The organism is Streptomyces sp. NPDC100445 (assembly GCF_044759735.1).
GTDB lineage: Bacteria > Actinomycetota > Actinomycetes > Streptomycetales > Streptomycetaceae > Streptomyces.
Window position 1 is genome coordinate 457,163 of record NZ_JBIVZV010000001.1, and the last position, 109,349, is coordinate 566,511.

Sequence of the window (109,349 nt, forward strand, 5' to 3'; positions counted from 1 at the left end):
ACCTCGATGTGACCCGGCAGCACCTTCGCGAGCAGCTCACGTCCGGTATCGGTGAGGGTGACCTCGGTGCTCCGCTCGTCGTCCGGTGAGGGAGCGCGGACGACCAGACCCTCCTTCTCGAGCAGACCCACCTGGTACGTCAGACCGCTGCGGCTGTAGACGACGCTGTCGGCCAGGTCGGTCATGCGGTGACTGCCCGTCGGCGAGTCCCCGAGGCGGGCCAGCAGCTGGAACTGCACGTAGCTGAGATCGCCGCTCTCGCGCAACTGCTGCTCGACCGCGTGCCGGAGCAGACTGGTCACCTCGACGAGGTCGAAGTAGGCGCTGAGCTGCACAGGGTCGAGCGACGGCGGTGAATCAGACATGGCCGGAGTTTACTGCTTCGAATTCGAAGGGCGTGGTGCGGCGGCCGGATGGCGTGCCGCTCGCGGCCACCTGGGCAGGGTGGGCCCGATCGACCGCCCACGGCCGCCACCGAACCCGCCTGGGCGATGCGCGAGCACCGAGGATGACCGACCACCCTTGCTTCGAATTCGAAGCAAGGGTACGCTTCTCGATAGTTGCTTCGAATTCGAAGCAATATGGGCTCCGGTGAAGGCGAGAAGCGAAATGAAGGCAGTGCGTTTCCACGAGTACGGCGACCCCGACGTCCTGCGCCACGAGGACGTGGAGCAGCCCACCCCCGGCGCCGGTGAGGTCCGGATCCGTGTCGCCGGGACATCGTTCAACTCCGTCGACGGCAACATCCGCGCCGGCTTCATGCGCGGCCCCATCCCGGTGGCGCTGCCCCACACCCCCGGTCTTGACGTCGCCGGCACGGTCGACGCGCTGGGCGAAGGCGTGAACGGCATCGCGGTCGGCGACGCCGTGGTCGGCTTCCTGCCGATGAACGGCACCGGAGCCGCCGCGGAGTACGTTCTCGCGCCGGCCGAAGCCCTGACGTCGGCCCCCCGGAACGTCCCCCTGGTCGATGCCGCCGCGCTGCCCGTGGTGGGCTTGACCGCATACCAGGCGCTGTTCGATCACGGCAAGCTGACGGCCGGACAACGCGTACTGATCAATGGCGCCGGCGGCGCGGTCGGTCGCTACGCCGTGCAGCTGGCCAAGAACGCCGGTGCCCACGTCATCGCCACAGCCGGCCCGCGCAGCGGCGAAGCGGTCACGTCCGCCGGCGCCGACGAAGTCATCGACCACACCACCACCAGTGTGACCGCGGTGGTGACCGAGCCGGTCGACATCGCACTCAATCTCGCACCGGTCGACCCGGCCGAGCTGGCCGGGCTGGTCACTCTGGTCCGGCCGGGCGGGGTCGTCGTGAACACCACGGTGTGGATGCCCGCGCCCAGTGACGAGGAGCGCGACGTGCGGGGCATCGACCTGTTCGTCCGCAGCGACGCCGCCCAACTGGCGCAGCTCGTGGCGTCGGTCGACCGCGGCGAGCTGCGCGTCGACGTCGCCGAGCGGGTACCGCTGGCCGAACTGCCGGCCCTGCACACGCGTGCCGCCCAGGGCGCGGTGCACGGCAAGGTCATCGTCGTCCCGTCCGCCGCCTGACACCGACCCTCCACCGGCAGGGCAGGGTCATGGCACTCAGTCCGTACCCCGGGATCGCCGCGGCGACCCGAGCGAGCGCCCCGCTCGGCCTGTCCGCCAAGACGACGACCGGCGCGGACTCGGGTAGGGGGCCCAGCCCCCGTACCGGAAATGGTGGCCTGGTGCGACTCGGCGGGCCGGGAAGCGCTGAGGTCCCGACCTGCCTCGCTCCCGACTTCGGGCGCCACCTTCAACCCATCAGCTGTGTTCGACAGTCAGATGGACGGGGCCGAGCAGGACGGGGCTACGGGCATGGCGGGCGAACCGCTCGGCCGAAGCGGGCCATCGGTGCACCGCGAGCCGTCCCGCCCGTCATCGCCCCCGCAATGGCCGGTACAAGAGGCCACTTGTGCGGGAAGAACGCAACTTCGACACGGCCGGCGGGAGTAGTTACCTTCACCTGGTCCCCACGGATCGCCAACGGGCGCACAGGAGTTGGTCACACCCCCGCGGACCGTCGCCCTGATCCGTGAGCCACCGGACCGGGTCCACGCAAGGCACCCCCTACCAGGGAGAGACGCATGCCCCATCTCGCGCTGTACACATTCGGCGTCCTGAAGTCACCCCTCGTCGATCCCGCCCCTCTCACGCGCGAGTTCTACGACATCGGTGAGGCCGTGTACCGGAAGATCAGCCGGCACCCCGGGTACCTCGCTCATGCTGAACCGGCAGAGGGTGCGCGGGGCATGCTCTTCGAAGCCGACTGGGGTGCATGGGGAGAGTTCGCCGTGCCGACCTGGTACGACAAGGGCCGTACGGTGGAGACCACCGCTCTGGCCGCGACCCTGTCGCTCTGGACCGACCTGCGCCCCGCCTTCGACGCCGTCTACACCGGCCCGCACCGTGAGGCGCTGAACAGGCGCCGCGACTGGTTCGAGAGGACGGGGCACCCGGCTTACGTGTTCTGGTGGGTCCCCGACGACGAGATACCCGTCTGGCAGGACGGGGTCTCCAGACTGGAACACCTCCACGACCACGGTCCCGCGCCGCAGGCCTTCACCTTCCAGCACGCGTTCACCCCGGACGGAACTCCGACCTGGAGCGAAGGGATCGGGCCGAAGGGCGACCGGGCCCACGGACAGGGCCGCCCGGCCTGAGGCGGCGCGTCGCACCCGCGGCACCCCCGTGCCCCTCGGCCCGACCGTCAGGCGAGCAGGGCGGCCAGCCTGCGCCATTCCTCCCTGGGCAGGGTGCCGTCCGTGCCGTCCGTGACCACCTGGAGGGCCACGTGGTCCGCGCCCGCCTCGTGGAAGGCGGTGACGCGCTCGCGGATCCGGGCCTCGTCGCCCCAGGTGAAGACCGCGTCGATGAGAAGGTCGCTGCCGCCGGCGGCGACATCGTCCTCGCTGAAGCCCAGGCGCAGGAAGTTGTCCGTGTAGTTGGGTAGTTCCAGATAGCGGGCCAGATAGGCGCGGGCCGCTTCCCGGGCGCGGGCCGGGTCGGTCTCCAGGACCACCTTCAACTCCGGTGCGAGCAGCGGCTCTTCGCCCAGGATGTCGCGGGCGCGGGCGGTGTGTTCGGGTGTGACCAGGTACGGGATCGCACCGGCCGCGCGGTCACCGGACAGGGCCAGCATCCTGGGACCCAGCGCGGCGAGCACCCGGCGGCCGGCGGGTACGCCCGCTGTGTCGAGCTCGTCGAGGTAACCGGTCATGGCCGCGTAGGGGCGCTGGTAGTTCTTCACCAGCGGGCCGTGGCTGACGCCGAGGCCCAGCACGAAGCGACCGGGATTCGCCGTCTCGATCTCGGCGAAGCCGGCCGCCGTCGTGGCGGCGTCCTGCTGCCACACGCTCTGGATGCTGGTGCCGACCGTGATACGCCGGGTGGCCCCGATGAGTGGGGCGGCGTGGTCCACGGTGCTGTTGCCGCCCAGCCAGACGGCACCGTACCCGAGTTCCTCCAGTTCGGCCGCGGCGTCGTCCAGTTCACCGCGCCGGGCGGGATCCTCCGAGCGCAGTTCGCCGCTCCAGACGCCGTACCGGCCGACGTTCTCCTTCAGTGAGGTGGTCATCGGGTGGGGTCCTTCCGGTGGTGGGCTGTGCCGTGATCATCACGTCTCGCGCTCCTGCCAACCGGAGGGCGTCCCGCGTGATTCCCGTCCTTCCCTCGGTCGGCCGAACAGCCGGGGAACCGCTCCGGTCGTTCCACCTCGCATCGGTGACCCGAGTGTGCGTACGGTGACGTCATGGGAGTCGTTCGGGGAGCTGACCGTTCCGTCACCGGGCCGCCAACGGCGTCCGGATCCGGGTCAGGGCGCGAGCACGATCCTGCCGAACACCTCCCCCGCGTCCATCCGACGGTGGGCCAGCGCCGCACGGTGCAGAGGCAGCATCTCGTGCACGACCGTGCGCAGGTCCCCGTGCGCGGCATCGGTGAACTGGGCCGACCGTACGGCCTGCCGGTCGGGGCCGGGCACGGTGTCGGAACTGAAGGTGGCGAACGACAACGACCTGCGGAAAGCCTCCATCAGCCGCATGCCGAAGTCCGCCGGTGGCTGCCCACCGACCACACCGACAGCCACGTACCGCCCGTTGGGGTTCAACTTGTCCAGGAAGAGGGGAAGCTGGGGGCCGCCCACGACGTCGAGCACCACGTCGAAGCCCGCCGGGGTGTCCGGGCCGCCCTCGCCGGAGCGGTCGAGGACATGGGTGGCGCCCAGGTCCCGCAGGCGGGCGCCACGTGCCACGGAGGAGGTGGTGACCGCGACCGCGCTCGCGCCACGCCTGGCCGCGAGCTGGACCGCCGTGATCCCGATGCTGCCCGCCGCACCGCGCACGAGCACGGTGTCGCCGGGCGCGAAGTGGGCCCGTTCCAGAGCGAAGTGGGCGACCACGCCGGAACCACCGAGGGTCACCGCGTCGGCGTAGGTCAGCTCGTCGGGCAGCGGGAGGACGTCCTCGACCGCGGCGACGGCCTGCTCGGCATACCCACCCGACAGGCCGGTGAACGCCCACACCCGCCGCCCGATCCACGAGGCGTCCACGCCCTCTCCCACCGCGGCGACCTTTCCCGCGACCTCGCTGCCGAGGAGATGGCCCTCCCGGAAGCCGTAGGCGGCAAGCGTTCCGCGGCGGATCACGGCGTCCACACCGCCGACCCCGATCGCCTCCGTGGTGATCCGCACCTGCCCCGGGGCGGGAACGGGCGCGGCCACGTCGACGACCTCCAGACCATCGGGGTCGCCGAACGTCCTGATCACGACGGCTTTCATCTCTGCTCCTCGGGTCGATGGAGGGACGGGTCGCAGCTGCGGCGGCCGTCACCGCCAGGTCCGCCCCGAGAGGTGGGCGGCACCGGAGAGGCGCACGGACGGGACGGCCGCACCGCCATCGGACCGTAACGGACGCCCCCGTCCGTTTGGCTGAAGTGAGGAACGATGACCCACCGATTGCCTCAGACCGTGCGCTCCGACGCCCGTGACAACCGGGCCCGCATCCTGGACGCCGCCCGCACGGTGTTCGGCGAGGAGGGTCTGAGTGCGCCCATGCGCGAGGTCGCGCGGCATGCCGGCGTCGGCCCCGCCACGCTGTACCGGCACTTCCCGACCAAACAGGCACTGATCGCGGAAACCTTCGCCGAGCAGCGGCGGGCCTGCCAGGCCGCGGTCCGAGACGCCCTCGCGGACGCGGACCCGTGGCGCGGATTCCGGCACCTGGTCGAGCGCATCTGCGAACTCCACACGCACAGCCGGGGATTCGCCGACGCCTTCATGACGGCCTTCCCCGAGGCGATGGACTTCGCCGCCGACCGGGAGCGGACTCTGCGCGCCGTCGGCGACCTGGCTCGCCGAGCCCAGAAGGCCGGCCGGCTACGACCGGGCTTCGTCGTCGACGACCTGATCCTCATGCTCGTGGCCCACCGCGGCCTCCAGGACACGCCGCGTACCGCCCGGGTCACGGCCTCCCGCCGCTTCGCCGCCTACGTGATCGAGGCGTTCCGCGCCGCCCCGGACGCGGGGCCGGGGGTGCGTGCCCCGCTGCCGCCGGCACCACGCCTACAGCTCACGGAATCGCCCGGCACGCTGTAGCTCGCGGTCAGACAGGGGTTCGTCAGCTGTGGAGGGTCATGGTTCATGAGGCGGGGTGATCTCACGGACGAGCAATGGGCGGTGCTGGAGCCGTTGTTGCCGAAGGGTGCCAGGGCGGGGCGGCCGCCCGTCCGGCCTCGGCGGCAGTTGATCGACGGCATACGGCTCCGGGTCCGAACCGGTGTTCCGTGGCGGGATGCACCTGTCGAGTACGGGCCGTGGGGCCGGGTCTACGACCTGTTCCGCCGATGGCAGCGGAACGGCACCTAACACCAGATCCTCACCGGGCTCCAGTTCCTGGCCGATGCGAAGGGTGCCATCGGGCGGGACCTGAGCGTCGACTCCACGGAATGCCGCGCCCGCCGGCACGCGGCTGGGGCCCGCGAGCATGGGCGACCTGCGGAAGGAACGAGTGACTGTGAGCCTCGCCGGTCACTCGGTGGGATCCACGTTGCACGCCGCGGGCAGATCGCTGCCACAGAAGACACAGACGAAGTCGTCCTCGCGCACGATGTTGTGCTCCTGGCAGTCAGGGCACCGCCGGAACACCACCTCGTGGGTGAAGCCGGAGGGCCGTCCGAGACCTACACGGTCCAGAGCACGGGCGACCGCCGACCATGAGGTCACGTCCGGGCAGTAACCGGTGGCCTGGTTGCTGACCTCACCTACAGCCCAGCAGTCCGCCTCACGCGTGAAGGCGATCTCGCCGGCACTCAGAACCATGCCTCCGTCGGCACAGGCCACGTGCTCGCTTCGCCCCGGCGCCAACCGAAGCACACCGTCCGTGTCGACCACGAAGGTGAACGGTTCGGCCAGCTCCGCCGCCGATCGCCCAGCGATCCAGCCGACGAACTCTGCCGCCGAGCTGATCCGGCACCCGCGGCTGCCAGGCCGGATCGTCGCGCGTACGATCGCCCGGCTGAACGCCGTCCGCCGCCCCCGCGGCCCCGGGGCCTACGGTGTGGCGTGCAGGGCGGGCTTGAGGACCTCCCGGCACCAGGTGCGGAAGTCGGTGGCCGCGATCGTCGCGACAGCCCAGTCCGCGTCGTAGATCCCGCCGTCCTGGGCGGCGAACATCTCGGTGAGGTCCTGCACCAGCTGCTCGCCGGCTCCGCGGGAGCGCAGCGTCGCGGCGTACTCGTCGAGGGTGGTGCGGCGGTAGGCGACAGGCGTGCCGAGTTCTTCGCTGATCAGGTCGGCCATGGCTTCGGGTGTGAGGCGGTCGGGGCCGAACAGCGGCAGGTTGGCCTGCCCGGCCCATGACCGGTCGGTCAGCAGCTGCGCGGCGGCCTCGGCGATGTCGCGGGTCGCGATCGTGGCCAATGGCTGGTCGCCGGCGCAGGCCAGGGAGAACGTGTGGTGGTCGCGGATCGCTTCGAGCTGGCCGAGGAGGTTCTCCATGTAGAACGGCAGGGCGAGCGCCCGGTAGGCGGCGCCGGACGCGGCCAGGTGTTCGTCCATGGCGAAGGCCGCCGAGAGCACGCCGGCCGGGTTCGGCCAGTCGTGACCGGCGCTGCTCACGGCGACGACGTGGCCGACATGGTGGCGGGCCACGGCCGCGGCGCCGGTGCGGGCGAAGGACAGGTAGTGCTCCGATGCGCTCGGCCCGGCCGGGTTCGGTGGGACCAGCCAGAACAGGGCGTCGGCTCCGGGCAGCGCCTTGTCCAGCACGGCCGGGTCGTCGTGGGAACCCTCGACGACCTCGGCCTGCTCGCGTACGGCCCGGTCGAGGCGCGAGGCGTCGCGGGTGATGACCCGGACCGGGCTGCCTCCGTCGAGCAGCCGCCGCACGAGCTGGCTGCCGATCTGTCCGGTCGGCGTGGTGACGACGATCACGAGAACCCCCATTAAGATGAACCTGAACTCCGGTTCCGAGGCTAGTGCGGGACCTCTCGCACCGTCAACTACCATCAGCAACCATGACCACCCGGGAACCCCCGCTGCGTGCCGACGCCAGGCGCAACCGCGAGGCCATCCTCGATGCGGCCAGCGAACTGTTCGCCCGGCGGGGCGAGGGCGTGCAGATGGACGAGATCGCCGAACGCGCCGGTCTGGGCGTCGGCACCCTGTACCGGCACTTCGCCGACAAGCAGGCCCTGCGGGCGGCGATCATCGGCCGCCGTTTCCAGGCGATGACCAGCCTCGCCCGAGACGCCGAGCAGGTCGGGGACCCGTGGACGGCGTTCGAGACACTGCTGTACGGATACCTGCGGTCCGCGCAGCCCGACGCTGCGTTCCGCTTCGCTCTACTCGGCCCGGAGGAGCCGAGCTGGGGTGACATCGACGCCGAGAAGACGGCTTTCGCGACGATCGTCGAACGCATCGTCCGACGCGCTGTCGACGCCGGCCACCTGCGTGCCGACTTCACCGCCACCGACTTCATCCTCATCACTCGGGGCGCGCTGGCGAACATGACCGGCATCGGAGACTGGCCCCGGTACCTGACCCTCCAGCTGGAAGGCATCCGCGCCACCGGCCAGTGACGACGGCTTCCGCCTCCCCGTCCAGCGGCCGACAGACAGCGCCGCAGTCATCACCGCACGCGCCGGGACCCTCGTGCCCTGGTAGGGGTTCGGACCGCCGGTGCGATACCGGCTCACCGATCGCGCCTCGCGCGACGCACTGATGACGACTGACCCCTACGCGGCGAAGTCGGGACAGGGGCGTGATGTCGGTGCCGGCGTTCGCCGACCAGTTTCACCGTGTGGAGCAGTGGTGTCCGTCGCCGGGCAGACCCATGACGTTGTGGTCGAGTCCCGCTGGACCGCGCACGAGTCTGGCTCCATGATCAGTCTCCTTCACATCGATCACCTAGGCTGGCGCGGTGAGTGATGAGCAGGCGCGGGTGAAGCCGTCGGGAGTATGGGCGACGGCGGTGGGAGTGGCCAGGGTGCGGGCTCTGGAGACGGAGCGGGAGGACGCGCTGTTCCGCGACCCGTTGGCACAGGCCTTCGCCGCCGCCGGCGGCCTGTGGCCCTCCTCGCCGCTACCCGATGACGAGGCCGCGCGACGTCGCCGACTGGCCGTGTCGTTCTCCATCGTCATCAGGACGAAGTTCCTCGACGACCTGTTGCGGCAGGCCTCCGCGTCCGGGGTCCGGCAGGTCGTGCTGCTCGGCGCCGGCATGGACAGCCGGGCCTTCCGGATCGACTGGCCCGAGGGCACCCGGTTGTTCGAGGTCGACACCGCCGCGCCACTGGACTTCAAGGCCGCGGTGCTGCGCCAGGAGCGGGCCGTCCCACGCTGCGAGCGGATCAGCGTCGCGGTGGACCTGCGTGAGGACTGGCCGGGTGCGCTGGCTGCCGCAGGGCACGACCCGGCCGTGCCGACCGTATGGATCGCCGAAGGGCTGCTGATCTATCTGCCCGAGGACGCGGTGGAGCTACTGCTGGCCCGGATCAGCGGGCTGTCGGCGGTAGGCAGTCGCATGGGGCTGACGCTGGGCTCGCGCGGCGTGATCGAGCGCTTCGGCACGGACGCCGCGCCGGGATCGGCGGCATCCATGTGGGTCTCGGAGATGCCCGACGACCCGGTCGGCTGGTTGGCCGGGCACGGCTGGGAGGCCGACAGCCACACCCTGCGCGAACGCGCTGCCGCCTACGGCCGTCCGATGAGCACCCCGCCACGGCGCGAGGAGCAGCCCGGCGGACTGATCTCGGCGGTCCGCCGGTAGAGCACCTCCCGGGTTCCTGAGGGATCGACGTCGTACGGGGCCTGACGAGTGGAACCAGGTCCACCCACGGCGGCCGGCGAAGCCAGTTGGCCGGATCCTCGATATACCGGTGGCCTCGAAGGGGTGCGCAACGCAGAGGGAGAACCGTCATGGCACTTCAGCGGATGGACAACGTCGGCATCGTCGTCGAGGACCTGGACACCGCCGTCGCCTTCTTCACCGAGCTGGGCCTGGAGGTCGAAGGCACAGCGCGGATCGAGGGCTCCTTCGCGGATCAGACCGTCGGACTTGAGGGAGTCCACAGCGACATCGCGATGATGCGGACCCCGGACGGCCACGGCAGGCTGGAGCTCGCGCAGTACCACACCCCCGCGGCGATCGGCGACGGAGCCCACAACCCGCCGCCGAACACGCTGGGCCTGCACCGAGTCATGTTCGCCGTCGACGACATCGACGACACCATCGCCCGCCTGCGTACCCATGGTGCGGAACTGATCGGCGGGGTAGCGCGGTACAAGGACATCTACCGCCTCTGCTACCTCCGCGGCCCGTCAGGCATCATCCTCGCCCTGGCCGAACAGATCAGCTGACAGCCTCCCGGTGACCTGCGACAGTCGGAACAGGCTCAAGATCGGCTCAACTCGCTGGATTCCGCACGGCCGTGGGTGCATCCTCCTCGACAGGACCACGTACACCAGGGGGAACCGATGAAGACCTCACTCGGCCGAGTCATCACGCGCGTCCGGGACGTCGTTTCCGGACGCCGGGACCTCAAGCGGTACGGCGACCCGGAGGCCCACCGCCACGGGCCCCACAACCGCGACGCCCATCTCGCCTACCACCACATCCCGGCACCACTGCTCCCCGGCAACTTTCCCAGCAACCCTTAAGGCACGGCGGGGCCGGTCGGCTCACGCACCTCCGGCGGCTTCATGTCCCGCTCACGCGGATGTCGGGGTGTTCCTCACGGGTCATCGGGGGCTCGGTGGGGGTCGGGACGGCCGGGCCGAACAGGACGGCGCGGGCCACCGAGGGGGCGAACAGCGCGGTCAGCGGTGCCGACAGGCCGAGTACGGAGCGGAAGGCGGCGCCGACCACGGGGTCGCCGGGGTAGCGGTCCTGGACCCGGCTCAGGTACCAGTTGGCCGCGCGGTCCGTGGCGCGGACGGCGACCGCGTTGCCGGTCGCGCCGGGCATGCGCTTGTCGGCTCCGGCCGAGATGTCCCACGCCTGCCGGGACGACGACAGCAGCACCTGCTGCACGCGGCGCGTCGTGGGCGTACGACGCCGGTCGGCCAGGGCCTCGCGAAGGGCGACCGCGTGCACGGCGGCGACGGTCATGCCCTGCCCGTAGATCGGGTTGAACGTGCACAGGGCATCGCCGACTGCCAGGAATCCGGCCGGACGCCGACCGGGCAGGTCGTAGCGGCGCCGCACGTTCGCGGTGCGGCGGAAGCCGGAGACCGGTGACAAGGGTTCGGCCGTGCTCAGCCACCGGGACACGAGCGGGTGCGGCAACTTCTTGGCGTAGGCCTCGAACTGCTCGCCGTCCGTGGGGGGTTCGTCGCCGCGGAGGCCGGACAAGGTGACGAGGTGGGTGCCGTCCTCCAGGGGCAGGATGACGGCACCGTAGGTCTGGGACGGATTGGGCACGACGTAGTAGCCGAGCGCGTCGGTGCCGAGGACGCCGTCCGTGTCACGGTAGACGCGAGTGGCGTAGGCGAGACCCGTGTCGATGACTTCCTCGTGCGGGGCCTGCGCTCCCAGCGCCGTGAGCCACTGCGGGGCCTTCGTGCTCCGGCCGGAGGCGTCCAGGACCAGGTCGGCCTCGACCGGCCGGGGCTCCGTACGGGCGCCTTCGCCGCGTTCGCGCAGCAGCACGCCACGCACACGCGAGGCGTCTCCCAGGAGACCGACGGCATCCGTGCCCTCGACCACGTTGATCAACGGGTTGGCGAGAACCCGTTGCCGCAGGAGGTGTTCGAGCTGCGCGCGGGAACCGGTATGGAAGTACGCCGACGCGGGCAGCCGGCGGAACCACAGCCCGTTCTGCCACTGCACCAGGTCCTCGGGGATGCCCACCCGCGGTGCGCCCCCCTCCCGCAGTTCCCGCAGGAATCCCGGCAGCAACGACTCCAGAGCCGTCTGCCCGCCTTCCAGCAGGACGTGGACGTGCCGGCTCTGCGGTACGCCGGGGCGTGGCTCCGGTCCCTCGGGAAACCGGTCGCGTTCGACGACGGTCACCCGGTCCACGTGGGCGGCGAGTACGTGTGCCGCGAGCAGGCCCGCCAGGCTGCCGCCGACGACCACCGCATGGCGTCCGCCCCAAGCGCCGCCCGACTCCCCGTCTTTGCTCCGCTCAGCGTTCATCCGTTCCGCTCCCCTGGCTGGTACGTCGTGAGGAAACATCAGTATCGCGTTCCGCCGCAGGGGGTTGGTCGGGTTTCGGCTCGTCCGGGACGGCGTTGCGACGACCATTCGGGCCCTCGCCCGCGCCTTGGTCACCGCCTATTGGTCACGGCGGTGTTGGGCGAGGAGAGGAGGTCGGCGCCGCCGCAACGGTTGGGGGGCTGACCGGGACCGCTACCTGGCTGCCTACAGCGGCTTCGCCGGCGGGGTTCGCATCACCGCCGGCGGTGGCGTGTGAGGCCAGGTTGGCGCAGTCGTTGCCGAAGGCCGGGGAGAGGACACCGCCTCCCAGACCACCGGCCCGGGCCGGAGCCGCGGGTAGGGCGATGCCGGCAAGCAGGCCGACGAACAGGGTCATGGCGCAGTCCATGCGGCGTGTCTTCCTCCTGCTGCAACGGTCGGGCCCGGGGCTGGGCACTTCGTTGGCGCGAGGATCACCCGAACAGCCGCATGGCCCGCCGGCGGCGACAACGCCCAGCCGACGCCACGACACATCTCGCGGTCTCTTCTTGAGCGCCGTCCGTCACCTTCCGGCGCTCCAAGTCATTGGGCCGGAGGAGCTGTGTGGCGGCCGGGGCGGCGCTCGCACACCGGGGATTGACCGCTTGTGCGGCAATTGGCTGCGCGAACGCCACGGTCGCGGGCTCAAGGCAGGCGAACGGGGGCACCCATGAAGACAGGGACGCCCTGATCACACCGGGCACGCCAGGAGTCCGCCACCGCCTCTGGGGCACTCACGCACGTCGGTGCGCCCGCTTCTTCACGTGGTGACGGCGCGCCGCTACCCCTGACAGGGCTACGCCTGCGAAGCCGACCACAAGAGCCCCCACCCAGGCACATGTGCTGCTCGTAGAAGGCCGGCGACACCGAAGCTGGTGCCCCACCCGGCCTCCGTGATGGCGGAGCCGAAACCCTGGATGACCGAGCGTCCAGCCACGGGCGCCCCGGCGTCGCTGAAGGAGTCGCGAGCAGAAAGTACGAGGCCCTTGGGAGACCTGTGGCGCCCCGGGCCCCTGCCGAGAGGTCGGCAGGGGCCCGGGGGTGCGGACAGCGCCGAGGCCGGGGCCTGTCCCTTGGTGACCGGGACGCCGGCCGGCCTCGGCTACCGTCTGCTGCCGACGTGGCGGACAGACCTCACTTCAGGTGCCGGGTGAGGAACTGGGCCGCGGCGTCCCCCGCGGACTGCGGGACGCCCGCGTGTCCGCCGAGATGGGCGTGCAGGGACTTCTCCTTGGTGCCGAAGGCGTCGAAGAGGTCCAGGGCCGCCTGCCGGTCGTTCCCTTCGTCGTCCCACTGCATCAGGACGTGCAGCGGAATGGTGACCTGCCGGGCCTCCTGGAAGATGGCGCGAGGCACCAGGCTCCCGGCGAACAGAACGGCGGCCGAGACGCGCGGCTCGACCACCGCGAGCCGGATGCCGATGGAGATCACTCCTCCCGAGTAGCCGACCGGGCCGCCGATCCCGGGCTGCGAGAGGAGGGCGTCCAGGGCGGCCTGCCATTCGGGGACCGCCTTGTCGACCAACGGGAGGACGAGGGCGTCGACGATCTCGTCGCCGACCGGTTCACCGGCCTCCATCACGCGGCGCAGGTCGGCGCGGGCCTGGTCAACAGCGGGCCAGCGCGCCCGGTCACCGCTGCCGGGGAGTTCGATGGTGGCGGTGGCGAAGCCGTCCGCCGCGGAGCGCTGGGCCCGGGCCACCAGCCGGGGATACATCTTGCGCAGCCCGAGGGGAGGGTGGCCCAGCAGGATCAGCGGCACCTGCGCGGGTGCGCACGCGGGTGTCCACAGGATGCCGGGGATCTCGTCGAGGGTGAACCGTCGTTCGATGACGCCGTCGTCGAGGCGCTGCTCGGAAGTGAAACGCATGGTCGTGCCTTTCGGGAGTGCACTGGAACGGCGCTCCCGGACGACCTGCCTATCGCCCGACCGTGACCCCGGAGGGGAGCACCCATGTCGATACTGCGTTCACGGGTACCACCTCCTCGATCTCTCCCACGGCCTCCGGAAACATAGCAGTCTCGCCCTCGTCCGCCCAACGGATTTGCCCGGCAGTCTGCCGACGAACGGCGTTCGGTCTCGGACCCGCCTCACGACGCGTGAGGTCGTCGGAGTCCCTGGAGGAGGAGGGCGATCAGCCGTCGGGGGTCGTAGCCGCGGTCGTCGCGTCCGATGCAGAGGTTGCCGATGCCCCGCATCAGCTCATAGGGGCGGGTGCCGGGCTCGATGTCGCCGGCGTCGACCGCGGCGTCGAGCAGCTGGGTGCAGACCGGCTGGAGGCGGTCGAGGAAGTAGGTGTGCAGCGCGGCGAATCGTTCGCTGTCGGACTGTAGGGCGTCGGCGAGTCCGTGCTTGGTGACCAGGAAGTCGACGAAGAGGTCGACCCATTGACGCAGCGCCTCGAACGGGGAGTCGGCACTGGCCAGCAGGTTCGGGCCGGCCTCGGCACATGCCTCGATCTGGTGCCGGTAGACGGCTGTGACGAGATCCGCCCTGGTGGGGAAGTGGCGATAGATCGTGGCCATCCCGACGCCCGCGCGGGCCGCGATCTGGCGGATCGGCGCGTCGACGCCGGAGGTGACGAAAACCTCGGCGGCGGCGGTGAGCACCGTCTGCCGGTTGCGCTGGGCGTCGGCCCGCTTGCCTCGGGACGGCGACCGCCCTGCCGCGCTGTCGGTGGCCATCACGGACTCCCTCTCCATTGACAAAACGGAACATCGCTCCGGATACTAAGTGGAGCAGCGTTCCGCTTCAGCTTAGTCGAAGCGGGATGTCCCTGCCCACCTTGTCCGTTGTCGGTCGCAGGAGACCGGCGGACAACAGGTGCCTCCGAAAGGGAGACCACATCATGAGCACATCCACTGTCACCGGCGCCGACGCCTCCGGCTCGCCCGTCCCGGTCCTGTCCTTCGGCCCGGTGGTCCTCTCCGTGCCCGGACGTCCCGTGGACCTCCAGGTACGCGTCTCCGCTCCCGCCACCGGGACGGGCCTCGGCGTCGTCCTCCTCTCCCACGGTCACGGCCCCTCGAACAACCTCTCCTCGCTCAACGGCTACGCGCCGCTCGTCGACCTCTGGGCCGCCCAGGGATTCGTGGTCGTCCAGCCGACCCACCTCACCTCCAGGACACTGACTCACCTGGTCGCCGACGCCCCCGGAGCGCCGTTCTTCTGGCGCTCGCGTTCCGAGGACATGTCGCACATCCTCGATCGACTCGACGTGATCGAGAAGGCCGTACCGCTGCTCGCCGGGCGGATCGACCCCACCAAGGTCGCCGTCGCCGGACACTCGTTCGGCGGCTTCACCTCCAGCCTGCTGCTCGGAGCCCGGGTCACCGACCCCGACGACGGGGGTGAGGTGAGCCTCCTCGACCCCCGGATCAAGGCGGGCGTGCTCCTGGCCGCCCCGGGCAGGGGCGACGTCCTCAACGGGCCGATGGCTGACGCACTGCCGGTCTTCCGGACCATCGACTTCTCCACCATGACCACACCCGCGCTGGTCGTCACCGGTGACAAGGACGACTCCCGCCACTTCACGGACATGGGACCGGACTGGCACGCCGACCCCTACACCCTCTCTCCCGGACCCAAGACCCTGCTCACCCTCTTCGGCGCGGAGCACGGACTCGGCGGGATCGCCGGCTACGACGCCGCCGAGACCACCGACGAGAATCCCGAACGGGTCGCCGCCCTCGCCCGGCTCACCTCGGCCTACCTCCGCAGCCGGCTCCACCCCGGTGACCCCGCGTGGCAGACGGCGTACGAGGCACTGACGACCGCTTCCGATCCGGTCGGGCGCGTCGAGTCCAAGTAGGGCCCCGCCCCGCGGCCGCACCCCTCACCTCGTCGCCAGGGTGAGCTCCGCGGCCAGTTCCACGGTCATGGTCAGCCGCTCCTCGGGGGACCGGTGCGCGGCGCTCCCGGCCCGTCGCCCAGGCGGCCGGAGAGCGAGGGGCACTCTGCCATCCTGCTTGCCGTGTCCGCGCGAAATCGAAGGCTCCCCCGGCACCGTGCCTGGCCCCTGACCACCACCGACATCCACGACTGCCTCGGCCCTCACCTGGACCACGTCGTGGACCTTCGGTTCCTCACCGGGCACGACGGCGGGACCATCGTCCTGGGAGCCGCTTGGGTCGCTCCGCACCCGCGCACGTACGGCGTCGGCATCCATCCGGACATGGTCGGCGTCCGCATAGACGTCCTCCCGGTCGATGCCGTTGAACGGGCCGCTGTCCGCGCCGTGCTACGGGCGAGAGCCCTCCCCCAGCTCCACGAATGGGTCGCGCGCGCGATCGCAGCCGACGAGACCTGGCGGCTGACACCTCACCAGCACTGCTGGAGGCTGTCGGAAGAGCACCTCACCCACCGCGACGAAGCGTGAACCGAGTCGGGACGACATGCACGGGCGAGGCCGTCAACACTGGTGGAAGACGTGCGAGACGGCTGGCGGTGCCTACGATGTACGGCCCGTGACGTTCACGGCAGCGGAAGGAGGACAGGGTGTGACTGATCAGCGGCGCCCCCGGCGGCGGGGGCAGGGTGAGCTGGAGGTGCAGGTCCTGTCGGCCCTGCGGGAGGCGAACGGCCCGGCGACCGGGGGCTGGGTGCGGGAACGGCTCGGAGGGGACCTCGCCTATACGACGGTGATCACGATCCTCACGCGCCTGCTGGCCAAGGGAGCGGTCACCCGGGAGCGGACCGGCCGGTCCTTCCTGTGGACGCCGGCGTCGGACGAGGCGGGGCTGGCCGCCCGCAGGATGCGCAGGCTGCTCGACGCGGAGAGCGATCGCGGCGCGGTGCTGGCCAGCTTCGTCTCCGGTCTCGGACCGGACGACGAGCAGTTGCTGCGCCACCTGCTGGACCAAGCCGGTACCGAGGGAGAAGACTGACAGCGCATGGGGGTGTTCGTCTTTCTGCCGCTGGTGCTGCCGTTGACGGCGTGGCCGATGGCACGGCTGGCCGAGCAGCGTCTGCATCCGCGCACCGCCACACGGTTGCTGACCGCCATGGCCGGTGTGCTGGCGCTGTGCAGCACTGTCTGCCTGGGCCTGGTGATGGTCGTCGGCACCGCTCAGCTCCCCGGCAATCCGTTGCCCGACGGCTGGTCGGACCCCGAGGTCCGCGAGGCCGTCCCCTGTGACAGGTTCGCCGGCAAGGCGGCCATTCCCGCTCTGGTGGCGGTGACTGTGACGTGCGCCCGAACCCTGTGGCGGCGCGGGAGCCTACGGCGCCGGGCCCACCGGGCGCTGGCCGGACTGCCCGGCCGGTCCGAGGTCGCGGTGCTGGCCGACGACACGCCGTACGCGTACGCCCTGCCCGGCGGCGAGCGCCACCGGATCGTGGTCACCACCGGGCTGCTGGCCGGCCTCGCACCTGCCGAGCGGCGCGCCCTCTTCGCTCACGAGCGAGCTCACCTGACGGCGAACCACCACCGGTTCCTGCTGGCGGTGCGGCTCGCGGCCGACGCCAATCCGTTCCTGCGGCCGCTGCGTACGGCGGTGGCGTACACCGTCGAGCGGTGGGCGGACGAGGAAGCCGCCCGCATCGTGGGTGACCGGCGCACGGTGGCCCGTGCGATCGGCAAGGCGGCGCTGGTCTCCCGCGGCAACCCGTGGCCGACGCTGGCCGGATTCGCCGTACCGGGACCGGTACCGCGCCGGGTGGCGGCCCTGTTGGAGCCGGCCCCCGCCACCCGCGACTGGCCCTCGTTGTTCACCGCCGGCGGCCTGGCGGCCTGGACGGCTGCCTTCGGTACGGCGGTGTCAGCGATGTCGTCGGCGAACTCCGCGGTCACGATGGTGCTGATCCTGCGCGCGGCGACGCCCCTGTAAGTCGTTTTCGCGGGTCGGACGAGCGGGCCGGTGGGCGGCGGCGGGCCACCCACCCGGACCCGTCTCAGAGGTCGAACTCGTGCGGCGGCAGGTCCAGCGTGTAGCACGCCTCGCGGACGACGGCCTGCTCGTCCTTGTCGAAGTCGCCGTCGGCGCCACCGATGACGATGCCGATCTGGATCACGGCCCGCGCCTCGGCAGGCTTCTTCTTCGCCTTGGCGACCTCCTGGAGCACGCTCACCTTCCCGAACGCGAAGTCGGTGGTGAGCTTGTTCAGGTTGTCCTCGAAACGGCGGCGCAGATCGTCGGCGGGGAAGTTCTGGAGCACGTCGTTGTTGGCGATGAGCTGGGCCACACGCTGCCGTTCCGACGCGTCGACGCTGCCGTCGGCCGCCGCGACCAGCGCGCACATCGCCATGCTCGCGTCGCGGAAGGCACCGCTCGTCAGCTCGTTCTTCTTCGCCACCAGCTGGGTCTGCATCGTCGATGCGGACTCCCTGATGCGGTCCCACAGGGCCATGGGGTCTCCGTCCGTCTCAAGAGGGACCCGGGCCGCACCGGCCCGGGCCGTGCAATCTTCTACACGAATGTAGAATCAGAAGCTATCAGAGGCTACTCGTCGTCCTCGTCCCCCTCGAAGAAGTCCCCGATCTCGTCGACCGCCTCGGCGGCGGCCATCCCCCCGAGGGCGCCGACGGCGAGTCCGGCCGCTCCCGCCGCGATGGCCGTTCCCATGCCGGGACCGGAGTGGTGGTCGTCGTGGTGCGGCCCGTGCTCGTGGCCGTGACCGTGGTGGCCGTAACCGTGATCACCGTCGTAGCCGTAGGCGGTGTGGGAGCCGTGGGAGCCGTAAGCGGCCCGGTGCTCCACCAAGCGGCGGATCCAGCCGTCGACCTCGGCGTTCCAGTCGCGGGAGTCGTGGTGGCCGACGGTGTACCGGGCCAGCGCGTCATGGCCGGAAGAGAAGAGCCCGGCACGCTTGTCGGCCTCCAGGACGACCTCCACTCCGGCGGGAGAGGCGAGGAAGGTCAGCTCGATCTCGTTGATCTGGTGCGCGTATTGCGGGGCCGGCGCCAGCTCGATCTCCTGGTAGAAGGGCAATTGCTGGCCCGTGCCGCCGATGTGGCCGTACTCCAGGTCGGCGGACCTGAAGCCGAAGCCCAGTTGCCCCAGGGCTTCGAGGATCGCTTCCTGCGCGGGCAGCGGCCCGACGGTCAGCTGGTCGAGGTCGCCCTTGTCCTTGGCGCCGGCCACCGCCAGTTCGGTGCGCAGGCCGAGCACGATGCCCAGCGGCTGCCCGTACAGCTCGGTGACGGGGGTCTCCCAGGGCAGTGTCACCCTGAACGGGATGCTGCGCCGCTCGCCCGCCGCCAGCCGGAATCCGCCGGCGACGGTGAACCGGTCGAAGGCGACGACGCCCTCGCTCTCCCCGCCGTCGTGCTCCGCCTCGACGCGCGCCAGCAGCTCCAGCGAGATGTGCTCGACGTCGAAGTCGGCGTCCCCGCCCTGGAGATGGACCTGCCCGGTCACATCGTGGCCCGGCAGGGCGGCCCCGAGGTCGAGGATCGTGTCCACCGATGGCCCGCCGATGCCGAGCGAACCGAGCAGCCGTTTGAACACCATCGCGGCGTCCACCCCTTCGTGTGCGTATGTCCGACGCGTCCGCGAGAACCACCGGAGCGCCAGGCCGTTCTCTACAAGTGAGTAGAAGCATAGGGTCGTCGAGCCGCGCGACGGTGACGGACGGGACCGCGTGCCTTTCGCCGGCGGGACCGCTCAGCACCCTCTTCGCCCCTGACGGTGGCGCGTCGTCACATCCCGACGTGGACGTGGGTAGCCCAGAGGGAGGGGAGCTCCCGGTACCTGTCGCGCATGCTGTGGACGGCGCCGTGGACCGCCCAGGCGATGTCGGTTCGAGGTGTCGCGAGCAGTCGGGTGTAGATCTCCCTGGCCGTCCTCACGGCGGCGCGGTCGTTGATCGTCCACAGCGGGCCGATGACGTGCGCGAAGCCCGCCAGCTGGAACGCCGCCGTGATGTGGACGGCCTCGTCCATCAGTCCGGGGCTGGACAGGGAGGTACCGCATGCGGAGAGGAAGGCGAGTTCGGCGTGCGGCAGGCACAACGCGGCGAGGTGCCGCACGCTGAGCGGGTTGCGCGGGTGGTCGTGGAGGAGCAGGTGACTGTTCGAGGTGTCGTCGAGGCGGATCTGCGCATGGCACGCGAAATGCGCCCAGGTGCTGTCCCGAAGTTCGGCGATCGCCTACCGGCCGCTCACGGACGGCGGGGCAGCGGGGAGAGTCCGGGACGGAGGACGCGGTCCGGTCCGAACTGCCGCCTGGCGAAACACCGTTGCGCCTGGGACCGGGGACGACGACAGCCCATCCCGCCCTCGCCGTCTGGGAATTGGTGGACGGGGCGGATGGGTCGGAGGGCCGGCAACTGCGGCGCCTGGTCGTGGTGACGACCGACCGGGACTACCAGCCGCTGGAGGCCGAGCGCTGGCTGTGGAGCCAGGGCGGCAGCGCACCGCCGGCGTTCGCCCGCTATCTGGCGGACGCCTCCAGGCTCCGGTACGAGATGCGCGTGCACGGTGCGCACACCGGCGATCCACCCGGTGGCACCGCCGGAATCGTGGACGACGCGCTGGCGGCGCTGGACCGGTGCCCCAGCCACGCCGAGTCCCCTTCCGATTCGTGGAGCGTCGAACTCACCACGTGGCGGCACCGATTGCTGTCCCTCATAGCGGGCTCGGCCGGACTCACCCAGCGGATCACCCGGCTGAGGGAGATGCGCAGCACCGTCCGGATCGCCGAGGCCAACATGCGCGCCCTCACGGCTGCCGCCGGCCTCCCCCGGGGCGCCCAGGGGTCCTTCGCCGAAGACCTCGCCCTGGCGGACTGGTTCGCACAGAGTCTGGAAGACAGCCTGGTCCACCTGCAAGCGGGCTGCGAGCGCGGTCGCGATGCCCTGGCGGCCCTGACGGTCGAGGCGGAGACCGCACTCCAGCGACGCCGGGAGGTCTCCACGCGTCAGGAGGCGGATCTACAGCGACGACAGGGTGAGATCACCCTGCTCCGCAACGCCTTCCTCGGTGCCGTGCTGATGGTCCTCACCGCCGTCCAGACATTCGCGTACCGAATCCCCTTCCTCGCGCAGCCCGCGGTACCCGCCCTCATCGCGCTGCTCGGCGCGCTCGCCCTCCTGCTGGCCACGCTGGTGCTGTGGTTGACGACCCCGCGGGGGACGCGGGGGTCGGGCGGTTTCGGTGCACTGATCGCCGGTCTCGTCGGTGCCACCGCCGGCTGGCTCGGAGTGACCGTGATCGCCCACGCCCTCACCGGCAGGGCGTCATCCGTGCCTCTTACCTGGGCGGTGGCGGGCCCCTGCTACGTGTGCGGCTGGCTGTTCATGCGTCGGCGGCTGCGCCGGCAGGGCACACGGTGAGCGGCATGCAGGGGCGAGCCCTGTCCCGCGCGGCCTCGCCGTCCGCGTGAGGTCACGGGCGGCTGGGTCACACGGCCGTTTCATCACCGCGATGTCCGCACCGCGGACGGCGGGACATCGGCGGGCAGTGCGGTACGGGTGACGGTCGGACGGGGCGTGGCACGAGCGCGGCAGCGCGGTGAAGCACCTGACGCATCCCGTGGGGAATGATTGCTCAGGCGTGAGGGCTGGGTCTGGCAGGCCGCCGGATGGGCATGCCGATGGCCAGGCGCAGCTGCGGGCCGAAGGTGCGGATCACCTCGTCACGGCTCATGGAGGCAACGGGCTCCAGCCGCAACACGTACCGGGTGATGATCAGGCCTGCCAGCACCGAGGAGAAGGCCGCGGCGTGCTTGCCCGCGTTCGCTCCGCCGACGAGTTCGGCGAGCCGGGCCACGATCTCGCCTTCCAGCGCCTCTTTGACCAGGGAGGTGACGGCCTCGTCGTGGACGGCACCCTTGAGCATGGCCAGCAGGGCGGTTGCGGACTCCGGTTCCTCCCACGCTGCCATCACCTGCTGGAGCACCCGTTCGGGGAAGGTGTCCCGCGCGCCCTCCCGGAGGAGTTGGGCGAGCAGTTCCGCCGGGTTGGCGGACAGGGCCAGAGCTGCCCCGAAGAGTCCCCTCTTCGAACCGAAGTAGTAGCTGAGCAGGGCCAGGTCGACATCCGCCTCGGCAGCGATCGACCGCATGGTCACCGCTCGGTAGCCGTCCTGCATGAAGCGTCGGCGAGCGACGGCCAGTATGTTCCGCCGCGTGTCGGGCCGGCCGGGTCTACGCCCGCGCCGCGACGTCTCATTCGTCACGGATGAGATGTTAGTCCGCCGGTCCGCGGTCGCAGGGCTGAGGTCGCGGCCGCGCCGGCCGGGTCGGTCTCGTACGGGAGGGCAGGACCGTCCGGGTGGCGAGCGGGTGTGACGGACATCGGCATCTTCGGCTTGTCGAGGGGCTGCGGGTGAACGGCACGGGATTCGTCGGGCCCGATGTCGCCCCTCCCCGCCCGCCGCCCTGCTGATTGAATTCATCAGACGCTCCGCGGATGCGGGAAATCCTCCGAGCCGGCGAGCAGCGTACTGCGGCTCGGAGGGATGAGAGACCCGGTGACGCGCAGTACGGCACTGGCAGAGCCAGCACGTGCCCGGACCTCGCGATTTCATCAGAGTAGTCGCGGCAGAGGGCCTCGGCGAGTCTTGAACTGATCGCCGGAACCGCCGGATGCCGGCCGACGGAAGAGAGCCAGCATGTCCTCGCCCCCTGCCGCCCCCTCCTCGTCCGGGGTGCGCCACACCCCGGTGCTGGTCGTCACCTGTCTCGCCCTGGGCACCGTGGTCGCCGCCATGGCGTCCCTCAACGTGGCGCTCCCCGACCTCGCCCGTGACACCCACGCCACACAGACGGACCTGTCGTGGATCGTCGACGCGTACAGCCTCGTCTTCGCCTCACTGCTGCTGCCGGCCGGAGCCCTCGGTGACCGGTTCGGCCGCCGCAAAGCGCTTCTGGTGGGGCTCGCCCTCTTCGGCGCTGGTTCCGCCGCGGCCGTCCTCACCACCAGCCCCACGGCGCTGATCGGCCTGCGCGGACTGCTCGGAGTGGGCGCCGCCCTGGTCATGCCGGCCACCTTGTCCACGATCACCACCACGTTCCCGCCCGGCCAGCGGGCCCGTGCGGTGAGTGTCTGGGCCGCCGTCGCCGGAGCCAGCGCACTGTTGGGTGTCTTCGCCACCGGGGCCCTGCTCGAGCAGTGGTCGTGGCGATCGGTGTTCTGGCTCAACGTGGCGCTGGCCGCCGTGGCCCTGGCGGGCACATTCCGTGTCGTTCCGGAGTCGGCCGAAGCGCAGCGGCCACGCCTGGATGTCGCCGGAGCTCTCCTGTCCGTCGCCGGTCTTGTCGCCCTGGTCTACTCGGTGATCGAAGCGCCGACTCGCGGCTGGGGCGACCCGGCGACCATCGGCGGCCTCGGGCTCGGTCTGCTGTTCCTGACCGTGTTCGTGCGGTACGAACTGCGGCGACCGCACCCCTTGTTGGACCCGCGCCTGTTCCGCCACCGTCACTTCGCCGCCGGCTCTCTCTCCATCACGATGCAGTTCTTCGTGTTCTTCGGCTTCATCTTCGTGTTCATGCAGTACCTCCAGCTCGTCAGGGGTGACAGCGCACTCCTGGCCGCGACCTCGATGATCCCCATGGCGCTGGCCATGGTGCCCCTGTCCCGGCTCACTCCGCGCTTGGTGGCCCGCTTCGGGGCCCGCGCACCCTGGACGGTGGGCCTGGTCGCCGTCGCCTGCGCCATGGGCGTGCTCTCGCGGCTGGACGTGGACAGCCCTTACGGGTTGATCGCTGCCGGACTGGTGCCGCTGGGCGCGGGGATGGGGCTGGCCATGACGCCGGCGACCACGGCGATCACCGAGGCCCTGCCCCGTTCCTTGCAGAGTGTCGGCTCGGCGATGAACGACCTCTCCCGCGAACTCGGCGGCGCACTCGGCATCGCGGTCCTCGGCAGCATGCTCAGTGCCGCTTACCGCAGCCACCTCCACCTCGGCCGAACCCCTGAACCCGTCGCACAGGCCGCCCGCTCCTCACTGGCCGCAGCACACGGCATCGGCGGCCCCGTCGCCGAACAGGCACGCCTGGCGTTCATCGACGCCATGCACATCGCCCTGCTCGGCGGAGCCGTGGCGGCGGCTCTGGCCGCTGTCATCGTCACCGCGCTCCTGCGAGCCCCGCGGCGGACGCGGCACCCGCTCGTCACGGTGGAACACGAGCCCGCCACCCGTTCCTGATGACGGCGAAGACGGTCAGCCGGTGCCCCGCGGACACCGGCTGACCGTCTTCGCGCCGGGAGACAGCGGCCGGCCCCGAGATGCGAGACCGAGCAATACCGAGGCGCCCGCGCGGCGCTCCGGCATCCCCCGATCAGCGGATCAGCGCGAAAAGACCTCGTCCTTCCGCGCCTTCCCGCCCGGCGATGTCCAACGTGTCAGCGGGGCTGACGGCCGAGGAGTTCGATCAGTCCCACCGGCAGGAACGCGGGCCGGTAGGGTCGGTCGACCTGGTACGGCACGAAGCCCAGCGAGGCGGCCACCTCGACCTCTTCGGCCGTTTCCGCCTCGTACACAACACGGCACCGGCCCGAGTCGGCCTTCGCGCGCTGCCAGAGGATCGGAGCCGGCTTGCGCTCGCTCTCGGTTCGTGGGGTGAGGATCCGGTGCCCGAAGTCCTCCCAGGCGAAGGGGGTCGACCCCTGCCACGTGGCGTCGACCTCCTGTTTCAGCCTGGCGGCCCGTTCGGCGTCGGTCGTGCCCCATGAAGACGGGACATTGGTGATCAGGCCGACTTCGATGTGGCGTTCCCGCAAGGAGCGCAGGTACGAGGCCGCGCCACGCTGGTAGGAAGTGGTGCCGTCGTCCGCGGTGTGCAGGAGGGTTTCGCCCAGGTCGAAGTACACGACGGGGCAACGGCTTTCGCCGCTCGCACGGACAGCGGAGACCGGGGCCTTGACCCCTGCCGTGTCTTCGGTGGCTGCCCAACCGGCCGAGGCGCAGAGCGTGACCGACACCAGGGCCGCACCCAGCACGAGGCTTTCACGGACCGAACTCCTGCGGGCAGAGCTGTGCATGGCGTCGTCGCCTTTCCGTGCCGGGGACCTAGGGTCTTTCGTTCGGATCGGGCCGGATCAGGGAGCGGGGTCCGGTGCCGTGGATCGCAAGGCGGAGGAGGGCGTCATGGCGGAGCCATGGCAACCGACGACAACGCGGCGAGGCGCGGTGCCAGACCCCGCGAGCCCGGCACGATCCGAACGAGAGGCCCTAGTACGGTATCCGTCCTGCGCGTCAGCGGTGGGGTGTACCGACTGCGTCCGCGACCGGTGCGGGGCCGGGTCAGCCGATGTGCCAGGTGAAGCTGCCGCCGTTGTTGGCGGCGATGACGAACATCGCGATCATGAGGACGAGGTCGACGACTCCGAGGCCGATGTCCCACTTGGCCATCACGGAGCCGGTCTGACGCAGCGCCACGGCACCGAAGATGATGGCCAGTGGCCCCAGGACGATCGGCAGGATGAAGATGCCGACGATGCCGCAGACGAGTCCCGCGACCGCCAGTCCGCTCGTCCGGCTCGTCTTGTGCGCGCCTGTGCTGTAGGACGACATCGTTATCTCCCTATCTGTCAGGGTTGGTTTCTTTCATCTCCTTCGGTTCCTCTCTGATTGCCCGTCACGGCCGCGGCATGCCTGCGGTGCGGGCAGGGAAGTTCCCCTGCTCTCAGAGCAGTTGACGAGTGCTTCTAGGGCACGAGTCAAGTCACGTACCCGACAGGCGACGCCTGGGGCTGCGCGCCCCCGTAGTTGGGGGGCCGGCGGGTCACGAGGGTGCCGCCGAGCCGACGACAGACAGCGCATCCCGACGCCCCGGCTCGCGACGAACCAGCGAACCGGCCCTTCACCCACGTCGGCGGCGGCTCGCGATCGCTACGCCGACCGCCACCCTCTCCGAGGCCTCCGCGAGGCCGTGGGTGTCACTTCGGCCACGCCGTCATGGCCAGGTCGGCGACCGCCGACAGAGCCGCCGGTGTGGCCCCGTCCCGCGCCTGTCGCGACATGCCTTGGACGACTGCGGCGAAGTACACCGCGAGCGCGTGCGGGTCGGCCGTGGCGGAAAGCTGTCGACCGGCCCGGGCCGCGGCCAGGCGTGCTTCGAAGGCCTCGACGTTGGACACCCGCGCCCGACGCAGATCGGCCGCGACCTCCTCGTCCTGAGGCGAGTAGTTCATGGCGGCCGACGTGATGAGACACCCGGCCGGATGCCGCGGATCGGTGTAGTGGGCCGCCGCCTCCCGCAGCATCCGCGCGAACGCCTCACACGCGTCCGCCTCCTCCGCCGGCGCCCGCCCCATGAACGCCCCGAAGGTGTCGCCGTAGCGGTCGGCGACCTCGGCGAACAGCTCCCGTTTGTTCCCGAACGCCGCGTACCGGCTCGGCGGGGAGATGCCCATGGCCGCCGTGAGTTCCGAGACGGACACGCCCTCGTAGCCGTGCTGCCAGAACAGCACGGTGGCGCGGCCGGGTGGGACACCCCGAGGACGTCGCCGACGTCGTCGCCTTCCTCGCCAGCGACAGCGCACGCTGGGTCACCGGCCAGGTCATCGACGCCACGGGCGGCTCTCAGCTCTGACCGGTGGGCGGCCGCCCGCGACGGGCCGCGCGCCGACACTGATCACAACAGGTCCACATCGCAGGGTGAAGCAGTGCACATGACCATCGCTTGGTGGGACCGTTCGGATAGCGAGAAGCCGGAGCAAGCCGCCGAGGTCTCCCCCGGTGACTATCCGGGCCTGCTGGCGGGCAACCCGATATCCGACACCGAGCGGGGACGTGAGGGGCTGGCCCTGGCCTGGGAAACGGCCGCGGACGCGGATGTCTTCATGGCCGACCTCGCCCTGTCCGTCAACGGCTGCCCACCGAGCCACCGCCGGGACTTCGGCATCAGCGCCTCCGCCCAGCAGACGGCGCACGCACCTTCCCGGCTGGCCCTGCTGATCTCCTGGCCTGGGGCAGGCGCCGGCCCACGCCCGAGTTGTCGAGACCCCGCGGGACCACGTTTCCCTCCGCACAGGGACGGGCGTGGCCCCGCACCGCTCCCGCCAATCGCAGGGGCCGCGCGGCCCGCGGCAAGGGAGGGACGCGGCTGAGGACGGAAAGGATGGATCTTCGATCTTGAGCGGTGCGCCTGCTCAGCGCCTCTGACGTTTCGTCACGCTCAGCGACGGCGACTGGTGGCTACTGCCGGGGCCGCAGGCGCGCCGGGAGTCCCGGGCAGCACACGGCCAGAGCCCCTCTCCGTGACTACGGGTGCAGCTTCTCGCCCTTAGCCAGCATCGCTACGTACTTCTCGATCCGGCGCGCCCGGGTCTCGGCCTTCTTGGCGTCTTGGATCCGGTACAGGATCGCGTAGCGGTTCTGCCGGTCCAGCGTCTCGAAGAACTCCGCCGCGGCCCGGTCGGCGGTCAGGGCCGCCGCGAGGTCGTCCGGCACCGTGGCGGTCCTCGCGCCGTCGTAGGCCGCTTCCCAGCGGCCGTCTGCCTTGGCGCGGTCGACCTCGGCCTGTCCCGGCGGCCGTATCCGGCCCTGCTCGATCAGGGCCGCCACCTTGTCCCGGTTGGCCTTGGACCACTTGCTGCGCGGCTTGCGCGGGGTGAACCGTTGGAGCCACCACTGGTCGTCGAACTTCGCCTTCTGACCGTCGATCCAGCCGTGACAGAGTGCCACGTCGAGCGCCTGGGTGTAGTCCAGCGCGGTCACTCCGGGGCCCTTCTTACGAAGCTTGAGCCAGATGCCCGACGAGAGGGCGTGGTTCTCGCCGAGCCACGCATCGAACGCCTCAGCGGATTCGAATGCGACGATCTCCAAGTCCTTAGTCACCCTGGCAGCGAACCACACCCGGCCGATTGTCGTCACCCGTTCGGGCACGGTGCCGGATGCAGGATGGCCGTGGACCTGCGTGATCATCTCGGTTCCCGACGGAAGGACGATCATGCAGGAGCCACGGGCGTGGTCGACGATACGACCTTGCTGCTCGACCCGGTCGCCCACTGCGGATGAGCTACGGGCTCGGTGGCGCAGTCAGCCCCGGTCCGACCAGAAGATCGGACCGGGCTCCCCCCGTACCGGCATGCCTCCGCTCTCTTGATGTAATAATCATTTTAGGAGTTCACCTATTACTTCAAGGGGGAAGTCTTGTCCTTCGCGCACACGGCAGACGCCGTACGGGCATGGGTCCACGGTTGGTCCGCTTCGCGCGGGGCAGCCGAACCGGTGGCCTCCGCCTGGGGTTACACCATCGACGTGGGCCTGCCCGCACACGTCATGCGCCACGTCGTGCACTCCGCGGACGAAGCGACCGTCCACGAGATCACCAAGCTCGCCACCGCACCCGGCGTCTGGCTGAAGACCTTCGTCGCGCCGGAAACGCTCGAACCCTGGCTCGCTCCCGGCTGGCACCTCGCCGGCGGACCCGGCTACCTGATGTCCGTCTCCCTGCCCACCGCCCCCACCCCGGCCCCCGAGGGGTACCGGGTGGACACCTGGACACGTGACGGTGTCACGCGCGCTCTGGTGCGTAACCGCGACGGTGCTTTCGCCGCGCGCGGCCAGGTCGCCGTGACCGGTCCCACCGCCGTGGTCGACCAGGTGGAGACCGACCCGGGCCACCAGCGCCGAGGTCTGGGACGCCTGGTGATGCACACGCTCACCCACGTCGCCGCACAGCAGGGAGCCGAGGCGGGTGTGCTGGGCGCGACGCCGGACGGTCGGGCCCTGTACGAGACGATGGGATGGCGCGTGTTGGCCCCGCTCACCGGCGCCCTGCGGGGCCCGGACCCGGCCGACAACCGTTGAGGCGGCGTTCGTGCCGCTCGGCCCGGTCGCCCTCCGCCGACGATCCACCGCGGCCACCCCGCGCCCGGATGCGAACGGCAGACCCTAGCCCTCCTCCAGCTCGGCCGGCACCAGCGCACCTCCGCCCGGGAAGGTGAGCCGCTTCAGCGGGTGCCGGTACGGCCAGCTCTCCGCGCGGTGGAAGCAGATGCCAGCGGGCACGGGGACGTCACGCAGGTCCACGCCGTGGGTGCCCGTCGGCAGTCCCGCGGATCCGGCCGCTCCTCCCCCGACCCCGCCTCCGCGGACGTGTGGCGCGAACCGTGCCAGGCACGCTGGGTCACCTTTGGATGTGCGCGAACACGAAAGGTTACCTACCGTCGAACCGAGGGCCGTAGGCCCCCTGACCGCCCGGCGGTCTGAGCAGGTCCGTTTCGATGCGGAAGGCACAGACAGGCATGAGCCGAGCCAAACGCAGCCCCCGCGGCACCGCACGTCGGCAGCCGGCGTCGAGGCAACGGGACACCCCACTGCACATACGCCGGAGCGGGCCCATGGAACGGGAAGGGGCCGTGCCGTCCAGTGGGGACGGCCCACGACCTGTGTCCGAGCCCGACCCGGAGGTACGGTCGGCGGCGCCGCGGACGAAATCCGGCGATCGCACGGTGACGGCCCCGGTGCCCGACGGCCCGGCCGGACCGCGCACCGGCCGCCTCTTCTCCACCGGCGCCGCCGCGGCCCGCCGGTCCGCCCGAGGCGGAGATCCCGCGGCATCCCCGGAAGTGGCCGTCTTCTCACCCGGCGGCCGGGCCGGCCCAGCACCTGCGGCCCCGCCTCCCCCGGCACCGGTCGGCACTTCCCGGTCCGCCGGCCCACAGCCGATGCGGCTCCGTGTCAGTGAGGGGGGCCCGTGGTCGGTGATGCTGACCAGCTTCCTCTTCCTCACCGGCCTCGGCGTCGTCGTCATCACCACCATGACCGTCGCGTGGGTCCTGGTGGAGGTCCTGGCCCCGGACACCCTGCCTTCCCTCGGCTCCGTCCTGACCATCGCCCTCGGCATCGCCACCATGGAGGTCGTCCTCGGTACCGCACTGGCCACGCTGTGCACCTTCCTCTACAACCTGTCGGCGCAGTACAACGGCGGGATCGAAGTGACACTGACGGCGGACCTGACCACACCCACCCCGGCCTACGCCCGAGCCCTCGTGCTCATGACCCGGGCCCGCGCGCGCGTCGGCCGGTACGCCCGAGGTCACATGCCACCCTGGCTGCGCAGAGCCGTACGACACCTCCCGAAGAGGTGACGGGGAGTTCGTCGGCCGGACGTGAGAGAGCCAGGTGTCGCCGGCCTCCCGCTCAGGCATGGCTCGGCCCTGACTCCGAATGTGTGTACTCCGCCTGCTCAGCACGGCCGCTGACCTCGGGGAAACAGGTCGGAGGGCGATGAGGAACACCAGGTGGCCCTCCCGCGCCGGGGAGCCCAGGACCGCGACCAACTGTTCGTTTCAAAATGTGGGTGAGTGTTGCCGCTCCTCATCGACAGAGCCAGGCAGTTGCGGCCGCCGAGCGTTTGCGGTCAGGGCGCCACGTCCGTGGTGTCGAGTAGTACGCACTGATCGAATTTCATGCAACCGCACTCCAGGCAGTCCGCAACTGCCTGCCGCAGGGCTTGGGTCTGCGCGATGTGACGATCGAGTTCGGGCAGCTTGCGCGTAGCCATGTCCCGCCACTGACGGGTTGCGGATGGCGTGGTGTCTTCGGCCAGCAGTTGCGTGATCTCGGCGAGGGTGAAGCCCGCCCGCTGCGCCATCTTTATCAGAGCGACCCGGCGGATGGTGGTCGCGGGCCATACCCGACGCCCGCCTTCGCGACGCGCGCCTGGCAGCAGACCGCGCTCCTCCCAATAGCGCAGTGCCGAAGCACGCACATGGGCTTTTTCCGCGAGCTCGCCAATGGGTAGATACCGCATGCCCGCCCCTCCTCGGTCCGGCCTTGACTTCAAGCATGCTTGAAGCGCGACTGTGACCTGCATGTTCTCAGCCGCACCGGGACGCCTGCTGCCTGGCCCCTACCGTTCACTGTTCGCCGACCGCACCTTTCGGCGGCTGATGCCGGTCTTCGCGTTGTCCGACCTGGGCGACGGCATGACCGTCGTCGCGGTCGCGTGGCTTGCGCTCGCACTTGGCCCGGACGGCGGCCAAGGCGCGCTGGCGGGCATCGCTGTCGCCGCCTATGTCCTGCCCGGCGCGCTGGGCGCCCTGGTTCTGGGCAGGTGGATGCGCCGGCTGCCCGCGCGACGGCTCCTGGTTACCGACTCCACGCTACGGGCCGTACTGCTGGGGGCGGTCCCGTTCGCACACATGGCGGGGCTGCTCACCCCGGCCGTGTATGTCGGGCTCCTGGGCGCCTCCTCGCTGCTGCACGCCTGGGGCAAGGCCGGAAAGCACGCACTCTTCGCCCCTTTGCTCCTCGAAGACGAACGCCTGGCGGCCAACAGCGTGATCAGCACCAGCCTCTGGACCGCGACCATCGCGGGCCCCGCTCTCACGGGCCTTCTCGTGGGCATGGTGTCCCCGGCGTGGATCATCGGCCTGGACGCCGCCACGTTCGCCATGCTCGCCCTCCAGACCGGCCGCACCCCCCTGCCCCGGACACCGGTGCCCCCAGTGACCGGCGGCACACAGGGCGGCCTGAGCATCCTGCGCCGCCAGCCGGAACTGTTCGGCCTGCTCCTCGTGACCTGGGTGTTCAACCTCGCCTTCGGCCCCGTCGAAGTCGCCCTTCCTCTGTTCGTCTCCGATGACCTCGATGCCGGCGCCGGGCTGCTCGGCGCCTACTGGTCCGCCTTCGGTATCGGAGCCGTCATCGGCGCCCTCGCCCTGGGCGCGGCCAAAAGGCTTCCCCTGTGGCCGGCCATGCTCGGCATCATCGCGGGCCACGGCATCGGGATGCTCCCTTTCGCCCTCACGGACACCGCCATCCCTTCCTTGATCGGCTTCGCTTTCGCCGGACTCGTCTACGGCCCCTACTCCGCGCTCTCTTTCACTCTGATCCAGGACCGCGCACCCGCCGACTCCCTCACCACGGTTCTGGCCGCACGCAGCGCCGTACTCCTGACAGCTTCTCCCCTCGGAGCCGCCCTCGGAGGCTTTCTCCTCGACCGGACCAGCGCACCCGCTGTCCTCGTCGGCTGCGGTGCGCTGATGATCCTCACCGTCCCCACCAGCATCGTGGCACTGAAGCTCTGCGGAAGCCGCCGACGACGGCATCAGCCCGCGCATGCTCCGGCCGAGCGGGCGAGGTGTACCGACCGGGATCGGCCGGCGCCACAGCACTCACGTCGCTGCGACCGGGCCGAGGGCTCGACACGTGACTGACGATCTCGTTCCTGATGACCTGTGGGAGCGTGTCGAGCCCTTGCTTCCCGCACCACCGGCGCGCAGGCACCGATGCCCCGGACGAGTGCGCACTCCCGACCGGGTGGCACTGGCGGGCATCGTGTACGTCCTGCGCAAGGGAGTGGCGTGGAGAGACGCGCCCGCAATGCTGATCGGTTGCTCAGGAGTCACCAGCTGGCGACGCTTGCGCGATTGGACCCAGGCCCGTGTCTGGCCGCGCCTGCATCAAGCACTCCTGACCGAGCTACGGACCGCAGGAAAGCTGGAGATGGACGACTGCGCGATCGACGGTTCACACATCAGAGCCTTGAAGGGAGGGGGAGATGTCGGGCCATCGCCGGTTGACCGCGCCCGCCCAGGCTCCAAGCACCACGTGATCGTTGACCGGCACGGTACCCCGCTGGCGGCCTCTCTGACCGGAGGGAACCGTCACGACGTGACGGAATTGATCCCGCTGCTGGACGCAATTCCGCCGATAGCCGGGCTGCGCGGACGGCCCCGCAGCAGGCCCAAGCGCCTGTTCGCCGACCGCGGCTACGACTTCGACAAGTACCGTCGGCTGCTGTGGAAACACGGTATCAAACCCGTGATTGCCCGGCGTGGTGCTCCGCACGGTTCTGGTCTCGGACGCACCAGGTGGGTGGTGGAGTGCACCTTCGCCTGGTTCCACCAGTTCAAGCGGCTCCGCATCCGCTACGAACGCCGAGCGGACCTCCACCAAGGTCTGCTCGAACTTGCCTGCTCGATCGTCTGCCTCCGCCGACTCCGGAAGGCATTCCGAAACGATCAACAAGTCCAGGATCGCGACCAGGTGTCGTCGCGTGGTGTCGCCGTCCCGCAGTGCCTCCACCGCGGCCACACGGCCGGGGAGGGCGGCGGCACGCGCTGCGAGTCCGGGGACGTCGAGCGGGTCGGGCGGTGTGCGCCGCACTCGGGCACCGAGGGTTTCGTACCGCGCGTGCACCACGCCCTCGGCCTCGTGCAGGGTCGCCCCCGACGGACGCAGCGCCTCCCGGACGGCCTTCACCGCGAGGGTCACCGGCACACGTCAACCACCTCGCGACCGAAGGCGCTCGGCCCCCTCAGTCGGCCCCGTCGACATGACTCGCCCCGTCGATGTGCTTCGCGTCGTCGAAGCGGAGCAGGTGCCATCGAGAGCCGTCATGGGCGAACTCGTTGATGGAGGTCGTCGCGGGTGTGGTGTCCGTGAACAGCACCGGTGGCTCGACGTCCAGCAGCGCCGACATCGCCGCGGCGATCAGACCGGCGTGGCACACCACGACGACCGTACCGCCTCGGTGGCGGGACATCAGGTCGGCGAGAACCCGGCCCGCCCGCGTCCGGAACCGGTTCCACGTCTCACCGCCGGGGGCGAAGGGCCGGTCGGGGTGCGCGGTCATGTCGAACGTGCCGTGGGTGCGCCGGTACTCGTCGATCGAGAGGCCGTCGGCCGCCCCGAAGTCGAGTTCGCGGGCCCGTGCCTCCACGGCCGGTGCCCCGAGTCCCAGACCGCTCGCCAGGATCTCGGCCGTCTCGCGGGCCCTGCGCACCGGGCTGGTCAACAGCGCGTCCGGCCGGAGTGGTTCGGCCGTCAGTCGTGCCGTGAGCCGCGCCGCCTGTTCCCGGCCCAGCTCCGTGAGGCCGGGGCAGGTACCGGGGCCCGCGATCAGTCTTTTGACGCTGGCGTGCGACTGCGCGTGCCGCACCAGCCACACGTGGGTCGGGGGGTTCTGTTCCTGTGCGTACGCCATTCGCGTGATGGTCCTTGGATCGGCCTGCTGCGCAGGTCAGTTGAGGTCCCAGCCGCCGTCGACGGTCAGACTCTGGCCGGTGACGAAACCGGCCTCGGGAGAAGTCAAAAACGCCACGGCCGCGGCCACGTCTTCGGGGCGCCCATGCCGTTTGATGCATTGCCGGGCGAATTCCCGTTGCCGCCAGGACGGGTAATCCGGGTGAGACCGTTGATCGGTACTCAGCTCGATCGAACCCGGTCTGACGGAATTCACCGTGATCCCGTGCGGGCCGAGTTCGCGGGACAGGGCGCGGACGAATGATTCCAGGCCGCCTTTCGCCGCGATGTACGGGGCGAGTTCCACGCGCCCTACCCGCGTGAGCACCGTGGAAACGGCCACTATTCGGCCCGTCCCGCGTGCCACCAAATGAGGTGTGGCGGCCCGCGCGCAGGCTATGTGCGCGAGGAGATTGACGTCCAGGGCCGAGCGCACATCGTCCCATGTGGTGTCCTGCCACGGCGTGTAGGTGTACGCCCCGGCATTGCACACGAGGACGTCGAGCCTTTGACCGCACGCGGCCATGGATTCCTCCAGGCGGTCCATGGTCTCCTCGTGCGTGAGGTCCCCTACCACCGTGGCGAGGATGTCCGCACCCGCCGCCGTCACCCGTTCGGCGGTGTCGTCGAGTCCGGAGTCCGCCGTCAGATGGGTCAGCACGACATCATGGGTGGCGGCCAGTCGTACGGCGATCGCGGCACCGAGGCCCGATCCCGCCCCCGTGATCACGGCGACGCCCCGAGACGACATCACATTCCCCTTCCGCAGCGCGGCTGATCACCCGTGTGATCCTGCCACCCGGGACGGGCCCGTCACCCCCGTATTCCGGCCATTCCGGCAATCACCGTTGTTGGCCGCGAAAGTGCTGGGGCATTCTGTGATGCCGGATCAGACCGACGACGCCGGAGGTATTCAGTGGGCCCCAGGGACGCAGAACGTCGGACGAATGCTGATTGTCTGGAAAGCATCAAGGAGGTCGTCGCCGGCGGTGTCAGCAGCAGTATGCGGGCAGCGGCCGTCCCCGTGCCACTCGTCGTGCGGCGTGCCGACGGATGCCTGCTCCGGGATGTCGAGGACAACGAGCTCGTGGACTTCAACATGGGCTATGGACCCCACCTCTTCGGTTACGCCGACCGCGATGTGGCCGACGCGGTGGCCGACCAGTTCACCAGGGGCCATATGACCGGTCTGCCGCACGAGCTGGACGCGGCGGCCGGATCGCTGATCGCCGAACTGGTGCCGGGCGTCGAGCAGGTCAGGTTCGCCAATTCCGGTACGGAGGCGGTCGCTTCCGTGCTGCGGCTCGCCCGTGCCACCACGGGGCGTTCGCTGGTGGTCACCTTCGACGGGCACTACCACGGATGGAGCGAGACCGTTCTGCGGGCGGGCAGCAAGACCACGTTCCAGGTGAAGGGCGCCCGGCCGACCGATGTCGTCCCCGGGGCGCCGGGCATGATCCCCGGGGCGCTCGCCCACACCGCGCAGCTGCCGTGGAACGACGCCGAAGCCGTCAAGGAGCTGTTCGCGCGTGACGGCGGCCGGGTCGCGGCCGTCATCCTGGAGCCGGTGCTGACCAACGCCGGCGTGATCCCTCCCTTACCGGGCTTCCTGGAGCTGCTGCGCGACCTCACCGCCCGCAGCGGCGCGATGCTGGTCTTCGACGAGGTGATCACCGGTTTCCGGGTCGCCCGCGGGGGCGCGCAGGAGCTGTACGGCGTCGAGCCCGACCTCACGGTCCTGTCCAAGGTCATGGGCGGCGGGTTCCCGGTCGCCGCCTTCGGCGGACGCAGGGACGCGATGCGGATGCTCGCCACGAACGAGGCGTACCACGCCGGCGTATACGCCGGGAACCACGCGGCCCTCCGCGCGGTCGTCACCATGCTGACCAAGATCCGCGCACGGCCCGGTCTCTACGACGAGCTGGAGGGCGTCGGCGCCGGCGCGGAGAACGCCCTGCGCGAGATCTTCGCCGCGGAGAAGCGGCCCGTGCACATCAACCGGGTCGGCACCCTGATGTGCGTCTCCCTGCTCAAGAAGCCGCTGGAGAGGTCCGACACGCTGCGCGACCTCACCGAGGCCATCGACTTCCCCCGGCACCGCCGGTTCCAGGTCCTGGCCCAGCGGGAGGGCGTCTACTTCCACCCCAACGCGCTGGAACCGTGGTTCCTGTCCACCGCGCACACCGGGGAGGTCCTCGACAAGGCGGCTGGGGCACTGCGGCGCGGGCTGACCGAACTCGGATGACCGGCGCGCGCGCGAAGCTGCTCTCCCTGCTTCTCGAGCAGGGTGCCCGCTTTGGGGACACGCCGCTGGTCACCGACGCTTCGGGGACCATCACCGCCGGCCGGCTGGCCGAACTCGTGGAAGCCAAGGCCCGTGCCTTCGGTGAGGCGGGCGTCGGGCCGGGTGCCCTCGTGGGTACCGTCGCCCGGCCCGCGGCCGAGTTCGTCAGCGACGTGTTCGCGGTCATCGCCACCGGGGCGGCCGCCGTTCCGCTCTCGCGCCGGACGACACCGTGGGAGCTGCGGCGGCTCGGCGACCACTGCGCACTCGACTTCCTCGCGGCCCCGCGCGAGGCGCCGCAGGCCCTGCCGGTGACGGTCGCGGACCTGGGCGCGCGGACGCTGAGCGGGGCCCGGGAATCCGGCGGGCGGACGGCGCGGCACCGGGTCTTCGACGAGGCGGCGACGGCGCAGATCACGTCGGGGACCACCGGGTACCCCCGGGTCGCGCTGCGCTCCGCCGCCGCCCTGCTGGCCGAGGCGGAGGGCTACCGTACGGCCCTGGGGCTGAGGCCGGAGAGCCGGCTGCTGTGTCCGGTACCCCTCCAGCACGCGTACGGCTTCGGGCTGTGCGCCGTCGCCGCGACCCTGGCGGGTGCGCCCGTCCGCTATACGGCGCCCGACAGGCCGCGCCTGCTGCTGCGTGAACTCGCCGCCGGCGACGTGACGCTCTTCGTCGGCGTGCCGCCCATGCTGCGGCTGCTCGCCAAAGCCGCCCGCGGCCGGCCGGACGCCGGCCGTGCGGTCGGTTTCCTCTCCGCCGGCATGGCGCTGGACGCGCACACCTGCGAACTGGTCGCGACCCGGCTGGGCGGACACGTCGGCCAGGTCTACGGGACGACGGAGACCGGGCCGATCTGCGTGAGCGCGCCCGTCCCGTGGCGGCCGGGCGCCGCCGGGCCCGGCGCGCCCCTGCCCGGTGTGGAGGTCCGGCTCTCCCCGGTCCCGGAGGCCGCCGGGAGTTCCCGCGCGTCGACGGGAGCACGCGTGACGGGGCTGGTGACCGTCACCTCGCCGTCGATGATGCTCGGTTACGCCGACGGGGAGGGCGTCGACGCGAGGTCGTTGCGGGACGGTTTCACCACGGGCGACCTGGCCCGGTGGGAGGGGCCGGAGCTCGTGCTCGCCGGGCGCCTGTCCACCAGCATCAACGTCGCGGGCGCCAAGGTCAGCCCCGAGGAGATCGAGGCCGTCCTGCTGGCCTTCCCGGACGTCGCCTCGTGTCTGGTGTCCGGGGTGGACGATCCGGTCCTCGGACAGCGGATCAGCGCCACGGTGACACCCGCCACGGTCGACCTGGACAAGCTGGAGCGCTTCTGCCGGGAGCGGTTGTCGCCCTCTCACGTCCCCCATGTCTTCGCCTCCGTGGCGGAACTGCCGACCACCGAGACCGGGAAGGTCATCAGGCCCCGGACCGGTCAGTTAAGGAACCGTGACAGTGAGAACTGACAGCATCTTCCTGGCAGGGACCGGGGCCCACGTCCCGCCCAGGGTCAGCGTGGAGGAGGCGGTCCGGCGCGGCGCGTACGACAGGGAGCGGATGGACGCCTGCGGGTGGCGGAACATCGCCGTGGCCGACGGTACGTCGGCGCCGGACATGGCGGTGGCGGCCGTCCGGCAGGCGGTGGACCGCTCGGGTCTCGGCCCGGACGACATCGACATCCTCGTCCACTCCTGCGCCTACCACCAGGGTCCCGACGGCTGGTCGGCGCCGCACTACATCCTGCGTGCCACCCTCGGTTCCCCGATCCCGGCGCTGACGGTGGAGCAGGGGTGCAACGCGTTCCTCGCCGCCCTGGAGATGGCCGCCCAGTACCTGCTGTGCGCGCCGTCCCGCAACGGCGCCGTGGTGAGCAGCGCGGACAACTTCGGCGCCCCCTCGGTCGACCGGTGGTACGCCCACCGGGACGCGGTGCTCGCCGACGCGGGCACCGCGGTCGTCCTGTCGAAGCGGTCCGGCTGGGCCGCACTGCGTTCCGTGGAGTCGGTGTCGCTCCCCCGGTTCGAGATCCTGAACCGCGGGCACGAGCCGATCTTCCCCCCGGCGGTCACCACCGGACGGAAGCTCGACATGAACGAGCACCTGGAGGCGATGGTCGAGGAGTTGGGCCCGCAGGCGGCCCAGATCGGCCAGGAGTACGCCGCGAGCGGTGCGAAGCTGGTCGAACAGGTGACGGGCGAGGCGGGCATCACCGTGGCGGACCTGTCGCGGGTGCTCCATCTCGGGGCGGGCACCACCGACTTCCTCGACAGCCACCTGCGTCCGATGGGCCTGGACGCGTCGCTGGGTGACGTGGAGTTCTTCCGCGACGTGGGTCACGCGGGCGCCGCCGACGTCGGGCTCCAGCTCAACCACCTCGTCGAGGGCGGCCGGATGAGCGCCGGCGACCACCTGCTGCTGCTGAGCGCCGGACCCGGGCTGATGATCACCGCGGCGGTGGTGACGGTGCTGGAACCCCCGGGCCGGCTCGGCGCGGGCACCGAGGGGAGCCGGGCGTGACGAGTGCGGGAGCCGCGCGGGAGGAGGCGGCCGCCGGGCACGAGGAGCCTGTCGCCGTGGTCGGGCTGAGCTGCCGGTATCCCGGCGGCGCCGATTCCCCGGACGCCTTCTGGGAGCTGCTCGTCCAGGGCCGGGACGGCACCGGCGACGGAGCGGAGCGCTGGGCGCCGTACGCGGACGTGGGACAGGAGCACGCGGCCGTCGTACGGAACACCACGAGCCGGGGCGGTTTTCTCGCCGACATCGCCGGATTCGACGCGGAGTTCTTCGGTGTCTCGCCGCGCGAGGCGGAGCTGATGGACCCGCAGCAACGGCTGCTGCTGGAGCTGGCGTGGGAGGCCCTGGAGCACGCGGGGATCCCGCCCCTCGGTCTGGGCGGCAGTGACTGCGGCGTGTTCGTGGGCGTCGGTTCGGACGACTACGGGCGCCGGCTGCTGGAGGACCTGCCCGGGATCGAGGCCTGGACCGGCATCGGTGCGGCGCTGTGCGCCACCGCCAACCGCATCTCCCACAGCCTGGACCTGCGCGGCCCCAGCCTCGCCGTGGACACCGCGTGCTCGGCCTCCCTGGTCGGTGTCCACCTGGCCCGCCGGAGCCTGCTCTGCGGGGAGTCCGACGTGGCGCTGGCCGCGGGGGTGAACCTGATGGTCGCGCCGGGCCTGTCGGTGACCCTGGACCGCGCGGGCGCCACCTCGCCGGACGGCCGCAGCAAGCCGTTCGACGCGGCGGCGGACGGTTACGGCCGGGGGGAGGGAGCGGGCGTACTCGTCCTCAAGCGCCTGTCGGACGCCGAGCGGGCCGGGGACCGCGTCCTGGCGGTGATCCGCGGCAGCGGTGTGAGCCAGGACGGGCGCACCGCCGGCATCATGGCGCCCGACGGTGACGCACAGGCGGACCTGCTGCGCGGGACGTACGCGCGGTGCGGCATCGCCCCCGGCACCGTCGACTACGTGGAGGCCCACGGCACCGGGACCGTCGCGGGCGATCCGCTGGAGGCGGGCGCGCTGGCCGCGGTCGTCGGCGCGGGCCGGCCGGCGGGCAGCCCCTGCCTCATCGGTTCCGTCAAGGGCAACATCGGGCACCTGGAGGCCGGCTCGGGGATCGCCGGGATGATCAAGACGATCCTCGCCCTGGTGCACGAGGAGATCCCGCCCAGCGCGCACTTCTCCACCCCCAACCCGCTTATCCCGTGGGAGGGTTCAGGGCTCCGGGTGACGCGGGAACTCACCCCGTGGCCCCGTGGCGGCCGTCCCCGCCGGGCGGGTGTCTCCAGCTTCGGCTACGGCGGCACCATCGCCCACGTCGTCCTGGAGGAGGCGCCGGCCCGGCCCGGGCCGGCCGCCGTGTCCGGGGACGACCCGGGGCTGCCGCGCCTGTTCCCGCTCTCCGGCCGGTCCGGGACGGCACTCCGGGAGGACGCGGCCCGGCTCGCCGACTGGCTGGACGGACCGGGAGCGGGCGTCGCGCTCGGCTCGCTCGCGCGGGACCTGTGGGCCCGGCGCAGCCACCTGGACCGCCGTGTCGCCGTCGTCGCCGCCGACCACGCCGAGCTGGGGAGCCGGCTGCGGCGTTTCGCCACGGGTGACACGGCACCCGGTGTCGCCGAGGGCGCGGTGGCGGGTGACGGCGCGGACCGCGTGGTGTGGGTCTTCTCCGGGACCGGCGCCCAGTGGAAGGGCATGGGCCGTGAACTGCTCGCCGCGGACCCCGTCTTCGCCGGGGTGATCGACCGGATCGGGCCGGTCTTCGCCGAGGAGATGGGCGCGACGGCCCGGGGGATGATCGAGGACGGGGACGTCACCTCGGTGGACGTCGCCCAAGTGATGATCTACGCGGTCCAGGTGGGCCTGGCCGCCGTATGGCAGTCGCTCGGGGTGCGGCCCGCGGCCGTCGTCGGCCACTCGATGGGGGAGATCGCGGCCGCCGTGACGGCCGGGGTCCTGTCGCTGGAGGACGGGGCGCGGCTGGTGTGCCGCCGCAGTGTCCTGCTGCGGCGGGTGGCCGGTGCGGGCGGCATGCTGATGATCGGCCTGCCCGCCGCGGAGGCCGCCGCCCGGCTGGGCGCCGCCGGCACCGTGGCGCCGGCGGTGCTCGCCTCCCCCACGCAGACCGTGGTGGCCGGCGCGGCGGCGGAGATCGACGCCCTCGCCCGGGAACTGGCGGGCGACCCGGACCTGGTCGTGCGCCGGGTCGACAGTGACGTGGCCTTCCACAGCCCGCAGATGGAGCCCCTGATGCGGGAGCTCGCCGAGGCCGCGGCCGGGCTCACCGTCGGCGCCCCGCGGATCCCCCTGTACGGCACCGCGCTGGACGACCCACGCGACGCGGCTGCCCGCGACGGCGCCTACTGGGCGGCCAATCTGCGCAACCCGGTACGGCTGTCCGGGGCGGTGGCCGCGGCGGCCGAGGACGGGTTCAGGACCTTCCTGGAGGTGTCGGCCCACCCGGTGGTCCGGCACTCCGTGCAGGAGACGCTGGACGCGGTCGGGGCCGACGGGCACTGTGCCGCCGCGTCCCTGCGCCGCGACACCGGGGAGCGGGAGCAACTGCTGGAAAACGCGGGGACGCTGTACTGCCACGGCGTGGCCCTCGACCGGCCCCCGGGCCCGGACACGGAGCCCCTGTCGCTCCCGGCGCGGAGCTGGCGGCGCCGCCGCTACTGGCGCGACCTGCCGGTGCGCAGGGCCGACCGCGGACGGCACGACACATCGAGCCGCACCCTGCTGGGGCCGCGTACCACCCTGGCGGGGACCACCCCGCTCGACCTCTGGCGCACCCGTGTCGACATGGGGTCGCGACCGTACCCGGGCAGCCACTCCCTCCACGGCGTGGAGATCGTCCCGGCGGCGGTCGTCCTCCAGACGTTCCTGGAGGCCGCCGGGCGGGACGAGCGGCCGTGCGGCCTCACCGACGTGTCGTTCGAGCTGCCGCTGACCCTGACCACGGCCCGGGACGTCGACGTGATCGCGCAGGACGGCGTGGTCCGTCTGCTGTCCAGGACCACCGGTCCGGACGGTCCCGGCGCGGACGACCCGGGCCCGGGTGACGCGGGCGCGGACGGGCAGCCGTGGCTGACCCACGCGATGGCCTCCGGGTCCGACGATCCCGTGCCGCCCCCCGTCCCGCCCAGCGACACCGGACCGGGGACGTGGCTCCCTGCGGACCGGATCGTCACGGCCCTCGCCTCCGTCGGCGTGCCGGGGACGGCCTTCCCGTGGCGGGTGGAGCGGCTGGAGCGCTTAGGGGAGGGGCTGCGCGCGGACGTCGTCGCGGGCGACGAACCGGCGTCCCGGGCCACCTGGGCGCCGCTGTTCGACGCCGCGCTGTCCATGGCGGCCGTCGCCTTCCCCGGACCCGCCGCCCTGCGGGTGGTGGCCGGCGTCGGGCGGGTGTGGACCACCGGCGAACCACCGTCGCGCGCCCGCCTCGTCGCACGCGTCGAAGGCCCGGTCACCGACGCCGGCGCGACGGTGAGCGTGTGTGTCACGGCGGAGGACGGACGGACCGTGGCCGTGCTGGCCGGGGTGCGGTACGCGGGCGCGGAGACCGGGGCACGGCCGGGCGCGCCCGGGGAGCTGCTGTTCCGCACGGACTGGGTGCCGCTGTCGCTCGACGGCTCCGGCGCCCCCCGGCCACTGGTGCTGGTCGGCGCGGCCGGGGAACTGCCGACGGCACTGCGGGCCACGGCCGACGGCCTGGGCGTCCCCTGCCTGGTGACGGAGGACCCGGACGGCCTCGAAGCCCTGCGCGGTGAGTTGTCCGGACCCGTGGACGTGATCCTGCTGCCGTTGCCGGACCGGCCGGAGCGGGAGGCCGGCGAGCGCGCCGTGCGGGAGGCGTGGCTGCTCGCTCGTACGGCGCGGCGGCTCGGCCCGTGGCCGCCGGGTACGGCGAGGCTCTGGTCGGTGACCCGCGGGGTCCGCGAGGCGGACCGTCTCGACGCCGTGGCCCAGGCGGCCCGGTGGGGTCTGGGCCGGGTCGTCGCGGGCGAACACCCCGAGCTGTGGGGCGGGACGCTCGACCTCGGCCGGCGGCCCACGCGGGCCGACCTCGTCACCGCGCTCGGTGTCATCGCCGGCGACCCCGGGGAGGACGTCGTCGCGGTCCGCGACGGCGGGGCCCGGGCGAACCGGCTGGTGCGCAACGGCGCGGGCGCGGACCACACCCCGCTGCGGTGCCGGCAGGACGGCACCTACCTCGTCACGGGCGGCCTGGGCAGCCTGGGTGGCGAGGTCGCCCGGTGGCTGGTGGAGCGGGGAGCACGCCGTCTCGTGCTGGCCGGACGCGGTGGCCTGCCGCCCCGGTCGCGGTGGGACGCGGTCACCGACGAGGTCCTGGCGCGCCGCGTCGGCACCGTCCGCGGGCTCGAAGCTCTCGGCGCGACGGTACGGGTGGTGTCCGTCGACCTCTCCGACGCGGAGGCGGCGACTGCCGTCCTGGACCCGGACGCCCTGGGCATGCCGCCGATCCGTGGGGTCGTCCACGCCGCCGGTGTGCTGGAGGACCAGCTCGTCGACCGGCTGGACCTGGCCGCCCTGACGGCGGTCATGCGGCCGAAGGCCGGCGGCGCCCTCACCCTGCATCGCCTCTTCCCGCCGGGATCCCTCGACTTCCTGGTCCACTTCTCCTCGTGCGGGCAGTACCTGGGCCTCACCGGCCAGGCCGCCTACGCGTCCGCCAACGCGTTCCTCGACGCCATGGCCGCCCACGACCACACGCTCGGTGCCGTCGGCAGCATGAGTCTGGCGTGGACGTCGTGGCGGGGCACGGGCATGGCGGCCAACGCGGCGGTGGACGCCGAGCTGGCGGCGCACGGGGTCGGTGACATCACGGCGCCCGAGGCCTTCGGCGCCTGGGACCACGCCGGGGGGACCGGCGCCGCCTCCCTCGCGGTGCTGCGTACCGTGCCCCTCCCGGACGGCGCGCGCCGGACGGGTCTGCTGCGCGACCTCGCCGAGGACGGACCGACGGTGTCGGCGCGGGAGGAGACGGCCGGGACCCGGGATCTCGGCGAGCTGTCCGAGGAGGCGCTCCGGGCCCTGCTGCACGAGCGGACGGTCTCCGTCGTCGTCAGCGAGATGAAGCTGGACCGGGCGCAGCTCGACCCGGACCGGTCGCTGCTGAAGGCGGGGATGGACTCGGTGATGGCGATCGTCATCCGGCGCCGGCTGGAACGCGTGCTGGAGCGCAAGCTCCCGGCCAATCTGGTCTGGCACCAGCAGACGGTCACGGCCATCGTGGACTATCTCGTGGCGAGCACCCGCTCCTGAGCCACCGCAGGACCTCGTGGCAGGGACGGGGCCCGGCCGGGCGGCCCGGTTCCCGCCGCGTCCCACGTCCGGGCCGGGCTCAGGCGTGCGCCTGTTCCGGCCGCAGGAGTACGGCCACCGCCCAGGCCCCGTCGCCGTCCGCCCGCACCCGGACCCAGGCGCGTTCGTCGCCGGCCCGGGCCAGCAAGTCGCCGGTGCCGGGCGCGGGCCGTTCCAGCCGGACGCGCCAGAACGTCCGCACCACCCGTTCCCCGCACGCCGAGAACGCCTTGAACGCGGCCTCCTTGGCGACGAAGAGCGCCCTCAGCGTGGGTCCGTCGGCGGGTGTCCAGAGATGCTCGCGTTCCTCCTCCCGCAACAGGATGCGGTGGAGGTGCTCCCCCACGGTGTCCGTCTCCAGGTCGACGCCGATGCCCCGCGCCTCCTCGGCCGGGCACACGGCGGCGACGGCGAGCCGCCGGGTGTGGGCGATGGAGCCGACGAACCCCGCCGGAAACACCGGCGCCCCGTCAAAACGCCGGCCCACCTCCACGCTCGTACCCCCGGCCCGTCGCAGCGCGCCCGCCGCCGCGGCACGCCCGGCCTTGTGCTGCTCGTGCGGGCCGTGGGGGGCGCTGACGTCGGCGGTGGCGAGGTGGATCACCCGTACGAGGGTATCCGCTGCCGTACGGGCCCGGCCGGGGATCCGCGCGGCGCCCCCGAGGACGGCGCGACAGGCCCTCTGTATACCGGGGCCGACGGCGGATAGCATCGCCCGCGTGCTGCGTGACGCGGACCAGACGTCGGGTCAGGGTGCGGCGGACGAGACGCCGTTGGTGCTGGACTGCCGGGTCACCGGCGATCCGGCGGGCGGACCGGTGGTCCTGCTGCACGCGCTGGGAGACACCGGACGGAGCTGGGACCGGCTCGTCGCCGCGCTGGCGCCCCGGGGACACCGGTCGTTCGTGCCGGACCTCCGCGGGCACGGGCGGAGCCCCAGGGCCGACGCGTACACCTTCGAGTCGATGTACCGGGACGTGATGCACCTGCTGGACCGGCACCGGCTGGACCGTGTCGACCTGGTGGGGCATTCCATGGGCGGTCATCTCGCCTGGCTCGTCGCCCAGCGCCATCCCTCCAGGGTCCGCAGGCTGGTGGTCGAGGACACCCCGCCGCCCCCGCGCGACACTGCGGCCGAGGCGGAGCTGCGGGCGCGCTCGACCGACGACCCGGCACCCGTCATCTCCCTGTACCGGGAGTTCCGCGAGCTGCGCAGGGCGGGCGGGCTGGACAGCGCCGCGGTGCGCCCGGTCATCGACGGTCTGAGGCGGGCGGACCCCGGGTGGTGGCGGCGGCTCGGGGAGGTCACCGCCGAGACGCTGGTGATCAGCGGGGGGCTGTCCAGCCCCGTGCCCCGGTCCTTGCTGGCCGAGGTCGCCGGGGCGGTGCCGCGGGGGCGGCTGCTGGCCATCGACGCGGGCCACTACGTGCATCGCACGGAATCCGAGCGGTTCTGCGCCGAAGTGACCCGCTTCCTCGCCTGACCAGTGGGCCCGCGTCCTCGGACGATGCCCGTCACCCGCCCTGTCGGAGGGGACCGTTCGCCTCCCTGGCGTGCTCGTATGCCGACTCCACGACGAGCTGGACCTCCAGGGCGTCCCGGGCGCTCACCTTCCCGTGCGGGGCGGTGGCGCCGGTCAGGAGGTCGAAACAGGCCGAGATGGCGGCGAGTTCAGGGTGCTGTCCGGCCGCCTCGACCGTGCCGTCCGCCAGGCGCAGCTCGTTGCGGCGCAGGTCCAGGACGTGGTCACCGGCCGCGGTGGTGACGGTGACCGACGTCTCCAGTCTGCGTGCGGCCCGGTCGATCCGCAGCGTCGCCGGCACGCCCCGGAACGACAGCTCCAGCCGGACCCGCTCCTCGACGCCCGGCGCGTCCACCTCGCACGCCACGACCTCCGGTGGCCCGAAGACCGTCATGAGCAGGTCGATGGCGTGCGGCCCCAGGTCCAGGAGCGCGCCGCCGCCGGCCCGCCGCGCGTCGCCGTACCAGGGGGTGCAGGCCCGCCACACCCTGTTGCCGGGAGTGGCGATGGTGAAGTCGACGCGCCGCGCGCCGGTCCGTGCCGCGCCGGCGAACGCCTCCAGCAGCGGGTGGAAGCGGAAGGGCATGTTGACTGCCAGCAGTTTCTCGGCCGCCGGATGGGCGGCCATCCGGCGCGCCTCCGCCACCGTGGCGGCGAGGGGCTTCTCGCAGAGCACCGCGATGCCGGCGTCCAGGGCCGCCAGGACCGGCTCCGCGTGCGCGTCGTTGGGCGTGCAGACGCTGATCACGTCCGGCCGTGCCTCCTGGACCAGCCGGTCGACGCGGGTGCCGGTCCACACCCGCGGACGGTCCGCCACCAGCGCGCGGGCCCGCTCGACGTCGGTGTCCACCACACCCACCAGCTCCATGGCGTCGCGGGCGTCGGCGCAGGGCAGGTGGTAGCGCTGGAACACCCTTCCGCAGCCCACGGCCGCGAACCGGATCCTCTCGCCGGCCATCGGTCAGCCCCTCACCTGGGCGAGGGCGTGCTCGCCGCACGCCCTGGCGGTCTCGACGACGAAGTCCGGGAAGGCGTGGCCGAGGTGTTCGCGGTCGTAGGCGGAGATCATGGCGCGCAGTTCGGTCTCCAGCCGGTCGGCGAGTCCGGGCGGGTTCTCGTCCGCGAGCAGCAGCCCCGCGTTGAGGAAGGCGACGAGCAGTCCGGCGAGCCCCTGGTCCCAGCGGCGCAGCCGGCCCAGCAGGGGGCGCAGGGACTCGGCGCCGGTGCCGCGCCGGGCACGGACGGCGTCCGCGATGCTCTGCGCCAGGAACGGGACCTCGTTCTCCTTGCGGTCGTTGATCTCCGAGGAGACCCGGCTCCAGGCCGTCCACAGGTGTTCCACGCGCTCGTCCTCGACGCGGTAGTCGCGGCGGGCGTGGCGCAGCACCTCCGAGGCGGCGCCCTCCACCCCGGGGATGTCGGGCTCCTCGTAGCGGGTGGCCTTCTCGTAGATCTCGGTGCCGCGCAGTGCGATGGCCCGGTTGATCAGGAAGAACGGGTTCTCGCTCTCGTGCACCCGGGCGGCCACGATGAACTTGAGATTCTCCCACAGTTCGTCGACGGTCGTACCCGGTTCGATCATGATCCAGCCGGGTTCGAGTTCGATGCCCTCCTGCTTGAACATGCGGGCGGCGTCGAAGTTGTACTCGACGGTGGTGCCCTTGCGGAACCGCTTCATCATGCCGGGCGACCCGGTCTCCATGCCGAGTAGCGCCAGGTCCATGCCGGCCCTGCGCAGGGTGCGCAGCGCCTCCCGGTCGATGAGTCCGGTGTCGACGCGGAACTCGCAGTGGAAGGAGATGTCGAGGCCGCGGCGGAGGATCTCCTCGGCGAATCCGACGGCGTGGTGGTAGCCGTCCTGGAAGGCGCCGCCGAAGTTGTCGTCGTTGAACCAGAGGAACCGGGTGCCGAACTCCCGCTGGAGGTACTCGATCTCGTCGACCGCGTCCTCCACCGGCCGTACGCGCCAGTACCCGTCCACCACTCCGGGCTGCCGGGGCGCGTAGCAGAAGGTGCACTTGGCGTGGCAGCCGCGGCTGGTGTACGTCGACGCGCGCGGCGTGGGGATGCCGTTGTCGCGGTGGTGGACGAGCAGGTCCCGGGCGGGCCACGGCTCCTGGGCGAGGTCGGGCAGCTTGGGTACGCCGCTGCTGCGGACGCGGCCGTCCTGCCAGAACCACAGTCCGGGCACACCGTGCCAGTCGCGGCCCGCGGCGAGGCACTCCATGAGGCCCTCGACGGTGAGTTCGCCCTCCCCGAAGGCCACGCAGTCCGCCTCCGGGATCCGCTCGGCTATCAGCTTGGCGTTGTACGTGCAGAACGCCCCGCCGATCGCGACGAACACCGAGGGATCGGCCTCGCGGACGCAGCGCAGCAACCGGACCGCGTCGATGATGTGCAGGTCGTACATGATGCTGATGCCGACGAACCGCGGCCGCTCCCGCCGGATCAGGTCGACGATCGCCTCGTCGCTGGGGTTGCGCCCGTGCAGGTTCAGCGCCCGCACCGAATACCCGCAGGACCTCAGGTGGCCGGCGATGCAGGCCACGCCCAGGTTCTCCCGGACGCGCTTGTAGAACAGGCGCATCGCCGGGTCGAGGGACAGGTACTCCTCGTCGTTGATCAGGACGTTCTGGTTGTTCAGGCTCGCGGCGCCGGTGGGGATCTCCCGAGGGGTCAGCAGGACCACATCCGCCATGTCCGGTCTCCTTTCTCGTCCTTGCGTGCGCGTCCCGGCACCGGCCGGATCAGCCGGCCATCGCCTGTTCTCCGCACAGCCTCTTGGTCTCTTCGACGAACACCGGATAGGGCCGGCCCAGGACGCCGCTGTCGTAGGCGTCGACCAGCGTGCGCAGTTCCGCCTCCAGCCGCTCGGCGAGCCGGGGCGGGTTCTCGTCCGCGAGCAGCAGCCCGACGTTGAGGAAGGCGACCAGCAGGTCCGGCAGGCCCTCGACCCAGCCGCGCAGCCGGCTCAGCAGTGGGCGCAGGCCCTGCTCGCCGCGGGACCTGCGCACCCGGGTCGCGTCCACGATCAGCTGGGCGACGAAGGGCAGCTCTTCCTTGTGGTCGGCGACCTCCGCGCTGACCTTGCTCCAGGCCGCCCACACGTCCTCGACCCGCTGGTCGGGGATCCGGTACTCCCGGCGGGCCTCCAGCAGGACGTCCCTGGCCGGTCCCTCGACGTCGGGGAGTTCGGGGGGCTCGGGGTCGGAGATCTTGTCGTACATCTCCGTGCCGCGCAGGGCGATGGCGCGGCTGATGAAGGAGAACGGGTTCTCGCTCGTGGCGATGCCGGCGGCCACGATGAACTGGAGGTTCTCCCAGAGTTCGTCGAGGGTCGTACCCGGTTCGACCATGATCCAGCCGGGTTCGAGTTCGATGCCCTCCTGCCGGAAGATGCGGGCGGCGTCGAAGTTGTACTCCACCATGGTTCCCTTGCGGAACCGCTTGGCCATTCCCGGGGCCCCGGTCTCCATGCCGAGCAGCGCGGAGGCCATTCCCGCCCGGCGCAGGGTGCGCAGCGCCTCCCGGTCGATGAGTCCGGTGTCGACGCGGAACTCACTGTGGAAGGAGATGTCCAGGTTCCGGCGGAGGATCTCCTCGGCGAAACCGACGGCGTGCTGGTAGCCCTCCTGGAAGGCGCCGCCGAAGTTGTCGTCGTTGAACCAGAGGAACCGGGTCCCGAACTCCCGCTGGAGGAACTCGATCTCGTCCACGACGTCGACCGGCGAGCGGACCCGCCAGGCTTCGCCGGCCACGACACCGGGGGCTCGGGGCACGTAGCAGAAGGTGCACTTGGCGTGGCAGCCGCGGCTGGTGTACGTCGATGCCACGGGCGTCGGGATGCCGTTGTCACGGTGGTGGACGAGCAGGTCCCGGGCGGGCCACGGCTCCTTGGTGAGGTCGGGGAGTTTCGGCGGGCCGCTGCTGCGGACGCGGCCGTCGCGCCAGAACCACAGTCCGGGCACGCCGCGCCAGTCCCGGCCCGCGGCCAGGCACTCCATGACGCCCTCGACGGTGAGTTCGCCCTCGCCGAAGGCCACGCAGTCCGCCTCCGGGATCCGCTCGGCTATCAGCTTGGCGTTGTACGTGCAGAACGCCCCGCCGATCGCGACGAACACCGAGGGATCCGCTTTGCGGACGCAGCGCAGCAACCGGACCGCGTCGATGATGTGCAGGTCGTACATGATGCTGATACCGACGAACCGCGGCCGCTCCCGCCGGATCAGATCGGTGATCGCCTCGTCGCTGGGGTTGCGCCCGTGCAGGTTCAGCGCCCGCACCGAATACCCGCAGGACCTCAGGTGACCGGCGATGCAGGCCACACCCAGGTTCTCCCGGACCTTCTCGTAGAACAGGCGCATCGCCGGGTCCAGGCGGAGGTACTCGTCATCGTTGATCAGGACGTTCTGATTGTTGACACTGGAGAATCCGGTGAGGATCTCCCGTGGTGTCATCAGCACCGCGTCAGCCATCCCTACTCCACTCCATGCGCCCGGCCGCGCCCCTCGTGAGGAGGAACGCGGCGTTGTTGCCGCCGAACCCGAAGTTGTCGACCATCACGGAACGAATCCCGGCACAGGGCTCCGGATCGCGCAGCACCCGCACGTGCCGCGCGTCCATGGGCTCGCGCAGTCCGGGTGTGCCCGGGAGCACCTCGTGGCGCAGGGCCCGGACCGCCGCCACGACACCGGGGAACACCGAGGCGTGCAGCAGATGACCGGCCGCCCCCTTGTACGAACTGACCGGGACGTCCCGCCAACCGTGTTCGGCGCCGATCCGGTCCAGGGCCAGCAGTTCGGCCTCGTCGCCCTGCCGGGTGCCGGGGGCGTGGCCGTGGACGTAGTCGACGGTGGTGAGCCCGGCCATGGCCAGCGCCTCCCGCATGCATGCGGCGCCGATGTGCGCGTTCAGCCGGCTGATGCCCTGACCCGCCACCCGGCAGGAGATCCCGCTGAGCGTCGCCAGGGGGACGTGTCCGCGGGCCGCGGCGTGCTCGGCGGTCTCCAGCACGATCACCCCGGCGCCTTCCCCGACGGTGACGCCGGAGCGGTCCTCGTCGAACGGGCGGGCGGCGGTCGTACTCGTCGCGCGCAACGTGTCGAGGCAGGCGTAGTCGTACGCGTTGAGGGCCGACACCCCGGTGACGACCGCCGTGTCGGCCAGCCCGCACAACAGCCACTCGCGCGCCATGGCGAGTCCGAAGGCCCCGGACGCGCAGGCGTGTGCCATCAGCACCGCGTTCCGCGGGGCGACACCGGAGCCGTCCCCGTCCCAGTCGGGCTCCAGCGCTATCTCGTCGATCCGGGGCGCGTCATCGACCCGCGGGAGGTGCGGGACCACCCCGGCGTACACCAGCAGGGCCCGGTCCGGCAGCTCGGTGAGTCCGGCCTCCCGCAGTGCCTCGGAGCGTGCCCGGTCGACCAGCGCGCGGCGCGTCGGCTGTCCGGTCCCCGCCTCCACGTCCGTCTGGCACACGGTGGTGCCGCGGAACCGGGACGCGTCGAACCGGGTCAGCTCGCCCAGACCCCGTCCGCCGGCCAGCAGGCTCTCCCAGAACACGGTCCCACCGTCCCCGAAGGCGGTGACCAGACCGGTGCCGGAGAGCACCACCGACGACCCCGCCGACCGCCGTGGGCGTCGCGTGGCCGTCCGTCCGGGGCCGTCGGGGCCGTCGGCGGGCGCGGGACGGGCCTCGCCGACGGCGGGCACGGGACGGGCCTCGCCGACGGCGGGCACGGGACGGGCCTCGCCGACGGCGGGCACGGGACGGGCCTCGCCGACGGCGGATGCGCGGCGAGCGCCGCCGCTATCAGGCACGGGGCGGGCTCCGCCGTCGGGCACGGGCCCGGCTTCACCGCCGGCGGGCGCGGGACGGGCTCCGCCGTCGGATGCGGGCCCGGCTTCACCGCCGGCGGGCGCGGGGCGGGCTCCGCCGTCGGGCACGGGCCCGGCTTCACCGCCGGCGGGCGCGGGACGGGCTCCGCCGGCGGGCACGGGCCCGGCTTCACCGCCGGCGGGCGCGGGACGGGCTCCGCCGTCGGGCACGGGCCCGGCTTCACCGCCGGCGAGCACGGGACGGGCCTCGCCGTCGGATGCGGGCCGGGCGGCGCCGTCGGCGGGCGCGGGACGGGCGCCGCCGCCATCGGGCGCGGGACGGGCGCCGACGGCGGTCACGGGGCGGGCGGCGGCGGTCACCGGGGCGGCCGCGATCCGGTAGCCGTCGCCGTGCGGGTCGCGCACCAGCTCGCACACCACCATCGCCTCGTGCAGCCCCGCACCGATCGTGCCCCATGCCCAGCGCACCGCCTGCAAGGTGGCCGCACGCGGGCTGATCAGCACATATCCCGGACCGTCCCAGCCACCGGCCGCCGCCAGTTCCTGGAGCAGCTGCGCCGGTTCCGGGGTCATGGCCTCGGACGGCCGCAGCCTGCGGCCCCCCGCCTCCGCCTCCACGCACCGGCTGACGTACCGGGTGGTGGCCGTGACGCAGTAGTCCGTGGCCGCCAGCACCACGGGGACGGCGGTCCGCAGGGCGGCGGGCAGGTGACCCAGCGCCGTGGACAGTACGTCGACGAAGGCGGCACCCAGGGTCTCGCCCGCCGCGCGGACGGACAGGTCCCGCCGGGAGCGCAGGCCGTCCAGCATCCGGGGGGCGGTACCGCCCACGATCACCGTGGCTGCCTGCGGGGTCGTCATGACACCGCCGTGCCGGGTGCCACGGCGTCGTCCACCCGGGCCAGCCGCCTGGCCAGTTCACCGAGGGGGAGCCGGCCGGCGAGGAAGGTGCCCACGTCCGCGAGGCGCGGGTCGCCGTGCCGGTCGGCGACCCGGTGCCAGAACCTGGGCAGGAGGTCGCCGGTGTCCCGACGCGCCGTCGGCAGGTGGTAGGCGATCGCGTCGAGGAGTTCGAACCGGGTGCCCGAGCCGGCGAGCCGCAACCCGAGTTCGAGGTCCTCGCCGCCCCACAGCTCCCCGTAGTGCTCGTCGAAGCCGCCGATCCGTTCGAACACCGTGCGCCGGACGCTGGTGTTCGTCCCGACGCAGGTCAGCCAGCGCAGCCCGGCGTAGTCGGGTGACCGGGCCACCTCGCGGGCGGTTCTCTCGATGAACGACAGACGCGGCCCGAGGTGGCGGACGCGGGAACCGAGGCCGGCGACGCCGCCCGGGTCGATCCGCCGCCCGCGGACGCCGGTCAGGGCCGTCTGAAGCGGCCGGGGATCTGGCGTCAGCGCGAACGCGGACAGGTCGGTGATGCCGCCGTGCACCACGGCGGCACCGGCGCCGCCGTGGGCCGCGAGGTGCGCCTCCAGCAGTCCCGCCGTGGCCAGCGTGTCGTCGTCGAGGAAGAGCAGGACCTCCCCGCGGGCCAGTCCTGCCCCGGTGTTGCGCGCGCACGCCACACCACGCCCGCCCGTAACGGCCGACCGGATGGGCAGTCCGGTCGGTCCGGCCGACAGCACCTGCGCCACGGCACCGCGCTCGGGCGCGTCGTCGACCAGGATGACCTCGAACCGCTCACGGTCCAGGGTCTGGTGCGCCAGGGCCGTCAGCGTGAGCAGCAGGCGTGTGGTCCGGTCCCGGGTCGGCACGACCACACTGACCGACACCTCGCCGGCCGCTCCACCCGGCCGCGCGGCCGTGGGCTTCATGGCCGTCACGTCAGGGAGCGGCTCTCGCCGGCCCTCTGCTCGATGATGTAGGTGGCGAGGCCCTCGATGGAGAAGAGCGTCTCCTCCGTCAGGTCCTCGTCCTCGAAGACGACATCGAACTTCTCCTCGAGGATCAGCAGGTACTCCAGGGCGTCCAGGGAGCTGAATCCGTACTGCTGCACGAGGCTTGCGTCACCCTCCTCGGGAGCCGGCCGGTGCTCGCTCTTGGTCATGCCCGCTGCGATCTCGTGGAGCTCCCGTATGAGTCCGGCGCGGTCCATCGTCTCTCGTCTCCCGTTGTCAGGGTCTCGGTCAGACCTTCGTGAACTGTTCGTCGAGCTGCTGCTCGGTCAGGCCGCGGAAGCGGTCCATGCGGAAGTAGTGCTGGAGGTCGCCGCCGAACTCGACGCGGTAGTAGAAGTCCTCGGTATGGCGCTCCGGTTCCGTGCTCACCGTCTCCCCGCGCCGCAGCGCGGCGATCAGCCGGGGCACGGGGTGGGTGAACTCCGCGTCGCCGCGCAGGTACCAGCGCTCCCCGTACTTCGTGACGACCGGGAGGTCCTCCTCGGGGCCCGAACCGTCGGGCAGCGGGCGGACGGGCTGGCACAGCAGGTCGTACCGGAACACCTCGTCGAGGAGCGGCAGCAGGTGTGCGGGCACGTCGGGGCGCATGGCCTCCTGCCACCACTGCCGCAGCAGCCGTTTGGTGAGCAGCCGCCAGACGTTGGGGTCGACGAGTTCGCTGGCGGAACCGGCCGGCTTGGCGACCGCGTGCAGCTGTCGCGCCTCGGGGTCGCCGCTCTCCTCGATCCAGTCGGAGAAGCTGAGGATGACCCGTGACTGGGGGATGCCGGCGAGCTCGCGCAGGGCGACCCAGATGTTGTGCAGCAACAGGCTCCGGGCCAGTACCCGGTTCCAGCAGATGAAACGGAGCATGCGCTCGTTGTCCGCGAGGGTCATGGTCCGGTGGGCGAGCACGTAGTCGAAATCATCCTGCTCACCGCGCACGGTCACCAGTCCGTGCTGCTCCCGCTTGTCGTGGTACTCGGTGTTCGGGAGCAGCATCAGCGGATGCACGGCAATGAACGGCGTATGTCGTGCCGCCCGGTCGTAACCGTCCAGGAACGAGGCGATCGTCTCGCCCGGCGCTCCCCAGATCAGTTCGAGATACGGTGTGATGCCGTGTTCCGTGAGCCAGGCGACGAGGCTTTCCCAGTCGTTCAGCTTCATGTTCCGGCGGCGCATGAGATCCAGCACGGAATCGTCCATCGTCTGAAGAGCGAGGATGAACGCGCTGTGCATCCCGGACTGCTTCATCTTGTCCATGATGCGGTAGAAGCCGGGAGACTTGTTCTTCGCCCAGGAGGTCTCGAGTCTCCTCGGGAAACCGTAGGTGCTGCGCACCCGGAGCAGATCGTCGAGGAATTCCTCGTCCTGACGCAGGAGTCCGAAATTTGAATCGGCGAGCATGAGGATCTCCGCGCCGTGCCGACCGAGCACCTCGAGTTCCGCCCGCAGCCGCTCTCGGGAGAACGCCCGCATCTTCTGTCCGGTAGCACCTCCCCAATAACAGAAGGCGCACTTGTACGGGCACCCGCGGTTCGTCTCCATGAGCGCGTAGTCGTAGAGGAAACGGCCCTTTTCGTCGACGAGGGGCACCGCTCCGGTCAGGATGGGCGAGGGCAGGATCTCGAGATCCTCGATGCGTTCGCGCTCGGGGGTCGTCACCAGGTTCCCGTCGGCCTCCCGGAAGGAGACGCCGCTGATCTCGTGGAGCGCGGTGCGGCGGGCGCCGTCGAGGTAGCCGTTCATCAGGTCCCGGAAGACCAGCTCACCTTCCCCGTTCACCACGACGTCGACCTGCGGGAACATCCGGAAGACCCGCTCGGCCTGGTGGGCGACGTGGTTGCCGCCGAAGATGACCCAGCCCTGCGGGTTGGTCTGCTTGAACGTCTCGGCGAGGACCCCGAAGGCGCGGTAGTTCCAGCCGAGGACGGAGAAGCAGAGGATGTCGGGACACCCGTCCCGCACGAGATCCCGGGCCATGGCGTTCAGGGCCGCGTCGCCCGGATAGTTCCGGATGGAGATGTCCATGCGCCGCCGAATGCGTTCATCTGCGTCGGCGTAGGCCTTCAGGTAGCCGATGGCCAGCGGCATGGAGGCCGCGGAATTCCCCCAGACTCCTTGCTGAACAAGCAGTACGCGAGTCTCCATTCACTGCCTCGTCCTCTAATCGCTCCGGCAGGCCAAATCGCAACTTTGAGGCTACAGGAGAAGATCTCCCACGCAATGGTGCGGTCGCGACCGAGCCGCCGGCATGGCCAATTCGCTGCGTTCGGCGACTGTTCAACCATGCCGGCGTACTGGTGGAGGTCACCGTCCTGGTCCGGGCGGGGCGCTCAGCGCAGGGCGGCTGACGTGCGAATTCGACCGAGGCCGCGCGGCGCGTTACCGGCGGCCGGTACGGACCGGTGGATGCCGCCGGAAGCAGCCTCCCGGACGGAATGAATGACCGGAAACCCATCCGCCTCTCGGTGAAGGTCGGCGAAGAAAGATCAGAACAGCCCCGGCGGCATATTTTCGGCCACCCGTCCCTCATTTTCTGCCGGTCTGGAACCTGCTCTGTGCGCGTGTGGTGCCGCTGGGTATGCTCCGGCGATATCACGTCTGTCATTCGTCACCGCTCGGGCTCGGGAGTTACATGACAGAGATTCCTGACACATGGTGCCCGACAGTCCTGCCGCATGTGGAGACGGTCGACGGCCGGCTCCGCTTCATGGGGCGCCGGCTCGATGTGCCCGGCCCGCTGCCGGACCGTGACGCCGATCTGCTGCTCCGCTGCGACGGCGGCCGGCCCCTCGCCGGCTTCACCGCGGCGGACCGGGAGACCATCGGCCGCTGGCGGCGGCTCGGACTGCTGCTCATGGCGCCACCCCCGCGCACCCCCGGCCGCGCGACCGCAGCACCGCCCCTGATCGTGTCCCCGCACCCGGACGACGCCGCCCTGGCCCTCGGCGGCACGGTGGCCCGGCAGGGAGGCCGGTTCCTCGACGTCTTCAGCGTCGAGACCTGGACCAAGGACCCGTACTACGGCCGGCACCCGGCGACGACCCGGCGCCTGCTGCTGGCCGAGGAAGCGGTCGCCGCCCGCGTGCTGGGCGCCCGGGCGGAGCTGCTGGGATTCGTCGACGCCGCCGACCGCGCCCTCAGACGGGACGGCTTCTTCACCGACCCGGCCTGGTCCGACGGTTTCGCACGGGAGGAGCCGGAGCTCTTCGACGCCGTCACCGAACGGCTGTCCGCCCTGCTGGACGGCGCCGGCCCCGTCTACGTGCCGCTGGGCGTCGGCGGTCACGTCGACCACCTCGCCTGCCGGGAAGCGGTACTGCGACTGGTGCGTGACGGCGGCCTCGACGGTGCCCGGCTCGCCTTCTACGAGGACCAGCCCTACTCCCTGTTCGCCTCCGCGCAGGAGACCGCCGAGCGGCTCGGCAAGCGCCTGGCCGACGCCGGACTCGGTGAACTGCGCCCGCTGCTGCGGCCCGTGGACGAGACGGCGGCGCTCACCAAGTACGAGGCGCTGGGCGCCTACCGCATCCAGGTGCGCCAGGGCATCGTCCGGCGCATCCGCCGGCACGACACGCGTCTGGCGCAGGGGGCGCCGGACGCTGTCTCCCCGGCGGCCCCGGCCGCCGAACGCGTCTGGCTGATGCGCAGCTGACCGTCTCCCCCACCCGACCGGCCACCGCGGCCCCGCCGCATCCTGAAGGGTTTCCCATGTACGCACTGGCTCAGTCCCTGATACCGGCGGACCTGGCGGTCCTCACGGAGGCATGCGCCGAGGTGGGTCTGCCCCTGCACGTGACGGACCCCGAAGCGGGCCACGCCCCGCCGGCCGGCGCGCTGCTGGTCTCCTTCCACCGGGTCGCCGCCACCCGGCCGGGCGACCCGTCCGCGGCGGAGCTGAGGCGCGCGGGCGGCTACCCCGTCGCCGTACTGGACGCCGTCTCCGCCACCGAGGTCCTGGCCGCGGTCTCCCGCGGCTTCAGCTTCACCCTGGCCAGCCCCTTGCGGCGGCCGCGGCTCGTGGAGACCCTCAGCTACCTCAAGAACGTCACGCCGCCCGAGAACACCCAGGTGCTCACCCTCGGCAACGGTGCGCTCAGTTCCCCCGCGAAGTCGCTGCCCGTGACCGACGCCGAGGCCGGACTTCTGCGCCTGCTGTCCGACCGGTCGGGCCAGATCGTCTCCCGTGAGGAACTCACCGAGGCCGCGGGCGGGGAGGACGTGAACAAGGTGACGTCGGTCCTGAAGCAGAAATTTTTGGACATCCAGTCCGGGGCGAAGCTCCTCAAGGTCCCTCACCTGGGCTTCCGTCTGGTCGGGACCGTCCGCGAGGCCGCGAACTGATGCGCGCCGTGGTGATCACCGGCGCTCCGGGCGTGGGCAAGACCAGGCTGGGCCACCAGTTGGTGACCCGGTACAGCGTCCCGGCCGCCGCGATGGACTGCGACCCGATCGTCCATCCGTGGAACGGCGGCGAGGAGGTGTACGACCTGATGGCCGCGACCGTGCGCGCCGCCCTGCCGGTCTACCGGGAGTGGGGGGCGCGCGTCGTGGTCGTCACCGGGGTGGTCCTCGTCGGCCGTGTCTACGAACGCTTCCAGAAGGTGTTCGAGGAGTTCGGCGCGCAGGCGGTCCACTACGGGCTGCGGGCCGACGAGGAGGCACTGGCCGCCCGGATCGCGAACGACGCGGGCGGCCGGCTCTTCGTCGAGGGCCGGCTGGCCGAGCGCCACCTCGACGCGGAGGTGCCCGACGTGCCCGGCGTCCGGCTGGTCGACACCACGCGGCTGACCCTCGTCGAGGCGACCGACGCGGTCGCGGCCCTGGAGCGCGCCGAGCTGGGGCCGGACTGGCTCGGCGCGCCCGGATGATCACCGGAAGCGGCCGACCTCCAGACCCCCGCCGCCGAGTCGCACGGAGAGGACGAATCCGTAGTAATGCGTGGCACCGATCCGGGTGACGTACTCCCGGACCTCGTCGCCCAGCGGGCCGGTGAGCTGCTGCCGCTCGTCGCGGGGTGCGAAGGCCGGCCAGCGCGGCGGCGTCGAGGGCCGCAACAGCAGCCGCCCGGAGACCTTCAGGCCCCGCAGCGCGGCCTGAAGGTCCTGGACGAAGAACGGCCCCCGCTCGTCCCCGTAGGCCGCCGCCTGGAGCAGTGCCTCGCCGTCCTCGGTGAGCAGCCGGGGGACCTGGCGCAGGAGTTCCCAGAAGAACTCCAGGCCGTCCAGTCCGGCCTCACCGGCCAGCCAGCCGAGCGAGCCCCGGCGCAGCGGGAGGCAGGGCGGGTTGGAGACGACGAGATCGAACCGGGAGTCCAGGGAGAGGGACATGATGTCGCCCTCGGTGGCGGTCAGCCGGTCCCCCAGCCCGTTGACATGGGCGTTGAACGTCGCGGCCGCCGTACATTCCCGGTTGACGTCGACCGACAGCACCTCGGCGCCGTTCCTGGCCGCCGACAGTCCGAGGATGCCGGTGCCGCACCCGAGGTCCAGGGCCGAGCGCGCGTCGCGGCGCGCCGCGACGAGGCGGGAGAGCGTCATCGAGTCGGTGCCGATCCAGGGGGCGTACGATCCGGTGTCACGTCCGGCCGCCCGCCAGGCGGCCAGCAGCGACATGCCGTCCCCGCGGACCAGGCAGTAGTCGGCCGACACCTTTCCCGACTCCTCGGTGAGCACCCGGGCGCGGAGCAGGAGGTCGAGCAGCGGACCGGGGACCTCCGAGCGGACGTCGGACTCCGCCACCCGTTCCCCGAGGACGAACAGGGAGGAGAGGACGGACTCGGCGGCCATGGTGGTGGAGATCGCCGACAGGGTCTCGGCGTTCCGCCACGGTGCCAGTTCACCGAGCCAGTCCCCGGCGAGCGTGAGCAGGTCGTGCTGCGGAAGCGTGAGCAGCCTCCGCAGCCCGGCGGCCGCGAAGTCGTCGCCGGACATCCCATCCACGGAAATCATCGCTCTCCTCAAAGCCTCGGTACGCTTCGGATCTTGCGGCAATCCGCCGCCCGCGGGGATCAGTGGGCGGGCGGTTCCGCGGCCGGCTCGAACATCGGCGTGAACGCCGACTTCAGCTCCCGCAGCCGTTCCAGCGCGCGGGGTCCGGCGTACGGGGCGCAGCGCGCGATCTCCTCCTCGGAGATGCCGCCGAACAGGTAGAGATTGACCACGTCGATGGGTCCGGTGCAGCTCTTGCAATACGGAAAGCGGGGCCGGGACTGCATGAACATGTCGTAGTGCTGGTGTTTTCCGAACTGTTCGTGGATCAGTTCGGGACTCTCCTTTATGTTGCCCATGGGCTTGAGCCAGGCGTAAGGGCAGCAGGAGACGTCTCCCTGGCCGAAGAGCTGGACCATGGTGGCCGTCGCGTAACACCTCAGGGTGCGGACACCGGTGCTCAGTTGATTTCCTATGTGTTCCACGAAGGCGCGCGGCGGAAGGACGGCGGACAGTTCGTCGTAGCGTTCCAGGAGTGGCGCGAAATGGTCGCCGAGGGGCGGCGCGTGGGTGGTCCTGGTCTCTCCGCGCACGGGGAAGAAGTAGAGCATCACGCCACTGCCGTACCGTTCGAGCAGGAACTCGGCGAAGTCCGCCTGACTGCCGGCGTTCAGGTCGCTGAGCACCGACTGGATCTCGATGGGGATACCCAGTTCCACCGCGTGGTCCAGGTGGCGCATGATGACGTCGAAGAGCTTGTGCTGCTTCGGCGGCAGCCGGTGGCCGTTCAGTTCCAGCGTATGGCCGTCCAGGGACAGGCACAGCTGCACGTTGCCCAGGGCGGCGAGGGCTTGGAGCCGGTGCGGCGTCAGGAAGGCGCCATTGGTGATGACCTGCACGACCTCGTACTTCTCGCTGCACTCCGCGACGAACTCGGTGGAGCCCTTCAGCCAGAAGAACTCGCCGCCGCTGAGGCGCATGATGGGGCTGTCCACCTGACGGTGGTAGGCGTCGAGGATCTCGTGCCAGTCCGCCCGGCGGTCGGTCGTCAGGCGCAGCCGTGCGTCCGGGACCTGCATGAGGAGGTTGAAGTCCTCGGTCAGGCAGTAGGAGCATCGCATCTGGCACAGCTGCTCCTCGATGACCATGTCATTCATGAGGAGCTTGAGACGGTCCTGACCGTCGCGATGTGCGAACATCGCCTCACGGAACTCACTTTTCAGGGCCATGCCTTATCACCGAACCCAGGGTCGTTTTCACGCATGACGCTCCGTTGACCGACGAGTCTAAGTTCACTCCGAACAGAGGGTCAATGTGCGCGGCCGGCACCCTTGCCTTTCGGCTGGAACGCGACTCGATCCGACCGGAGGATGGCTCATATGCGTCTGATGGCTCACCAGTTGGAACAAGGTAGCGTTACGTCCACGTGCTCGCCAAATCAGTAGGCCGAACTGGCAGTAAGGACGGCAGTATGCTGGCTCTCGGGCTCGGTGGTTCCAACCATGACTTCTCGGCCTGCCTCGTCGAGAACGGTGAGATCGTCGTCGGTATTGAAGAGGAGCGGCTCACCCGCCGCAAATACGCCGTCAATGTGAATTCACTCGCGAACCAGTGCTGGCGGTACTGCCTGACCGCCCGCGGGGTCCGGCTCGGCGAGGTCGGGGCGATCGTCGCGGACGACACCCTCCTGCCCAGCTGCTACTTCCCCTTCCGCAGCCGCGTGACGCTCGTCCGGCACCACATGGCCCACGCCGCCAGCGCCTTCCTGCCCTCCCCCTTCCCCGAGGCGGCGGTCCTGGTGGTCGACGGGGCCGGCAGCCTCTTCGAGGGGCACGGCGTGGAGACGATGACCATGTCCGTCGGCAACGGCACGGAGATCACCGAGATCTCCAAGGTGTACGGGACCAACTGGAGCACCGACGGCCTGCGGGAGGCCAAGGTCTACCAGGCCGGCGACAGCGACCACTCGCTGGGCTTCATGTACAAGGCGGTCAGCCGGGCCATCGGCTTCACCCTCTACGAGGAGGGCAGCTGGTACCTCACCGAGGACGGCAAGACCATGGGCCTCGCGCCCTACGGGACCGACCGCTACCGCACGGAGTTCCACCGCTACCTCGACCTCCTGCCGGACGGCCGGTTCGCGCTGCACCTGAAGGACGGCGGACTGCTGGGCTTCGTCGAGCACGCCCTGGACGGATTCGAGGGCGACGAGCGGTTCGCCCGGGGCGCCGACCTCGCCTGGGCGGCCCAGGACCTGCTGGAGACCGCCGTCCTGCACGCCGCGCGCTGGCTGCACCGGGAGACCGGACTCTCCCGTCTCTGCCTGGCCGGCGGCGTGGTCCTCAACTCGGTGGCGAACGGCAAGATCCTGCGCGACACACCGTTCACCGACGTCTTCGCCCAGCCCGCCGCGGGTGACAACGGCTGCGCGGTCGGCTGCGCGTACTACGGCCACCACGTCCTCGGCGGGCAGCCGCGGCCGCGTGGCCCGAAAGCCCCGAGGACGGCCCCGCGGCCGCAGCGCCACACCTACCTCGGCCGCTCGTACAGCACCGAGGAGATCCGAGCCGCCCTCGACGCCTCGGGGCTGCCCCACCGCCGCGTGGCGCGGCCGGCCCGGCTGGCGGCCGGACTCCTCCCCCGGGGCGCGCTCATAGGCTGGTTCACCGGTGGCTCCGAGTTCGGGCCGCGCGCCCTCGGCCACCGCAGCATCCTCGCCGACCCGCGCCGCGCGGAGATGAAGGACATCCTCAACCGCAAGGTCAAGCACCGCGAGGCGTTCCGGCCGTTCGCCCCGGCCGTCCTCGCCCACCGGGCCGCGGAGTACTTCGAACTCGACATCGAGTCCCCGTACATGCTGCTCGTCGCGCCGGTGCGGGAGGACAAGCGCCAGGAGGTGCCGGCCATCACCCACGTCGACGGGACGGCACGGGTCCAGACGCTGACCCCGGAGGCGAACGGCGCCTTCTACGAGCTGGTGGAACGGTTCGGCGAGCTCACCTCCGTCCCCGTCGTGCTCAACACCTCCTTCAACGACCGCGGGGAGCCGATCGTGGAGACCCCCGAACAGGCGCTGGCGTTCTTCGGGCCCAGCCGGCTGGACTACCTCTTCCTGGAGGACTTCGTGGTGGCCCACAGCACGACGGACCTCGACACGGTGACGGAGGCGGCCGCGTGACCGACGGCCCGGGCATGCGCTACGAGACCTGGCGGGCCCTCGCGCTGTGGGGGGAGGAGGAGGCGGCCGCCGCCATGGAGGTGATCCGGTCCCGGTCGCTGTTCCGCTACTACGGGCCGGACCTGCGCCACCGGACCGACGCGTTCGAGGCCGCGTTCTCCGAGCTGGCGGGGGTCGCGCACACGGTCGCCGTGTCGTCCGGCACCGCCGCGCTCACCGCAGCGATGATCGGCCTGGCGATCCCGCCCCGGGCGGAGGTGATCGTGCCGGCCGTGACCTTCGTCGGCAGCGTCGGCGCCGTCGTCGCCGCCCGCGGCGTCCCCGTCTTCGCCGAGGTCGACGACTCGCTGACCCTGGACCCCGCGAAGCTGGAGGAGCGGATCACCGAGCGGACCTGGGGCGTGATGCCGGTCCACCTCAACAACGTCGCCGCCGACATGGGGCCGATCACGGAGGTGGCGCGCCGGCACGGACTGCGGGTGATCGAGGACGCGGCGCAGGCCGCCGGCGTCAGCTACCGGGGACGGCCCGTCGGCGGCCTCGGCGACGCGGGCGCCTTCAGCTTCCAGCTCGACAAGAACATCACCGCCGGCGAGGGCGGCGCGGTCACCGTGGCCGACGCCGACGTGTACGACCGGGTGGCCCGGTACCAGGACCAGGGCGGCCAGTTCACGACCTCCAAGGGCGCGACGCGGGGAACCGCGGACAGCCCGCCGTTCGTCGGCGCCAACCAGCGCATGACCGAGCTGACCGCGGCCATCCTGTCCGCGCAGCTCCCCCGGCTGGTCCCCATGTGCCGGCGGCTGCGCGACGTGGCGCGCCGGGTGCGCGCCGAGACGGCCGATCTGCCGGTGCGCTGGCGGCGGCTGCCGGACGAGGACGGCTCGGGCGGGGACCTGACGCTGTTCCTCGACTCGCGGCTGGAGGCGCGCGGCTTCGTCGCCGGCCTGAACGCCGCGGGCATCCCGGCGCACACCATGTACCAGGGGCAGCCGGTGACGGCCAACCGAGCCGTACGGGACGGGCGTACGCCCTGGGGCGTGGAGTGGGACCGCCCTCCGCGCCTCCGGATCAGCGAGGCGCTCCTCGGCCGCTCCGTCACCATCGGTCTGGGTGCCGCCATGACCGACGAGGACGTCGACGCCGTCGTCACCGCTTTCCGCAAGACCTACCCGGGCACCACCCGGACCGACTGAACGGGCACCCCCGACAGGAGCGGAGCGACACACCGAGATGAGCCTGTACGACATTCCCGTCCGCACCCTCGCCGGGGAGCCCGGCGACCTGAGCCCCTACCGGGGGAAGGCCCTGCTCGTGGTCAACGTCGCCTCGCGGTGCGGGCGGACACCGCAGTACGCGGCGCTGGAAGCACTGCACCGCCGCTACGGGCCCCGCGGGTTCGCGGTGCTGGGCTTCCCCTGCAACCAGTTCGGGGAACAGGAGCCGGGCACACCCGGGGAGATCCGGGCGTTCTGCTCGACCACCTACGACGTCACCTTCCCCCTCTTCGAGAAGGTGGACGTCAACGGCGCGCGGCGGCACCCGGTCTACGAGGTGCTCACCGCCGTCCCCGACGAGCACGGGATCGCCCGGGACGTCGAGTGGAACTTCGAGAAGTTCCTCGTCTCGCCCGACGGCCGGGTGGCACACCGCATCGGTTCACGCGTCAAACCGGACGCCCCGGACGTCGTCGCCCGGATCGAGGCACTGCTGCCGGTCTGATCCTGGTACCGGGCCGCTCCGGAACGCCGGGGGGCGGTTCAGGGGCGGGGCTCCAGGACCTCCAGGGCGCCGGTCTCGGTGTCGTAGCTGCGCAGCGTGGTGAGTCGGAGCGCCGGGGGTGGCGTCGGCAGCAGCTCGGGGACCCGCCGGTCCGCGAAGGCGCCGGCCCTGCGGGTCCGGCCGAGGGTGATGTGCGGGCTCCACCGTCCGGGCGCGTGCAAGGGGTTGAGGGTCTGGGGCGGGCTGTCCGAGGCCACCGCCTCCCACACCCGGCGGTGCAGGCCGGCCAGGGCGGGGTCGAGGTCCAGCGCCCAGGCCAGCACGGAGACGGGCCGCTCGAAACGGACGACGCCGGTGCAGCGCACCGGCAGCGGCAGGGCGGCCGCGACCTCGGCGAGCTCCCAGCGGATGGGGGCGGTCAGCTCCGGGCAGGCGGCCAGGGTGAGGTGCGGGCTGTTGGTCGGTGAGCGGTGGCGCGCCTGACTGGGCAGCCCCGCGTCCGCCAGTCGCCGCCAGGCCTCCCGGATCGCGAGGTCCGCCGCCGTGTCCAACAGGAGCTCGACCGTACGCACCGTCGCAGCCTACCGGCGACCGGCGGCGGGGCCGCCGCGGCCGGGCCGTCGGCCCGAGGGCCCGCGCCCCTCGGGCCGACGCCCTCGTCACCCTGCCGCATCGAGGAATCAGGGTCGGACGTGTACGCCGTCGACCACCCAGTACCAGTTGTCGCCCCCGGTGTAGCGGAAGCGGACGCGGGCGGAGGTGGCGCCGGCCGGGACCCGGAGGGTGACGGTCTCGGTGCGGGAGGGCACGTCCGCCGTGTAGGTCCGGACGCTCACCGGGGCGCCGTCGTCGTAGGAGACGAGGACCTCGCCCTTCTGCGGGGCCTCGTGCCGGTAGAACGTCGTGTACGTCAGGGTGGCGGTGCGGCCGCCGGTGACCGGGTACGTCGGGCTGACCAGGGTGGAGTCGAAGGTGCCGGTGACGGTCTTGTCGCTCCACTCGTCGCCGTCGGCGACCGCGAAGACGTCGCGGGCGCGGACGTTGCACTCGCGGTTCTGGTCGCGCTGTGCCTGGGTCCAGAACTCGTCCGTGGTGAAGGACCAGCCGCGCCACTCGGTGACCCCGCCGCCGCCCATCGCGGAGTTGTCGACCGTCCAGCCCGGCGGCGGGGTGTGGGTGAAGCCGACGAGTCCGGCCGGGACACCGCTCTCGTCGGCCCGGGTCCGCAACTGTCCGCGGAGGGTGTCGAAGTCGTCCGGGGCGGGCTGCTGCACGGGGCGGCCGTCCAGGCCCCAGGCGGGGTCGATCGCGATGCCGAGGTGGGCGAGCGCGGAGGCGGCGACGTCCGGCATCCTCACGTCGTGGCGGACCGAACCGGGCGCGAGCGTCGGGCCGGTGGCGATCAGGAAGGTCTGGCGTTCCGGGAGGCTGGAGCCGCCGTGACCACCGGCGTCGGTGTGTCCGTGGTCGGCCGTGATCATGATGAGCCAGTCCTCGTCCGCGTAGGACGGGCGGGCTTCCACGGCCTTGATCAGCTGCCCGACCTGCGCGTCCGCGGTCCGGATGGCGTCCAGGTACTGCTGCGAGGCGGCGCCGTGGCTGTGGCCGGCGTGGTCGACGCCGTCGAGCTGCGCGAACATCGCGTCCGGGGCGCCGTCCCGCAGCTCGGCGACCGCGCGGGCGGTGGTGCCGGTGTCGTACTCGGCGCTCGGGGTGGAGACGCGGGTGCCGACCTTCGCCGAGAAGACGGTGTCCGTGAGCGGCGCCCAGGAGGAGACCGCGTACGTCGTCAGCTCCGGCTTCGCGGTCTCCACGCGGGTGAGGAAGTCGGGGTACTGGGCGAACCTGTTGCCGGTGAAGGCGTTGTCCTTGACGTTGTGCTTGTCGGGCCAGACGCCGGTGATCAGCGTGGACCAGCCCGGGCCGGACAGGGTGGGCGCCAGCGGGGCGGCGTGGATGCTGCTCGGCGCGGTGAGCCCGGCCGCCATCAGGGCGTCGAGGTTCGGTGCGTCGGCGTCCTTGATCCGACTCAGCAGGGCACCGTCCAGGCCGATGACCAGCACCTTCGGGGTGCGGGCCGCGGCGCGGGCGACGGTGGCGAGGGGGCCGGCGGCGACGGCGAGGGCCGCGGCGGAGACGAGGAGGGTGCGGCGGGACGGGTGGCGTGACACGTGATCCTCCGGGGTCGGGTGTGTGCGGCGCCGGTTCCGGGCCGGTACGGGGGTGGGCGGTGTGATGCGGGGCCGCCGGGGCGGTCAGCTGCCGGTGGCGGACTTCCAGTCGTCGACGTACGCGGTGAGGTTCTTCTCGATGTCGGCCCAGTCCGGCTCGAAGACCTTCACGCCGCGCATCAGCTGGGCCAGCGCGACGGCGTTGGCGTCGGTGGCCTCCACGTCGGTGCGGACGCCGAAACCGCCGCCGACCTCGCTGACCTGCTGCTGCGCCGCCCGGTCGAGCATGAAGTCGATGAGCTTCCTGCCGTTCTCGTTGTGCGGGGCCCCGGTGACCAGGCCGGCCGCGTAGGGCAGCGCGAACGTGGTGGGCCTGCCGTCCCGGCCGGCGGGGAACCAGAGGCCCAGGTGGGGCATGGTCCTGGACTGGGCGTAGTTCATCTGCACATCGCCGTTGGCGACGAGGAGTTCGCCCTTGTCGACCTTCGGGGCGAGCTTGCCGGTGGAGGCGGACGGGCCGACGTTGTTGTCCTGGAGCTTGCCCAGGTAGTCCAGGGCGGCCCGCTTGCCGCCGAAGTCGTGCATGGCCTTGACGAGGACGGCGGTGCCGTCGCCGGCGACGCCGGGCGTGGAGTACTGGAGCTTGTTCCTGTACCTGCCGTCCAGCAGTTCCTGCCAGGTCTTCGGGGCCCGGGTCAGCTTCTCCTTGTTGTAGACGAACCCGAAGTAGTTGTTGACGACCGCCGTCCAGGTGCCGTCGGCGGCCCTGTCGGCGCTGCTGACCCGTTCGGAGCCCTTGGGGGTGTACTTGCGCAGCAGGCCCTTGCCGTCGGCCTGCTGGATGAACGGCGGCAGGGTGACGAGCACGTCGGCCTGTGGGTTGCTCCGCTCGCGGGCGGTGCGCTGCACCATCTCGCCGGAGCCGCCCTCGACGTACTTGACCTTGATGCCGGTCCGCTTCTCGAAGTCCGTGAAGACGCGGTCGTACCAGCCGTCGCCGTTCTCGCCCTTGAGTCCGTCGGCGCTGTAGACGGTGACGGACTTGGCGTCGGAGGCGTCGGAGGACGACCCGCACGCGGTGAGCAGCGGGGCGGTGAGCAGGAGGGGGCCGGCGAGGGCGGTGGCGGCCTTGAGACTGTATCTGGGCATGGCGAGGCTCACTCCGGTCGGATGGAGGGGTGTGGGTCAGCGGTAGGAGGCCCGGGTGCGGACGCGAGAGAGGGCGAACAGCACCAACAGCGTCGCCGTCATGAGGACCACCGCGACGGCGGAGCCGGCGAACAGGGCGCCGCGGTCGGTGGCCGCGTGGATCAGGACGGGCAGCGGGGTCCAGTCGGGCGGGTAGAGCATCATCGTGGCGCTCAGTTCGCCCATGGACAGGGCGAAGCACAGGCCGGCTGCGGCGGTGAGCGAGGGCAGCAGCAGCGGGAGCCGCACCCGGCGCAGCACGTACGCCGGGCTCGCGCCGAGGGAGGCTGCGGCCTGCTCGAAGGCCGGGTCGAGGCGGCGGATAGCGGCCGACACCGACTGGTGGGCGAAGGCGGTGACCAGCACGGTGTGGGCGAGGATCACGATCCAGCGGGTGCCGTTGAGCAGCAGGGGCGGCTCGGAGAAGGCGACCAGCACGGACAGGCCGACGACGACGGACGGTACCGCGACGGGGAGGACGAACAGGGCGTCCACCAGCCGTCGGTGACGTTTCCGCAGGGCCGCGGCGGCCAGGGCGGCCCAGGTGCCGGCGATCAGGGCGAGCAGGCTCGCGGCCAGCGCGGTGAGCAGGCTGGTGGTGAGCGCCTGGAGGGCCTCGCCGCGGGTGGCGGCCCGGTAGTGGGCGAGGGTCGGGCCGGAGGGCAGGACGCTCGACCAGTGGGTGGCGAAGGAGGCGCCGAGGACGACGAGGAGCGGCAGCGCGAACACGGGCAGGAAGAGCAGGGCGAACAGCGCCCAGATCGTCCACCTGGCGCCCCGGCTATGCACCAGCACGACGGCTCACCACCCGGTAGAGGCCGTACAGGCCCACGGAGAGGACGACGTTGACGACGGCGACCACGCAGGCGCCCGGGTAGTCGGACTCCAGGATCGCCTTGCCGTAGACGAGGGTCGGCAGCGTGGTGACGCCCTTGGCGCCGGTGAACAGCACGATGCCGAACTCGTTGAGGCACAGGACGAGGACGAGGCTGCCGCCGGCGGCGAGTGCGGGCAGCGCCTCCGGAAGGATGATCCGCCGTACGATGCGCGGCGCGCGGGCGCCCAGTGAACCCGCCGCCTCCAGCTGGGCGGTGTCGAGTTGGGCGAACGCGGCGAGCAGCGGCCGCACGACGAACGGCGTGAAGTAGGTGACTTCCGCGAGCAGGACGCCCCACGGTGTGGTCAGGAAGGCGAAGGGTCCCTCGGCGGTGCCGGTGACGGACGTCCACATCCCGTTGGCCAGGCCGGCGCTGCCGTAGACGAACAGCAGGGCGAGCGTGACGAGGAAGGACGGGAAGGACAGGAAGACGTCGATGAACCGGGCGACCGCCTTCGCGCCGGGGAACGGCACGAAGGCGATGACCAGTGCCAGCAGGAAGCCGAGCACCAGGCACCCGGCGGTCGCGGCGAGGGCGAGCCACACCGTCGTCCACAGCGCCTCGCGGAAGGCGGTGGAGGCGAGGACGTCGGCGTACGGCTCCAGCGACGTGCCGCCGCTGTCCGGCCGGAAGGACTGCCGGACGACGAGGGCGAGGGGGTAGAGGAAGAGGACGGCGAGCAGGGCGACGGGGGGCAGCGCCCACAGGGGGCGGCTGTCGCGGGGCGGCCGGGTGCGGCCGGCCGCCGGTGCCGCGAGTGGCGTCCTCGGTGGCCTACTCATCGCCCGCCCCGGCGGCGAGCGGGGCCGCGGGCCGCGGTGCGGCGCTCATCCCGGCCGCGAGCAAGGTGGCGTCCCGCGGCGCGAAGTGCAGGGTGACCCGGTCGCCCAGCGCCGGCGGGTCCTCCAGTTCGCGCAGGTCGGCCATGATCCGGTGGCCGTCCACGTCGACGTACAGCCGGTGGGTGGCGCCGCGCCACTGGAGGTCGGTGAGCGTACCGATGAGCGCGTTGGGGCCCGCACCCAGGCCGACGAGGTGGGGGCGTACGCACAGGGTGGCCTCGGCCCCGGCCGTGGCACCGCCGGTGGCGACCTCGATCGGCGCCTCACCGAGGCGGACCCCGCCGCCGGTCACGGTGACCGGCAGCAGGTTGGCATTGCCGACGAAGGACGCGGTGAACGCGTTCGCGGGCGCCCGGTACAGCTCGCGTGGTGTCCCGCAGGCCTGGAGCCGGGCCTGGTCCATCACCGCGATCCGGTCGGCGAGGGTGAGGGCCTCGACCTGGTCGTGGGTGACGTACAGCATCGACACGTCGGGCAGTTCGCGGTGCAGGCGGGCCAATTCGGTGAGCATGCCGGAGCGCAGCCGGGCGTCGAGCGCGGAGAGCGGCTCGTCCAGCAGGAGCACCGAGGGCCGGATGGCGAGCGCGCGGGCGATGGCGACGCGCTGTTGCTGGCCGCCGGACAGCTCCCGCGGGTGGCGGCGGGCGTGATGGGCCATGCCGACCAGGTCCAGTGCCTCGGCGACCCGGGTGCGGATCTCCTCCTTGGCGGCCTTGCGTGCCTTGAGCCCGAAGGCGACGTTGTCCTCGACCCGCAGGTGCGGGAAGAGCGCGTAGCTCTGGACGACCATGCCGATGCCGCGCCGGTGCGGCGGCAGGTCGGTGACGTCCCGGCCGCCGAGGTGCACGCGCCCCGCGGCGGGCCGCACGAACCCGGCGACCGCCCGCAGTGCGGTGGTCTTGCCGGATCCGGACGGCCCGAGCAGTGCCATGACCTCGCCGGGTTCGACGGTGAGGTCGAGGGAGTCGAGGACGACGTGGCCGCCGTAGGCGACGGTGACGCCCTCGAACCGGATGCCGCTGCTCATCCGAGTACTCCCGGCAACGACCCTACGGAGGCGAGGACGTGGGTGGCGCCGGCCCGGCGCAGCTCCGGCTCGCGGTGCGCGCCGGTCAGCACCCCGGCCACCACTGCGGCTCCGGCCCGTACGCCGCTGAGCATGTCGTAGGAGGTGTCACCGACGACGGCGACCTGACGGACGTCGTCCGCGGCCTTCGTGCGCAGGAATGCCTCCAGCACCATGTCGGGGTACGGCCGTCCGCGCCCGCCGGCGTCGGCCGGGCACAGGGTGAGCGGCACGAGGTCGCGCCAGCCGAGCGCGTCGAGGACGGCGTCCTGGGTGGTACGGGCGAAGCCGGTGGTCAGCACGACGGTGCGGCCGGTGGCCCGGATCCGTTCGACGGCCTCGCGGGCGCCGGGGACCGGTGCGATCAGGCCGCCGTCGACGAGGTCGCCGTAGGCCTTCTCGAAGGCGGCGTTGGCCCGCCGGGCGAGGTCCTCGGTGCCGAACAGGTGCCGGAAGACGGAGATCTTCGACTCGCCCATGGTGGCGCGTACGTAGGCGAGTTTCTCGGCGTGGTCGTCGCTGCCGGGCTCGACGCCCAGTTCGGCGGCGGCCGTCTCGAAGGCCTGCTCGACGAGGCCGCCGTCGGCGACGGTCGTGCCGGCCATGTCGAGGACGACGAGGCGGATGTCGTGGTTCGTCATGCGGGTCACCAGTTCAGTTCGTTCGCGGTGGTCTCGGCTATCGCGGGTGAGCAGGTCATGCCGCGCCCGCCGGGCCCGGTGACCAGCCACACGCCTTCGCGCACCTGCTGCCGGTGCACGACCTGGCGCGGGTCGGTGCACTGGGCGTACACCCCGGCCCAGCGGTGCCGGATCGGGGGCAGCGCCCGGCCCAGCAGGGACTCGACGACTCCGGTGAGGTGGTCGTAGGGGGCCTCGACGGTGTCGAAGGCGAAGGGGTGCTCGTACTCGTGGGTGTCGCCGATGGTCAGGCCGCCGTCGGCGCGCTGCACCATCAGCAGTTGCATGCGATGGGCGGCGGCCGTCCTCGCCTGCGGCTGTCCGGCGTCGAGCCGGTCGAGTGCGGGCGAGACGTACGCCGGGTAGTAGCGGAAGCTGTCGGCGTCGGCGACCGAGGTGGTCAGGGTCTCGTCGAGCGGGGCGGTCTGCATCATCTGTAGCCGCACCCGGCGCACGGGCAGGTCGGGGCCCACCAGTTCGCGCACCAGGCCGCCGAGCCAGGCGCCGGTGGCCAGGATCACGACGTCGGCGCGGTGCACGTCACCGTGGTCGTCGCGGACCGCGTTCTCCCCGATCACCTCGCGGACCTCGCGGCCCGGCAGGAAGGTGTAGTGCGGGGACCTCGCCAGTTCGGCGCGCAGGGCGATCTGCGCGGTGCGCGGTTCGACGGCGGCGTCGCGTGCGCAGTGCAGGGCGGCGGTGAACTCGCCGCGCAGGGCGGGGTTCAGGGCGCGGGCCCGGTCCGGCGTGAGCAGCTCGTAGCCGCGGGCCGGGGCGTCCGCGCGGGCCACCGCGGCCTCGGAGACGGCGAGTTCGAGGTCGCTGCGGACGGGGGTCAGCGAGCCGTTGGGGCGGAAGCCGAGCGCGGGCACCCGCGCGCCGATCTCCTGCCACAGCTCGCGCGCCCGCAGGGCCGTTTCCAGCTCCTCGCCCCCCGCTCGGCCACTGATCCAGATCTGGCCGAAGTTGCGCAGGGAAGCTCCGCGCGCCTCGCTCTCACGCTCGATCTGTACGACCTCATGGCCGCGCTGGACTGCTTGCCAGGCGTGCATGGTTCCCACCACGCCGCCTCCGACGACTGTCACTCTCACGTCGGTCACGCTCCTCTCGCCGGGGGAACCGGATCGGTCCGGACACCAACGGGAGCATGAACGAGGCATCACGTTTGGACTAGACCCGTTATCATCTCGTTACCAAAAGGCGAGGGTGGTGGCCGGGCGCGGAGGGGCCCGGCCGTGGGTCGGCCTCAGCCGCGCAGGTGCGCGGTGAAGGAGAACCGGTCCCCCCGGTACAGGCTGCGCACCCGTTCCAGCGGCCCACCGTCCGCGTCCCGGGAGACACGGTGGATGAGCAGCATGGGCAGCGCGGGCGGCGTGCCGATCAGCAGCGCCTCGCGCGGGGTGGCCAGCACCGTCTCGATGCGCTCGTCGGCGTCGCCGAACGCGATGCCGCGGCTGCGGAGGTAGCCGTAGAAGGAGGAGTCCGGCTCGAAGTCGGTGTCCAGGCCGGGCACGCGGGCCACGGCGACATAGGTGCTCTCCAGGCCGACCCGCTCGTCGTCGGCGAGGAGCACCCGCTCCAGGTGCCAGACGGGCTCGCCGCGCGTCAGCCCGGTCTCGGCGGCGAGGGCGTCCGGACAGGGGAAGCGGTCCAGGGTGACGAGGGCGCGGCCCGGGGTACGGCCCTGGCGGCGCACGCCCTCGGTGTAGCTCGCCAGGGACAGCGGCTGCTCCAGCTTGGGCCCGGCGACCACCGTGCCGCGCCCCTGCCGGCGCAGCTTGCCCTCGAGCACCAGTTCGCGCAGGGCTTGCCGGACGGTCTCGCGGGCCACGTCGTACCGCTCGGCGAGGTCGCGTTCGGTGGGGATCACGCCGCCCTCCCCCAGTTCGGCGACGAGTCCGTCGATGCGGGCCTTGACCGCGTAGTACTTGGGGATGCGCCCGTGCTCCGGGATGCCGGAGCGGACGGGGGCGCCGGGGGCCTGGTCGTTCGGGTAGTCCACCCGAGGATCGTCGCAGACGCGGCCTCCCCGCCCGGAACCGCCTCCGCCCTGCCCAGCGGGGGTTGGCTAACCCTGTCGTGCCGCCAGCGCCGCGACCGCGGGGATCGCCGAGAACGCCCGGCGCATGTGCCGGACGAGTGCCGCGCGGTCCCGCTCGGCGGTGTCCGGCGCGGTCCATGCCTCGAGTGCGCAGTGCCAGGCGCCCAGCATGAGGTCGAGCAGGAGGCGCACCTCGACACGGCCGGGCGACCCGCCGGCCAGCCGGTCCGACGTGATCCGTACGACGCCGGCGGAGACCTCCGAGCAGTGGCGCAGGCTGTGCGCGGTCAGCGCCGGGGTGCGGTCGGCCAGGCTGCGACTGGCCAGGAAACGCCGTTCCCAGCCGTCCGCCATGTGCTCCAGGGCCGCGAACAGCGCGTCCTCGTAGGCGGCGAGCAGGTGCTCGGCGGTCAGGGGCCTGCTCTCGATGTCCGCGAGGTAGGCGGCCCACAGCTCCTTCTCCGGAGCCAGGGCCACGTCCTCCTTCGAGGTGAACACGCGGAAGAAGGTGCGCTTGGAGACCTCGACCGCGTCCACGATCTCGTCCAGGGTGACCGTCGCGAAGTCCCGTGCGGTGAACAGCTCCAGGGCCGTGTCGACCAGCGCCTGGCGGGTTCGCAGCTTCTTGCGCTCGCGCAGCGGCAGTTCCTTCGGGGCCTCGTTCACGGCGTCAGCCTATCAGTCACCCTTGCCCCTTGTGCGCTTATGCCACTCAGTGGCACTCTCTCGTCATGAAGGCATTGACGATCGATCACGCCGCGCCCGGACACCTCGCTCTCGCCTCGGTGGCCGACCCCGAACCCACCGCCCATCAGGCCCTGGTGCGGGTCCACGCGTTCTCCCTCAACGCCGGCGAGGTCAACCACGTCATCCCCGAGGGTGAGACCGGCGCGGTGCCCGGCTGGGACGCCGCGGGCGTGGTGGTCCGGGCGGCCGCCGACGGCTCCGGCCCCGCGGCCGGCACGCCCGTCGTCACGGTGGGGGCGGACGGAGCCTGGGCTGAACTGCGGGCCGTCGACACCGACTTGATCGGTACCGTCCCCGAGGGAGCGGACCTCGGCCCGATCAGCACGCTGCCGGTCGCGGCGGGCACGGCCCTGCGCGCCCTGCACCGGATCGGCCCCGTCCTGGGGCGGCGTGTCCTGGTGACCGGCGCGGGCGGCGGCGTGGGCCGCTTCACCCTCCAGCTCGCGGCCCGGGGCGGCGCACACGTCACCGCGGTGACGAGCGATCCGGCGAAGGCGGACGCGCTGCGCGCACTGGGCGCCGACGAGATCGTCACCGACCTGGGCGCGCTGCGGCACCTGGAGCCGGTGCACGGCGTGGTCGAACTGGTCGGCGGCGCGCACATGGTCGCCGCGCACGGTGCCCTGGCCGAGCACGGTGTGCTGGTCAGCGCGGGTCACATCTCCGGCGAGGGCGAGCAGTTCCCCTACGGAGCCCTCTTCGGCGACGGCCGTCGCCACAACCGCCAGATCACCACCTACTACCTCCTGGACGACTCCGCCGGCCTGGGCGCGGACCTCACGTGGCTCGCCGCGCTCACCGCCCGCGGCGAACTGGACGCGCAGGTCGCCCTGCGTACCGACTGGACGGATGTGGCGCGGGCAACCGCCGAACTGGCGCGCGGCCGCGTGCCGGGCAAAGCCGTCATCGACGTCCGCTGACCGGGTGGCGGTGACGCTGTGATCACCGACGACGAGGTGCTGGCCCTTCTGGTCGAGCGCGTTCCCGAGACCAGGCCCCTGGTCGAGGAGAAGTACGGGCTTCGACAGGGCGAGGCGCCGCCGACGGTAGGCACGGGGCCGGACCTGTACGACAACCTGCTCGACCTCTTGACGAGGCCGGTGCGGGGAGCGGGTGTCGCGCATGCTCCGGCACTACGGGGTCAGGGGCTACGAACGCGGTCTGCCCCCGCCCTGAAGGGACACCGGGCGGGTGGCCCGCCCCTCGGTCCTCCCGGCGGTGGCGTGCCGGACGCCACCGCCGGGGCGCGTACCGGCGGCAGGCACCGTCGCGGACCGGGAGGGCGTCGGTCAGTCGCGCACGTGCAGCCCGAAACCCGTGCGGCCCGCGGGCTCCAGCCCCTCCTTCAGGTGCAGCGAGGGAATCTCGTAGTCGCCGAAGTTCTGCCGCCGGAAGGGGATCGGCTCGGTCGACTCCAGCGTGAGGAGGCGCTGTTCCCAGGCCTTGGCGACGTCCGGGTAGTCCTCGTCGGTCATCCGGTCGGTGCCGAACAGCACGAACGGCGGCAGTACCTCGATGCCCGGGTAGTAGAGGATGCCGTGCTGGATCGGGAACAGCAGATCGTCGATGGGGCCGTTGATCCCGCGAGCCGCGTACTGCGACTCCGGGCCGCCGGCGGTCACCGACAACAGGGCCTTCCTGCCCGCGAGGGTGCCTTCGCCGAAGCGCTCGCCGTACTTGGTGTCGCTGTGCTCACCGACGCCGTACGCGAAGTTGAAGGTGAACACCCGGTCCACCCAGCCCTTGAGGATCGCCGGCATCGTGTACCACCAGAGCGGGAACTGGAGGATGATCGTGTCGGCCCACAGCAGCTTCTCCTGCTCGGCGCGGACGTCCGCGGTGAGCGTCCCGGCGTCGAAGGCCCGGCCCGAGTCCCGGGCGACCTTCAGCGGGCGTGAGGCCTCGGGACCGTAGTCCGCGGCGTCCACGACGGCCTTCCAGTTCATCGCGTACAGATCACTCACCCGCACCTCGTGCCCGGCGTTCTCCAAGGTGGACACCGCGAGGTCCTTCAGTGCCCCGTTGAGCGACTTCGGCTCCGGGTGGGCGTGGACGATCAGCGTCTTCATGGTGACTCCTTCGGATCGGATGCCTTCGATCCTGGGGGCCGCGACGCACGGCATCCAGGGGCGCCCGAACCCTCGGCCGGGACTTCCTGGTAACGGCAGGACCACCTTCACGGGCGCCGCCGGGGCGATACTCGGGGCATGGACGATCTTGCGAGCTTCCTGCGCACCCGGCGGTCCCGGGTCGACCCGGCCGCCGTCGGCATACCCACCGGCAGCCGTCGCCGGGTCGAGGGGCTGCGCCGGGAAGAGGTCGCGCACCTGTCCGGGGTCAGCGTCGACTACTACGTACGCCTGGAGCAGGGCCGCGCGACCCAGCCCTCCGAGCAGGTCCTCGACGCGCTGGCCCGCGTCCTCGGGCTCGACGCGACGGAACGCGAGCACCTGTGCCGACTGACGCGGCAGCGCCGGCGCCCCTCGCGGGCACCGGGCGGGCGGGTCAGACCGGAGTTGCTGCGCGTCCTCGACCTGGTCCCCGACGCCCCCGCGCTCATCATCAACCACCGCCTGGACGTGCTCGCCGGGAACCGCCTCGCCGGGCTGCTCCACAGCCGGCCGCTGCCGGGCCTGAACACCGCCCGCCACATCTTCCTGGAGGAGACCGAGCGCGGGCTCTACGCGGACTGGGACAAGTGCACGCTCGACGTGGTCGGGCACCTGCGCCTGGCCGCCGGCAAATACCCCGAGGACCAGCGCTTGGCCTCCCTCGTCGGCGAACTGGCGATGGGCAGCGAGCGCTTCCGCCGGCTCTGGGCCCGCGCGGACGTACGCGCCCGCGCACACGGACGCAAGGCCTACCGGCATCCGCTGATCGGAGTGCTGGAACTGCACCAGGAGAACTTCGCGCTGCCGGACGAGTCGGGTATGGAGCTGATCGTGATGTCCGCCGCCCCCGGCAGCCCCACCGAGGACGGGCTGCGCCTGCTGGCGGGCCTGGGCGCGGCCGGCGACGACGCGCGTCCCGCGGTGGAGGAGCGGGTCCGCGAGTGACCGGACGGCGCGTGCTCACGGCGGGGCCGGGCGCCCCCGGGCCGGACGAGGGGCACCGACCCACCGCGAACTGAGCCGGTCGGGATCCGGCGCTCCGGGGGTGGGCGGTCGCGGTCCGGCTCCGGCGGACGGGTGACGGTGGTCCGGCGCTTCGGCCGACAGTCGGTCGGCGCACCGTTGACGGCGTGTCGGAGCGTACCGGCAACGGGTGTCACCCGGTCGCGCCGACACCCCGACACGATGCGGCCCACCCGGCCGGGGATGAGCGGTGACAGGCGGTCGATGTGGCAAATTGGCCGTCGCCGAATCCAGTGCCCAGGCGCGGAGGAGACACCGTCGCATGCCCTCCCCCACGGGCGCGGGAAGACTTCCGTCGCTGACCGGCCTGCGCTTCCTCCTGGCGGCCTGTGTCCTGGCGGCCCACACCTTCTCGGGTTCGATGCTCTTCGGCGCGGAACTCCAGACCGCGCTCTCGTCGGCGGCGGTGCCTCTGGCGACCTGCCCGGTCTCCGGGTTCTTCGTCCTTTCCGGCTTCGTGCTCGCCTGGTCGCACCGGCCCGAAGACCGGGCCGGAGCCTTCTGGCGACGCCGCTTCTGGCGGATCTACCCCAACCACGCGCTGGGCTGGACCCTGGGCGCGCTCTTCTACGTGTTCACGACCGCCCCCAGTCCCATGGCGGCCGGCGGCAGCGCCACGACGCTGGGCGGGACGGCCGAGTTGCTCCTGGTGAAAGTCTGGGTGCCTGCCCGGGAGGTGTTCAACGGCTTCAACGACCCGTCCTGGTCGGTTTGTTGCGAAGCCTTCTTCTACCTGCTGTTCCCGTGGCTGATCTCTGCCGTCCGGAGCCTGAGCCGGTCCGGCCTGCGTCGCGCGTGGCTGCTCCTCGCCTGCGTGATCCTGGCGCTCCCCTCGGTGGCGCTCGCACTCGGCGGGCCCCCGCTCCCGGGGTGGCCGCTCGGCGTGAGGTCGGTCTGGTTCGCTTACGTCTTCCCGCCCGCCCGGCTCCCGGAGTTCGTCCTCGGGATCGTCACCGCACGCCTCGTCAGGGAAGGGCACTGGCCGAGGCTGAACGCGCCGACCCGTGCCGGCGCCTTCGCGGTGGGGCTCGCCGCCACTCCCTTCCTCCCCCTGACGTACTGCCTCGGGACCACCTCCAGTGTCCCTTTCTCCTTGGTCATCGCCGGGCTGGCCGTACGGGACGTCCACGGCAGGGGCCGTCTCCTCGCGCGGCCCGCCGCGGTGGCGCTCGGGGAAGCCTCGTACGCCCTCTACATCACGCACTTCCCCCTGCTGATGTCCGTCCGGCAGGCGGTCGGCGTCCACCACCGGTTCTCCGCGCCCAACGGTGTCCTGTTCGCGCTGGGATCGATGGCGGCGGCGCAGACGGTGGCTCTGATCGTCCACCGCCGGTGCGAGCGGCCCGTCCAGGCGTGCCTCGCGGAAGGCAGGCGCCGGCGCCGTGTGGGCCGGCCGCTCCGAGCGCACCACGGCGCCGGTACGTGAATCGCCTTGTCGTCGCTCGACCCGGCCGGCTCGGACCGTGTTCGGTGGCCGTGGGTAGGGTGGCGGCATGTACACGCGGGGGCGCAGGCTCAGATTCACAGCGGTGTCGGCACTGGTCGTGCTGGCCCTGACCGGGTTCTCCTCGAGCCGTGGTCACGGGAGCCGCGGTCATCACAGCGGTGGTGGGGGCGGCTGTAGCAGCTCCAGCCAGGACCACGACGGTACGTCGACGTCGGGTGGCGGTGGCTCGCACGGTGGCGGCTCGTCCAGCGGTGGTACGTACGGGGGCTCGTCCAGCGGTGCCACGTACGGCTCGGGGACCAGTACCGGTGGCAGCGGTGGCGGTACGTACCGTTACCGGCCCACCCACCGTTCCACTCCCACGGCCTCGTCCTCCGGTGGTACCGCCCGGCCCATGACGGATGGGACCGCCGTGCTCAGGCGCTGCGCGAGCATCAACGACCCGTACGCGACCGTCCGGGTCAGCAATCCGAACGGCCGTGACGGCAGCTTCACGGTGAGGGTCAGCTTCAAGGACCGGCAGGGTGGCACCGTGATGGACACCACTGATCGGGTGTCGGTCCCCGCCAAGGACAGCGCGACTGTCCGGGTGCCCGTTCCCGGCACGGGGCGCGTGGACGAGATCGATCACTGCGAGGTCGATCCACGGGCGACCGCCGAGCGGTGACGGGGCGCGGTGGCTCACCGCGCCCGGGAAGGACCGTCAGGCCGGCGGCTCACCGGGAGCGGGAGAGGTGAGGAATCGTCCGATCTCGCGCGCCACGGTCTCGGGTTCGTCCAGCATCGACAGCACATAGGCGTGCGGCACCTCGGCGTACTGTCCGGCGGGCAGCAGCCGCGTCAGGCGGTGGCCGTGCTCGGGCGGCATCACGCGGTTGTCGGGCGACCACAGGACGAGTGCCCGCCCGGGGAACCGGCTCAGCGCCTCGGTGTGGCGGACGAGTTCCGCCCGGTCGAGCGGTCCGTTGCAGTAGGAGCGCAGGTCACGGCGGATACGAGGGTCTCTGAGGAGCGGTTCGGTCCAGCGGCGGATCAGCTCGTCCGGTACCGGTCGCCGGGCCATCAGCCCGAACAGCATCGGCAGCCGGCGCAGCGGGCCGACGCGCAGTTGGCGAGCGGCGAACCACAGCCCCCCGGGCATCCGGGCGGCCAGGGTGACCATCTTGCCGGGCAGCCCGGGCGGGAAGTTGTCGAACGCCTCGCACGGGAGGATCACCTGCCGGGCCACGCGGTGGTCGCGTCCGTGCGCGGTGAGGAAGAGCGCCCCGCCCCAGTCGGCGTGGACAAGGGTGACGGCATCCAGGTCGAGCGCGTCGAGGAAGTCGGCGACCAGGCCGACCTGTCCGCGCAGCGTGAGATCGGCGTCCGGCTTCATGGGCCGCCGATGGGAACCCAGGGGCAGAACGGGACGGACGTACGTGAACCCCTGCGGCAGCAACGGTAATACGCGGTCCCACACCGTGTGGTCCATCAGGAGTCCGTGGAGCAGGACGACCGGTGGCCCGGATCCGGTCACGTCGTACTCGACGACACCGGCCGCAAGCTCGACTTCCCGCACGACAGCCTCCGCTGGAACGGTCTCTCTAGAGTGACTGTTCTAGCATAGGGACGTGAAGACCGACGAGCGGATCGCGCTGGCGATGGCGGAACTGCTGCGCAAGCAGGGGTACGGCGCCACGGGGATCAACCAACTCGCCCGCGCCGCCGGCGCCCCCACCGGCTCCATCTACCATCACTTCAAAGGGGGCAAGCGCGAGGTCGCGGCGGCGGCACTGCGGCACACCGGGGCCGCCTACATCCAGTTGCTGCCACTGCTGCTCGACGCTCACGCCGATCTCGCGACCGGGATCGAGGCGGCCTTCGCCACCGCCGCCGAGGACATGGAGACCACGGGCTGGGCCAACATGTGCCCCGTCGGCACCGTCACGGCCGAGGTCGCCGACACCGAACCCTTGCTGCGCGAGGTCGCCGCGGAGGTGATGGGGACCTGGGTCGACGAAGGCAGTCGGTACCTGACCACCCGCGGACTGTCCGAGGCCGACTCCCGCAGCGCCATCTACGCCGTGCTCACCGCCATCGAGGGAGCGTTCGTCCTCGCCCGCGGGTTGCGCTCCGCGGAACCGTTCCTGGCCGCCGGGCGCGCGGTCGCGACCTACGTCGCCTCGCTGCACGACGTGCAGGTCAAGACCGCGCCGTGACGCGGCGGTTCACCGCGGCCTTCTCCGACGCGCGCGTCCCGTGATCCTGGGGCGGTCGACGTCGCGCTACGCTCGCCCCTCAGCCGACTGCCAGGAGGAGGACGTCGTGGCAAGGCCCCTTCTCTACCTCGACGTCGACGGCCCACTGAACCCGTACGCGGCCAAGCCGGAGCGGCGCCCGCAGGGTTACTCGACCCATCGCATGAAGCCCGAGGGATGGGTCGACCAGCACCCCGGCGTGCCACGGGCCCAGGTGAAGCCGCTGCGTGTGTGGCTCAACGCGGAGCACGGAAGAAAGCTGCGGGAGGCGGGCGCGAGCTACGACGTGGTGTGGGCGACCACCTGGGGCGCGGAGGCGAACACGTTCATCGCCCCCTTGCTCGGCCTGCCCGAACTGCCCGTTGTGGAATGGCCCGCGGTACTGGAGGCGGGCCCGGACGGCACGTTGTGGAAGACACCGCACCTGCTCGCGCACGCGGCCGGCCGCCCTTTCGCCTGGGTCGACGACGAACTCGGCGAACCCGAACGGGCCTTCGTCGCCGCGCATCACCACGCCCCCGCGCTCCTGCGGCACGTCGACCCCCGACGCGGACTGCGCGACGAGGACTTCGCCGCCCTCGAAGCCTTCGCGCGCCGCCTGTGAACTCGCACCGCGTGACCGATGAAGCCTCAGCGGAACTCGTGGACCACCTGGATCTCACCGACGATGTGCGCGTTGAAGTCGTCCAGTTCCTCGGCCGGAACCCAGAGCTCGAGGATCGTCCGCCCGCCGGCCTGCTGGACGGGATACCGGCTCAAGAAGTCCGAGTCGACCTCGAAACGAGTGACGAAGCCGGCGCCGTCGTGCTTCACGTTCCAGTCCCGGGCGATCCTGACGGCGTAGTCCTCGTTCAGGACCGGGTAGAAGATCGGCTGCTCGGGCAATCGGGGTGGCCAAGCCCGCCAGTTCAGCTCGCGCACCAGATCCAGCTCTCGGGGGCCGGTGGGGCGCCACAGGGTCGTCGTCGCTCGCCGGCCGGTCATCTGCGTCACTCTCTCGACGTGAGCCGCCGGTAAGGCGGTTCGGGAGAGCGGACGATACCGGCACCGCGGAATCAGCAGCCAGGCGGTTGCCACCGCCGGGCCGGCTCCATCGAGGTCATGGCGTCTGTCGGGGGCCGGTGCGCGTCCGGGAGAGCACCGAGGTCGGAGGGTGGCGCCCCGTTCGCGTCGTCGCGTCCGTGCCGCGCCGGGTGCCCGGACTGAAAACACCTTCCTGCAAAGCCGAGTTGGCCCGGCACCACGGAATTCGGCATGGACAGCCTTCAACAGACTGTGGCAGCTTGGAATCCGTAGTGGAAATATACTTCCGCAATACGAGAGTCCTCGTCATCCTGACTGACCGCCTCCTTCGCCCGCCTCACCGGCGGGTCCGACTTCCTGGAGACCGCCGATGAAGGAGATCGACCCCGGTCCCACGGCCTTCCGTGAACTGACGCGCGCCGCCGAACGGTTGCTGGCGGCGGTGGCCGGTCTGAGCGACGCGGACATCGCCGCCCCGTCCCGGCTGCCCGGCTGGACCCGCGCGCATGTGCTCAGCCACCTCGCCGCCCAGGCCCCCGGGCTCGAACGCCTGCTGACCTGGGCCCGTACCGGCGTCCGGACCCCCCAGTACGCGAGCCGTGAAGCCCGGGACGCCGAGATAGAGGCCGGGGCTCGGCTGCGCGCCGCGGAGCTGGTGGCCCGGGTGCGGCAGAGCGCCGCGCACTGGCAGCGCACGGCCGAGACGCTGCCCGGCCCCGCCTGGGACGCCGTCGTCGTGCCGTTCACCGGCGAGGTGTGCACCCCGCGCCGCATCCTCGTCATCCGGCTGCGCGAACTCGTCCTGCACCTGGTCGACCTGGACGTCGGCCACGAGGTCGCGGACATCCCGCCGGCGACCCGGGACATCGTCCTGGCCGATGTCCTCGGCTACTACGCCCGGGCCGAAGGCGTGCCGTCGTTCACCGTGCACGGCGCCGGCGGTGAGGAACTGGCCCGGTTCGGGGACGGGGGGCCCACGGTCTCCGGGACAGCGGCGGACCTCCTCGCCTGGCTCAGTGGCCGCGGCACCGGCGACACCCTCGACGCACCCGGCGGCCTCCCCGCGCTGCCTCCGTGGATCTGACCCACGTCCACCCGGACCACCGAGGACTGCGACCGCCATGCCCCGGCCTTCCCGCCGATTCCCCCGCTTCCCGTGCGACGGGATCCGCACCAGACTCCGGGACTGCGTGCAGGCCCCTGCTCACCCGGCTGGAGACCGCCGCGCCCCTCGCGGGCCTGCGCCCGGCCCGTGAGGGGCGCAGGGGAACCGACGCCGAACGGGCCAACCTGGCCGCCTGGGAAAGCTGGTCGAGCAGACCTCCTGCACCGCACGTGCGGGCGCCACGGTCGTCCCGCTGTGCGGGAGCCTCTGCCACCGACAGGAGACCGCGCGGGGGACGCGAGCCGGGACACCCGATGAGTTCGGGCGGCGGATCGGGTCTCCCCTGCCATGACTCGGATCATCGCGGACATCTCGATCTCTCTCGACGGCTTCGTCACCGGACCCGACCCAGGACCGGACAACGGTCTGGGCACCGGCGGCGAGGCCCTGCACGACTGGGCGTTCTCCGACGCCCCCGGCGACCGCCGGTACCTGGCCGAGGCGACCGCCCGCTCGGGTGCCGTGATTCTCGGCCGCCGTCTCTTCGACGTGGTCGACGGGCCCCGCGGCTGGGACGACACGAGGGGTTACGGCGCCGGCGAGGTCGGCAAGCCCCCCTTCTTCGTCGTGACGGGTTCCGCACCGGAGTCGGTGCGGCTCGCCGACCTCGACTGGACGTTCGTCACGACCGGTCTACCCGATGCCGTGGCCGCCGCGCGCGAACGGGCCGAGGCGGCGTCGGCGCGCAGCGGCAACGACCTCGATGTCGTCCTCATGGGCGGCGGCGCCACGATCGCCTCGGCGCTCGACGCCGGCCTGGTGGACGCGCTGACCCTGCACCTCGCCCCCGTCGTCCTGGGTGCGGGCACCCCACTGTTCACCGGCGCGGTGCCGCGCGGGTTCGTGCAGCGGAGCGTGACCTCGACATCGACCGCGACGCACCTGACCTACGACGTCCTCTGACGGGCCGGGCGGAATCTCGGCCTCCTGTGGTGGCGGCTGCCGGGCGGGGTCGACGGGGTCCGCGGTGCCGGCCGTCGGCGTCAGCAGGCCCTGATGTATCGCACGGGGGCTCGGCTGTTCCGGCCGGGCGCTCGCGGGTACCCGCCCGTCCGTCGGACGAGAGCCGGTCCTGCCGGCGGGAAGGCGGAACGTAAACGATGATCACTGCCGCTCACCTTCGTGACTTGCTGGAACGCGACGAGGACGATGCCGTCCTGGTGCTGCTGGGCGGACGGGTCGAGGTGGTCGACGGCGCCGGGACGGAACCCGGCCGGGGTGCGATGACCGTCGTCTCGCGGCGGGAACTCGTCGAACGCCTCGACGCCCAGGGATCGGGACCGGGATCGGGCGACCTCGACGCGGTGGCGGCCGCGCTCGACACGATGGTGACCCACCAGGGCGGCTGAACAGGGGGCGCTCCGGGCCCGTGACGCCGGCGCCGTTCCCTACGGGTGCCGGGGCCGGGTTTCGGCGGGAGCGAGGGCGTCGGTGAGGGCGATGCGGGCGGTGACGCTCTTGCCGCCCGGCCGCCGCTCCGCTTCGAAGCTCTGGGCCACGGCCATGACGATCTCCAGGCCGTGCTGGCCCACCCGCCCGGCGTCCGCGGCGCGTGCGATGGGCAGGATCGGGTCGGAGTCCCACACGGCGACCTCCACCGCCGCGCCCACGACGCGGAGCTTCATCAGCAGCGGGCCCGGCGCGTACTTGCCCGCGTTGGTGACCAGCTCGCTGACCACCAGCTGGGTCAGGTCCACGGCGCGCTGCGAGACCTCCAGCCCGTGTTCGGCCCGGACACGGGTGAGGAAGGCGGCGGCCAGGTGACGCGCCTCGGCGATGCACGTGCCGGCGCCGTCCAGGGCCACGGTGGTGCGGTGGACCGCGGTCGGGTCGTCTCCACTCACCGGACCTGGTCCCCTCACGGCCGCCCTCACTCCCCTCGTACGCACGGCGCGTACCCCCACACGCTCGAGCGACACCGTCTGCGACCGGCTGGTCTGCCGAGGCCCCGCCGCGCCAGGAGCGGAGCAACGTCCGTTGCCTCGGGCAGCTGCGTCGGCCGAGGCTGTGGTGTGCCAGTATGACCGACATGGCTGAGGCAGAGACGACGGGGACCGAACAGGCGGGGCGGACGGAGCAGCTGTCGGCCCTGACCACCGTGACCGAGGGCATCCGCGTGGTCACCCTGGCCGGGGAGATCGACCACGCCACCGGCGAGACGCTCCGCGGCGCCCTGGGCTCCTGCGACGGCTCCGGCTCGCGCGTCGTGGCCGATCTGAGCCGGGTGACCTTCATGGACTCCAGCGGCATCAACATCTTCATCGCGGCCCACCGGGCCCTGACCGAGGCCGGCGGCTGGCTGCGGCTGGCCGCACCGGGTGAGTCCGTCATGCGCACCCTGAGCATCGTCGGCGTCGACGCCGTCATCGACTGCCGCGACACCCTGGATCACGCGCTCGGCGACTGACCGAACACCGAGTCCTGGGCCCGCCCCCTCCGGAAGCGGTCATTCCCGGGGGATTCGGGGTGCGTGGACGGCGAGGACGGCGGTGTCGTCGTCGACGCCGCTGCCGAAGGTGTCGAGCAGTTCCCGGACCGCCCTGACGGTGTCCGTGGCGGTGGTGGGGGCGAGGGCCCGGCCGAAGTCGAGGAGAGCCTCGTCGCCGTAGCGTTCCCGGTCGCCGGCGGTGGCACCGGTGTGGGCCTCGGTGAGTCCGTCGGTGTGCAGGAGCAGGGTGTCGCCGGGGGCGAGGCGGACGGTGGTGGTGGCGATGTGGGCGTCGGGCAGCACGCCGATGAGCTGGCCGCCGGGGGTGGGCAGGAAGTCGGCGGTGCCGTCGGCACGCATCAGCAGGGCGGGCGGATGTCCGCCGCTGGCCAGGGTGATGCGGAAGCCACCGCGGTCGGCGTCCGGGACGAGCAGGCCGAGGACGACGGTGCAGAAGCGTGGGTCGGTGCCGTCGTACTCCTGGTAGAGGATGGTGTTGAGGTTGCGGAGTACGGCGACCGGGTCGGGGTCGTAGACGGCGGCCGCGCGCAGGGTGTAGCGGACGAGCGAGGTGACGGCCGCCGCGGCGGCGCCCTTGCCGCACACGTCGCCCAGGAACAGGCCCCAGGTGCCGGCCGCCAGGGGGAAGAGGTCGTAGAAGTCCCCGCCTACCTCGTCGACCGAGGCCAGGTGGTAGTACGCGCAGACGTCCAGGCCCGGAACGTTCACCAGCTTGGGCGGCAGCAGGGTGCTCTGCAGGGTGGCGGCCAGGGCCTGGAGGCGGTCGCGTTCCCGGTCGGCTTCCTGGCGGGCGCGCAGCAGCTCGGTCTCGTAGGCGCGGCGCTCGCGGGCGTCGAAGACGGTGGTGCGGATCAGCAGCGGCTGCCCGTCCCTGCCCGTCTTCACCGTCGAGGTGACCAGGACCGGCAGGCGGGAGCCGTCGGCGGCCCTCAGCTCCAGGGCGATGCCGCTGATCTCGCCCTGCATCCGCAGCAGCGGGGCGAAGTGGGTCTCGTGGTACAGCCGGCCGCCGGCCGTGAGCAGGTCGGAGAAGAGTCTGCGGCCGACCAGGTCGTCGCGCCGGTAGCCGAGCCAGTCCAGCAAGGTGGTGTTGACCTTGGCTATCCGGCCGTCCAGCTGGGTGGAGAGGTAGCCGCAGGGCGCGTGCTCGTACAGGTCTTCGGTGCTGTCCTCCAGCAGCGCGGAGAACTGCGTCTGCTCGTCCGCCGCTCCCCCGTCGCGTTCGTCGGGGCCCTCGTGTCCCTCGCCGTCGGTCCCGCACATCACCGGGCGCCTTCCGCCGACGCGCCACCGGAGCACCGGGCCACCGGCGTAGGTATCCTCACCGGCACGCGGCCGGTACGGTCACCGGGCAGGGGCGTCACCGGGACGAGGACTCGCACGGTCCCAGGATCGGTACGGCACATGCTGTCGGTCAGCTCCTCGTCCAGCGCCGGCCACCGGCTCCTTCCATGATGACCGGCGCCCTCCCGGCCGACCAGCCCGGAGACTGCCCGTCGGGCGACCTCAGCGGTCCAACGGCGTCCTCGACGGGGCTCGGCGGGGCGTCGCGAGGATCAGGCGGCTCCGGCCGGCGTCCATGGCGACTCTCGGCCCAGCGAGGCGGTGTGCGCGCCGGACGTTCCGGCAGCCGGCAGCCCGCGTTCAGCCCACGTACACGGCTCATCAAGAGGGTGTCACGAGAGTTCCGCCTCGTGCCTACCTCACACTCGCGTGCCGGCGTCGCCTCCGTACGCGCCGCGGCTCTGACGCTCTGCGGCCTGCTCGCCACAGGAATGACGGTCGCTCAGCCGGCGACTGCCACGACCACGGCGGCTGCGGCAACTGCGGCGGACCCCGCGGGCTACCGGAACGTCCGGATCAACGAAGTCACCTCGTCGGGCAACGACACGGTGGAGCTGTACAACGCGGGCTCGACCCCGGTGAGCGTCAGCGGCTGGAAGATGTCCGACGACAGCTTCTCGCCGCGGTCGTTCAGCCCGTCCTCCACCACCGTCCCGGCCGGCGGTTTCGTCACCTTCGACTCGCCGAAGGGGCTCGGTGACGCAGACCAGGTCGTGCTGTACACGTCCAGCGGTACGGTCGTCGACCGCGTCCAGTGGGCGGCCGGCAGGGCGAAGCCGGCGATGTCACGGTGCGACGGCGACGGCACCGGGGCGTGGGTCACCGCGGTCCCGGCGTCCACGTTCGGCGCTCCGAACGCCCCGGGCTGCCCGTCGCCGGTCCCGGCGGCGAGCCGGGTGCGGATCAACGAGGTCACCTCGGACGGCGCCGACACCGTGGAGCTGTACAACGGCGGGACGAGCGCGGTCAGCGTCGGGACGTGGACGTACGTCGACGGCGACACCACCCGTTCCCCGGTGTCGATCTCGTCGTCCTCGCCGAGCGCGACCAGCATCCCCGCGGGCGGTCACCTCACGTTCGACTCCACCATCGGGCTGGGCGACGACGACTCGCTCTTCCTCGTCGACGGCGGCGGCGACACCGTCGACTCGGTGACCTGGACGGCCGGCGGTGCCAAGCCGTCTTACGAGCGGTGCGCCGACGGCACCGGCTGGTTCCGCACCGCCACGACCGCGACGCCCGGCGGAGTGAACTCCTGCTCGGGCGGCACCGGCGGTGGCGGCGGCACCGGGACCGGCAAGCTGCTGGGCGGAGGCGGTGCGCTCACCGGCGGTTGCGCCCCCGAGGCACCCTCCGGTACGGGTGCCGTCCCGTCGGGCACCCTGGCGTGGCCGGGCGGGCCGGACGTCACGATCGCGGACGACGTCTGCGCGTTCACCACGTCCTCCGGCCCGGAAGGCCGGGACCTGAGCGGTCTGGCCTTCGATCCGGCGCACCCGTCGGTGCTCTGGGCCGCCAAGAACAAGAACTGGCTGTACAAGCTGGTCAAGAGGGCCGGCAAGTGGGTCCCGGACGCGACCTGGAGCGCGACGGGGAAGCAGATCCGCTTCGCGGGCGGCTCCGGCGAGCCGGATTCCGAGGGGCTGACGGTCGGCGGTGACGGCCATGTCTACGTGACCTCCGAGCGCGACAACGCGAAGAACTCGGTACCCAAGGACACGATCCTGGAGTTCGACCCGGCGGCGACCGGCTCGACGCTGACCCCGGTTCACCAGTGGGACATGACCTCCCAGTTCCCGCAGCTCGACACCGGCAGCAAGGACGACGCCAACCTCGGCTTCGAGGGCGTCGGTCAGGTGCCGGACAGCTGGCTGACCGCGAACGGCTGGATCGACCCCCTCACCGGTGCCGCCTACGACCCGGCGCGCTACCCGCTGCACGGATCCGGCCTGTTCTTCGCCGGCCTGGAGTGGGACGGCTCGCTCCACGTCTACGCCCTCAACTCCGACGGCACGTACACCACCTTCGGCAGGGTCCCGACCGGCAAGGCCTCCGTGATGGACGTGACGTTCGACGCCGGCACCCAGCGCATCGTCGCGACCTGCGACAACACCTGCGGTGAGACGCACACCTTCCTGAAGGTCGACGCCTCCGGAGCCATCGTGCCCGACGTGACGTACACGAATCCGGCCGTCATGCCGACCGACAACCTGGAGGGCTTCGCCCTCGCGCCGGCCTCGGCCTGCGTCGACGGCTTCCGCGAAGCGGTCTGGAGCGACGACGGCATCTACGGCTTCGGCTCCGGCAGTTCCTCCTACGGGCACGCCCTCTACAGCGGCACCTTCCCCTGCTGATCCCGCCGCCCACGGGTCCCGGGGACGGCTCAGCCGTGGGCCGTCCCCGGGACCCGCCGAGGAGCGGTGAGCGCGACCACCTCACCGTGGCACAGCACCACGACGGCCCGACAGCTGCACTCGCAGTACTCGACGTCACCGTTCGACGTGGGGTGGGCGGACATCAGGCGCCAGGTCGGCGTGCCGGTGGCGGACGCGAACCCCAGGCCAGCAGCGGGCAGCTCTCGGCGGCCGGCGGGAGCGTCGTACCACCGGCGGACGGTGGCGATGTCTCAGCGGGGACCGGACGGTGCGGGTGCGGGTCCGGCAACGGCGTCTCCTTTCTCGGGTGTTCCGCCGGCGGAGGGAGGCTGGGCGGGTTCGGGCAGGGTACGGAACAGGAGCCAGGCCAGGAGGGGCATCAGGACCAGCGGGGCCAGAGCGGTCCCCAGCGACGTCCGGTCGGCGAGGGTCCCGATGACCGGGCTGATCAGACCGCCGACGCTCACGGTGAGACCGAGGGTGATCCCGCTCGCGGTACCGACCCGAGAGGGCAGGTAGTCCTGGCCCAGTGTGACCTGGAGGGAGAACGGGACGTACAGACCGACGGAGGTCAGGAGCACGAACAGGTAGAGCGCCGGGCCCGGGACGAGGAGCAGACCCGCGATCGATCCGGCCGTCAGCAGGTACGACCGGCGTGCCACCCGGACCCGGTCCCAGCGGTCGGCCAGCGCACCGCCCAGTACGCTGCCCACCGCGCCGCCCAGGTACAACAGGAACAGCGCGGCCGTGCCGACGGCCCCACCGCCGCCCAGGCGTTCGGTGGCGTACAGCGAGACCAACGTGCTCAGGCCGATGAAGGCGACGTCTTCCGCCGTGCGTTCGGTCATACGCCCGGCACGCACTCCCGTTGACCGGGCCGGAGGCGGAACGGGCCGTTGTGGCCCATGAGTAGGAGGACTCATGACACGCACCCGACCACGACGGCAGGATCAGGGGATGACGATGTCAAGGAAGACGAGAGTACGGCTCGGGGTACTGCCGTCGGCGGCGGTGCTCCTGCTGGCGACGGGGTGCGGCACTCAGCACGCGGGAACCGCGGCCGACGCGTACCGGCGTTCGCATCCGACACCGACCGGGATAACGACACCGAGTACGCCGACGGACTTCCCCTGCCCCGGTGAGAGCCCCGCGCCGAAGGCGCCCACGACCGCCACGACCCCCGCCCCCACCGCGCCGCCGACCGACCACTACGCCGAGAACCACGGCTTCCGGGTCCCCATCCCGCTCCACGGTCGGAGCCGCTGCGACGGACTCACCATCGTCGGACGGGTCACCAAGACACTCGAACCGCTGCGCCGGCACGGCGACTTCGCCCCGCGGGACGTCCGCGACGCACTCACCGGCCTCGGCTATCCCGCCGGAAAGGTACAGGCGTACCAGGACGGGCCAACGGGTGTCGACTTCCTCGTCGACATCGGTGCCTCTCCCTGGTGCGTGGAGGGCACGATGAGCGGCGACGCCACCGAGGCGAAGGCCTTCGGCGGCTACCCGGACGGCACCGACTGCCAGCCCCCGAGCGGCGGCCACTGACAGACCGGGCCCGAGGCGGCCGGACGAACCGGCGGGGGGACGCACCTCCCAACGGCGGGGGTTGATCCTGTCGCCGACGGCCGGGTCATGTCGGTCCGCACCGGTGGGGTGCCGTGACGGCGGCGGCCGGGTGGGTGGCAGAGTACGGGCATGCTCCAGGTCTGTCTCAACGGCTCACGCCACCACGCCGAGTGTCCCTGGCTGCCCGTCGGCGCCGAGGAACTGGCGGCCGAGGCCCGCCGGGCGGTCGACGCGGGTGCCGAGGACATCCACCTGCACCCCAAGGACGCCGACGGCCGGGACACCCTGGACCCCGAGGCCGTCGGGGACGCCGTACGCGCCGTCCGGCGGGCCGTGGGCCCACGGATCGGTGTCGGCGTGACGACCGGGGCCTGGGCCGAACCGGACCCCCGCCGCCGCGCCGGCCTCGTCCGGTCGTGGACGGCAGTGCCCGACCACGCCTCGGTGAACTGGCACGAGGACGGAGCCGACCTGGTCGCGGAGGCGCTGACGGACCGCGGCATCGGTATCGAGGCCGGTCTCTACTCCGGCACGGACGCCCTGCGCAGGTTCGCCGCGTCCCCCTTCGTGGACGGCGTCCTGCGCGTCCTGGCGGAGGTCACCGACACGCGCGTCGCCGAGGCCGCCGGTGTCGGCCGTCGCATGGTCGAGGACGTGTCGGCCGTGACCGCGGCCCCCGTCCTGCTGCACGGCGCGGACGGCACGGCCTGGCCGGTACTGGTCACGGCGGCCGCGCTGGGCGTCGACACCCGGATCGGCCTGGAGGACACGCTGATCCTTCCGGACGGCACGCCCGCCCGGGGCAACGCGCCGCTCCTCCGGGCCGCCCGGGAGATCCTGCACCGGCACGGCGGACCCGTCCGGCCGGGACGCGGGCCCGCCTCGCAGTCTCCTTGACGCGGCGCTCCCGGGCGCGCACCGGTCCGCGTTCAGGGCAGGATGGGCGGATGGAGCAACCCCTTGACGTGCCCGAACTCGTCGCCGACGGCGGCCTGATACTTCGGCCGTGGCGGCTCTCGGACGTGCCGCTCGTCCGTGAGGCGGCGGAGGACGACTACATCCCGCTGATCACGACGGTGCCGGCGCCCTGGTCCGAGGAGGCGGGCGCCGCGTTCGTCGAACGGCAGTGGAGCCGGGCGACGACCGGAGCCGGGTACCCGTTCGTCATCGTGACCTCCGACGGCCGGCCGGTCGGTCAGGTGGGGCTGTGGCTGAAGGACCTGGACGAGGGCCGTGCGTCGCTGGGCTACTGGGTCGTCAGATCGGCGCGTGGCCAGGGTGCCGCCGCGGCCGCCGTCGGCGCGGTGGCCCGCTGGGCCCTGCGTGGGCTGCGGATTCCCCGACTCGAACTGTGGGTGGAACCGTGGAACACGGCGTCCGTGCGCACGGCCGAGCGTGCCGGGTTCCGGCGTGAGGGGCTGGTGAGCCGGGGGCGGCAGGTGGGGGACGAACAGCGGGACATGTTCCTGTACGCGCTCGGCATGGCGGCCGCACCGCGGTGAGGCGTGGCCGTGCCCTCGCGCGCGACGGGAGAACCGCCGGACAGCACCGCTCAGGGCTCGCCCGCGCCCGCCCCGGGTGCGGCGACCGTGACCGTCTGTGCCAGGTGGTCCGAGAGGTACGCCGTGCCGCCCGACGGCATAGCGGCCGGTTCGGTGAACAGCAGCTCGGTGCCGGTGACGGGGTAGCGGCCGGGGTCGCCGTGGACGAGCAGGTAGTCGACCCGGTGAGCCGTGGCACCCGCGGGCAGCAGTGCGGGGTGGAAGGTGGGCAGGTCCGCCGCGGCGAACGGGTCCCGCCACCGGCCCGCGTCCACGATCCCCTCGTAGAGCGCGGAACCGCTGGGCACGTTGAAGTCGCCGCCGACGACCATCAGCTCGGTGTCACCGCGGCGGGCCGCCCGAAGCGCCCGGTGGACCGTCTCCAACTGCGCCGCCTGCAAGGCTTGGTACCGGTTGCCCACCGACCAGTCCCCGTCCCGGTTGGCGGTCAGGTGCACGTTGCCGACCACCGTACGGCGCCCGGCGACCTCGAAGGTCAGCACGCCTTGCAGGCCGCTGCTCAGCACCGGCGCGCGGTGGACCGACAGGCCGCCGGGCCGGACGAGCGCCACGCGGAACGGGACGTACCTGGCCGACCGCAACGGCGTCCTGGAGAAGGAGACCAGGCCGCCGGCGGGCTGGCCGAGGAGTCCGGTGCCGTGGGCGACGGACGGGAAGGACGGCAGGTGCCCGCGCAGGAACCTCCGCAGTCCCGGCGTCCAGACCTCCTGGAGGTTCACGACGTCCACGTCCGTCTCCTCCAGACGGCGGCAGAACCCGGCCGCCCGCTCCCGCACCGGCCGCAGCGAGTTGGAGACTCCGCAACAGACGTTGAGGGAGGCCACGCGGATGCTCCCGGTCGCGGTGGTCACCGGGCGACTCTCCGCCGAGCGCGTCCACGGCGGCGTAGGCGCTCCAGCACGAGGTCGAGCACGGAGTCGTCGCTGCGACAGTTCCCGAAGGCCTCCTCGCTGAAGACGCAGTACGCGGCGAGGGCCAGGGAGAGGAGCCAGACCAGGGTTCCCCCCACGTATTCCGCCGGCCCCAGTTCATAGGTGTACGCGACGTGGACGGCGACGCCCGTCACGGCTCCGAAGCCGAGCCAACCGGCCGGGCGCAGGCCGAGGTTGCCGAAGAGATGGCGCACGGTGCCGTCCCCGAGCAGGAACCAGACGAGCAGGCCCAGCCCGGTCCAGCCCAGCAGGGCGGTGTACTTCAGGGTGTCCTCGGCGGGCGGGTCGAACCGGTCGCTGCGACCGGCGACGGTGATCCACACCACCGCGCCCCGCCAGGTGCCCAGGTCCGCGCGCACGCCCGAAGCCGCGACACCGTAGACGGAGGGGGTGACCTCCCGGGTCTCCCGCGCGCCGGAGGCGCGTCGGTACGTCACCCGGAGGTAGGTGTGCGTGCTGGTACCGGACTCGTCGCTGGTCGACTCCGTGTGCGCGTGCCGGCCCGTCACCGTGCCGATCTCGCGTGCCAGGCAGCCGTGCGCGGCCGGGGCGGGAGTCGGTACGTCGCCGCCGCACAGGTGCGCATGGCGGAACGCCACGATGTCCCGGCACGGGGCCACCGACCAGACGACCGCGCACACGAGTGCGGCCAGACCGGCCGAGAGCGCGCCCACCCGCACCATCACTTCCCGCCGCATCCGCCCCCCGGCGCTCCGGTCCGTCGCGTCGATCACCGCTGGCTACGACGCGCGGGGGAGCGTGCCCGGTTGCGCCCGGGAAACGCCGGCCCGACGCCGAGGACATGGCCGGGCGCGGACGTGGGGCGTCAGTCCGGAAGGATGCGGAACTCGAACTCGGGGCGGTCCCAGGCCACGGCGGGCGGATCGGCGCGGGCGGTCCCGGTACGCACCGCACCGACCCTGTGGTAGAAGTCCTCGGCGGGCGCGTGGGACACGACCCTGACACGGTCGAGCCCGGCGGCACGGGCCTCGCTCCGCATGTGCGCGACGAGCTGCCGCCCGATACCCCGTCCCTGCGCCTCGTCGGCGACGAACAGCAGGTCGAGCTCCGGTGGAGCGAGGACGAGCGAGTAGAACCCGAGGACCCGGCTCCCGTGCTCGTCGGCACCGACGGCCACGAAGGTGCGGTGGGCCTCGATGTAGTCGGGACCGACCCGGTAGCCCTCGACCGCGGCCGCGTACTTGCCCGCGTAGGCACCCGAGCCGCGCACCAGCCGCGTGAGCCGCTTGGCATCCCTCGCGACGGCCCTGCGTATCGTGATCGGCCGGCCGCCCGGGGAAGTGCGTGAACCCATCGGGCGAGTATGCCGCACCGGGCGGAGGCCCCCGTACGGCGGGTCCGGCGGCCGGTGCGGCTCGACGGCCGTGGCCCGCTCGCCCTGACCTGCTCGGCGGCCCTGACCCGCTGGGCGGCCGTGGCCCGCTCGACGGCCTCGGCGTCCCCGCGCCGACGGTCACGACCACACGGCGCCGTTCGGCTTCCGCCCTCCGACCGGCACGTCCGCGGATCCGGTCGCGAGGCAGGCGCCCCCCGGGCCGTGCCCGCCGCCCGCGGCCCCCGGGCCGGGACCGGCCCGCGGGTACGGTCGGGCGGCCCGCCGGCTCCTCACCATGACACCGCCCCTGGTGGTCCTCGCGGCGGGCGTCGCCCCGACCCAGGCGCTCCTGCTCAGCCAGGTCGTGCTGTCCTTCGGCATCCCCTACGTCCTGGCACCGCTGCTGTGGTTCACCGCCCGCCGGTCATTGATGGGGCCGCTGGCCAACCGCGCGGTGACGACAGGACTCGCCACGTCGGTGTGCGCCGGGATCAGCGCCCTGAACGTCGTCCTCGTGGTGGATGCGGTACGCGGATGAAGCTCCCGTCCGCCGAAGAGCGGCCGGGAGCTGGCGCCGCCGCACGGCCGGCCGCGGCGGCGCCACCTCCTTCTTCAGCGCGTGCAGGCACAGGGAGACCTCACCGCTTCCGCTGTACTCGGGATGGGCGAACACCGACAGGGCGCCCCACCAGCCCTGGATCAGGGTGTCGGCCTGCATGTCACGGAAGGTGGTCTCTGTGGGTACGGCCCCGGTCCCTGTGCGTAGGGTCCCGGCGTCCGCGGGTACGGCCCCTGGGACGGCTGGTAGGCGGGTTCCGTGGCGGCGGGGTGCTCAGCTGGGGCCTTTCCACGGGTACCTGCTGCTACGGCAGAACAGCCTGGTGGGACCGTGGGAGCCCCCCGGCCGCACCCGACGGCGCCGGCCTCAGGGTCGGGGGTTGATCGAGCACCACCGTGGGCGTGCGTCCCGGCCGCGGCGTCCGGCGACGGAGGCGCAGCGCGGGCAGACGCGCTTCACCCGGTCCGCCGCCCCGCCGGACTCGGGAAACGTGTCGACCCAGGTGACGTGCGGGAAGCGGGCCAGCTGGGAGCGGCTGAGGGAGAGACCGCAGACCGTCTCGTTCCGGCCGGGTTCCCAGGCGTGGACCTCACCGGCGGGCAGCCGACGACGCCCTTCCTCCTCGTCGGTCCACTGTCCCGAGGCGGCGACGGCGTACTGCTTCGTGCGAGCCATGGCGTGCGCGGGCCGGCGGTCAGGCGGCCGGCCGACCGGCGCCGGTCCGGAGCCGCTCCACCGGCACGGTCCGCGTCGTGCTCGGGGAAGCGGGTTCGAAGGCTGTCATCACGGCACCGTCCTCACTGGGGTCGACCTCTGGGTCCGTCCGTTTCCGCCTCCCGCGTGCCCAGACAGGTGGATTCCAAGCCCTCGGGGTGCCCGCGTCGAGGCACTGCTCGCTCGGACCGTGATCAGGGCCGATCCATCGTCCCCCGGTCTGGAAAAAACAGGTCGAAATGCATTATTTTGGTCAGCACTCTGCCGGGTCTGCGACGCGTTGCACGCGCCGCGTGGTTCCGGCCGCCCCGGTGTCCGGACCGCACGGCCGTGCTTCCGACCAGGTGGAGGGCACTGTGAATTGGCGTACATGGGCGGCTTGTCGCGGCGAGGATCCCGAGCTGTTCTTCCCGATCAGCGAGGAGGGCGCGGCGCTCGCGCAGATCGAGCAGGCCAGGCAGGTCTGCCGCCGCTGTGCCGTGGTGCGGGAATGCCGCGCCTGGGCGCTGCGGCACCGGGAGGACGACGGCGTCTGGGGCGGCCTCACCGCGAGGCAGCGGCGTGCGCTGCGGCTGCGGCGGAGCGAGGCCGACGGCTGAGCACCGGGCGGCACGTGGGCACCGGGCGGCACGTGGGCGCCGTACCTCCGGCGCGTCGCCGGGTACCGGCCGCCAGGGCACCGCCGCCGGGTCAGCCGGGTCAGCCCAGCATGCCCCGGTCGTACCCGACGGCCACCGCCGCCGCCCGGTCGTTGACGCCCAACTTGGCGTACAGGTGGGTGAGGTGGGTCTTGACGGTCGCCTCGCTGATGAACAACTCGCGGGCGATCTCGCGGTTGGAGGTGCCCCGGGCAACCAGGGCGAGCACCTCGCGCTCACGCGCGGACAGCGGCTCGGCGCCGGGCCGGCGCTGGGTGCGCACCGCGTGGACCAGGCGGGAGGCGACCGCCGGGGAGAGGACCGTACGGCCTTCGGCGGCGGCCCGGACGGCGGTGAACAGCTCGTCGCGCGGAGCATCCTTGAGGAGGTAGCCGGTGGCACCCGCCTCGATCGCGGGCAGCGTGTCGGAGTCGGTGTCGTAGGTCGTGAGCACCAGCACCCGGGCCCGGGCGCCGCGCCGGGTCAGCTCCTGGATGGCGTCCACACCGGAGCCGCCGGGCATCCGCAGATCCATCAGGATCACGTCGGGGTCCAGGGCGGCGGCCCGGTCGACGGCCTCCACGCCGTTCGCGGCCTCGCCGAGCACGGTGAAGCCGGGGGCGGAGTCGAACATGCCGCGCAGTCCGTCGCGGACGACCGGATGGTCGTCGACGATCAGCAGGGAGATGGAGGGCTCAGCGGTCATCGCCCACCCACGGTACCCGAGCCGACACCGCCGTACCCTGGCCCGGTTCGGACTCCACGGTGAGCGAACCCGCGACGCGTTCGGCGCGGGTTCGCATCCCGGTCAGGCCGAACCCGCCGGTGCGGGTGCGCGCCGGTACGGTGCCCGGGTCGAAGCCGGTGCCGTCGTCGCGGACGTCGAGGGTGATCTCGTCGTCCATGAAGGACAGGGTGACCCCCACTCGGGCCGGGCGGGCGTGCCGCGCGGCGTTGGAGAGGGCCTCCTGCGCGATCCGCAGCAACGTCGCCGATATCTCCTCGTGCAGGTGTCCGGCGGTCCCGGTGACCGTGAAGTCGGCCCGGACGCCGGTGTGTTCACCCCATTCGGTGACCGTCTTCCGCAGCGCCTGCGGCAGCCCGTCGGCGGCGAGGGCGACCGGGGAGAGGTTGTGCACGGAGCGCCGGGCCTCGCCGAGGCTGTGCCGGGCGAGGGCGGAGGCGCGCTCCAGGTGGGTACGGGCGGTGATCAGGTCGGGGGCGTTCGCGACGACCTGGAGCTGGGCGATGATCCCGGTCAGCCCCTGCGCGATGGTGTCGTGGATCTCGGCGGCGAGCCGACGCCGTTCGTCCGCGACACCCGCTTCCCTCGCCTGGAGGAGGAGTTGGGCGTGGAGGGCGGCGTTCTCGTCCAGCGCGTGCCGCAACGCCGTGTTGGTGCGCTCCAGTTCGTCGATGGTGTCGGCCTGGAAACCGAGCCGTGCCTGCTCCTGCTCGGCGAACCGGGTGAACACGCTGACCATGCCCATGTTGACGCCCAGCACCAGGAGGAAACCGACCCAGAGGACGGACCCGTGCGGTGGCATGCCACCGATCTCGCTGCCGGACATGGTGACGGCGGTCAGGAAGAGACCCGGCAGGACCAGGCGGCGGGGCAGTTCACGGCCGGCGGTGTAGTAGCCGGTCACGGCGTAGAAGGCGAAGAACGGGTTGATCCAGGTCAGTACGAACCCCAGGGCCCAGCGCAGCAGGTAGAGGACGGCGTCGGTGCGGTGCGGGCCCGGCCGCTTGCGCTTCACCACGCCCCAGGCCAGCTGGAGCACGGCGCCCGCGGCCACCAGTACCACCGCGACGACCGTCTCGGCCCGGTCCATGCCGATCACCCGGGTGGAGATCGCCGCCGCGACGGCACCGGCGAGCAGCAGTGTCCAGGGCCCCCAGGTGTCGAAGGAGGCCCGGGCCATCTGTCGCGCGGCGTTCGTCATCCCGTCAGTCTCCCGGCGCGGCTCGCTCATTCCCAGCGGAACCAACGGGCGGCAGCGGCCGTCAGCAGGACCGTCCACAGCGCGAGCACACCCAGATGCGTCCAGCCGGGCCAGTCGCCGGCCGCCGCCTGGTCCAGGGCGCGGGCCGCCGCCCCGAACGGGGTCAGCTGGACAACCCGCGCCAGGACGTGCGGCATCGACCGGACGGGCAGCCACACCCCCGCGCAGAACATCATCGGGAAGAACACCGCCGATCCGACGGCGCCCGCGATCTTCGTGGTCCGCGACAGTGCCGAGACGACGTTGCCGAGGGCGAGGGCCGCCGCCGACGCCAGCAGGAGCGCGAGCAGATAGCCGGCCGGCTGCTCGGGCAGGGCCACGTGGAAGGCGACGCGGCCGACCACGAGGGCGAGCAGTGCGGAGGCCAGGGCGATCGTGCCCTGCACGGTCATCTGCGCCGACATGAGGACGGAGGGGCGTACCGGGGTGACGGACATCCGGCGCAGGATGCCCCGCTCGCGGTAGCCGGTGAGGGCCTGCGGCAGCGACTGGACGCCGGACATGATGAGCGCGATCAGCACCGCGATGGGCACGTAGGCGTCTATGGGCCGCAGTCCGTCCATCGCCGGATCGTGGTGCCGGAACGAGGGGATCGAGCCGAGGATCACCAGCAGCAGGGTCGGGAACAGGAAGATCCAGAACACTGCCGCCGGTTCGCGGCGGAACAGGCGGAACTCGGTTCGCAGCACGGCGGTGTTCATGCCGAGGCCTCCTCGGTGAGGTCCAGGAACGCGTCGTCCAGTGTCGCGTCGAGCACGCGGAGCTGGTGGGCGGTGACGCGGTGGCGGGCGAGCAGGGTGATGACCGCGTTGACGGTGTCGTCGGTGCCGGAGAGCGTGACCCGGCCGTCCTTGTGCGCGATCGAGGTGAGCGCCGGCAACGTGGCGAGGTCACGTTCGTCCAGCGGCGCGGACGGGGTGAAGCTGATGACGGTGGAGCCCGCGGAGCGGCGGACCAGGCCGGCGGGGGTGTCCAGGGCGGCCACCCGTCCCTTGTCGATGACCGCGATCCGGTCGCACAGCCGTTGCGCCTCCTCCATGAAGTGGGTGACGAGCAGCACGGTGACCCCGCCCGCGCGGATGTCCTCGACGAGCTGCCAGGTGTCGCGGCGGGCGCGGGGGTCCAGGCCGGTGGTCAGCTCGTCCAGCACCACGACCCGCGGGCTGCCGATCAGCGCCAGCGCGGTGAACAGCCGCTGCTGCTGCCCGCCGGACAGGTTGCCGAACCGGGTGCCGAGCTGCGCGGTGAGGCCCAGGCGGTCGGCCAGGTGCCGCCAGTCGGCCGGGTCCGGGTAGAGGGCGGCGTACAGTTCCAACGCCTCGCGCACGGTCAGTTTCGCCTGGAGTCCGCTCTGTTGGAGCTGGGCGCCGAGCACCTGCGCGACCTTCTCGTGGTCGGCGACGGGATCGAGGCCGGCGACGCGGACCCGGCCGCCGTCGGGGACGCGCAGCCCTTCGACGCACTCCACGGTGGTGGTCTTGCCGGCGCCGTTCGGGCCGAGGATCCCGAAGATCTCGCCCTCCTCGACGGCGAAGGAGACACCGTCGACGACGGCCCGGCCGCCGTACGACTTGCGCAGATCGGTGACTTCGATGACTGGTGGCATGCCTCGAATATCCCGGGCGGGTGGTCCCCGGCACATCGGCCGGCCCGCTGGAGACGGCATCATCCGATCGGTTGATGCCGGGCTACGACCACCGGACGGGCGGCCGGTGCGTCCGCGACGGCGGTGACGCCGGCGCCGGGACCCGGTAAGGTCGTGCTCTTCGGTCGGCGCAAGCCACCGGAGTCCCCCTGAGGCTGTGCCGATGACGACCCTCGACGACACTCCCGCACGGCTGCGGCTCGACCGTGCCCTGGACCGCCTGGACGTCACCTTCCGCGGAATGACCGCCCGCGGTGACGAGACCCAGTGCGACTGCCACTGGGGCGGCGCGGAGGAACTCGCGCGGTTGAAGGTCCCGGACGTGGCGCTCGACCCGGACCTGCTGCATCGCACTTGGACCGCACCCGACTGGGGCGATCACGGCGCGGTGCTGCGGCGCATCCTGCCCCAGTTCGCCCGGGCACTCGTCGGTGGCCTCGTGGAACCGCTGTCCGGCATGGCGGAGGTCGGACGTTCCTTCGCACGAGGTCACTGGCAGGAGTGGCCCGCGCACCGGAGCGCGGCGGTGCGGGAGTTCCTGGACGCCTGGTGGGCCCACACCCTCGCGGAGGAGGAGCCCGCCGTCCCCGCGCACGAGGTCCTCGCGCTGTGCGCGGAGGCGTCCGCCACGCTCAGCCCCTGGCTCGGCACCTGGGAGTCGCTCCAAGGCCGCGCCGCCGACCGACACTTGGCCGAAGCGGTTGCCCACTGGGAGTACGACCTGCTGGGCGACCAGCTCCCCTGGCGGACCCGGGGCGACGCGGACGCCCTGTGCGCCGAGCTCGCGACCTGGTTGGCCGGGCACGCCCCTGACAGGCTCCGGACCCGGCAGGTTCCCGAGGAACTACTGCACCGCATACGCCTCATCGGCCTCACCGGCCCCGCCCGCTGGGAGGACCCGCACTGGCCCGGCCACCGCTATTGACCGACCGGACGAGGGTCCGGGCCGGCTCGGACCGCGGACGCCGGGCCCCTACGGCTTGTTGTCTCGTGGCCGCGGAGCCGGGTGAACCTTCGTCGTCGGGTGCACTCCTGCTGCCCTGAGGATCCCGGCAGTGTCGGGGTGGGGGCCATTGTCCGCCCAGTCCAGCGGGGACCAGCCTGCGCCGTGGTCTTCGCGGAGGGTGGGATCGGCGCCATGCGCCAACAGTTCCCGGACCGTTGCGGTGTGTCCCCAGCAAGCAGCTGCGCACAGCGGTGTGCCCTCCGAGCCGGGGCCGCAGCTCTCAGTGTCAGGGGAAGCCCCGGCCTCCATGAGCAAGCGGGCCACCTCGGCCTCTCCCTGCACCGATGCCAGGTACAGAGGAGTGGTTCCGTCAGTGTTCCTCCGCTCCGGACTTGCTCCACCGCACAGCAGGGACTCCACGCTCCTGGCATCACCCGACAGGATCGCCTCGAAAGGACGGTGGGAGAGCTTCTTCTGCTGCCGCTGCTTCATGGCCGGTGAGGCTAGCGATCACGGGTACGGCAGAACCACTCATTCCATTCGTTGATCACCGCGACCAGCACAGTGGCCTCGTAGCGGACGGCAAGCAGTCGTGCCGCGTGGCCACGGCCCGATGACGCTTGAGGCGATTGATGCCGCACTCGACGGCATGCCGCTCGCGGCAGTCGCTTCCGTCCGACTTCGCAGGCCGACCGCCCCGGGAGCCGAGCTTGTGGCCGTTGCGGATCCGGTCCGCCGGGACCGGGATGGTCGCCTCGATCCCCGGGACCCGGGGGTCGCCCGGCGGCTGTGGGACGCCGCGGAGAAGCTCACCGGCATGCCGTTCGGCCTCCGGCGCCCGGGCGCACGCCGTTTCCGGTGCTCGTCCCCGGCGCGCTCCGACCCGGGGCACCCCCTGCGCCCCGCCTCAACCGGCGGTCCGCACCGCGCTGTCGCGCCTCCACTCCTCCTCCAGGACGGCGCGGAACGCCCGGGCGGGTCGCCCGGTGACGCGCTGGACGGTGTCGGTGACGCGGTCCTCCGCGCCCTCGGCGATGGCCCGGTCCATGCCGGCCAGCAGGGCGGCGAACTCCGGCGGCAGCAGCGCCGCGAGGCCGTCACGCATCTCCTCGTACGACAGTCGGCGGTGTACGACGAGGCGTCCGGTGACCTCGGTGACGAGGGCGGCGACTTCGTCGTGGCCGAGGGTCTCGGGCCCGGTGAGCACGAGGTCGGTGCCGTGACCTCCCCGGGGATCGACCGCGACGCCGCCGCCCTCCCCTCGGTCCCTTCGCTGATGAACCGACAGACATCGATCGGCAGTTGCCGAGGTTCGGGGCGGGCCACACGCGGTAACGGAGAAAAGGTCCGGTCGGGTAGGGCATGATCAGGTGCTATGACTGCTGGAGAGATATCTGAGCATCCGCCGATCTACGGCCGTTTGGTCGAGGAGCGCGGTGACGTCCTGGCGGAGACACGCAGCGCGGCCGAGCAGGCACAGCGTCGAGCGCGCCAGGCCCTGGACTGGAGCGGTCTGCGGCCGCCCGCGCAGCACCGGGAACAGGCGGGGGGCACCTTCTCCGCCTTCGGCTGAGTACCGGGCGCCCCACTCCCCTCCCCTCCGTCGCCACCGCCGGGTCAGGGCCGGGCGATGGACGGGGCGGGGCTCGCCCGCCGTCGGTGTCGCGCCCGGTCAGGAAGTCGGCCGGAGCGCGACCGCCCGCACCGGGCCAGGATGCGCCCCCTCCACCGGGCGGGCCCCGGTGCGCGGGCCGATGTGTTCCGGTTCTCTTCGCTCTGCCCCGGTCGGCTCACTCCCGCTTCAGAACTGCTGTACGAGCATCCAGGTGGCGACCGCCAGGAAGAGCAGCCCCGACACCCGCGACATCGCGTACCCCCTGCGGGTGGGCTCGGTCCCCGCGGGGTCCTTCACCCAGCCCCGCTGAAGGCGGCTGTTGAGCCGCCACAGCAGTCGAGGGCGGACGACTTGGACCAGGCCTGTGATCAGGAACAGGCACAGGAACAGGATGAGGAAAGGGCGGGAACCGCCGCTCTCGGACGCGGCCCGCACCAGCGCACTGTGATCCATGCGGCCCGCTTTCCCTGACGCCCTCTCAGCAAACGGGCGGACGCCCCCTGGTGACGGCCACCGTCGTCCCCGCGGACCCGGTCCCCGGTGTGAGGGGTGCCGCCGCCGGGGCACCTGTGAGGTATGAGGCTCACCGCGGCGCACACCGCCGTCCCGTCCCCTCGGCCCTGGCGGCGCTACGGCGCGGCGGCGACGGCGGTGGCCGCGACCGCCCTGGCCGGTGCCGCGGCGGTCGACGCCGACAGCGCCTGGTACCGCTCGCTGCGCAAGCCGGACTGGCAGCCACCGCCCCGGGCCTTCGGTGCCGTGTGGACACCGCTGTACGGCACGATCGCGTACGCGGCCGGTCACGCGCTCGGCAGGGCCCCGGACGCCCGGCAGCGGGCGGCGCTCACGGGGAGTCTCGCCGTCAACCTGCTGCTGAACGCGGGATGGAATTGGCTGTTCTTCGCCCGCCGCAGCCCGCGGGCCGGGCTGGCCGGGACCCTGCTGCTGGACGTGAGCAACGTCGACCTCCTGCGCCGGACCGCGCGCACCGACCGGACGGCGGCCCGCGCGCTGCTGCCGTACGCCGCCTGGTGCGGCTTCGCCACCGCCCTGAACGCCTCCATCGTCCGCCGCAACAGCTGATCCGCCCGCGGCCGTACGAACCTCCGTCGAGCGGACACCCGGGGAGCGGTCCCCGTGCGCTCACACTCCGGGCGCGGCATCACTCAGGGCCGGTGTGGGTACGCGCGCTCATGCCCGGGGCCCGGCGCGCGGCCAGTATGGAGGCAACGGCGCGGCAGACAGCGCCGGTTCTCACACATCCGAGCCTGTGAGGGGCGTTCCCCATGTCACGACGTACCGTCCTGTCCGTAGTCGCCGGCGCCGTCGTCCTCACGGGTGCCGGGGCCTTCGCCGTCGCCCACGCCGGGGACCGGCCACCGTCCGTGACGCACGGCGCCGCCCGTTACACCGCCCCCGACGGCCACCGCCGGGGCTCGCTGACCTTCACCGCCGACGTCACGGCACCCTCCGGCGTCAAGAAGGTGAAGGTCCTGGCGTGGCCGGCGCGGTCCTCGTTCGCCGAGCGGGGCCTGACCGCCGACGACATGGCCGGCGTCGAGTCGGCCCGCTGTGAGCCGTCCGGTGACGAGACCGCGCGCTGCACCTACACCGCCGACGTCACCCCCGCCGAGGCCGACTCCTCCCCGCGCGGCCGGTGGCACGTCGCCGTCCTGGCCACCACCGAGGACGGCCGTACGACGCTGGACACGAGGTCGGCCGACTTCACCATCCGGTGAACCGGTACGTTCAGGTGACAGCGGCCCCGTGCGCGTGCGTCCCCGGGGCCGGGGGAGGCAGGGCGTGATGTCGGCGGACGAGCCGCTGCGGATGTCGGTGGACGGTGAGGAGTTCGAGATCAGCCGGTCCGACGACAGCCCGGGCACCTACGACGTCGCCTGGCTGACCGGGCCCGATCCGCGGTACGGGTTCGGGTTCCGGAGCCATCCGCCGGGACACGTCGGCCGGGCCGTTCTCGAAGAGGCCATCAGGGACTTCCTCGCGCAGGTCGACCCCGGCACCGGGCACATCGAGTGAGCACCGTCCGGGGCCGGCCGGTGGCGGTGGCCGGCCCCCGTGCGGCCGGCCACCGCTCACCTCGTGCCCGGGCCGCCGGGCCCGTGGGTCAGCTCACCTCCTCGCAGGGCAGGCCGACGGAGGTGTAGGTGCCGCCGGAGAGCTCCCACCCTTCGGCGCACGTCTGGCCGGAGCCCCGGCCCGATCCGGTGGCGCCGGGGTAGGCGCTGTCCCGGCCCTCGACCCGCATGCCGGGACCCCAGACGTTGATGTGGCCGTAGAACCGGCTGGAGCCGCCGTAGATGCCGCGGGTCGTGTAGCCGGAGGCGTTGCCGGAGACGGTGACGCAGACCTTGTGGTTGCACCCGTGCGCGTCCTTGAGCCGGGCCTCGTCGCCCACCCGGAGACAGACGTCCTTCGCGCACGTCCAGCCCGGGCCGGCGGACCGGGCCGTCTCCGCGGCGCCGGCGGCCGCCCCGCTTCCCAGGACCAGGCCGAACACCGCTGCCGCAACCAGTACCGAACGCATGGAGCCTCCCGTGTGACGGTGTGAGGGATCGCGCGGCCGGGGGTTCGTCCCCGGCCTCCCACCTCAGCGATATCCGAGGTTCTTTGTTCGGTCTCCGGACGACGGCGATGAACAATCAACCGCGAACAATCGCGTCGCCGCGGTCGGCCCGAACCGCCCGGACCGTGAGGCGCCCCGGCTCGTACGGCGTCACCCGGGCGAGGGATCCGGCCCCCGCCGGACCACCCGTGACCAGCGGGCCGAAAAGCATCGATCACACGACGGCGGCCTCCACCGGGCGGCGACACTTGTCGCGGAACGCATCGGATCGGGGGAAACATGCCACGCAAGGAGTCACCGCTTCCCGAGGGCGACAACCCGGTGGTGAGGTTCGCCGCCGAGTTGCGGGAGCTGCGCCGGACGGCGGGCGGGCCCTCCTACCGGGCTCTCGCCGCCCGCGCCCACTATTCGGTGGGGACGCTGTCGAGCGCCGCCGCCGGCCGGAGCCTGCCGTCACTGGAGGTGACCCGCGCCTACGTCGGCGCCTGCGGCGGCGACGTGGCGCGGTGGGAGGCCCGCTGGCACGCCACGGCCGGCGACATCGCGCTCGCCGGGAGCGGTGCCGCCACCGGTGCTCCCCCGCCGGACGCGGACGCCTCGCCCTACCCGGGACTCGCCCCCTTCGGCTCGCGGCAGAGCCGGTTCTTCTTCGGACGCGAACGCGTGGTCGAACAGCTGCGCGCGCGGCTCGCGGAACAACGGTTCGTCAGCGTCTTCGGCGCCTCTGGAGCCGGCAAGTCCTCGGTGCTGCGCGCGGGCCTGCTGCCGTGCCTGCGCGCCGAGGGCCGGGACGTCGTCACGCTCACCCCGGGTGCCCGGCCGCTCGAGGAGCTGGCGGTGGCCCTGGCGGCCCGTGCCGGCACCACCCCCGGCCGCATGCTGGAGCAGGTGCGGGCACACCCCGGCGACCTGCACCTCTACCTGCGTCAGATCGCCGGGGAGGGGTCCGGGCGGGGTGAGGTGGTGCTGGTCGTCGACCAGTTCGAGGAACTCTTCACCCTGTGCCCGCGCCAGGAGGAACGGAACCGGTTCATCGACGCCCTGCTGCTGGCCGCCCGCGCCGAGACCAGCGTGTGCCGGGTCGTCCTGGGCGTCCGGGCGGACTTCTACGCCCACTGCATCACCCACGTCGGACTCGCCAAGGCCCTCGACTCCGCGATGGTCACGCTCGGGCCGATGGATGCGGAGGAACTGCACCGGGCCATCTGTAGCCCCGCCGCCGCGGTCGGTTGCCGCGTCGAGGGACGGCTGCTGGCCTACCTGACCGCCCAGGCCCAGGGGAACGCCGGCATGCTCCCGCTGCTCTCGCACGCGCTCCGGGAGACCTGGCGGCACCGCCGGGGCACGCTGCTCACCATGGAGGCCTGCCGGACCGCGGGTTCCATCGAGCACGCCCTCACCCACACCGCCGAACGGTTCCACGAGGCGCTGAGCGCCCGGCAGAAGGACGCGGCACGCCACCTCTTCCTGCGGCTCGTGGCCGTCGGCGAGGGCACCGAGGACACCAAGCGCCGCATCGGCCGCTCCGAGCTGTCACCTGATCCGGACACCACGGCGATCGTCGACCGCGCCGCCGCCGAACGGCTCATCACCGTGGACGGCGAGCACGTGGAGCTGACGCACGAAGCACTCATCCGCGGGTGGCCGCGGCTCGGCGGATGGCTCATGGAGAGCCGCGAGGTGCTGCGCAGCCGCCGGCAGCTGACGGAGGCGGCCGCCACCTGGACGGGCCTGGGCCGGGACCCGGGAGCGCTGCTCAGGGGCGCGCGCCTGGACGCGGTCCGTCCGCTCGCCCGGGCCCAGGACGCGGGTCTGACGGAACGCGAGAGGGCGTTCCTCGACGCCAGTCTGGCGGCGGAGGAGGCGCGGGTCGCGGCGGCGGCCCGGCGCCGGCGTCGACGGCACCTGCTGATCGCCGCGGCGGCGGTGCTTCTCGCGGTGTCCCTGACCACCTCGCTCCTGGCCCTGCACGCCGACCGGGAGATCACGGCCCAGCGTGACGACGCCGTCGCCCACAACGCGAGCGCGGCGGCCACCGAACTGTCACGCACGGCGCCGGCCCTGGCCGCGCGGATCGCGCTGGCCGCCTACCGGCTGCGGCCGGGCCGACACAGCCGGGACGCGCTGCTCAGCACCCTGATGTCCACCTGGGCCGCGCACGAGGCCGAGATGTACGCCTTCGACGTCAGCCCCGACGGCACGGTGCTGGCAACCGGTGGCCGGGACCGCACCGTGCGGCTGTGGGACATGCGCGTCCCGCGCCGACCCCGCGAGACGGCGGTGCTCACCGACCACAAGGACGCGGTCTACGCGGTCGCCATGCACCCCGGCGGTTCCGTGCTGGCCAGCGCGGGGGCCGACGGAGTGCTCGCCCTGTGGGACATCTCCGACCCGCGCGCACCGCGCCGCATCGCCGGTGTGCGGACGCGTACGAAGACGGTGCGCGCCCTCACCTTCAGCCCGTCCGGGCGGACGCTGGTGAGCGCCGGCAGCGACGGGGACGTGGTGCTCTGGGACACCCGGTCCCTGCGGAAACCCGTCCGTGGTGCCAGCCTGCGCGGCCACCGGGACGAGGTCCGCTCCGTGGCCTTCAGCGCGGACGGACGGCTCCTGGCGAGCGCGGGGGGCGGTGACGAACACGTCATCCTCTGGGACATGACGTCACCGGCGCACCCCGTCGAGCGGGCCGACTGGCGGGCCCACACCACGACCGCCCTCTCCGTCGCCTTCAACCCGCGCACCGGTGTGCTCGCGACGTCCGGCGGCGGTGAGCAGCCCGTCAAGCTGTGGCGCGTGACCCGGGCGGGCCGCCCGGCGCTGCTCGCCGCGCTGGAAGGCCCCACCGACGTGGTCGGCAACGTCCAGTTCAGCCCCGACGGACGCCTGCTGGCCGCCGGCAGCGACGACCGCACGGCGCGCATCTGGCGGGTCGGCTCGTCGCGGCGGCCCCGCAGGGAAGCGGTGCTCGCGGGATTCACGACGGCGGTCCTCGGGCTCAGGTTCCGCCCGGACGGGAAACAGCTGTTCGTCGGCGTGTTCGACGGGACCGCGCACACCCTGTCGAGCGACTTCGGGCGCGTGGTCGGCGACGCCTGCGCGTTGGCCGGCACCCCTCTCACCCACGACGAGTGGCACCACTACCTGGGCGGGGTGCCCTACCGTCGCCCGTGCTGACCACCCGGCCCCGGCACCGACGACGTCATAGCCGCTGCCAGGGCTGGAACCACGGATCGCGCCGGGGCCTCCGCTGCCGCGAGCAACGGGTAGAGGGTCGCGCGCGGACACCGGCGATCACCGTGTCGGTCCGCTCGGCCGCTTCGGCGTACGCGGCCAGGACATCGGCCAGGCCCTCGCCGGGCCGAGCCGGAACTCACCGGCGTGCCGACTCGTCCGGTTTCCGCTGTGGCCGGACGGTGCTCGCGCGGGCCGGATCACCCCGGCCCGCGCTCGGGTGTGCCCGGATCAGAAGTCGTACGGCTTCTCGGTGTTCCAGTTGAGCACGTCGGCCTCGTTCCAGCTGAACCGCGGCTTCTTGCCCTTGTTGACGACGGAGTAGAAGGGGCCGGTGTGACCGTCCGCGCCGCGCAGCGCGAAGGCGAGCGACTGCGCCGTGTGGTGCTTGGAGCCGTAGTCGAAGAGGTTCACCGCGCTGTAGACCTTGCCCCCGGGCCGGAGCGTGATGTGCTTGTCGCCGCCCGGGTTGTCCTTCTTCGAGTGCGGCAGCGCGACGTTGTCGACGTTCCAGTCGAGCACCACGGCCGGGTACGAGGTGACCCAGCAGGGCTTGGTGCCCTCGTTCACCGCGGTGAGCAGCAGGTGGTCACCCTGCTGACCGGCGAACCGGTGCTCTGCGGTGACCAGCAGCTCGTCTCCGCGACACGCCTGGGCGCCGGTCGTCGCGCGCTTGCTCACGACCGCCTCCGCCCCGCCCGAGACGGTGGCCGAGCGCACCCCCACCTTGACGTGACCGGCGTTCTCGACCTGCTCCGCGCCGCCCTTGCCGTTCCCGGTGGACGCGGACCGGCTCCGGACGGTGGCAGCGCCGTGGTCGTCGCCCGCCGCCTTCGAGTCATGGCCGGCGCCGCCGCAGGCGGTCAGGCCCAGCGCCAGCGCGGCGGTGACGGTGGCCAGGACGGCGGAACGGGTGGTACGGCGGGCGATGTGCGTGGTCATGACGAAAGCTCCCCTGTGGTCTGTCCGGACACGGCACCCGCTCCCGCAGGGTGACCGGCCGGCTGTTTCGCTACACCCCAGGAGATGACGTCGGGGCGAGCGTCGTTCACTCGGCTTTGTCCGCATTCGGTAACAGCAACTGGGTGCAGCGACACCGGTGTTCACCGTGTGTCCCGCCGCGCGTGCCAAGGGGTCCGCCGACGGCCCGCCGCCCCCCGGATCAACGGCTGGGAGCGAGGAAAGGGAACGCCCGAGCCTCGGGATCGGTCGGAGCGGTCGGGTTGTCACAGATGAGGCATCCGATGTGCCACAGACGTTCAAGGAGTGGTCCTTATGGCACCAGATGCGAAGATCGAGCGTCAGCGGCTCTTCCTGGTGGTTCCATGGGGCATGGCCGCCGCACGCGCGCCGGGTCAGGCGGAGGCACTCATCGGGCAGGCCCGGCATCGCCGGGTCGCGGAAGAACAGGTGACGGACATGCGAACCGAGGCAGCCGAGCGGGTCGAGCTGGTCTTCTCCCTCTTCGACGCCAATGGCAACGGAGTCATCG

At 72.1% G+C, this 109,349-nt stretch carries 106 protein-coding genes and 6 pseudogenes (2 of these 112 running past the window's edge); 53 read left to right on the forward strand and 59 right to left on the reverse strand.

Going from position 1 to position 109,349, the window contains the following annotated elements:
- Positions 1-365 carry the 5' portion of a MarR family winged helix-turn-helix transcriptional regulator gene (locus tag ACIQVT_RS02000; RefSeq protein WP_403745950.1) on the reverse strand. Its footprint begins 160 nt before the window's first position, so 365 of the gene's 525 nt are visible here — the first part of the coding sequence; its start codon is at positions 363-365; its stop codon lies beyond the left edge, outside the window.
- Between the two features lie 244 nt (positions 366-609).
- Here ACIQVT_RS02000 and ACIQVT_RS02005 point away from each other — a divergent pair, with 244 nt between their 5' ends.
- Together ACIQVT_RS02005 and ACIQVT_RS02010 are read left to right on the forward strand one after the other, a co-directional pair.
- Positions 610-1,554, forward strand: coding sequence for an NADP-dependent oxidoreductase (locus ACIQVT_RS02005; RefSeq protein WP_403745952.1), 945 nt, complete (start codon positions 610-612; stop codon positions 1,552-1,554).
- Between the two features lie 560 nt (positions 1,555-2,114).
- Positions 2,115-2,690, forward strand: a complete 576-nt coding sequence (locus ACIQVT_RS02010) for a DUF3291 domain-containing protein (RefSeq protein WP_403745954.1) — start codon at positions 2,115-2,117, stop codon at positions 2,688-2,690.
- A 47-nt stretch (positions 2,691-2,737) separates the two neighbouring features.
- Here the strand turns inward: ACIQVT_RS02010 and ACIQVT_RS02015 are convergent, their stop codons facing one another.
- Complete coding sequence (locus ACIQVT_RS02015) at positions 2,738-3,604, reverse strand: LLM class F420-dependent oxidoreductase (RefSeq protein ID WP_403745957.1); 867 nt, start codon at positions 3,602-3,604, stop codon at positions 2,738-2,740.
- Positions 3,605-3,841: 237 nt separating this feature from the next.
- Positions 3,842-4,804, reverse strand: coding sequence for a zinc-dependent alcohol dehydrogenase family protein (locus tag ACIQVT_RS02020; RefSeq protein WP_403745960.1), 963 nt, complete (start codon positions 4,802-4,804; stop codon positions 3,842-3,844).
- 165 nt (positions 4,805-4,969) lie between these two features.
- On the opposite strand from ACIQVT_RS02020, the gene ACIQVT_RS02025 reads away from it, so the two are divergent.
- Together ACIQVT_RS02025 and ACIQVT_RS02030 are read left to right on the forward strand one after the other, a co-directional pair.
- On the forward strand, positions 4,970-5,620 hold the full coding sequence (locus ACIQVT_RS02025) for a TetR/AcrR family transcriptional regulator (RefSeq protein WP_403745963.1): 651 nt from the start codon (positions 4,970-4,972) through the stop codon (positions 5,618-5,620).
- A 45-nt stretch (positions 5,621-5,665) separates the two neighbouring features.
- A complete protein-coding gene (locus ACIQVT_RS02030) occupies positions 5,666-5,890 on the forward strand; it encodes a transposase (RefSeq protein ID WP_403745965.1) in 225 nt (74 codons plus the stop codon).
- A 162-nt stretch (positions 5,891-6,052) separates the two neighbouring features.
- On the opposite strand, the gene ACIQVT_RS02035 is transcribed toward ACIQVT_RS02030, so the two are convergent.
- Together ACIQVT_RS02035 and ACIQVT_RS02040 are read right to left on the reverse strand one after the other, a co-directional pair.
- On the reverse strand, positions 6,053-6,517 hold the full coding sequence (locus ACIQVT_RS02035; protein ID WP_403747855.1) for a hypothetical protein: 465 nt from the start codon (positions 6,515-6,517) through the stop codon (positions 6,053-6,055).
- A 57-nt stretch (positions 6,518-6,574) separates the two neighbouring features.
- Positions 6,575-7,468, reverse strand: coding sequence for an NAD(P)H-binding protein (locus ACIQVT_RS02040; protein ID WP_403745967.1), 894 nt, complete (start codon positions 7,466-7,468; stop codon positions 6,575-6,577).
- 71 nt (positions 7,469-7,539) lie between these two features.
- Here ACIQVT_RS02040 and ACIQVT_RS02045 point away from each other — a divergent pair, with 71 nt between their 5' ends.
- From ACIQVT_RS02045 to ACIQVT_RS02060, 4 genes are all read left to right on the forward strand, one after another.
- Entirely contained in the window at positions 7,540-8,103 is a 564-nt protein-coding gene (locus ACIQVT_RS02045) for a TetR/AcrR family transcriptional regulator (protein ID WP_403745969.1), read from the forward strand.
- A gap of 341 nt (positions 8,104-8,444) precedes the next feature.
- A complete protein-coding gene (locus tag ACIQVT_RS02050; protein ID WP_403745972.1) occupies positions 8,445-9,293 on the forward strand; it encodes a class I SAM-dependent methyltransferase in 849 nt (282 codons plus the stop codon).
- A gap of 149 nt (positions 9,294-9,442) precedes the next feature.
- Positions 9,443-9,883 (forward strand): VOC family protein, encoded by a 441-nt coding sequence (locus tag ACIQVT_RS02055; protein WP_403745975.1) that lies wholly within the window; start codon positions 9,443-9,445, stop codon positions 9,881-9,883.
- 117 nt (positions 9,884-10,000) lie between these two features.
- Positions 10,001-10,183 (forward strand): hypothetical protein, encoded by a 183-nt coding sequence (locus tag ACIQVT_RS02060; RefSeq protein ID WP_403745978.1) that lies wholly within the window; start codon positions 10,001-10,003, stop codon positions 10,181-10,183.
- Between the two features lie 40 nt (positions 10,184-10,223).
- Here the strand turns inward: ACIQVT_RS02060 and ACIQVT_RS02065 are convergent, their stop codons facing one another.
- From ACIQVT_RS02065 to ACIQVT_RS02075, 3 genes are all read right to left on the reverse strand, one after another.
- Entirely contained in the window at positions 10,224-11,663 is a 1,440-nt protein-coding gene (locus tag ACIQVT_RS02065; RefSeq protein ID WP_403745980.1) for an FAD-dependent oxidoreductase, read from the reverse strand.
- A gap of 1,173 nt (positions 11,664-12,836) precedes the next feature.
- The gene (locus ACIQVT_RS02070) at positions 12,837-13,571 is read right to left on the reverse strand and encodes a dienelactone hydrolase family protein (RefSeq protein WP_403745983.1); all 735 of its coding nucleotides are present in this window, start codon (positions 13,569-13,571) and stop codon (positions 12,837-12,839) included.
- A 221-nt stretch (positions 13,572-13,792) separates the two neighbouring features.
- Positions 13,793-14,386 carry a TetR/AcrR family transcriptional regulator gene (locus ACIQVT_RS02075; protein ID WP_403745986.1) on the reverse strand — a complete coding sequence of 198 codons (594 nt, stop codon included), beginning with the start codon at positions 14,384-14,386 and terminating at the stop codon, positions 13,793-13,795.
- A 164-nt stretch (positions 14,387-14,550) separates the two neighbouring features.
- On the opposite strand from ACIQVT_RS02075, the gene ACIQVT_RS02080 reads away from it, so the two are divergent.
- The 4 genes from ACIQVT_RS02080 to ACIQVT_RS02095 all read left to right on the forward strand — a co-directional run bounded on the left by ACIQVT_RS02080 (position 14,551) and on the right by ACIQVT_RS02095 (position 17,530).
- Positions 14,551-15,513, forward strand: a complete 963-nt coding sequence (locus ACIQVT_RS02080) for an alpha/beta hydrolase family protein (protein ID WP_403745988.1) — start codon at positions 14,551-14,553, stop codon at positions 15,511-15,513.
- 162 nt (positions 15,514-15,675) lie between these two features.
- Positions 15,676-16,080, forward strand: coding sequence for a hypothetical protein (locus ACIQVT_RS02085; protein WP_403745991.1), 405 nt, complete (start codon positions 15,676-15,678; stop codon positions 16,078-16,080).
- 121 nt (positions 16,081-16,201) lie between these two features.
- Positions 16,202-16,588: a BlaI/MecI/CopY family transcriptional regulator gene (locus tag ACIQVT_RS02090; protein WP_403745994.1), complete on the forward strand. Its 387-nt coding sequence runs from the start codon at positions 16,202-16,204 to the stop codon at positions 16,586-16,588.
- Between the two features lie 6 nt (positions 16,589-16,594).
- A complete protein-coding gene (locus ACIQVT_RS02095; RefSeq protein ID WP_403745997.1) occupies positions 16,595-17,530 on the forward strand; it encodes a M56 family metallopeptidase in 936 nt (311 codons plus the stop codon).
- 64 nt (positions 17,531-17,594) lie between these two features.
- Here the strand turns inward: ACIQVT_RS02095 and ACIQVT_RS02100 are convergent, their stop codons facing one another.
- The 3 genes from ACIQVT_RS02100 to ACIQVT_RS02110 all read right to left on the reverse strand — a co-directional run bounded on the left by ACIQVT_RS02100 (position 17,595) and on the right by ACIQVT_RS02110 (position 19,788).
- The gene (locus ACIQVT_RS02100) at positions 17,595-18,050 is read right to left on the reverse strand and encodes a tellurite resistance TerB family protein (protein ID WP_403746000.1); all 456 of its coding nucleotides are present in this window, start codon (positions 18,048-18,050) and stop codon (positions 17,595-17,597) included.
- 92 nt (positions 18,051-18,142) lie between these two features.
- Positions 18,143-19,153 (reverse strand): sporulation protein, encoded by a 1,011-nt coding sequence (locus ACIQVT_RS02105; protein WP_403746003.1) that lies wholly within the window; start codon positions 19,151-19,153, stop codon positions 18,143-18,145.
- A gap of 188 nt (positions 19,154-19,341) precedes the next feature.
- Positions 19,342-19,788, reverse strand: a complete 447-nt coding sequence (locus ACIQVT_RS02110; RefSeq protein ID WP_403747857.1) for a CHAT domain-containing protein — start codon at positions 19,786-19,788, stop codon at positions 19,342-19,344.
- A gap of 20 nt (positions 19,789-19,808) precedes the next feature.
- Between ACIQVT_RS02110 and ACIQVT_RS02115 the strand changes: the two are divergent.
- Positions 19,809-20,975 (forward strand): annotated as a pseudogene (locus ACIQVT_RS02115) (CATRA conflict system CASPASE/TPR repeat-associated protein); the annotation flags it as partial.
- A 214-nt stretch (positions 20,976-21,189) separates the two neighbouring features.
- Here ACIQVT_RS02115 and ACIQVT_RS02120 read toward each other — a convergent pair.
- On the reverse strand, positions 21,190-22,170 hold the full coding sequence (locus ACIQVT_RS02120) for a TetR family transcriptional regulator (protein ID WP_403746006.1): 981 nt from the start codon (positions 22,168-22,170) through the stop codon (positions 21,190-21,192).
- Between the two features lie 84 nt (positions 22,171-22,254).
- Here ACIQVT_RS02120 and ACIQVT_RS02125 point away from each other — a divergent pair, with 84 nt between their 5' ends.
- A complete protein-coding gene (locus ACIQVT_RS02125; protein ID WP_403746009.1) occupies positions 22,255-23,790 on the forward strand; it encodes an MFS transporter in 1,536 nt (511 codons plus the stop codon).
- Positions 23,791-23,987: 197 nt separating this feature from the next.
- Here the strand turns inward: ACIQVT_RS02125 and ACIQVT_RS02130 are convergent, their stop codons facing one another.
- From ACIQVT_RS02130 to ACIQVT_RS02140, 3 genes are all read right to left on the reverse strand, one after another.
- Positions 23,988-24,626 carry a hypothetical protein gene (locus tag ACIQVT_RS02130; RefSeq protein WP_403746014.1) on the reverse strand — a complete coding sequence of 213 codons (639 nt, stop codon included), beginning with the start codon at positions 24,624-24,626 and terminating at the stop codon, positions 23,988-23,990.
- A 262-nt stretch (positions 24,627-24,888) separates the two neighbouring features.
- Positions 24,889-25,158, reverse strand: a complete 270-nt coding sequence (locus ACIQVT_RS02135; RefSeq protein ID WP_403746017.1) for a DUF4190 domain-containing protein — start codon at positions 25,156-25,158, stop codon at positions 24,889-24,891.
- 365 nt (positions 25,159-25,523) lie between these two features.
- Positions 25,524-26,057, reverse strand: a complete 534-nt coding sequence (locus tag ACIQVT_RS02140) for a TetR/AcrR family transcriptional regulator (protein ID WP_403746020.1) — start codon at positions 26,055-26,057, stop codon at positions 25,524-25,526.
- Between the two features lie 8 nt (positions 26,058-26,065).
- Here ACIQVT_RS02140 and ACIQVT_RS02145 point away from each other — a divergent pair.
- Positions 26,066-26,179 (forward strand): annotated as a pseudogene (locus ACIQVT_RS02145) (SDR family oxidoreductase); the annotation flags it as partial.
- 671 nt (positions 26,180-26,850) lie between these two features.
- Here ACIQVT_RS02145 and ACIQVT_RS02150 read toward each other — a convergent pair.
- Entirely contained in the window at positions 26,851-27,444 is a 594-nt protein-coding gene (locus ACIQVT_RS02150; protein ID WP_403747860.1) for a YdeI family protein, read from the reverse strand.
- Between the two features lie 405 nt (positions 27,445-27,849).
- Between ACIQVT_RS02150 and ACIQVT_RS02155 the strand changes: the two genes are divergently transcribed.
- Positions 27,850-28,401, forward strand: a complete 552-nt coding sequence (locus tag ACIQVT_RS02155) for a GNAT family N-acetyltransferase (RefSeq protein ID WP_403746023.1) — start codon at positions 27,850-27,852, stop codon at positions 28,399-28,401.
- An 84-nt stretch (positions 28,402-28,485) separates the two neighbouring features.
- Here the strand turns inward: ACIQVT_RS02155 and ACIQVT_RS02160 are convergent, their stop codons facing one another.
- Positions 28,486-28,623, reverse strand: coding sequence for a hypothetical protein (locus tag ACIQVT_RS02160; protein WP_403746026.1), 138 nt, complete (start codon positions 28,621-28,623; stop codon positions 28,486-28,488).
- 677 nt (positions 28,624-29,300) lie between these two features.
- On the opposite strand from ACIQVT_RS02160, the gene ACIQVT_RS02165 reads away from it, so the two are divergent.
- Entirely contained in the window at positions 29,301-29,684 is a 384-nt protein-coding gene (locus ACIQVT_RS02165) for a DUF3566 domain-containing protein (protein ID WP_403746028.1), read from the forward strand.
- Positions 29,685-29,956: 272 nt separating this feature from the next.
- Here ACIQVT_RS02165 and ACIQVT_RS02170 read toward each other — a convergent pair whose 3' ends face one another.
- Positions 29,957-30,349, reverse strand: coding sequence for a MerR family transcriptional regulator (locus ACIQVT_RS02170; RefSeq protein WP_362001055.1), 393 nt, complete (start codon positions 30,347-30,349; stop codon positions 29,957-29,959).
- Positions 30,350-30,410: 61 nt separating this feature from the next.
- On the opposite strand from ACIQVT_RS02170, the gene ACIQVT_RS02175 reads away from it, so the two are divergent.
- On the forward strand, positions 30,411-31,757 hold the full coding sequence (locus ACIQVT_RS02175; RefSeq protein ID WP_403747862.1) for an MFS transporter: 1,347 nt from the start codon (positions 30,411-30,413) through the stop codon (positions 31,755-31,757).
- Positions 31,750-32,553, forward strand: a pseudogene (locus tag ACIQVT_RS02180) (IS5 family transposase); the annotation flags it as partial. The gene ACIQVT_RS02175 and the pseudogene ACIQVT_RS02180, both read left to right, overlap by 8 nt.
- Positions 32,554-32,860: 307 nt before the next feature.
- On the opposite strand, the gene ACIQVT_RS02185 reads toward ACIQVT_RS02180, so the two are convergent.
- Complete coding sequence (locus ACIQVT_RS02185; RefSeq protein ID WP_403746031.1) at positions 32,861-33,529, reverse strand: histidine phosphatase family protein; 669 nt, start codon at positions 33,527-33,529, stop codon at positions 32,861-32,863.
- Between the two features lie 36 nt (positions 33,530-33,565).
- Positions 33,566-34,318 (reverse strand): SDR family NAD(P)-dependent oxidoreductase, encoded by a 753-nt coding sequence (locus tag ACIQVT_RS02190; protein ID WP_403746033.1) that lies wholly within the window; start codon positions 34,316-34,318, stop codon positions 33,566-33,568.
- Positions 34,319-34,591: 273 nt separating this feature from the next.
- Here ACIQVT_RS02190 and ACIQVT_RS02195 point away from each other — a divergent pair, with 273 nt between their 5' ends.
- From ACIQVT_RS02195 to ACIQVT_RS02210, 4 genes are read left to right on the forward strand one after another with little or no spacing between them, the layout of a single operon-like run.
- The gene (locus ACIQVT_RS02195) at positions 34,592-35,812 is read left to right on the forward strand and encodes an aspartate aminotransferase family protein (RefSeq protein ID WP_403746035.1); all 1,221 of its coding nucleotides are present in this window, start codon (positions 34,592-34,594) and stop codon (positions 35,810-35,812) included.
- A complete protein-coding gene (locus ACIQVT_RS02200) occupies positions 35,809-37,299 on the forward strand; it encodes a class I adenylate-forming enzyme family protein (protein ID WP_403746036.1) in 1,491 nt (496 codons plus the stop codon). The genes ACIQVT_RS02195 and ACIQVT_RS02200 overlap by 4 nt, the downstream gene beginning before the upstream one ends.
- Positions 37,289-38,350 carry a ketoacyl-ACP synthase III family protein gene (locus ACIQVT_RS02205; protein WP_403746038.1) on the forward strand — a complete coding sequence of 354 codons (1,062 nt, stop codon included), beginning with the start codon at positions 37,289-37,291 and terminating at the stop codon, positions 38,348-38,350. Before ACIQVT_RS02200 ends, ACIQVT_RS02205 begins: the two co-directional genes overlap by 11 nt.
- A complete protein-coding gene (locus tag ACIQVT_RS02210) occupies positions 38,347-43,620 on the forward strand; it encodes a type I polyketide synthase (protein ID WP_403746040.1) in 5,274 nt (1,757 codons plus the stop codon). Before ACIQVT_RS02205 ends, ACIQVT_RS02210 begins: the two co-directional genes overlap by 4 nt.
- Before the next feature lie 79 nt (positions 43,621-43,699).
- On the opposite strand, the gene ACIQVT_RS02215 is transcribed toward ACIQVT_RS02210, so the two are convergent.
- Positions 43,700-44,263 (reverse strand): 4'-phosphopantetheinyl transferase superfamily protein, encoded by a 564-nt coding sequence (locus ACIQVT_RS02215; protein WP_403746042.1) that lies wholly within the window; start codon positions 44,261-44,263, stop codon positions 43,700-43,702.
- Positions 44,264-44,378: 115 nt separating this feature from the next.
- Here ACIQVT_RS02215 and ACIQVT_RS02220 point away from each other — a divergent pair, with 115 nt between their 5' ends.
- On the forward strand, positions 44,379-45,143 hold the full coding sequence (locus ACIQVT_RS02220) for an alpha/beta fold hydrolase (RefSeq protein WP_403746044.1): 765 nt from the start codon (positions 44,379-44,381) through the stop codon (positions 45,141-45,143).
- Between the two features lie 31 nt (positions 45,144-45,174).
- Here the strand turns inward: ACIQVT_RS02220 and ACIQVT_RS02225 are convergent, their stop codons facing one another.
- The 7 genes from ACIQVT_RS02225 to ACIQVT_RS02255 form a co-directional block, all read right to left on the reverse strand.
- Positions 45,175-46,140 carry a Gfo/Idh/MocA family oxidoreductase gene (locus ACIQVT_RS02225; RefSeq protein ID WP_403746046.1) on the reverse strand — a complete coding sequence of 322 codons (966 nt, stop codon included), beginning with the start codon at positions 46,138-46,140 and terminating at the stop codon, positions 45,175-45,177.
- A gap of 3 nt (positions 46,141-46,143) precedes the next feature.
- Positions 46,144-47,880 carry a B12-binding domain-containing radical SAM protein gene (locus tag ACIQVT_RS02230; RefSeq protein ID WP_403746048.1) on the reverse strand — a complete coding sequence of 579 codons (1,737 nt, stop codon included), beginning with the start codon at positions 47,878-47,880 and terminating at the stop codon, positions 46,144-46,146.
- Positions 47,881-47,929: 49 nt separating this feature from the next.
- Complete coding sequence (locus ACIQVT_RS02235) at positions 47,930-49,657, reverse strand: B12-binding domain-containing radical SAM protein (RefSeq protein WP_403746051.1); 1,728 nt, start codon at positions 49,655-49,657, stop codon at positions 47,930-47,932.
- The gene (locus ACIQVT_RS02240) at positions 49,650-51,881 is read right to left on the reverse strand and encodes a beta-ketoacyl synthase N-terminal-like domain-containing protein (RefSeq protein WP_403746054.1); all 2,232 of its coding nucleotides are present in this window, start codon (positions 51,879-51,881) and stop codon (positions 49,650-49,652) included. The genes ACIQVT_RS02235 and ACIQVT_RS02240 overlap by 8 nt, the downstream gene beginning before the upstream one ends.
- Complete coding sequence (locus tag ACIQVT_RS02245) at positions 51,878-52,834, reverse strand: glycosyltransferase family 2 protein (protein WP_403746057.1); 957 nt, start codon at positions 52,832-52,834, stop codon at positions 51,878-51,880. Before ACIQVT_RS02245 ends, ACIQVT_RS02240 begins: the two co-directional genes overlap by 4 nt.
- A 5-nt stretch (positions 52,835-52,839) precedes the next feature.
- A complete protein-coding gene (locus ACIQVT_RS02250) occupies positions 52,840-53,067 on the reverse strand; it encodes an acyl carrier protein (RefSeq protein WP_403746062.1) in 228 nt (75 codons plus the stop codon).
- 79 nt (positions 53,068-53,146) lie between these two features.
- Complete coding sequence (locus ACIQVT_RS02255; protein ID WP_403746064.1) at positions 53,147-55,048, reverse strand: KedN5 family methylcobalamin-dependent radical SAM C-methyltransferase; 1,902 nt, start codon at positions 55,046-55,048, stop codon at positions 53,147-53,149.
- 487 nt (positions 55,049-55,535) lie between these two features.
- Here ACIQVT_RS02255 and ACIQVT_RS02260 point away from each other — a divergent pair, with 487 nt between their 5' ends.
- Genes ACIQVT_RS02260 through ACIQVT_RS02270 form a run of 3 tightly spaced genes read left to right on the forward strand, consistent with a single transcriptional unit; the run spans position 55,536 to position 57,771 of the window.
- A complete protein-coding gene (locus ACIQVT_RS02260; RefSeq protein WP_403746067.1) occupies positions 55,536-56,555 on the forward strand; it encodes a PIG-L deacetylase family protein in 1,020 nt (339 codons plus the stop codon).
- A 56-nt stretch (positions 56,556-56,611) separates the two neighbouring features.
- Entirely contained in the window at positions 56,612-57,244 is a 633-nt protein-coding gene (locus tag ACIQVT_RS02265; protein WP_403746070.1) for a transcriptional regulator, read from the forward strand.
- Entirely contained in the window at positions 57,244-57,771 is a 528-nt protein-coding gene (locus ACIQVT_RS02270; protein WP_403746072.1) for a hypothetical protein, read from the forward strand. The genes ACIQVT_RS02265 and ACIQVT_RS02270 overlap by 1 nt, the downstream gene beginning before the upstream one ends.
- On the opposite strand, the gene ACIQVT_RS02275 is transcribed toward ACIQVT_RS02270, so the two are convergent.
- On the reverse strand, positions 57,772-58,851 hold the full coding sequence (locus tag ACIQVT_RS02275) for a methyltransferase (protein ID WP_403746075.1): 1,080 nt from the start codon (positions 58,849-58,851) through the stop codon (positions 57,772-57,774).
- 59 nt (positions 58,852-58,910) lie between these two features.
- Positions 58,911-60,059: a radical SAM protein gene (locus tag ACIQVT_RS02280; RefSeq protein WP_403746077.1), complete on the reverse strand. Its 1,149-nt coding sequence runs from the start codon at positions 60,057-60,059 to the stop codon at positions 58,911-58,913.
- A 242-nt stretch (positions 60,060-60,301) separates the two neighbouring features.
- On the opposite strand from ACIQVT_RS02280, the gene ACIQVT_RS02285 reads away from it, so the two are divergent.
- The 3 genes from ACIQVT_RS02285 to ACIQVT_RS02295 are packed head-to-tail and all read left to right on the forward strand — an operon-like array spanning position 60,302 to position 63,730.
- Complete coding sequence (locus tag ACIQVT_RS02285) at positions 60,302-62,008, forward strand: carbamoyltransferase (RefSeq protein ID WP_403746082.1); 1,707 nt, start codon at positions 60,302-60,304, stop codon at positions 62,006-62,008.
- Positions 62,005-63,204, forward strand: coding sequence for a DegT/DnrJ/EryC1/StrS family aminotransferase (locus ACIQVT_RS02290; RefSeq protein WP_403746084.1), 1,200 nt, complete (start codon positions 62,005-62,007; stop codon positions 63,202-63,204). Before ACIQVT_RS02285 ends, ACIQVT_RS02290 begins: the two co-directional genes overlap by 4 nt.
- Before the next feature lie 37 nt (positions 63,205-63,241).
- Positions 63,242-63,730 (forward strand): glutathione peroxidase, encoded by a 489-nt coding sequence (locus ACIQVT_RS02295; RefSeq protein WP_403746087.1) that lies wholly within the window; start codon positions 63,242-63,244, stop codon positions 63,728-63,730.
- A 38-nt stretch (positions 63,731-63,768) separates the two neighbouring features.
- Here ACIQVT_RS02295 and ACIQVT_RS02300 read toward each other — a convergent pair whose 3' ends face one another.
- The 10 genes from ACIQVT_RS02300 to ACIQVT_RS02345 all read right to left on the reverse strand — a co-directional run bounded on the left by ACIQVT_RS02300 (position 63,769) and on the right by ACIQVT_RS02345 (position 73,262).
- On the reverse strand, positions 63,769-64,302 hold the full coding sequence (locus tag ACIQVT_RS02300) for a 2'-5' RNA ligase family protein (RefSeq protein ID WP_403746089.1): 534 nt from the start codon (positions 64,300-64,302) through the stop codon (positions 63,769-63,771).
- Between the two features lie 108 nt (positions 64,303-64,410).
- The gene (locus tag ACIQVT_RS02305; protein ID WP_403746091.1) at positions 64,411-65,901 is read right to left on the reverse strand and encodes an alkaline phosphatase family protein; all 1,491 of its coding nucleotides are present in this window, start codon (positions 65,899-65,901) and stop codon (positions 64,411-64,413) included.
- 84 nt (positions 65,902-65,985) lie between these two features.
- The gene (locus ACIQVT_RS02310; protein WP_403746094.1) at positions 65,986-67,050 is read right to left on the reverse strand and encodes a 2-aminoethylphosphonate ABC transporter substrate-binding protein; all 1,065 of its coding nucleotides are present in this window, start codon (positions 67,048-67,050) and stop codon (positions 65,986-65,988) included.
- Between the two features lie 36 nt (positions 67,051-67,086).
- Positions 67,087-67,884: an ABC transporter permease gene (locus ACIQVT_RS02315; RefSeq protein WP_403746096.1), complete on the reverse strand. Its 798-nt coding sequence runs from the start codon at positions 67,882-67,884 to the stop codon at positions 67,087-67,089.
- Positions 67,871-68,749 carry a 2-aminoethylphosphonate ABC transporter permease subunit gene (locus ACIQVT_RS02320; protein ID WP_403746100.1) on the reverse strand — a complete coding sequence of 293 codons (879 nt, stop codon included), beginning with the start codon at positions 68,747-68,749 and terminating at the stop codon, positions 67,871-67,873. Before ACIQVT_RS02320 ends, ACIQVT_RS02315 begins: the two co-directional genes overlap by 14 nt.
- Positions 68,742-69,836, reverse strand: coding sequence for an ABC transporter ATP-binding protein (locus tag ACIQVT_RS02325; protein ID WP_403746103.1), 1,095 nt, complete (start codon positions 69,834-69,836; stop codon positions 68,742-68,744). Before ACIQVT_RS02325 ends, ACIQVT_RS02320 begins: the two co-directional genes overlap by 8 nt.
- Positions 69,833-70,516 carry an HAD family hydrolase gene (locus ACIQVT_RS02330; protein ID WP_403746105.1) on the reverse strand — a complete coding sequence of 228 codons (684 nt, stop codon included), beginning with the start codon at positions 70,514-70,516 and terminating at the stop codon, positions 69,833-69,835. The genes ACIQVT_RS02325 and ACIQVT_RS02330 overlap by 4 nt, the downstream gene beginning before the upstream one ends.
- 5 nt (positions 70,517-70,521) lie before the next feature.
- Entirely contained in the window at positions 70,522-71,646 is a 1,125-nt protein-coding gene (locus tag ACIQVT_RS02335; protein ID WP_403746108.1) for a TIGR03364 family FAD-dependent oxidoreductase, read from the reverse strand.
- Between the two features lie 155 nt (positions 71,647-71,801).
- A complete protein-coding gene (locus tag ACIQVT_RS02340; protein ID WP_403746111.1) occupies positions 71,802-72,557 on the reverse strand; it encodes a GntR family transcriptional regulator in 756 nt (251 codons plus the stop codon).
- 66 nt (positions 72,558-72,623) lie between these two features.
- Positions 72,624-73,262 carry a TetR/AcrR family transcriptional regulator gene (locus tag ACIQVT_RS02345; RefSeq protein ID WP_403746113.1) on the reverse strand — a complete coding sequence of 213 codons (639 nt, stop codon included), beginning with the start codon at positions 73,260-73,262 and terminating at the stop codon, positions 72,624-72,626.
- 65 nt (positions 73,263-73,327) lie between these two features.
- Between ACIQVT_RS02345 and ACIQVT_RS02350 the strand changes: the two genes are divergently transcribed.
- Positions 73,328-74,263: a zinc-binding dehydrogenase gene (locus ACIQVT_RS02350; protein WP_403746119.1), complete on the forward strand. Its 936-nt coding sequence runs from the start codon at positions 73,328-73,330 to the stop codon at positions 74,261-74,263.
- A 369-nt stretch (positions 74,264-74,632) separates the two neighbouring features.
- Here the strand turns inward: ACIQVT_RS02350 and ACIQVT_RS02355 are convergent, their stop codons facing one another.
- Positions 74,633-75,412, reverse strand: coding sequence for an NAD(P)H-dependent oxidoreductase (locus ACIQVT_RS02355; protein WP_403746122.1), 780 nt, complete (start codon positions 75,410-75,412; stop codon positions 74,633-74,635).
- Between the two features lie 138 nt (positions 75,413-75,550).
- Here ACIQVT_RS02355 and ACIQVT_RS02360 point away from each other — a divergent pair, with 138 nt between their 5' ends.
- The 3 genes from ACIQVT_RS02360 to ACIQVT_RS02370 all read left to right on the forward strand — a co-directional run bounded on the left by ACIQVT_RS02360 (position 75,551) and on the right by ACIQVT_RS02370 (position 78,591).
- Positions 75,551-76,399, forward strand: a complete 849-nt coding sequence (locus ACIQVT_RS02360; protein ID WP_403746126.1) for a helix-turn-helix transcriptional regulator — start codon at positions 75,551-75,553, stop codon at positions 76,397-76,399.
- Positions 76,400-76,739: 340 nt separating this feature from the next.
- Entirely contained in the window at positions 76,740-77,903 is a 1,164-nt protein-coding gene (locus ACIQVT_RS02365; protein ID WP_403746133.1) for an acyltransferase family protein, read from the forward strand.
- 415 nt (positions 77,904-78,318) lie between these two features.
- Complete coding sequence (locus ACIQVT_RS02370; RefSeq protein ID WP_403746135.1) at positions 78,319-78,591, forward strand: hypothetical protein; 273 nt, start codon at positions 78,319-78,321, stop codon at positions 78,589-78,591.
- Positions 78,592-78,627: 36 nt separating this feature from the next.
- Here ACIQVT_RS02370 and ACIQVT_RS02375 read toward each other — a convergent pair whose 3' ends face one another.
- The gene (locus tag ACIQVT_RS02375; RefSeq protein ID WP_403746140.1) at positions 78,628-79,482 is read right to left on the reverse strand and encodes an alpha/beta fold hydrolase; all 855 of its coding nucleotides are present in this window, start codon (positions 79,480-79,482) and stop codon (positions 78,628-78,630) included.
- 52 nt (positions 79,483-79,534) lie between these two features.
- On the opposite strand from ACIQVT_RS02375, the gene ACIQVT_RS02380 reads away from it, so the two are divergent.
- Together ACIQVT_RS02380 and ACIQVT_RS02385 are read left to right on the forward strand one after the other, a co-directional pair.
- Positions 79,535-80,122, forward strand: coding sequence for a TetR/AcrR family transcriptional regulator (locus tag ACIQVT_RS02380; RefSeq protein ID WP_403746146.1), 588 nt, complete (start codon positions 79,535-79,537; stop codon positions 80,120-80,122).
- A gap of 106 nt (positions 80,123-80,228) precedes the next feature.
- Positions 80,229-80,765 carry an HAD domain-containing protein gene (locus tag ACIQVT_RS02385; RefSeq protein WP_403746148.1) on the forward strand — a complete coding sequence of 179 codons (537 nt, stop codon included), beginning with the start codon at positions 80,229-80,231 and terminating at the stop codon, positions 80,763-80,765.
- 26 nt (positions 80,766-80,791) lie between these two features.
- Here ACIQVT_RS02385 and ACIQVT_RS02390 read toward each other — a convergent pair whose 3' ends face one another.
- On the reverse strand, positions 80,792-81,145 hold the full coding sequence (locus ACIQVT_RS02390) for a hypothetical protein (protein ID WP_403746151.1): 354 nt from the start codon (positions 81,143-81,145) through the stop codon (positions 80,792-80,794).
- A 409-nt stretch (positions 81,146-81,554) separates the two neighbouring features.
- Here ACIQVT_RS02390 and ACIQVT_RS02395 point away from each other — a divergent pair, with 409 nt between their 5' ends.
- The 3 genes from ACIQVT_RS02395 to ACIQVT_RS02405 all read left to right on the forward strand — a co-directional run bounded on the left by ACIQVT_RS02395 (position 81,555) and on the right by ACIQVT_RS02405 (position 83,698).
- The gene (locus tag ACIQVT_RS02395; RefSeq protein ID WP_403746156.1) at positions 81,555-82,268 is read left to right on the forward strand and encodes a maleylpyruvate isomerase family mycothiol-dependent enzyme; all 714 of its coding nucleotides are present in this window, start codon (positions 81,555-81,557) and stop codon (positions 82,266-82,268) included.
- Positions 82,269-82,637: 369 nt separating this feature from the next.
- A complete protein-coding gene (locus ACIQVT_RS02400; protein ID WP_403746158.1) occupies positions 82,638-83,252 on the forward strand; it encodes a dihydrofolate reductase family protein in 615 nt (204 codons plus the stop codon).
- A gap of 224 nt (positions 83,253-83,476) precedes the next feature.
- Positions 83,477-83,698, forward strand: coding sequence for a hypothetical protein (locus ACIQVT_RS02405; RefSeq protein ID WP_403746161.1), 222 nt, complete (start codon positions 83,477-83,479; stop codon positions 83,696-83,698).
- A gap of 39 nt (positions 83,699-83,737) precedes the next feature.
- Here ACIQVT_RS02405 and ACIQVT_RS02410 read toward each other — a convergent pair whose 3' ends face one another.
- A complete protein-coding gene (locus ACIQVT_RS02410; RefSeq protein WP_403746164.1) occupies positions 83,738-84,193 on the reverse strand; it encodes an ATP-binding protein in 456 nt (151 codons plus the stop codon).
- A 185-nt stretch (positions 84,194-84,378) separates the two neighbouring features.
- Between ACIQVT_RS02410 and ACIQVT_RS02415 the strand changes: the two genes are divergently transcribed.
- A complete protein-coding gene (locus ACIQVT_RS02415) occupies positions 84,379-84,756 on the forward strand; it encodes an STAS domain-containing protein (protein WP_403746168.1) in 378 nt (125 codons plus the stop codon).
- 39 nt (positions 84,757-84,795) lie between these two features.
- Here the strand turns inward: ACIQVT_RS02415 and ACIQVT_RS02420 are convergent, their stop codons facing one another.
- Positions 84,796-86,061, reverse strand: a complete 1,266-nt coding sequence (locus ACIQVT_RS02420) for a PP2C family protein-serine/threonine phosphatase (RefSeq protein ID WP_403746171.1) — start codon at positions 86,059-86,061, stop codon at positions 84,796-84,798.
- A gap of 431 nt (positions 86,062-86,492) precedes the next feature.
- Between ACIQVT_RS02420 and ACIQVT_RS02425 the strand changes: the two genes are divergently transcribed.
- Positions 86,493-88,496: a lamin tail domain-containing protein gene (locus ACIQVT_RS02425; protein ID WP_403746173.1), complete on the forward strand. Its 2,004-nt coding sequence runs from the start codon at positions 86,493-86,495 to the stop codon at positions 88,494-88,496.
- 272 nt (positions 88,497-88,768) lie between these two features.
- Here ACIQVT_RS02425 and ACIQVT_RS02430 read toward each other — a convergent pair.
- A pseudogene (locus ACIQVT_RS02430) lies at positions 88,769-89,341 on the reverse strand (MFS transporter); the annotation flags it as partial.
- A gap of 133 nt (positions 89,342-89,474) precedes the next feature.
- On the opposite strand from ACIQVT_RS02430, the gene ACIQVT_RS02435 reads away from it, so the two are divergent.
- From ACIQVT_RS02435 to ACIQVT_RS02445, 3 genes are all read left to right on the forward strand, one after another.
- Positions 89,475-90,068, forward strand: coding sequence for a hypothetical protein (locus tag ACIQVT_RS02435; RefSeq protein ID WP_403746175.1), 594 nt, complete (start codon positions 89,475-89,477; stop codon positions 90,066-90,068).
- A 150-nt stretch (positions 90,069-90,218) separates the two neighbouring features.
- Positions 90,219-90,986 carry a 3-keto-5-aminohexanoate cleavage protein gene (locus ACIQVT_RS02440; protein WP_403746177.1) on the forward strand — a complete coding sequence of 256 codons (768 nt, stop codon included), beginning with the start codon at positions 90,219-90,221 and terminating at the stop codon, positions 90,984-90,986.
- Between the two features lie 50 nt (positions 90,987-91,036).
- Positions 91,037-91,591: a GNAT family N-acetyltransferase gene (locus ACIQVT_RS02445; protein WP_403746179.1), complete on the forward strand. Its 555-nt coding sequence runs from the start codon at positions 91,037-91,039 to the stop codon at positions 91,589-91,591.
- 50 nt (positions 91,592-91,641) lie between these two features.
- On the opposite strand, the gene ACIQVT_RS02450 is transcribed toward ACIQVT_RS02445, so the two are convergent.
- From ACIQVT_RS02450 to ACIQVT_RS02460, 3 genes are all read right to left on the reverse strand, one after another.
- Entirely contained in the window at positions 91,642-92,502 is an 861-nt protein-coding gene (locus ACIQVT_RS02450) for an endonuclease/exonuclease/phosphatase family protein (RefSeq protein WP_403746182.1), read from the reverse strand.
- Positions 92,499-93,317: a hypothetical protein gene (locus tag ACIQVT_RS02455; protein WP_403746185.1), complete on the reverse strand. Its 819-nt coding sequence runs from the start codon at positions 93,315-93,317 to the stop codon at positions 92,499-92,501. Before ACIQVT_RS02455 ends, ACIQVT_RS02450 begins: the two co-directional genes overlap by 4 nt.
- A 92-nt stretch (positions 93,318-93,409) precedes the next feature.
- On the reverse strand, positions 93,410-93,898 hold the full coding sequence (locus tag ACIQVT_RS02460) for a GNAT family N-acetyltransferase (protein ID WP_403746190.1): 489 nt from the start codon (positions 93,896-93,898) through the stop codon (positions 93,410-93,412).
- 310 nt (positions 93,899-94,208) lie between these two features.
- Between ACIQVT_RS02460 and ACIQVT_RS02465 the strand changes: the two are divergent.
- Positions 94,209-94,457 (forward strand): annotated as a pseudogene (locus tag ACIQVT_RS02465) (divalent metal cation transporter); the annotation flags it as partial.
- A gap of 387 nt (positions 94,458-94,844) precedes the next feature.
- Here ACIQVT_RS02465 and ACIQVT_RS02470 read toward each other — a convergent pair.
- Positions 94,845-95,153, reverse strand: coding sequence for a hypothetical protein (locus ACIQVT_RS02470; RefSeq protein WP_403746192.1), 309 nt, complete (start codon positions 95,151-95,153; stop codon positions 94,845-94,847).
- A 395-nt stretch (positions 95,154-95,548) separates the two neighbouring features.
- Between ACIQVT_RS02470 and ACIQVT_RS02475 the strand changes: the two genes are divergently transcribed.
- Positions 95,549-95,791, forward strand: a complete 243-nt coding sequence (locus ACIQVT_RS02475; protein ID WP_403746196.1) for a WhiB family transcriptional regulator — start codon at positions 95,549-95,551, stop codon at positions 95,789-95,791.
- 100 nt (positions 95,792-95,891) lie between these two features.
- Here ACIQVT_RS02475 and ACIQVT_RS02480 read toward each other — a convergent pair whose 3' ends face one another.
- The 4 genes from ACIQVT_RS02480 to ACIQVT_RS02495 are packed head-to-tail and all read right to left on the reverse strand — an operon-like array spanning position 95,892 to position 99,442.
- On the reverse strand, positions 95,892-96,536 hold the full coding sequence (locus tag ACIQVT_RS02480) for a response regulator (RefSeq protein WP_403746198.1): 645 nt from the start codon (positions 96,534-96,536) through the stop codon (positions 95,892-95,894).
- Positions 96,526-97,776 (reverse strand): sensor histidine kinase, encoded by a 1,251-nt coding sequence (locus tag ACIQVT_RS02485; protein WP_403746202.1) that lies wholly within the window; start codon positions 97,774-97,776, stop codon positions 96,526-96,528. The genes ACIQVT_RS02480 and ACIQVT_RS02485 overlap by 11 nt, the downstream gene beginning before the upstream one ends.
- A gap of 26 nt (positions 97,777-97,802) precedes the next feature.
- On the reverse strand, positions 97,803-98,537 hold the full coding sequence (locus ACIQVT_RS02490; RefSeq protein ID WP_403746205.1) for an ABC transporter permease: 735 nt from the start codon (positions 98,535-98,537) through the stop codon (positions 97,803-97,805).
- The gene (locus ACIQVT_RS02495) at positions 98,534-99,442 is read right to left on the reverse strand and encodes an ABC transporter ATP-binding protein (RefSeq protein WP_403746207.1); all 909 of its coding nucleotides are present in this window, start codon (positions 99,440-99,442) and stop codon (positions 98,534-98,536) included. The genes ACIQVT_RS02490 and ACIQVT_RS02495 overlap by 4 nt, the downstream gene beginning before the upstream one ends.
- 202 nt (positions 99,443-99,644) lie before the next feature.
- Between ACIQVT_RS02495 and ACIQVT_RS02500 the strand changes: the two genes are divergently transcribed.
- The gene (locus ACIQVT_RS02500; RefSeq protein WP_403746209.1) at positions 99,645-100,406 is read left to right on the forward strand and encodes a hypothetical protein; all 762 of its coding nucleotides are present in this window, start codon (positions 99,645-99,647) and stop codon (positions 100,404-100,406) included.
- A 48-nt stretch (positions 100,407-100,454) separates the two neighbouring features.
- On the opposite strand, the gene ACIQVT_RS02505 is transcribed toward ACIQVT_RS02500, so the two are convergent.
- Complete coding sequence (locus ACIQVT_RS02505; protein ID WP_403746212.1) at positions 100,455-100,919, reverse strand: ankyrin repeat domain-containing protein; 465 nt, start codon at positions 100,917-100,919, stop codon at positions 100,455-100,457.
- Positions 100,920-101,334: 415 nt separating this feature from the next.
- A pseudogene (locus ACIQVT_RS02510) lies at positions 101,335-101,643 on the reverse strand (ergot alkaloid biosynthesis protein); the annotation flags it as partial.
- 159 nt (positions 101,644-101,802) lie between these two features.
- On the opposite strand from ACIQVT_RS02510, the gene ACIQVT_RS02515 reads away from it, so the two are divergent.
- Complete coding sequence (locus ACIQVT_RS02515) at positions 101,803-102,000, forward strand: hypothetical protein (RefSeq protein ID WP_403746214.1); 198 nt, start codon at positions 101,803-101,805, stop codon at positions 101,998-102,000.
- A 228-nt stretch (positions 102,001-102,228) separates the two neighbouring features.
- On the opposite strand, the gene ACIQVT_RS02520 is transcribed toward ACIQVT_RS02515, so the two are convergent.
- The gene (locus ACIQVT_RS02520; protein WP_403746219.1) at positions 102,229-102,495 is read right to left on the reverse strand and encodes a DUF6199 family natural product biosynthesis protein; all 267 of its coding nucleotides are present in this window, start codon (positions 102,493-102,495) and stop codon (positions 102,229-102,231) included.
- A gap of 123 nt (positions 102,496-102,618) precedes the next feature.
- Here ACIQVT_RS02520 and ACIQVT_RS02525 point away from each other — a divergent pair, with 123 nt between their 5' ends.
- From ACIQVT_RS02525 to ACIQVT_RS02535, 3 genes are all read left to right on the forward strand, one after another.
- Positions 102,619-103,125, forward strand: a complete 507-nt coding sequence (locus tag ACIQVT_RS02525; protein ID WP_403746222.1) for a TspO/MBR family protein — start codon at positions 102,619-102,621, stop codon at positions 103,123-103,125.
- A gap of 203 nt (positions 103,126-103,328) precedes the next feature.
- The gene (locus tag ACIQVT_RS02530) at positions 103,329-103,781 is read left to right on the forward strand and encodes a DUF5707 domain-containing protein (protein WP_403746226.1); all 453 of its coding nucleotides are present in this window, start codon (positions 103,329-103,331) and stop codon (positions 103,779-103,781) included.
- A gap of 67 nt (positions 103,782-103,848) precedes the next feature.
- Positions 103,849-104,079, forward strand: a complete 231-nt coding sequence (locus ACIQVT_RS02535) for a hypothetical protein (RefSeq protein ID WP_403746229.1) — start codon at positions 103,849-103,851, stop codon at positions 104,077-104,079.
- Positions 104,080-104,167: 88 nt separating this feature from the next.
- Here the strand turns inward: ACIQVT_RS02535 and ACIQVT_RS02540 are convergent, their stop codons facing one another.
- Positions 104,168-104,587, reverse strand: coding sequence for a hypothetical protein (locus ACIQVT_RS02540; protein ID WP_403746231.1), 420 nt, complete (start codon positions 104,585-104,587; stop codon positions 104,168-104,170).
- Positions 104,588-104,905: 318 nt separating this feature from the next.
- On the opposite strand from ACIQVT_RS02540, the gene ACIQVT_RS02545 reads away from it, so the two are divergent.
- Positions 104,906-107,800, forward strand: coding sequence for an XRE family transcriptional regulator (locus ACIQVT_RS02545; RefSeq protein ID WP_403746234.1), 2,895 nt, complete (start codon positions 104,906-104,908; stop codon positions 107,798-107,800).
- Between the two features lie 288 nt (positions 107,801-108,088).
- Here the strand turns inward: ACIQVT_RS02545 and ACIQVT_RS02550 are convergent, their stop codons facing one another.
- Positions 108,089-108,799: a DUF4232 domain-containing protein gene (locus ACIQVT_RS02550; protein WP_403746237.1), complete on the reverse strand. Its 711-nt coding sequence runs from the start codon at positions 108,797-108,799 to the stop codon at positions 108,089-108,091.
- Between the two features lie 477 nt (positions 108,800-109,276).
- Between ACIQVT_RS02550 and ACIQVT_RS02555 the strand changes: the two genes are divergently transcribed.
- Positions 109,277-109,349: the 5' portion of an EF-hand domain-containing protein gene (locus tag ACIQVT_RS02555; RefSeq protein ID WP_403747864.1), read on the forward strand. The gene runs 461 nt beyond the window's last position; the window shows 73 of its 534 coding nt (coding positions 1-73); its start codon is at positions 109,277-109,279; the stop codon falls past the right edge of the window.

Excerpts from the sequence above, each read along its gene's own strand:
- ACIQVT_RS02005 (WP_403745952.1), top strand. The coding sequence starts at position 610 with ATGAAGGCAGTGCGTTTCCACGAGTACGGCGACCCCGACGTCCTGCGC.
- ACIQVT_RS02010 (WP_403745954.1), top strand. The coding sequence starts at position 2,115 with ATGCCCCATCTCGCGCTGTACACATTCGGCGTCCTGAAGTCACCCCTC.
- ACIQVT_RS02015 (WP_403745957.1), bottom strand. The coding sequence starts at position 3,604 with ATGACCACCTCACTGAAGGAGAACGTCGGCCGGTACGGCGTCTGGAGC.
- ACIQVT_RS02020 (WP_403745960.1), bottom strand. The coding sequence starts at position 4,804 with ATGAAAGCCGTCGTGATCAGGACGTTCGGCGACCCCGATGGTCTGGAG.
- ACIQVT_RS02025 (WP_403745963.1), top strand. The coding sequence starts at position 4,970 with ATGACCCACCGATTGCCTCAGACCGTGCGCTCCGACGCCCGTGACAAC.
- ACIQVT_RS02030 (WP_403745965.1), top strand. The coding sequence starts at position 5,666 with ATGAGGCGGGGTGATCTCACGGACGAGCAATGGGCGGTGCTGGAGCCG.
- ACIQVT_RS02040 (WP_403745967.1), bottom strand. The coding sequence starts at position 7,468 with ATGGGGGTTCTCGTGATCGTCGTCACCACGCCGACCGGACAGATCGGC.
- ACIQVT_RS02045 (WP_403745969.1), top strand. The coding sequence starts at position 7,540 with ATGACCACCCGGGAACCCCCGCTGCGTGCCGACGCCAGGCGCAACCGC.
- ACIQVT_RS02055 (WP_403745975.1), top strand. The coding sequence starts at position 9,443 with ATGGCACTTCAGCGGATGGACAACGTCGGCATCGTCGTCGAGGACCTG.
- ACIQVT_RS02060 (WP_403745978.1), top strand. The coding sequence starts at position 10,001 with ATGAAGACCTCACTCGGCCGAGTCATCACGCGCGTCCGGGACGTCGTT.
- ACIQVT_RS02065 (WP_403745980.1), bottom strand. The coding sequence starts at position 11,663 with ATGAACGCTGAGCGGAGCAAAGACGGGGAGTCGGGCGGCGCTTGGGGC.
- ACIQVT_RS02070 (WP_403745983.1), bottom strand. The coding sequence starts at position 13,571 with ATGCGTTTCACTTCCGAGCAGCGCCTCGACGACGGCGTCATCGAACGA.
- ACIQVT_RS02075 (WP_403745986.1), bottom strand. The coding sequence starts at position 14,386 with ATGGCCACCGACAGCGCGGCAGGGCGGTCGCCGTCCCGAGGCAAGCGG.
- ACIQVT_RS02080 (WP_403745988.1), top strand. The coding sequence starts at position 14,551 with ATGAGCACATCCACTGTCACCGGCGCCGACGCCTCCGGCTCGCCCGTC.
- ACIQVT_RS02095 (WP_403745997.1), top strand. The coding sequence starts at position 16,595 with ATGGGGGTGTTCGTCTTTCTGCCGCTGGTGCTGCCGTTGACGGCGTGG.
- ACIQVT_RS02100 (WP_403746000.1), bottom strand. The coding sequence starts at position 18,050 with ATGGCCCTGTGGGACCGCATCAGGGAGTCCGCATCGACGATGCAGACC.
- ACIQVT_RS02105 (WP_403746003.1), bottom strand. The coding sequence starts at position 19,153 with ATGGTGTTCAAACGGCTGCTCGGTTCGCTCGGCATCGGCGGGCCATCG.
- ACIQVT_RS02120 (WP_403746006.1), bottom strand. The coding sequence starts at position 22,170 with ATGAAATCGCGAGGTCCGGGCACGTGCTGGCTCTGCCAGTGCCGTACT.
- ACIQVT_RS02125 (WP_403746009.1), top strand. The coding sequence starts at position 22,255 with ATGTCCTCGCCCCCTGCCGCCCCCTCCTCGTCCGGGGTGCGCCACACC.
- ACIQVT_RS02130 (WP_403746014.1), bottom strand. The coding sequence starts at position 24,626 with ATGCACAGCTCTGCCCGCAGGAGTTCGGTCCGTGAAAGCCTCGTGCTG.
- ACIQVT_RS02135 (WP_403746017.1), bottom strand. The coding sequence starts at position 25,158 with ATGTCGTCCTACAGCACAGGCGCGCACAAGACGAGCCGGACGAGCGGA.
- ACIQVT_RS02165 (WP_403746028.1), top strand. The coding sequence starts at position 29,301 with ATGCTGACCAGCTTCCTCTTCCTCACCGGCCTCGGCGTCGTCGTCATC.
- ACIQVT_RS02170 (WP_362001055.1), bottom strand. The coding sequence starts at position 30,349 with ATGCGGTATCTACCCATTGGCGAGCTCGCGGAAAAAGCCCATGTGCGT.
- ACIQVT_RS02175 (WP_403747862.1), top strand. The coding sequence starts at position 30,411 with ATGTTCTCAGCCGCACCGGGACGCCTGCTGCCTGGCCCCTACCGTTCA.
- ACIQVT_RS02185 (WP_403746031.1), bottom strand. The coding sequence starts at position 33,529 with ATGGCGTACGCACAGGAACAGAACCCCCCGACCCACGTGTGGCTGGTG.
- ACIQVT_RS02190 (WP_403746033.1), bottom strand. The coding sequence starts at position 34,318 with ATGTCGTCTCGGGGCGTCGCCGTGATCACGGGGGCGGGATCGGGCCTC.
- ACIQVT_RS02200 (WP_403746036.1), top strand. The coding sequence starts at position 35,809 with ATGACCGGCGCGCGCGCGAAGCTGCTCTCCCTGCTTCTCGAGCAGGGT.
- ACIQVT_RS02225 (WP_403746046.1), bottom strand. The coding sequence starts at position 46,140 with ATGGCCGGCGAGAGGATCCGGTTCGCGGCCGTGGGCTGCGGAAGGGTG.
- ACIQVT_RS02230 (WP_403746048.1), bottom strand. The coding sequence starts at position 47,880 with ATGGCGGATGTGGTCCTGCTGACCCCTCGGGAGATCCCCACCGGCGCC.
- ACIQVT_RS02235 (WP_403746051.1), bottom strand. The coding sequence starts at position 49,657 with ATGGCTGACGCGGTGCTGATGACACCACGGGAGATCCTCACCGGATTC.
- ACIQVT_RS02240 (WP_403746054.1), bottom strand. The coding sequence starts at position 51,881 with ATGACGACCCCGCAGGCAGCCACGGTGATCGTGGGCGGTACCGCCCCC.
- ACIQVT_RS02245 (WP_403746057.1), bottom strand. The coding sequence starts at position 52,834 with ATGAAGCCCACGGCCGCGCGGCCGGGTGGAGCGGCCGGCGAGGTGTCG.
- ACIQVT_RS02250 (WP_403746062.1), bottom strand. The coding sequence starts at position 53,067 with ATGACCAAGAGCGAGCACCGGCCGGCTCCCGAGGAGGGTGACGCAAGC.
- ACIQVT_RS02255 (WP_403746064.1), bottom strand. The coding sequence starts at position 55,048 with ATGGAGACTCGCGTACTGCTTGTTCAGCAAGGAGTCTGGGGGAATTCC.
- ACIQVT_RS02260 (WP_403746067.1), top strand. The coding sequence starts at position 55,536 with ATGACAGAGATTCCTGACACATGGTGCCCGACAGTCCTGCCGCATGTG.
- ACIQVT_RS02265 (WP_403746070.1), top strand. The coding sequence starts at position 56,612 with ATGTACGCACTGGCTCAGTCCCTGATACCGGCGGACCTGGCGGTCCTC.
- ACIQVT_RS02270 (WP_403746072.1), top strand. The coding sequence starts at position 57,244 with ATGCGCGCCGTGGTGATCACCGGCGCTCCGGGCGTGGGCAAGACCAGG.
- ACIQVT_RS02275 (WP_403746075.1), bottom strand. The coding sequence starts at position 58,851 with ATGATTTCCGTGGATGGGATGTCCGGCGACGACTTCGCGGCCGCCGGG.
- ACIQVT_RS02280 (WP_403746077.1), bottom strand. The coding sequence starts at position 60,059 with ATGGCCCTGAAAAGTGAGTTCCGTGAGGCGATGTTCGCACATCGCGAC.
- ACIQVT_RS02285 (WP_403746082.1), top strand. The coding sequence starts at position 60,302 with ATGCTGGCTCTCGGGCTCGGTGGTTCCAACCATGACTTCTCGGCCTGC.
- ACIQVT_RS02295 (WP_403746087.1), top strand. The coding sequence starts at position 63,242 with ATGAGCCTGTACGACATTCCCGTCCGCACCCTCGCCGGGGAGCCCGGC.
- ACIQVT_RS02310 (WP_403746094.1), bottom strand. The coding sequence starts at position 67,050 with ATGCCCAGATACAGTCTCAAGGCCGCCACCGCCCTCGCCGGCCCCCTC.
- ACIQVT_RS02320 (WP_403746100.1), bottom strand. The coding sequence starts at position 68,749 with ATGAGTAGGCCACCGAGGACGCCACTCGCGGCACCGGCGGCCGGCCGC.
- ACIQVT_RS02325 (WP_403746103.1), bottom strand. The coding sequence starts at position 69,836 with ATGAGCAGCGGCATCCGGTTCGAGGGCGTCACCGTCGCCTACGGCGGC.
- ACIQVT_RS02330 (WP_403746105.1), bottom strand. The coding sequence starts at position 70,516 with ATGACGAACCACGACATCCGCCTCGTCGTCCTCGACATGGCCGGCACG.
- ACIQVT_RS02350 (WP_403746119.1), top strand. The coding sequence starts at position 73,328 with ATGAAGGCATTGACGATCGATCACGCCGCGCCCGGACACCTCGCTCTC.
- ACIQVT_RS02355 (WP_403746122.1), bottom strand. The coding sequence starts at position 75,412 with ATGAAGACGCTGATCGTCCACGCCCACCCGGAGCCGAAGTCGCTCAAC.
- ACIQVT_RS02360 (WP_403746126.1), top strand. The coding sequence starts at position 75,551 with ATGGACGATCTTGCGAGCTTCCTGCGCACCCGGCGGTCCCGGGTCGAC.
- ACIQVT_RS02365 (WP_403746133.1), top strand. The coding sequence starts at position 76,740 with ATGCCCTCCCCCACGGGCGCGGGAAGACTTCCGTCGCTGACCGGCCTG.
- ACIQVT_RS02370 (WP_403746135.1), top strand. The coding sequence starts at position 78,319 with ATGACGGATGGGACCGCCGTGCTCAGGCGCTGCGCGAGCATCAACGAC.
- ACIQVT_RS02390 (WP_403746151.1), bottom strand. The coding sequence starts at position 81,145 with ATGACCGGCCGGCGAGCGACGACGACCCTGTGGCGCCCCACCGGCCCC.
- ACIQVT_RS02395 (WP_403746156.1), top strand. The coding sequence starts at position 81,555 with ATGAAGGAGATCGACCCCGGTCCCACGGCCTTCCGTGAACTGACGCGC.
- ACIQVT_RS02400 (WP_403746158.1), top strand. The coding sequence starts at position 82,638 with ATGACTCGGATCATCGCGGACATCTCGATCTCTCTCGACGGCTTCGTC.
- ACIQVT_RS02415 (WP_403746168.1), top strand. The coding sequence starts at position 84,379 with ATGGCTGAGGCAGAGACGACGGGGACCGAACAGGCGGGGCGGACGGAG.
- ACIQVT_RS02420 (WP_403746171.1), bottom strand. The coding sequence starts at position 86,061 with ATGTGCGGGACCGACGGCGAGGGACACGAGGGCCCCGACGAACGCGAC.
- ACIQVT_RS02435 (WP_403746175.1), top strand. The coding sequence starts at position 89,475 with ATGACGATGTCAAGGAAGACGAGAGTACGGCTCGGGGTACTGCCGTCG.
- ACIQVT_RS02440 (WP_403746177.1), top strand. The coding sequence starts at position 90,219 with ATGCTCCAGGTCTGTCTCAACGGCTCACGCCACCACGCCGAGTGTCCC.
- ACIQVT_RS02445 (WP_403746179.1), top strand. The coding sequence starts at position 91,037 with ATGGAGCAACCCCTTGACGTGCCCGAACTCGTCGCCGACGGCGGCCTG.
- ACIQVT_RS02460 (WP_403746190.1), bottom strand. The coding sequence starts at position 93,898 with ATGGGTTCACGCACTTCCCCGGGCGGCCGGCCGATCACGATACGCAGG.
- ACIQVT_RS02470 (WP_403746192.1), bottom strand. The coding sequence starts at position 95,153 with ATGGCTCGCACGAAGCAGTACGCCGTCGCCGCCTCGGGACAGTGGACC.
- ACIQVT_RS02480 (WP_403746198.1), bottom strand. The coding sequence starts at position 96,536 with ATGACCGCTGAGCCCTCCATCTCCCTGCTGATCGTCGACGACCATCCG.
- ACIQVT_RS02485 (WP_403746202.1), bottom strand. The coding sequence starts at position 97,776 with ATGACGAACGCCGCGCGACAGATGGCCCGGGCCTCCTTCGACACCTGG.
- ACIQVT_RS02490 (WP_403746205.1), bottom strand. The coding sequence starts at position 98,537 with ATGAACACCGCCGTGCTGCGAACCGAGTTCCGCCTGTTCCGCCGCGAA.
- ACIQVT_RS02495 (WP_403746207.1), bottom strand. The coding sequence starts at position 99,442 with ATGCCACCAGTCATCGAAGTCACCGATCTGCGCAAGTCGTACGGCGGC.
- ACIQVT_RS02500 (WP_403746209.1), top strand. The coding sequence starts at position 99,645 with ATGACGACCCTCGACGACACTCCCGCACGGCTGCGGCTCGACCGTGCC.
- ACIQVT_RS02505 (WP_403746212.1), bottom strand. The coding sequence starts at position 100,919 with ATGAAGCAGCGGCAGCAGAAGAAGCTCTCCCACCGTCCTTTCGAGGCG.
- ACIQVT_RS02515 (WP_403746214.1), top strand. The coding sequence starts at position 101,803 with ATGACTGCTGGAGAGATATCTGAGCATCCGCCGATCTACGGCCGTTTG.
- ACIQVT_RS02520 (WP_403746219.1), bottom strand. The coding sequence starts at position 102,495 with ATGGATCACAGTGCGCTGGTGCGGGCCGCGTCCGAGAGCGGCGGTTCC.
- ACIQVT_RS02525 (WP_403746222.1), top strand. The coding sequence starts at position 102,619 with ATGAGGCTCACCGCGGCGCACACCGCCGTCCCGTCCCCTCGGCCCTGG.
- ACIQVT_RS02530 (WP_403746226.1), top strand. The coding sequence starts at position 103,329 with ATGTCACGACGTACCGTCCTGTCCGTAGTCGCCGGCGCCGTCGTCCTC.
- ACIQVT_RS02535 (WP_403746229.1), top strand. The coding sequence starts at position 103,849 with ATGTCGGCGGACGAGCCGCTGCGGATGTCGGTGGACGGTGAGGAGTTC.
- ACIQVT_RS02540 (WP_403746231.1), bottom strand. The coding sequence starts at position 104,587 with ATGCGTTCGGTACTGGTTGCGGCAGCGGTGTTCGGCCTGGTCCTGGGA.
- ACIQVT_RS02545 (WP_403746234.1), top strand. The coding sequence starts at position 104,906 with ATGCCACGCAAGGAGTCACCGCTTCCCGAGGGCGACAACCCGGTGGTG.
- ACIQVT_RS02550 (WP_403746237.1), bottom strand. The coding sequence starts at position 108,799 with ATGACCACGCACATCGCCCGCCGTACCACCCGTTCCGCCGTCCTGGCC.